The sequence below is a fragment of the Pseudoxanthomonas japonensis genome (assembly GCF_043632995.1).
Classification (GTDB): Bacteria; Pseudomonadota; Gammaproteobacteria; order Xanthomonadales; family Xanthomonadaceae; genus Pseudoxanthomonas_A; species Pseudoxanthomonas_A japonensis.
The window spans coordinates 3,590,171-3,702,421 of sequence record NZ_CP171632.1 but is presented as its reverse complement, the minus strand read 5'-3'; the positions used below and the strand labels follow the sequence as shown (position 1 = coordinate 3,702,421).

105 protein-coding genes and 1 tRNA gene (2 of these 106 only partly in view) are annotated in these 112,251 nt (G+C 67.9%); 56 read left to right on the top strand and 50 right to left on the bottom strand.

The genetic code is table 11. The annotated features are described in order from the left end of the window. From xylA to ACGHX3_RS17390, 8 genes are all read left to right on the top strand, one after another. Positions 1-277, top strand: the end of a protein-coding gene (gene xylA, locus ACGHX3_RS17425) for a xylose isomerase (protein ID WP_394695717.1). 1,058 nt of this gene lie to the left of the window's left edge; only the last 277 of its 1,335 coding nucleotides appear in the window; its start codon lies beyond the left edge, outside the window; the stop codon is at positions 275-277. Positions 278-324: 47 nt separating this feature from the next. Beyond that, a complete protein-coding gene (locus ACGHX3_RS17420) occupies positions 325-1,734 on the top strand; it encodes a sugar porter family MFS transporter (RefSeq protein WP_213605451.1) in 1,410 nt (469 codons plus the stop codon). Next, a complete protein-coding gene (locus ACGHX3_RS17415) occupies positions 1,731-4,292 on the top strand; it encodes a glycoside hydrolase family 3 protein (RefSeq protein WP_394695716.1) in 2,562 nt (853 codons plus the stop codon). The genes ACGHX3_RS17420 and ACGHX3_RS17415 overlap by 4 nt, the downstream gene beginning before the upstream one ends. Positions 4,293-4,365: 73 nt before the next feature. Further along, positions 4,366-5,928 (top strand): sodium/sugar symporter, encoded by a 1,563-nt coding sequence (locus ACGHX3_RS17410; RefSeq protein WP_213605338.1) that lies wholly within the window; start codon positions 4,366-4,368, stop codon positions 5,926-5,928. Between the two features lie 174 nt (positions 5,929-6,102). Further along, positions 6,103-8,394, top strand: coding sequence for a TonB-dependent receptor (locus ACGHX3_RS17405; protein ID WP_394695715.1), 2,292 nt, complete (start codon positions 6,103-6,105; stop codon positions 8,392-8,394). A 25-nt stretch (positions 8,395-8,419) separates the two neighbouring features. Continuing rightward, entirely contained in the window at positions 8,420-8,701 is a 282-nt protein-coding gene (locus ACGHX3_RS17400) for a hypothetical protein (protein ID WP_213605336.1), read from the top strand. Continuing rightward, the gene (locus ACGHX3_RS17395; protein ID WP_213605335.1) at positions 8,691-8,966 is read left to right on the top strand and encodes a hypothetical protein; all 276 of its coding nucleotides are present in this window, start codon (positions 8,691-8,693) and stop codon (positions 8,964-8,966) included. Before ACGHX3_RS17400 ends, ACGHX3_RS17395 begins: the two co-directional genes overlap by 11 nt. Next, positions 8,963-10,492 carry a PepSY domain-containing protein gene (locus tag ACGHX3_RS17390; RefSeq protein WP_213605334.1) on the top strand — a complete coding sequence of 510 codons (1,530 nt, stop codon included), beginning with the start codon at positions 8,963-8,965 and terminating at the stop codon, positions 10,490-10,492. The genes ACGHX3_RS17395 and ACGHX3_RS17390 overlap by 4 nt, the downstream gene beginning before the upstream one ends. 35 nt (positions 10,493-10,527) lie before the next feature. Here ACGHX3_RS17390 and ACGHX3_RS17385 read toward each other — a convergent pair whose 3' ends face one another. The 5 genes from ACGHX3_RS17385 to nirK are packed head-to-tail and all read right to left on the bottom strand — an operon-like array spanning position 10,528 to position 13,736. Continuing rightward, positions 10,528-10,767 carry a hypothetical protein gene (locus ACGHX3_RS17385; protein ID WP_213605333.1) on the bottom strand — a complete coding sequence of 80 codons (240 nt, stop codon included), beginning with the start codon at positions 10,765-10,767 and terminating at the stop codon, positions 10,528-10,530. Between the two features lie 52 nt (positions 10,768-10,819). Then, complete coding sequence (azu, locus tag ACGHX3_RS17380) at positions 10,820-11,275, bottom strand: azurin (protein ID WP_213605332.1); 456 nt, start codon at positions 11,273-11,275, stop codon at positions 10,820-10,822. A gap of 55 nt (positions 11,276-11,330) precedes the next feature. Continuing rightward, positions 11,331-11,897 carry an SCO family protein gene (locus ACGHX3_RS17375; RefSeq protein WP_213605331.1) on the bottom strand — a complete coding sequence of 189 codons (567 nt, stop codon included), beginning with the start codon at positions 11,895-11,897 and terminating at the stop codon, positions 11,331-11,333. Then, positions 11,894-12,676: a formylglycine-generating enzyme family protein gene (locus ACGHX3_RS17370; RefSeq protein WP_394695714.1), complete on the bottom strand. Its 783-nt coding sequence runs from the start codon at positions 12,674-12,676 to the stop codon at positions 11,894-11,896. Before ACGHX3_RS17370 ends, ACGHX3_RS17375 begins: the two co-directional genes overlap by 4 nt. Positions 12,677-12,683: 7 nt before the next feature. After that, positions 12,684-13,736 carry a copper-containing nitrite reductase gene (nirK, locus tag ACGHX3_RS17365; protein ID WP_162339245.1) on the bottom strand — a complete coding sequence of 351 codons (1,053 nt, stop codon included), beginning with the start codon at positions 13,734-13,736 and terminating at the stop codon, positions 12,684-12,686. Positions 13,737-13,949: 213 nt separating this feature from the next. On the opposite strand from nirK, the gene ACGHX3_RS17360 reads away from it, so the two are divergent. After that, on the top strand, positions 13,950-16,013 hold the full coding sequence (locus ACGHX3_RS17360) for a TonB-dependent copper receptor (RefSeq protein ID WP_213605329.1): 2,064 nt from the start codon (positions 13,950-13,952) through the stop codon (positions 16,011-16,013). A gap of 239 nt (positions 16,014-16,252) precedes the next feature. Here ACGHX3_RS17360 and ACGHX3_RS17355 read toward each other — a convergent pair whose 3' ends face one another. From ACGHX3_RS17355 to ACGHX3_RS17335, 5 genes are read right to left on the bottom strand one after another with little or no spacing between them, the layout of a single operon-like run. After that, positions 16,253-17,488: a hypothetical protein gene (locus tag ACGHX3_RS17355; protein ID WP_394695713.1), complete on the bottom strand. Its 1,236-nt coding sequence runs from the start codon at positions 17,486-17,488 to the stop codon at positions 16,253-16,255. Beyond that, positions 17,485-17,751 carry a DUF2249 domain-containing protein gene (locus ACGHX3_RS17350; RefSeq protein WP_162339248.1) on the bottom strand — a complete coding sequence of 89 codons (267 nt, stop codon included), beginning with the start codon at positions 17,749-17,751 and terminating at the stop codon, positions 17,485-17,487. The genes ACGHX3_RS17355 and ACGHX3_RS17350 overlap by 4 nt, the downstream gene beginning before the upstream one ends. Then, a complete protein-coding gene (locus tag ACGHX3_RS17345; RefSeq protein WP_213605327.1) occupies positions 17,736-17,885 on the bottom strand; it encodes a hypothetical protein in 150 nt (49 codons plus the stop codon). Before ACGHX3_RS17345 ends, ACGHX3_RS17350 begins: the two co-directional genes overlap by 16 nt. Before the next feature lie 5 nt (positions 17,886-17,890). Then, positions 17,891-18,292 carry a SirB2 family protein gene (locus ACGHX3_RS17340; protein ID WP_213605326.1) on the bottom strand — a complete coding sequence of 134 codons (402 nt, stop codon included), beginning with the start codon at positions 18,290-18,292 and terminating at the stop codon, positions 17,891-17,893. Positions 18,293-18,297: 5 nt separating this feature from the next. Then, positions 18,298-19,554, bottom strand: a complete 1,257-nt coding sequence (locus ACGHX3_RS17335) for an NnrS family protein (protein ID WP_394695712.1) — start codon at positions 19,552-19,554, stop codon at positions 18,298-18,300. Positions 19,555-19,724: 170 nt separating this feature from the next. Here ACGHX3_RS17335 and ACGHX3_RS17330 point away from each other — a divergent pair, with 170 nt between their 5' ends. Further along, entirely contained in the window at positions 19,725-19,973 is a 249-nt protein-coding gene (locus ACGHX3_RS17330) for a hypothetical protein (RefSeq protein ID WP_213605324.1), read from the top strand. A 336-nt stretch (positions 19,974-20,309) separates the two neighbouring features. Here the strand turns inward: ACGHX3_RS17330 and ACGHX3_RS17325 are convergent, their stop codons facing one another. From ACGHX3_RS17325 to hemN, 4 genes are all read right to left on the bottom strand, one after another. After that, complete coding sequence (locus tag ACGHX3_RS17325) at positions 20,310-21,122, bottom strand: restriction endonuclease (protein ID WP_213605323.1); 813 nt, start codon at positions 21,120-21,122, stop codon at positions 20,310-20,312. A 330-nt stretch (positions 21,123-21,452) separates the two neighbouring features. After that, the gene (locus ACGHX3_RS17320; RefSeq protein ID WP_213605322.1) at positions 21,453-23,726 is read right to left on the bottom strand and encodes a nitric-oxide reductase large subunit; all 2,274 of its coding nucleotides are present in this window, start codon (positions 23,724-23,726) and stop codon (positions 21,453-21,455) included. A 182-nt stretch (positions 23,727-23,908) separates the two neighbouring features. Beyond that, positions 23,909-24,664 (bottom strand): helix-turn-helix domain-containing protein, encoded by a 756-nt coding sequence (locus tag ACGHX3_RS17315; RefSeq protein WP_162339255.1) that lies wholly within the window; start codon positions 24,662-24,664, stop codon positions 23,909-23,911. A gap of 19 nt (positions 24,665-24,683) precedes the next feature. Beyond that, positions 24,684-26,081 (bottom strand): oxygen-independent coproporphyrinogen III oxidase, encoded by a 1,398-nt coding sequence (gene hemN, locus ACGHX3_RS17310; RefSeq protein ID WP_394695711.1) that lies wholly within the window; start codon positions 26,079-26,081, stop codon positions 24,684-24,686. Between the two features lie 171 nt (positions 26,082-26,252). Here hemN and ACGHX3_RS17305 point away from each other — a divergent pair, with 171 nt between their 5' ends. The 8 genes from ACGHX3_RS17305 to ACGHX3_RS17270 all read left to right on the top strand — a co-directional run bounded on the left by ACGHX3_RS17305 (position 26,253) and on the right by ACGHX3_RS17270 (position 32,807). Further along, positions 26,253-27,497, top strand: coding sequence for a molybdopterin molybdotransferase MoeA (locus ACGHX3_RS17305; protein WP_213605320.1), 1,245 nt, complete (start codon positions 26,253-26,255; stop codon positions 27,495-27,497). Next, positions 27,494-28,054, top strand: a complete 561-nt coding sequence (locus ACGHX3_RS17300) for a molybdenum cofactor guanylyltransferase (protein ID WP_213605319.1) — start codon at positions 27,494-27,496, stop codon at positions 28,052-28,054. Before ACGHX3_RS17305 ends, ACGHX3_RS17300 begins: the two co-directional genes overlap by 4 nt. Before the next feature lie 99 nt (positions 28,055-28,153). Beyond that, positions 28,154-28,324: a periplasmic nitrate reductase, NapE protein gene (locus tag ACGHX3_RS17295; protein WP_213605318.1), complete on the top strand. Its 171-nt coding sequence runs from the start codon at positions 28,154-28,156 to the stop codon at positions 28,322-28,324. A gap of 3 nt (positions 28,325-28,327) precedes the next feature. Beyond that, on the top strand, positions 28,328-28,840 hold the full coding sequence (gene napF / locus ACGHX3_RS17290) for a ferredoxin-type protein NapF (protein WP_213605317.1): 513 nt from the start codon (positions 28,328-28,330) through the stop codon (positions 28,838-28,840). Beyond that, complete coding sequence (locus ACGHX3_RS17285) at positions 28,837-29,160, top strand: chaperone NapD (RefSeq protein ID WP_213605316.1); 324 nt, start codon at positions 28,837-28,839, stop codon at positions 29,158-29,160. Before napF ends, ACGHX3_RS17285 begins: the two co-directional genes overlap by 4 nt. Beyond that, positions 29,144-31,636, top strand: a complete 2,493-nt coding sequence (napA, locus tag ACGHX3_RS17280; protein ID WP_394695710.1) for a periplasmic nitrate reductase subunit alpha — start codon at positions 29,144-29,146, stop codon at positions 31,634-31,636. Before ACGHX3_RS17285 ends, napA begins: the two co-directional genes overlap by 17 nt. A 10-nt stretch (positions 31,637-31,646) precedes the next feature. Next, complete coding sequence (locus tag ACGHX3_RS17275) at positions 31,647-32,204, top strand: nitrate reductase cytochrome c-type subunit (RefSeq protein WP_213605314.1); 558 nt, start codon at positions 31,647-31,649, stop codon at positions 32,202-32,204. 3 nt (positions 32,205-32,207) lie between these two features. After that, on the top strand, positions 32,208-32,807 hold the full coding sequence (locus ACGHX3_RS17270) for a NapC/NirT family cytochrome c (RefSeq protein ID WP_213605313.1): 600 nt from the start codon (positions 32,208-32,210) through the stop codon (positions 32,805-32,807). Positions 32,808-32,825: 18 nt separating this feature from the next. Here the strand turns inward: ACGHX3_RS17270 and wrbA are convergent, their stop codons facing one another. Next, complete coding sequence (wrbA, locus tag ACGHX3_RS17265; protein ID WP_213605312.1) at positions 32,826-33,425, bottom strand: NAD(P)H:quinone oxidoreductase; 600 nt, start codon at positions 33,423-33,425, stop codon at positions 32,826-32,828. Between the two features lie 12 nt (positions 33,426-33,437). Then, a complete protein-coding gene (locus ACGHX3_RS17260; protein WP_394695709.1) occupies positions 33,438-33,881 on the bottom strand; it encodes a helix-turn-helix transcriptional regulator in 444 nt (147 codons plus the stop codon). 311 nt (positions 33,882-34,192) lie between these two features. Here ACGHX3_RS17260 and ACGHX3_RS17255 point away from each other — a divergent pair, with 311 nt between their 5' ends. Both ACGHX3_RS17255 and ACGHX3_RS17250 read left to right on the top strand, forming a co-directional pair. Continuing rightward, positions 34,193-34,807 (top strand): response regulator, encoded by a 615-nt coding sequence (locus tag ACGHX3_RS17255; RefSeq protein WP_394697324.1) that lies wholly within the window; start codon positions 34,193-34,195, stop codon positions 34,805-34,807. A 94-nt stretch (positions 34,808-34,901) separates the two neighbouring features. Next, complete coding sequence (locus tag ACGHX3_RS17250) at positions 34,902-35,879, top strand: alpha/beta fold hydrolase (protein ID WP_394695708.1); 978 nt, start codon at positions 34,902-34,904, stop codon at positions 35,877-35,879. 604 nt (positions 35,880-36,483) lie between these two features. On the opposite strand, the gene ACGHX3_RS17245 is transcribed toward ACGHX3_RS17250, so the two are convergent. Further along, positions 36,484-36,560: transfer RNA gene (locus ACGHX3_RS17245), tRNA-Met, on the bottom strand. Positions 36,561-36,676: 116 nt separating this feature from the next. Between ACGHX3_RS17245 and ACGHX3_RS17240 the strand changes: the two genes are divergently transcribed. The 3 genes from ACGHX3_RS17240 to bfr all read left to right on the top strand — a co-directional run bounded on the left by ACGHX3_RS17240 (position 36,677) and on the right by bfr (position 38,143). Next, positions 36,677-37,273: an RNA pyrophosphohydrolase gene (locus ACGHX3_RS17240; RefSeq protein ID WP_162338167.1), complete on the top strand. Its 597-nt coding sequence runs from the start codon at positions 36,677-36,679 to the stop codon at positions 37,271-37,273. Between the two features lie 67 nt (positions 37,274-37,340). After that, positions 37,341-37,553, top strand: coding sequence for a bacterioferritin-associated ferredoxin (locus tag ACGHX3_RS17235; RefSeq protein WP_162338168.1), 213 nt, complete (start codon positions 37,341-37,343; stop codon positions 37,551-37,553). Positions 37,554-37,672: 119 nt separating this feature from the next. Further along, positions 37,673-38,143, top strand: coding sequence for a bacterioferritin (bfr, locus tag ACGHX3_RS17230; protein ID WP_213604611.1), 471 nt, complete (start codon positions 37,673-37,675; stop codon positions 38,141-38,143). Here bfr and ACGHX3_RS17225 read toward each other — a convergent pair. From ACGHX3_RS17225 to ACGHX3_RS17215, 3 genes are all read right to left on the bottom strand, one after another. Then, entirely contained in the window at positions 38,116-40,566 is a 2,451-nt protein-coding gene (locus ACGHX3_RS17225) for a hybrid sensor histidine kinase/response regulator (RefSeq protein WP_213604672.1), read from the bottom strand. The genes bfr and ACGHX3_RS17225 overlap by 28 nt on opposite strands. A gap of 44 nt (positions 40,567-40,610) precedes the next feature. After that, a complete protein-coding gene (locus tag ACGHX3_RS17220) occupies positions 40,611-42,503 on the bottom strand; it encodes an EAL domain-containing protein (protein WP_213604612.1) in 1,893 nt (630 codons plus the stop codon). Between the two features lie 83 nt (positions 42,504-42,586). Next, the gene (locus tag ACGHX3_RS17215) at positions 42,587-43,207 is read right to left on the bottom strand and encodes a DUF4126 domain-containing protein (RefSeq protein WP_213604613.1); all 621 of its coding nucleotides are present in this window, start codon (positions 43,205-43,207) and stop codon (positions 42,587-42,589) included. 98 nt (positions 43,208-43,305) lie between these two features. Here ACGHX3_RS17215 and ACGHX3_RS17210 point away from each other — a divergent pair, with 98 nt between their 5' ends. From ACGHX3_RS17210 to ACGHX3_RS17185, 6 genes are read left to right on the top strand one after another with little or no spacing between them, the layout of a single operon-like run. Beyond that, entirely contained in the window at positions 43,306-44,040 is a 735-nt protein-coding gene (locus ACGHX3_RS17210) for a DUF6776 family protein (protein WP_213604614.1), read from the top strand. A gap of 1 nt (position 44,041) precedes the next feature. Continuing rightward, positions 44,042-44,473: a polymer-forming cytoskeletal protein gene (locus tag ACGHX3_RS17205; protein WP_162337541.1), complete on the top strand. Its 432-nt coding sequence runs from the start codon at positions 44,042-44,044 to the stop codon at positions 44,471-44,473. A gap of 47 nt (positions 44,474-44,520) precedes the next feature. Further along, entirely contained in the window at positions 44,521-45,249 is a 729-nt protein-coding gene (locus ACGHX3_RS17200) for a DUF6776 family protein (RefSeq protein ID WP_213604615.1), read from the top strand. Positions 45,250-45,286: 37 nt separating this feature from the next. Further along, positions 45,287-45,673 (top strand): iron-sulfur cluster insertion protein ErpA, encoded by a 387-nt coding sequence (gene erpA, locus ACGHX3_RS17195; protein ID WP_213604616.1) that lies wholly within the window; start codon positions 45,287-45,289, stop codon positions 45,671-45,673. A 20-nt stretch (positions 45,674-45,693) separates the two neighbouring features. Beyond that, the gene (gene nudC, locus ACGHX3_RS17190; protein ID WP_213604617.1) at positions 45,694-46,641 is read left to right on the top strand and encodes an NAD(+) diphosphatase; all 948 of its coding nucleotides are present in this window, start codon (positions 45,694-45,696) and stop codon (positions 46,639-46,641) included. A 39-nt stretch (positions 46,642-46,680) separates the two neighbouring features. Further along, a complete protein-coding gene (locus ACGHX3_RS17185) occupies positions 46,681-47,565 on the top strand; it encodes a hypothetical protein (RefSeq protein ID WP_213604618.1) in 885 nt (294 codons plus the stop codon). Positions 47,566-47,613: 48 nt separating this feature from the next. Here the strand turns inward: ACGHX3_RS17185 and ACGHX3_RS17180 are convergent, their stop codons facing one another. The 3 genes from ACGHX3_RS17180 to ACGHX3_RS17170 all read right to left on the bottom strand — a co-directional run bounded on the left by ACGHX3_RS17180 (position 47,614) and on the right by ACGHX3_RS17170 (position 50,423). Next, on the bottom strand, positions 47,614-48,024 hold the full coding sequence (locus ACGHX3_RS17180) for a DUF2752 domain-containing protein (protein WP_213604673.1): 411 nt from the start codon (positions 48,022-48,024) through the stop codon (positions 47,614-47,616). After that, positions 48,024-48,362 (bottom strand): CD225/dispanin family protein, encoded by a 339-nt coding sequence (locus ACGHX3_RS17175; RefSeq protein WP_162337537.1) that lies wholly within the window; start codon positions 48,360-48,362, stop codon positions 48,024-48,026. The genes ACGHX3_RS17180 and ACGHX3_RS17175 overlap by 1 nt, the downstream gene beginning before the upstream one ends. Before the next feature lie 165 nt (positions 48,363-48,527). Further along, on the bottom strand, positions 48,528-50,423 hold the full coding sequence (locus ACGHX3_RS17170; protein WP_213604619.1) for an MFS transporter: 1,896 nt from the start codon (positions 50,421-50,423) through the stop codon (positions 48,528-48,530). A 142-nt stretch (positions 50,424-50,565) separates the two neighbouring features. Between ACGHX3_RS17170 and ACGHX3_RS17165 the strand changes: the two genes are divergently transcribed. After that, complete coding sequence (locus tag ACGHX3_RS17165; RefSeq protein ID WP_213604620.1) at positions 50,566-51,672, top strand: NADH:flavin oxidoreductase/NADH oxidase; 1,107 nt, start codon at positions 50,566-50,568, stop codon at positions 51,670-51,672. Between the two features lie 4 nt (positions 51,673-51,676). Here the strand turns inward: ACGHX3_RS17165 and purD are convergent, their stop codons facing one another. The 6 genes from purD to prmA form a co-directional block, all read right to left on the bottom strand. After that, on the bottom strand, positions 51,677-52,969 hold the full coding sequence (gene purD, locus ACGHX3_RS17160; protein ID WP_394695707.1) for a phosphoribosylamine--glycine ligase: 1,293 nt from the start codon (positions 52,967-52,969) through the stop codon (positions 51,677-51,679). Between the two features lie 10 nt (positions 52,970-52,979). Beyond that, on the bottom strand, positions 52,980-53,414 hold the full coding sequence (locus tag ACGHX3_RS17155) for a hypothetical protein (RefSeq protein WP_213604622.1): 435 nt from the start codon (positions 53,412-53,414) through the stop codon (positions 52,980-52,982). Positions 53,415-53,451: 37 nt separating this feature from the next. Beyond that, positions 53,452-55,038 carry a bifunctional phosphoribosylaminoimidazolecarboxamide formyltransferase/IMP cyclohydrolase gene (gene purH, locus ACGHX3_RS17150; RefSeq protein ID WP_394695706.1) on the bottom strand — a complete coding sequence of 529 codons (1,587 nt, stop codon included), beginning with the start codon at positions 55,036-55,038 and terminating at the stop codon, positions 53,452-53,454. A gap of 62 nt (positions 55,039-55,100) precedes the next feature. After that, a complete protein-coding gene (gene fis / locus ACGHX3_RS17145) occupies positions 55,101-55,373 on the bottom strand; it encodes a DNA-binding transcriptional regulator Fis (RefSeq protein ID WP_162337531.1) in 273 nt (90 codons plus the stop codon). 121 nt (positions 55,374-55,494) lie between these two features. Beyond that, positions 55,495-56,412, bottom strand: a complete 918-nt coding sequence (locus ACGHX3_RS17140) for a DUF3426 domain-containing protein (protein WP_394695705.1) — start codon at positions 56,410-56,412, stop codon at positions 55,495-55,497. 61 nt (positions 56,413-56,473) lie between these two features. Beyond that, positions 56,474-57,388, bottom strand: coding sequence for a 50S ribosomal protein L11 methyltransferase (gene prmA, locus ACGHX3_RS17135; RefSeq protein WP_394695704.1), 915 nt, complete (start codon positions 57,386-57,388; stop codon positions 56,474-56,476). Between the two features lie 137 nt (positions 57,389-57,525). Between prmA and ACGHX3_RS17130 the strand changes: the two genes are divergently transcribed. After that, positions 57,526-58,461: a hypothetical protein gene (locus tag ACGHX3_RS17130; RefSeq protein ID WP_249720487.1), complete on the top strand. Its 936-nt coding sequence runs from the start codon at positions 57,526-57,528 to the stop codon at positions 58,459-58,461. Beyond that, positions 58,458-58,814 carry a hypothetical protein gene (locus tag ACGHX3_RS17125; RefSeq protein WP_213604626.1) on the top strand — a complete coding sequence of 119 codons (357 nt, stop codon included), beginning with the start codon at positions 58,458-58,460 and terminating at the stop codon, positions 58,812-58,814. Before ACGHX3_RS17130 ends, ACGHX3_RS17125 begins: the two co-directional genes overlap by 4 nt. Before the next feature lie 83 nt (positions 58,815-58,897). On the opposite strand, the gene accC is transcribed toward ACGHX3_RS17125, so the two are convergent. The 6 genes from accC to cutA form a co-directional block, all read right to left on the bottom strand. After that, complete coding sequence (gene accC, locus ACGHX3_RS17120; protein ID WP_162337527.1) at positions 58,898-60,265, bottom strand: acetyl-CoA carboxylase biotin carboxylase subunit; 1,368 nt, start codon at positions 60,263-60,265, stop codon at positions 58,898-58,900. Positions 60,266-60,275: 10 nt separating this feature from the next. Continuing rightward, on the bottom strand, positions 60,276-60,755 hold the full coding sequence (accB, locus tag ACGHX3_RS17115; protein ID WP_394695703.1) for an acetyl-CoA carboxylase biotin carboxyl carrier protein: 480 nt from the start codon (positions 60,753-60,755) through the stop codon (positions 60,276-60,278). 52 nt (positions 60,756-60,807) lie between these two features. After that, positions 60,808-61,248: a type II 3-dehydroquinate dehydratase gene (gene aroQ, locus ACGHX3_RS17110; protein ID WP_213604675.1), complete on the bottom strand. Its 441-nt coding sequence runs from the start codon at positions 61,246-61,248 to the stop codon at positions 60,808-60,810. Positions 61,249-61,453: 205 nt separating this feature from the next. Continuing rightward, the gene (locus ACGHX3_RS17105) at positions 61,454-62,047 is read right to left on the bottom strand and encodes a TlpA family protein disulfide reductase (protein WP_394695702.1); all 594 of its coding nucleotides are present in this window, start codon (positions 62,045-62,047) and stop codon (positions 61,454-61,456) included. Continuing rightward, positions 62,044-64,344 (bottom strand): protein-disulfide reductase DsbD family protein, encoded by a 2,301-nt coding sequence (locus tag ACGHX3_RS17100; RefSeq protein WP_394695701.1) that lies wholly within the window; start codon positions 64,342-64,344, stop codon positions 62,044-62,046. The genes ACGHX3_RS17105 and ACGHX3_RS17100 overlap by 4 nt, the downstream gene beginning before the upstream one ends. 4 nt (positions 64,345-64,348) lie before the next feature. Next, positions 64,349-64,684: a divalent-cation tolerance protein CutA gene (cutA, locus tag ACGHX3_RS17095; protein WP_394695700.1), complete on the bottom strand. Its 336-nt coding sequence runs from the start codon at positions 64,682-64,684 to the stop codon at positions 64,349-64,351. Between the two features lie 207 nt (positions 64,685-64,891). On the opposite strand from cutA, the gene ACGHX3_RS17090 reads away from it, so the two are divergent. From ACGHX3_RS17090 to rarD, 12 genes are all read left to right on the top strand, one after another. Next, complete coding sequence (locus ACGHX3_RS17090) at positions 64,892-65,185, top strand: co-chaperone GroES (RefSeq protein WP_162337521.1); 294 nt, start codon at positions 64,892-64,894, stop codon at positions 65,183-65,185. 134 nt (positions 65,186-65,319) lie between these two features. Then, a complete protein-coding gene (groL, locus tag ACGHX3_RS17085; RefSeq protein ID WP_162337520.1) occupies positions 65,320-66,960 on the top strand; it encodes a chaperonin GroEL in 1,641 nt (546 codons plus the stop codon). A 100-nt stretch (positions 66,961-67,060) separates the two neighbouring features. Next, a complete protein-coding gene (locus ACGHX3_RS17080) occupies positions 67,061-67,669 on the top strand; it encodes a DUF6445 family protein (protein WP_394695699.1) in 609 nt (202 codons plus the stop codon). Between the two features lie 214 nt (positions 67,670-67,883). After that, the gene (locus ACGHX3_RS17075; RefSeq protein ID WP_394695698.1) at positions 67,884-68,963 is read left to right on the top strand and encodes a 3-deoxy-7-phosphoheptulonate synthase; all 1,080 of its coding nucleotides are present in this window, start codon (positions 67,884-67,886) and stop codon (positions 68,961-68,963) included. Between the two features lie 101 nt (positions 68,964-69,064). Then, on the top strand, positions 69,065-69,496 hold the full coding sequence (locus ACGHX3_RS17070) for a DUF2141 domain-containing protein (protein WP_394695697.1): 432 nt from the start codon (positions 69,065-69,067) through the stop codon (positions 69,494-69,496). Positions 69,497-69,506: 10 nt separating this feature from the next. Beyond that, the gene (locus tag ACGHX3_RS17065; protein WP_394695696.1) at positions 69,507-71,036 is read left to right on the top strand and encodes a carotenoid oxygenase family protein; all 1,530 of its coding nucleotides are present in this window, start codon (positions 69,507-69,509) and stop codon (positions 71,034-71,036) included. Between the two features lie 24 nt (positions 71,037-71,060). Beyond that, positions 71,061-73,238: a hypothetical protein gene (locus ACGHX3_RS17060; protein WP_394695695.1), complete on the top strand. Its 2,178-nt coding sequence runs from the start codon at positions 71,061-71,063 to the stop codon at positions 73,236-73,238. A 490-nt stretch (positions 73,239-73,728) separates the two neighbouring features. Then, positions 73,729-74,745: a lipoyl synthase gene (gene lipA / locus ACGHX3_RS17055; RefSeq protein ID WP_162337514.1), complete on the top strand. Its 1,017-nt coding sequence runs from the start codon at positions 73,729-73,731 to the stop codon at positions 74,743-74,745. Positions 74,746-74,926: 181 nt separating this feature from the next. Then, complete coding sequence (locus tag ACGHX3_RS17050) at positions 74,927-77,107, top strand: carboxy terminal-processing peptidase (protein WP_394695694.1); 2,181 nt, start codon at positions 74,927-74,929, stop codon at positions 77,105-77,107. A gap of 146 nt (positions 77,108-77,253) precedes the next feature. After that, positions 77,254-78,099 (top strand): methylated-DNA--[protein]-cysteine S-methyltransferase, encoded by an 846-nt coding sequence (locus ACGHX3_RS17045; protein ID WP_394695693.1) that lies wholly within the window; start codon positions 77,254-77,256, stop codon positions 78,097-78,099. A gap of 227 nt (positions 78,100-78,326) precedes the next feature. After that, a complete protein-coding gene (gene yedA, locus ACGHX3_RS17040; RefSeq protein ID WP_394695692.1) occupies positions 78,327-79,232 on the top strand; it encodes a drug/metabolite exporter YedA in 906 nt (301 codons plus the stop codon). Continuing rightward, positions 79,229-80,134 (top strand): EamA family transporter RarD, encoded by a 906-nt coding sequence (rarD, locus tag ACGHX3_RS17035; protein ID WP_394695691.1) that lies wholly within the window; start codon positions 79,229-79,231, stop codon positions 80,132-80,134. Before yedA ends, rarD begins: the two co-directional genes overlap by 4 nt. An 87-nt stretch (positions 80,135-80,221) precedes the next feature. Here rarD and ACGHX3_RS17030 read toward each other — a convergent pair whose 3' ends face one another. From ACGHX3_RS17030 to ACGHX3_RS17020, 3 genes are all read right to left on the bottom strand, one after another. Then, a complete protein-coding gene (locus ACGHX3_RS17030) occupies positions 80,222-80,803 on the bottom strand; it encodes a hypothetical protein (protein ID WP_394695690.1) in 582 nt (193 codons plus the stop codon). 8 nt (positions 80,804-80,811) lie between these two features. Continuing rightward, a complete protein-coding gene (locus tag ACGHX3_RS17025) occupies positions 80,812-83,004 on the bottom strand; it encodes a molybdopterin cofactor-binding domain-containing protein (RefSeq protein ID WP_394695689.1) in 2,193 nt (730 codons plus the stop codon). 64 nt (positions 83,005-83,068) lie between these two features. Then, the gene (locus ACGHX3_RS17020) at positions 83,069-83,524 is read right to left on the bottom strand and encodes a (2Fe-2S)-binding protein (protein WP_394695688.1); all 456 of its coding nucleotides are present in this window, start codon (positions 83,522-83,524) and stop codon (positions 83,069-83,071) included. A gap of 171 nt (positions 83,525-83,695) precedes the next feature. Between ACGHX3_RS17020 and ACGHX3_RS17015 the strand changes: the two genes are divergently transcribed. Both ACGHX3_RS17015 and ACGHX3_RS17010 read left to right on the top strand, forming a co-directional pair. Next, complete coding sequence (locus ACGHX3_RS17015; RefSeq protein WP_394695687.1) at positions 83,696-84,655, top strand: XdhC family protein; 960 nt, start codon at positions 83,696-83,698, stop codon at positions 84,653-84,655. Continuing rightward, positions 84,652-85,257: an NTP transferase domain-containing protein gene (locus tag ACGHX3_RS17010; RefSeq protein WP_394695686.1), complete on the top strand. Its 606-nt coding sequence runs from the start codon at positions 84,652-84,654 to the stop codon at positions 85,255-85,257. The genes ACGHX3_RS17015 and ACGHX3_RS17010 overlap by 4 nt, the downstream gene beginning before the upstream one ends. Before the next feature lie 39 nt (positions 85,258-85,296). Here ACGHX3_RS17010 and ACGHX3_RS17005 read toward each other — a convergent pair whose 3' ends face one another. The 4 genes from ACGHX3_RS17005 to ACGHX3_RS16990 all read right to left on the bottom strand — a co-directional run bounded on the left by ACGHX3_RS17005 (position 85,297) and on the right by ACGHX3_RS16990 (position 89,922). Beyond that, a complete protein-coding gene (locus ACGHX3_RS17005) occupies positions 85,297-86,607 on the bottom strand; it encodes an ABC transporter permease (protein ID WP_394695685.1) in 1,311 nt (436 codons plus the stop codon). 13 nt (positions 86,608-86,620) lie between these two features. Further along, positions 86,621-87,781 carry an ABC transporter permease gene (locus tag ACGHX3_RS17000; RefSeq protein WP_162337503.1) on the bottom strand — a complete coding sequence of 387 codons (1,161 nt, stop codon included), beginning with the start codon at positions 87,779-87,781 and terminating at the stop codon, positions 86,621-86,623. 12 nt (positions 87,782-87,793) lie between these two features. Further along, positions 87,794-88,483 (bottom strand): ABC transporter ATP-binding protein, encoded by a 690-nt coding sequence (locus ACGHX3_RS16995; RefSeq protein ID WP_192273399.1) that lies wholly within the window; start codon positions 88,481-88,483, stop codon positions 87,794-87,796. A 194-nt stretch (positions 88,484-88,677) separates the two neighbouring features. Further along, the gene (locus tag ACGHX3_RS16990) at positions 88,678-89,922 is read right to left on the bottom strand and encodes an efflux RND transporter periplasmic adaptor subunit (RefSeq protein ID WP_394695684.1); all 1,245 of its coding nucleotides are present in this window, start codon (positions 89,920-89,922) and stop codon (positions 88,678-88,680) included. A 233-nt stretch (positions 89,923-90,155) separates the two neighbouring features. On the opposite strand from ACGHX3_RS16990, the gene ACGHX3_RS16985 reads away from it, so the two are divergent. From ACGHX3_RS16985 to ACGHX3_RS16965, 5 genes are all read left to right on the top strand, one after another. Beyond that, positions 90,156-91,076 (top strand): ABC transporter ATP-binding protein, encoded by a 921-nt coding sequence (locus tag ACGHX3_RS16985; protein WP_394695683.1) that lies wholly within the window; start codon positions 90,156-90,158, stop codon positions 91,074-91,076. Then, positions 91,076-91,834: an ABC transporter permease gene (locus tag ACGHX3_RS16980; RefSeq protein WP_213604652.1), complete on the top strand. Its 759-nt coding sequence runs from the start codon at positions 91,076-91,078 to the stop codon at positions 91,832-91,834. The genes ACGHX3_RS16985 and ACGHX3_RS16980 overlap by 1 nt, the downstream gene beginning before the upstream one ends. A gap of 28 nt (positions 91,835-91,862) precedes the next feature. Beyond that, entirely contained in the window at positions 91,863-93,053 is a 1,191-nt protein-coding gene (locus ACGHX3_RS16975) for a sensor histidine kinase (RefSeq protein WP_394695682.1), read from the top strand. 173 nt (positions 93,054-93,226) lie between these two features. Continuing rightward, a complete protein-coding gene (locus ACGHX3_RS16970) occupies positions 93,227-93,829 on the top strand; it encodes a response regulator transcription factor (protein WP_213604653.1) in 603 nt (200 codons plus the stop codon). 104 nt (positions 93,830-93,933) lie between these two features. Then, a complete protein-coding gene (locus tag ACGHX3_RS16965) occupies positions 93,934-95,646 on the top strand; it encodes a diguanylate cyclase (RefSeq protein ID WP_213604654.1) in 1,713 nt (570 codons plus the stop codon). On the opposite strand, the gene ACGHX3_RS16960 is transcribed toward ACGHX3_RS16965, so the two are convergent. The 7 genes from ACGHX3_RS16960 to ACGHX3_RS16930 all read right to left on the bottom strand — a co-directional run bounded on the left by ACGHX3_RS16960 (position 95,631) and on the right by ACGHX3_RS16930 (position 102,844). Next, positions 95,631-97,004, bottom strand: a complete 1,374-nt coding sequence (locus tag ACGHX3_RS16960; RefSeq protein ID WP_213604655.1) for a M17 family metallopeptidase — start codon at positions 97,002-97,004, stop codon at positions 95,631-95,633. The genes ACGHX3_RS16965 and ACGHX3_RS16960 overlap by 16 nt on opposite strands. Further along, positions 97,001-97,741, bottom strand: a complete 741-nt coding sequence (locus tag ACGHX3_RS16955; RefSeq protein WP_394695681.1) for an HAD family hydrolase — start codon at positions 97,739-97,741, stop codon at positions 97,001-97,003. Before ACGHX3_RS16955 ends, ACGHX3_RS16960 begins: the two co-directional genes overlap by 4 nt. Positions 97,742-98,597: 856 nt before the next feature. Beyond that, on the bottom strand, positions 98,598-99,713 hold the full coding sequence (locus tag ACGHX3_RS16950; RefSeq protein WP_394695680.1) for an AI-2E family transporter: 1,116 nt from the start codon (positions 99,711-99,713) through the stop codon (positions 98,598-98,600). A gap of 171 nt (positions 99,714-99,884) precedes the next feature. Continuing rightward, positions 99,885-100,316 (bottom strand): hypothetical protein, encoded by a 432-nt coding sequence (locus tag ACGHX3_RS16945; protein WP_162337493.1) that lies wholly within the window; start codon positions 100,314-100,316, stop codon positions 99,885-99,887. Continuing rightward, the gene (locus tag ACGHX3_RS16940) at positions 100,316-100,789 is read right to left on the bottom strand and encodes a phage holin family protein (RefSeq protein ID WP_394695679.1); all 474 of its coding nucleotides are present in this window, start codon (positions 100,787-100,789) and stop codon (positions 100,316-100,318) included. Before ACGHX3_RS16940 ends, ACGHX3_RS16945 begins: the two co-directional genes overlap by 1 nt. A gap of 9 nt (positions 100,790-100,798) precedes the next feature. After that, complete coding sequence (locus ACGHX3_RS16935) at positions 100,799-101,161, bottom strand: hypothetical protein (RefSeq protein WP_202924151.1); 363 nt, start codon at positions 101,159-101,161, stop codon at positions 100,799-100,801. 213 nt (positions 101,162-101,374) lie between these two features. Next, entirely contained in the window at positions 101,375-102,844 is a 1,470-nt protein-coding gene (locus ACGHX3_RS16930; RefSeq protein WP_394697323.1) for a Do family serine endopeptidase, read from the bottom strand. A 536-nt stretch (positions 102,845-103,380) separates the two neighbouring features. Here ACGHX3_RS16930 and ACGHX3_RS16925 point away from each other — a divergent pair. From ACGHX3_RS16925 to ACGHX3_RS16915, 3 genes are all read left to right on the top strand, one after another. Beyond that, complete coding sequence (locus ACGHX3_RS16925; protein WP_394695678.1) at positions 103,381-105,531, top strand: adenosylcobalamin-dependent ribonucleoside-diphosphate reductase; 2,151 nt, start codon at positions 103,381-103,383, stop codon at positions 105,529-105,531. A 460-nt stretch (positions 105,532-105,991) separates the two neighbouring features. Then, the gene (locus ACGHX3_RS16920) at positions 105,992-106,582 is read left to right on the top strand and encodes a hypothetical protein (protein WP_394695677.1); all 591 of its coding nucleotides are present in this window, start codon (positions 105,992-105,994) and stop codon (positions 106,580-106,582) included. 120 nt (positions 106,583-106,702) lie between these two features. Then, positions 106,703-107,536: an NrdJb gene (locus ACGHX3_RS16915; RefSeq protein ID WP_394695676.1), complete on the top strand. Its 834-nt coding sequence runs from the start codon at positions 106,703-106,705 to the stop codon at positions 107,534-107,536. Positions 107,537-107,720: 184 nt separating this feature from the next. On the opposite strand, the gene ACGHX3_RS16910 is transcribed toward ACGHX3_RS16915, so the two are convergent. Further along, positions 107,721-109,352, bottom strand: coding sequence for a hypothetical protein (locus tag ACGHX3_RS16910; RefSeq protein WP_394695675.1), 1,632 nt, complete (start codon positions 109,350-109,352; stop codon positions 107,721-107,723). Between the two features lie 189 nt (positions 109,353-109,541). Here ACGHX3_RS16910 and ACGHX3_RS16905 point away from each other — a divergent pair, with 189 nt between their 5' ends. Both ACGHX3_RS16905 and ACGHX3_RS16900 read left to right on the top strand, forming a co-directional pair. Then, positions 109,542-111,794 carry a DEAD/DEAH box helicase family protein gene (locus ACGHX3_RS16905; RefSeq protein WP_394695674.1) on the top strand — a complete coding sequence of 751 codons (2,253 nt, stop codon included), beginning with the start codon at positions 109,542-109,544 and terminating at the stop codon, positions 111,792-111,794. Positions 111,795-111,825: 31 nt separating this feature from the next. Beyond that, positions 111,826-112,251: the start of an N-6 DNA methylase gene (locus ACGHX3_RS16900; protein ID WP_394695673.1), read on the top strand. It continues 1,230 nt past the right edge of the window; 426 of the gene's 1,656 nt are visible here — the first part of the coding sequence; its start codon is at positions 111,826-111,828; the stop codon falls past the right edge of the window.

Below are 112,251 nucleotides of genomic sequence, written 5' to 3'. Positions count from 1 at the left end.
CGACCTGGAGGACCTGTTCATCGCCCACATCGGCGGCATGGACGCGTTCGCGCGCGGTCTGGAAGTGGCGCATGCGCTGCTGACCGAATCGCCGTGGGAACAGTGGCGCAAGGAGCGCTATGCCAGCTTCGACAGCGGCAAGGGCAAGGACTTCGAGAACGGCGCACTGGGACTCGCCGATCTGGCGGCGCTGGCGGCCGGGCAGGGCGAGCCGACGCAGGTCAGCGGCAAGCAGGAGCGCTACGAGAACCTGCTCAACCAGTACCTGCTGCGCTGAGCGCTGCACATGGCATCGACACCATCGCATCGAGGAAGGGGACGGCAATGAACCAGGCAATGACGGGGGGCGAGAACACCCGGCTGATCGTGCTGATCAGCGTGGTGGCGACAATCGGCGGATTCCTGTTCGGCTTCGACAGCGGCGTCATCAACGGCACCGTCGACGGCCTGCAGCAGGCGTTCGGGTCCACCAAGGCGGGGCTCGGCTTCGAAGTCGCCTCGATGCTGCTCGGTTGCGCGGTGGGTGCGTTCAGCGCCGGCCGGCTCGCCGACAGCCTCGGTCGCCGCAACGTGCTGATCATCTCGGCGGTGCTGTTCCTGCTGTCCGCGATCGGGGCGGGTGCGGCGACGTCGTCGGTGGTGTTCGTCATTGCGCGCGTGATCGGCGGTTTCGCCGTCGGTGCGGCCAGCGTGATCTCGCCGGCCTACATCGCCGAGGTCGCGCCTGCCCGCTACCGCGGCCGCCTGGCCACGGTGCAGCAGATCGCCATCATCAGCGGCCTCACTGCGGCGTTCCTGTCCAACTACCTGCTGGCCGCCAAGGCCGGCGCGTCCACCGAGGCGCTGTGGGGCGGGCATGCAGCATGGCGCTGGATGTTCTGGATGCAGGCGGTGCCGTCGCTGGTCTTCCTCGTGTTGCTGCTGGTCATTCCCGAAAGTCCGCGCTACCTGGTGGTGAAGCGCCGCAAGGACGAAGCCCTGCGCGTGCTGACGCGGTTGTTCGGCGGGGCCGAAGCGCAGAACAAGCTGGCCGAGATCGACGCGTCGCTGTCGCAGGACCACCACCGTCCGCAGCTGTCCGACCTGAAGAACAAGGTGACCGGCAAGATCCGTCCCATCGTCTGGGTCGGCATCGGCCTGGCGACGTTCCAGCAGCTGGTCGGCATCAACGTGGTGTTCTACTACGGCGCGGTGCTGTGGCAGGCGGTCGGCTTCTCCGAGAACGACGCGCTGGCGATCAACGTGCTGTCCGGCGCGCTCAGCATCGGCGCCTGCATCGTCACCGTGCTGCTGATCGACCGCATCGGCCGCAAGCCGCTGCTGTGGATCGGCTCGGCCGGCATGGCGGTCTCGCTGGCGCTGGTGGTGGTGGCGTTCGCCAGCGGTTCGCTGGTCGACGGCCACCTGCAGCTGCCCGACGGCATGGGCACGCTGGCACTGGTGGCGGCCAACGTCTACGTGGTGTTCTTCAACATCTCGTGGGGTCCGGTGATGTGGGTCATGCTGGGTGAGATGTTCCCCAACCAGATCCGCGGCTCGGCGCTGGCGGTGGCCGGCGCGGCGCAATGGACGTCCAATTTCGCCATCACGGTGAGCTTCCCGATCCTGCTGGCGGCCATCGGGCTGGCGGCGACCTACAGCATCTATCTGGTTTCGGCGATCATCTCGGTCTTCTTCGTGTTGAAGTACGTGCACGAGACCAAAGGCAAGGAACTGGAGCAGATGGAAGGATGAAGACGATGACGAACCGGAGTTCCCTGCGCGCGCGCAGCGGTGTGCTGATCGCAGCGCTCGTGATCGCGCTCGGCGCCTGCAAGGGCGAGGACAAGGCAGCGGCCCCGGCGGCTGCGGACGCCAACCCATGGCCGCAGGTCGCCTGGCCGCTGGCCGAGGATGCCGCGCTCGAGCAGCGCATCACCGATCTGATGGCCACCATGACGGTGGAGGAGAAGGTCGGCCAGTTGGTGCAGGGCGACATCGCCAGCATCACGCCGGATGACATCCGCAAGTACCGCCTCGGCTCGATCCTGGCCGGCGGCAACTCCGACCCCGGCGGCCGCTACGACGCCTCGCCGGCCGAATGGCTGGCGCTGGCCGATGCGTTCTACGAGGCCTCGATGGACACCTCGCAGGGCGGCAAGGCCATCCCGATCATCTTCGGCATCGATGCCGTGCACGGGCAGAGCAACATCGTCGGCGCCACGCTGTTCCCGCACAACATCGGCCTGGGCGCGGCGCGCAATCCCGAGCTGCTGCGCCGGATTGGCGAGATCACCGCGCTGGAGACGCGCGCCACCGGCATGGAGTGGACCTTCGCCCCCACCGTGGCGGTGCCGCAGGACGACCGCTGGGGCCGCACCTACGAGGGCTATTCCGAGTCGCCCGAGGTGGTGGCCAGCTACTCGGCCGCCGTGGTCGAAGGCCTGCAGGGCAAGGTCGGCTCGCCGGACTTCCTCGATGGCCGCCACGTGATCGCCTCGGTCAAGCATTTCCTCGGCGACGGCGGCACCACGAACGGCAAGGACCAGGGCGACACCAAGATCAGCGAGGCCGACTTGGTGCGCATCCACGCCGCCGGCTATCCGCCGGCGATCGCGGCCGGCGCGCAGACGGCGATGGCCTCGTTCAACAGCGTCAACGGCGAGAAGATGCACGGCCACAGGCCATACCTCACCGACGCGCTGAAGGGCCGCATGGCCTTCGGCGGCTTCGTGGTCGGCGACTGGAACGGCCACGGCCAAGTGAAGGGCTGCACGAACACCGACTGCCCGGCCACGATCAATGCCGGCCTAGACATGGCGATGGCCTCGGACAGCTGGAAGGGCTTCTACGAGACCACGCTGGCGGCGGTGAAGGCCGGCACGATCAGCCAGGCACGGCTGGACGATGCCGTGCGCCGCATCCTGCGGGTGAAGTTCCGCCTGGGGCTGTTCGAGGCCGGCAAGCCGTCCTCGCGTGCGGTGGGCGGGCAGTTCGCCCTGCTCGGTGCGCCGGAGCATCGCGCCATCGCGCGCCAGGCCGTGCGCGAATCGCTGGTGCTGCTGAAGAACCAGGGCGGCGTGCTGCCGATCTCGCCCAAGCAACGCATCCTGGTGGCCGGTGATGGCGCGAACGATGTCGGCAAGCAGGCCGGCGGCTGGACGCTCAACTGGCAGGGCACCGGCACCACGCGCAAGGACTTCCCCAACGCCGACACGATCTACGAGGGCATCGCGCAGCAGGCCAAGGCGGCCGGCGGCGAAGCCATCCTGTCCATCGATGGCACGTACACGCAGAAGCCGGACGTGGCGGTGGTCGTGTTCGGCGAGAACCCGTATGCCGAGTTCCAGGGCGACCTGCAGACGCTGGCATACAAGCCGGGCGACGAGGCCGACCTGGAGCTGCTCAAGCGCCTGAAGGCCGAGCGCATCCCGGTGGTGGCGGTGTTCCTGAGCGGCCGCCCGCTGTGGATGAACCGCGAGATCAATGCGTCCGACGCGTTCGTGGCGGCCTGGCTGCCTGGCTCGGAAGGTGCGGGCATCGCCGACGTGCTGCTGCGCAAGCCCGATGGCAGCGTGCAGCACGACTTCAAGGGCAAGCTCAGCTTCAGCTGGCCGCGCACGGCGGTGCAGTACGCCAACAACGTGGGGCAGGCGGGCTACGACCCGCTGTTCGCCTTCGGCTTCGGCCTGACCTATGCCGACAAGGGCGACCTGGCGGCGCTGCCGGAGGAGTCCGGCGTGACCGGCGACGAGGGCGCGAGCGGCGTGTTCTTCGCACGCGGCGATGCCGGGTCGGGCATGGCGCTGCGGCTGGAAACCGCCGATGGCCAGGGCGTGACGGTCACCAAGGTGCCGGACGCGCTGGACGGCGATCTGCTGAAGGTTACCGGCGTGGACCACCAGGCGCAGGAAGACGGACGTCGTCTGGCGTGGTCGGGCAAGGGCGAGGCGGTCGCGGCGCTGCAGTCGCATACGGCGCTGGACCTGCAGCGCGAGAGCAATGGCGACGTGATGCTGCTGACCACGCTGCGTGTCGATGCCGCTCCCACCGCCGAGGCCTGGCTGTCGGTCGGCTGCGGCACCGGTTGCACCGCACGTGTGGCGCTGGCGCCGACGCTGGCCAAGCTGCCGGTGGGCCAGTGGACGCGCGTGGGCGTGCCGCTGAAGTGCCTGGCCAAGGCCGGCGCCGATGTCGCCAAGCTGGACCGCCCGTGGTCCGTCGGCACGGCGGGCGCGATGACGGTCTCGGTCTCGCGCGTGGCGCTGGGTGCGCTGGACCAGGCGGAACAGACGGTCGACTGCGCACGCTGAGCACGATGGATGATCCGGGCGCGCAGGCGCCCGGGTCGTCCGCGATGGCGAACGAACGGGGAAGGGGGGCGGAATGACACTGTCGGGACTGGATATCGGCATCGTGGTGGCCTACCTGGCCGCCATCTTCGTGCTGGCGCAATGGGTGTCGCGCGAGAAGGCGGGGCATACCAAGGACGCGAAGGACTATTTCCTCGCCAGCAAGTCGCTGCCGTGGTGGGCCATCGGTGCATCGCTGATCGCCGCCAACATTTCCGCCGAACAGATCATCGGCATGTCGGGCTCGGGTTACGCCATCGGCCTGGCCATCGCCTCGTACGAATGGATGGCGGCGGCCACCCTGCTGATCGTCGGCAAGTGGTTCCTGCCGGTGTTCCTGCGAAACGGCATCTACACGATGCCGCAGTTCCTCGAGCAGCGGTACGGCACCCGCATCCGCACGCTGATGGCCGTGTTCTGGCTGGGCCTGTACGTGTTCGTCAACGTCACCTCCATCCTGTGGCTGGGGGCCATCGCGGTGTCGCAGGTCACCGGCATGGACCAGATGCTGGCGGTGGTGCTGATCGGCGTGTTCGCGCTGCTGTACCAGCTCTATGGCGGGTTGAAGGCGGTCGCGTTGACCGACATCGTGCAGGTCTCGCTGCTGGTGCTGGGCGGACTGCTGGTGGCGGGCCTGACGCTCAACGAACTCGGCGAGGGCGCCGGTGTGGTTGCCGGCTTCCACCGGTTGTGGGACGCACAGCCGGGCCACTTCGAGATGATCCTCGACAAGGACAATCCGTTCTACAAGGACCTGCCGGGCCTCAGCGTGCTGATCGGCGGCATGTGGATCATGAACATCAGCTACTGGGGCTTCAACCAGTACATCATCCAGCGCGCACTCGCCGCGAAGGATATCGGCGAAGCGCAGAAGGGCGTGCTGTTCGCCGCGTTCCTCAAGCTGCTGATGCCGGTGATCGTGGTGCTGCCGGGCATCGCCGCGGTGATGCTGGCGCCGGGCCTCGACAAGCCCGACCAGGCGTACCCGACGATGATGCGGCTGCTGCCGACCGGCATCCTCGGCCTGGTGTTCGCCGCGCTGGTCGCGGCGATCGTCGCGTCGCTGGCCTCGAAGATCAATTCGGTGGCGACCATCTTCACCCTCGACTTCTACGCCAAGGGCAAACGCAAGCACGGCGAAGTGCAGCTCGTGCGCGTCGGCCGCATCGCCGCCGTCGTCACCGTGCTGCTCGGCATCCTCGCCGCGAAGCCGCTGCTCGGCAGCTTCGACCAGGCGTTCCAGTACATCCAGGAATACACCGGCTTCTTCACCCCGGGCATCGTGGTGATCTTCGTGCTGGGGCTGTTCTGGAAGCGCGCCAACGAGGCCGGCGCACTGGCCGCCGCGATCGGTTCGTTCGCGCTGTCCATCGCATTGAAGCTGGCGTGGCCGGCACTACCCTTCATCGACCGCGTCGGCCTGGTGTTCCTGCTGGCCCTGGTGCTGGCGGTCGTCGTGTCGCTGGCCACGCCGCATGCGCCGGAGAAGGACGTGATCCGCACCGACGACGTGGACTACCGCACCGGCACGTCGTTCAACATCGGCGGCATCGCCGTGCTGGGCATCCTGGCGGCGCTCTACACGCTGTTCTGGTAGCGGCTGCATCGCGCAGGCGCGCGACCGGATGACGCAGGGATGCGTCCTTCGTCCTCGCCATGCGATCGTCGATTGCCAACGCCTTCGGTCCGCACTTATCATTTCCACGTCGGACGTCAGCCTGCCGCCGCGTCCCTGGTGACCTGCCCAAGGTCTCGCTCTGGGGAATCTCCCGTGTTGCACCCCCTGTCCCACGTTGCCGGCCAGCGCGTGTCCGTGCTGGCTGCGTGCCTGTTTGTCGCCGTCCAGGCCCACGCCCAAACCCAACCTGTTGCCACCCCCGGTCCCGAACCGACCACGCTCGACGAGATCGTCGTGCGCGGCGAGAAGACCGAACGCTCGCTGCAGGACACCACTGCCAGCGTCGCGGTGTCGACCTCGGTGAGGATGGAGCAGGAAACCCTGCTCAGCCTGTTCGACATCCTCAACCGCACCGCCAATGTGTCGCAGATGTACGGCGACCGCGGCTTCACCATCCGCGGCATCGCCAACGAGGCCGGCGCGCCCAACCCGCTGGCGACGATCTACGTCGACGGCGCGCCGCTGCCGAGCCAGGTGAGCGATGCCGGCCCGACCGACCTGTGGGACATCGCGCAGGTGGAAGTGCTGCGCGGCCCGCAATCGACCATCCAGGGCGAGAACGCCTTGGCCGGCGCCATCGTGCTGCGCACCGAAGACCCGACGATGGACTGGTCCGGGCGCGCCCGGGTGCTGCTGTCCGACCCGTCCGACCGCCGCATCGGCTTCGCCGGCGGCGGTCCGCTGGTCGCCGACGAGCTGGCGTTCCGGGTGGCGGTGGAAGACCGCTCGTTCGACGGTTTCGTCTACAACCCGACGCGCGGCGTGGGCGAAGACGAGCGCGAGTCGACGATGGCGCGCGCCAAGCTGCTGTGGACGCCGAAGGGCATCGACGGGCTGACCGCGCGCCTGACCTACACGCGCGACGACCGCCAGGGGCCGTACATGTACGCCTACTCGCGCAACGACGTGCCCAACCACTACGACGACCGCATCAACCTGTCGGACTACCCGGGCGCTACCGACACGCTGGCGCAGATCGCCACGCTGGAAGTCGACTACCTGCTGTCCGACCGCTGGTCGCTGTCGGCGGTGACGGCCTGGTCGGATACCGACATGCAGCGCCAGTTCGACACGGACCTGACCGAGCGCGCCGAGGCCTATGGCGACACGGACGAACAGTACGGCACGTTCTCGCAGGAGTTCCGCGCGCACTACCGCGGCGAGCGCCTGCGCGGCCTGGTCGGCCTGTACGCCTCGCAGCGCGAGACGGACAACATCAGCATCAACCGCACCAACGTGGACACGCCGGCCTCCACCATCGCTGCCGTGCTGCAGGGCGCCGGGCTGGATGCATTTACCGCGAACTACGTGGCCGGCCTGTACGCACAGGCGGTGCCGGTGATTCCCGTCGACTACGCCAGCGACGGCCAGTCCCGTTCGCGCAACGTCGCGCTGTTCACCGATTTCGAAGTCGACCTGACGGCACGCCTGGCCCTGCTGGGCGGCTTCCGCTACGACCGCGAGGAGTACCGCTTCGGTGCCGTCGCGACGGCGGACTTCGCCGGCACGCTGCCCGATCCCGCCGCGTTCGGCCCGCAACTGGCACCGGCCATCGCCGGCATCAACCAGGCCGTGCTCGGCATGGTGCAGCAGGCCAACAGCCATACGCCCGAGTCCACCCGCGACTTCGACGCGTTCCTGCCCAAGCTGGGCGTGCGTTATGCATGGACGGACGATGTGTCCACGGCGTTCGTCGTGCAGCGTGGTTACCGCTCCGGCGGTTCGGCGTTCAACATCGCGCGCGGGCAGAACTACGCGTACGACCCGGAGTTCACCTGGAACGCCGAGCTGTCGCTGCGCTCGCAGTGGCTGGACGACCGGCTGACGCTCAACGCCAACCTGTACTACATCGACTGGGAAGACAAGCAGGTCACCGCGCTGTTCGGCATCAACGACTACGACTACCACACGGTCAACGCCGGCAAGGCGCACCTGTACGGATTCGAGGTCGAGGCCAGCCACCGCGTCGGCGCCGGCTTCGACTGGTACGCGTCGCTGGGCTATTCGCGCACGCGCTACGACGAGTTCAAGACCATCCTCGATGCGCAGATCAACGACTACACCGGCTCCGAGTTCGCCTATGCGCCGCGCTGGACGTTCGCGGTCGGCGCCAACCTGCGCTTCGGCGACCACTGGCTGGCCAACATCAACTCCAACTACCGCAGCGACGTGACGCCGGACATCGGCAGCGATGCGCGCCGGCTGTCGTCGCGCACGCTGGTCAACGGCCGTTTCGGCTACGAGAACCCGGACTGGAGCGCCTACGTGTTCGCCAGCAACCTGTTCGACTGCGGCTATACGCAGTACGCGTGGTCGGACGACAGCCCGAACATCATCGCCGGTGCGCCGCGCGTGATCGGCATCGGGTTCGACTACCGCTGGTAAGCCCCGGCACCCGCACGGAGTTTCGATGAAGAGCGTCCTCTACCTGCTGCCTGCGCTGGCTGCCTCGCTGGCGTTCTACCTGGCCTGCGCACATCAGCGCTTCGCGCCGGGCGCGATCGCGCGCAAGCGGCCGCTGCGCGTCGGCGCCTGGTTGCTCACGCTGGCGGCGGTCGTGCTGGCGGTGGTGCAGCTGGGGCTATGGGCCGGCGTGTTCGCCGCGCTCACTGCCGTGATGACCGCGCTGGTGGCGCTCCCGTACGCCGATGCGTGGTGGCATGCGCGGCAGGAGCAACGCCATGTGGGGTAAGTCGCTGGCTGCGGCCCTGCTGGGCCTGCCGTTGACGGTGGGCATCGTCGGCCTGGTGGCGCTGCACTGGCCGGGCGAGCTGACGCGGGTGACGTTGCCCTGGCTGCTGATGTCGTTCCCGATCTGGGTGGCGGTGATGTCGGGCGCGTTCCTGTTCAAGTCCGGCCTGCGCGCCTGGTTGTGGATGGGCGGCGCGACGCTGCTGTGCTTCGGCCTGATCCACCTGTCGAAGATGATGGGCTGGGCCACGGAGCTGCCCGCATGAAGGCCGCCACGCTGCGTACCTATCTGTCGGTGCACACCTGGGTCGGGCTGGTGGCGGGCATGGGCCTGTTCATCGCGTTCTATGCCGGTTCCATCATCGTGTTCGTGCACGAGTTGCAGGGCTGGGAACGTCCCGCCGAAACGGCGCCCGCACGGGATGTCGGGTTCGCGCAGGCGCAGGCGCTGGTGGACCGCGTGCTGGCGAAGCACCCCGAGGCGGACCATGCTTTCTACCTCACGCTGCCCGGCGAACACGGTCCGCGCCCGCAGCTGTACTGGTACGACGAGAAGACCGCCGAGCAGCACAAGTTCACCCTCGAAGGCGAGGGCCTGCAGCAGGCGCCGGCGCGCGCCGGTTTCGTCGAGTTCATCTACGACCTGCACTTCACCGCGGGACTGCCACGCACGTTCGGCATGTACCTGTTCGGCGTGTTCTGCATTCTCTACGGCCTGGCGCTGGTCAGTGGCGTGGTGATCTACGCGCCCGGCTTCCTGAAGGACCTGTTCGCGCTGCGGCTGGGGCGGAACATCAAGCGCATGTGGCAGGACGCGCACAACGTCATCGGCATGCTGTCGTTGCCGTTCCACGTGATCTTCGCGTGGAGCGGTGCGGTGCTGACCATCGGCTTCATCATGCTGGCGCCGTTCCAGTTCCTGGTCTACGAGAACAAGCTGCTCGGCATCCTGGAGAGCGACTTCGACGTGGCGCCGCACGTGGAGCCGGCCGGCGTCGCGCAGCCGATGCTGCCGGTGGCCGAGCTGGTGCGGCGCGCGGAGCTCGCGTTGCCGGGCATCGCCATCGAAAGCCTCAACTATCACGAGGCCGGCGACGCCACGGCGCAGGTCACGCTGTACGGCGAATTGCCCCAGCGCCAGTTGAACTCGATGGGCGGTGTGGCGCTGAACGCGGCGAGTGGGAACGTGATCAAGGCGCTGCCGCCGAAGGACTATCCGCCGGGCATGGCGTTCCTGCGCGGCCTGCAGCACCTGCACTACGGCAACTTCGGCGACATGGTGGTGAAGTGGCTGTACTTCGTGCTGGGCATGGCCGGTGCGTTCCTGTTCTACAGCGGCAACCTGCTGTGGATCGAAGCGCGCCGCAAGCGGCGCGAGGTGGCGCAGCCGCGCCGCACGCGGGTGATGGCGGGGCTGACGCTCGGCGTCTGCCTGGGCTGCGTGGCCGGCGTGTCGGCGGTGTTCGTGGCGGCGGCGTTGCAGCCCTCGTGGGCAGCCCCGTCCGTGTACTACGTGGTGTTCTTCGCCTGCCTGGCATGGGCGCTGCTGCGGCGTCCGGCGCATGCGGCCTATGAACTGCTGTGGGCCTGCGTGGCGCTCACCGCCGCCATTCCCGTGGCTGGCGCGGTGGCCTCGGGCGAGCACCTGGTCGCCGCGTTCGCTAACGGCCACTGGCACCGCTTCTTCATCGATGCGACCGCATGGCTGATGGCGGTGGCGTTCTGGCGTATGGCGGCCGCGGTGCGCCGGCGCGCCCACGGCGGCGATCCCCACAGCGTGTGGGCGGTGTGATGCACGGTTCCCGCCGGTAGTCCCGGCGGCGCCGGCTAACCGCCGCATCCTCCGCAGCACACCGACGGCAGGCGCTGGATGGCCTCCGGTGCCACCGGATGGCCGGCGTCGGCCAGCGCAAGCATCAGATCCACCGCCAGCGCGCTGGTGGAGCAGCGCAGGCATCCCGACGTCGCATCGAGATCCACGACCACGGCGGGATCCAGGTCGATCAGGTGCCGCTCGATGTCGGCGAGGTCGGCTGTCACATCGTCCAGGCGGATGACGTATTCCATGACCGGGCTCCGGAAAGCGCTGCGCCGCCCGGAGGCGGCGCAGCGTGGGGGCTTACTTGGTGACGACCAGCTTGCCCTTCATCAGGGTGGAGTGGCCGGGGAAGCTGCAGAAGAAGCTGTAGTCGCCGCCGGCGGTGAGCTTCTTGCCGGGGAAGGTGATCTTGGTCTTCTGGCCGCCGCCGATCAGCGAGGTATGCGCGACCACGCGTGCGTCCCCGGCCTGCACGTAGGCACCGGCCGCACCGGCCTTCATGCCGTCGCGGGCGACGGCGGCCAGGTCGGCGGTCTTCGAGACGACGACGTTGTGGCCCATTGCGGTGACCGGCAGCTTGCCGCTGTGGGTCAGTTCGATGGTGATGGTCGGGCAGCTGGCGGAGACGGTGGCCTCCTTCAGGTCGAACTTCATGGCGTCGTCGCCCTTGAGGCTGACGGTGCAGTTGCCGGCCGCCTGCGCCATGCCGGCGGCGCTGAGCAGGGCGATGGTGGCGAAGGTGCGGGAGAGCTTCATGGTGGAACTCCTTGGGGAAATCGTCGGATGAGGGAGGGGTGTGGGTGCCATGTCATCACGGCCCGGCGAGCAGCGCCTTGATCTGGATCAGGAAGGCCGGATCGGCGGCGGCGCCATTCACCTCGCTGCGGGCGCGGACGCGACCCTCGGCATCCAGCAGCACCAGCACGCTGGTGTGGTTGATGCTGCCGTCCTCGCGGAAGCGGTAACGCACGTCCAGCACGCTGGCGATGGCGCGCACGTCGTTGTCGGCGGGGGTCAGGAACTGCCAGCCGTCCGGCACGCGATGGCGCTGCGCCACCTCGCGCATCGCGGCGGGGGTGTCGCGGGCCGGGTCCAGGCTGACCATGACCATGCCCAGGCGCCGGCGTTCGTCCGGCGTCAGCTGCTTCTGCACGCTCTTGGCGTTCTCCAGGATCAGCGGGCACATCAGGTGGCAGTGCGTGTAGAACATCGACACCACGCGCGCCTGGCCGCGCAGCGACGACCAGGCGACGGGGTGGCCGTCGGCATCCTGCGTGGCCGCCGGCAGGTGGTAGACCGAATCGCCCGGCAGCGACTGCGCGTGCAGCGGTGCCGCCGTGGCCAGCAGGGCGGAGAGGAACAGGGAAGGCATCTTCATGGTGTGCTCCTTGCACAGCGGAAACCGAGGTTGCCGAGCGTGGCCGCGGGTTGCAGCGCCGACAGCAGGACGAAGCGCTTGACCACGCCGTAGTCGCCGGGATCGTTGAAGCTCATCGCGGTGGCGCCGCAGTAGCGCAACGCTTCGCCGTCCTGCTGGCCACGACGGTCGCCGTCGCCGAGCAGCGAGGCGACGTCCTCGCTCCATTCCCAGTGCGCGCCATGCAGGCCGCGGATGCCGTAGGCGTTCGCCGGCGCATCGGGCGCGGCATCGAGCGCATGCGGCGTGCCGTCGTTGACCTGGCGCATCCGCCACGCCGCATCGCGGCGCGCATCGCGTCGTGTCGCGTCCGCCGCGGCGGCGTACTCCCATTCGACGAAGCGTGGCAGGCGTGCCTGCTGGGCGCGGCAATAGGCGTCGGCGGCGTACCAGTTCACGTGCACGACCGGGGCGTCGAGGTCGACGTTGTCGCCGGGCGTGTCGGCACTGGCCCACTGGCCCAGGTAGCCCGGGCTGGCGAACACCGCGGGAATGCGGTCGCGGCGCCACTGCGGCTGTTGTTCGAGGAACGCGGAAAAATCACGGTTGCTGACGGGGTTCTCCATCAGCGAGAACGAGGCCACCCGCACCACGCGGGTGGCCTCTTCGAAACGCACGGAAGAACGGAAGTCGCCGCCCTCGACCAGCCGGTATGCGTTGCCGGCATCGCCGGCGACCGCGAAGGCGGGTGCCAGCGCGAGCGCAAGGAGCAGGGCGGTCGGGGGCAGCGTCCGTGTCATCCGTTCCTCACTTCCCGGCCGCCGGCTTGGCTTCCGGATACTCGATGTCGTGCTGCTGGCCCGTGTAGATGTCCGGGTTCTTCGCGCCCTCCACCTTGAGGATGCCCAGCGAGCCCTTGTGGAACGTGCGGAAGATGCTGTGGTCGACCAGCACGAAGTTGCCGGGCACGTCCGCCTTGAACTCGACCATGGCCGAGCCGCCGGCCGGGATCAGCGTGGTCTGCACGTTCTCCTGGTACTTGCTGCCGCCCTCGGTATAGACCTTGTCGAAGATCTCGCCGATCACGTGGAAGCTGGACACCAGGTTCGGGCCGCCGTTGCCGACGAACATGCGGATCGTCTCGCCCGCCTTGGCCGTCAGTGCGTTGTCGCCCTGCAGCGCATCGACCGAGCCGTTGAACACCACGTAGGTCGGATGCTCGTCGATGGCCTTTTCCAGGCTGAAGGGCTGCAGGCCCGGCTCGCCGTACGCGCCTTCGGTGTAGAAGTCGCCCTGCACCACGTAGAACTCCTTGTCGACCGGCGGCAGGCCTTCTTCCGGTTCCACCAGGATCAGGCCGTACATGCCGTTGGCGATGTGCATGCCGACCGGCGCCATCGCGCAGTGGTAGATGTACAGGCCGGGATTCAGCGCCTTGAACGAGAACTGCGTTTCCTTGCCCGGCAGGGTGAACGTGGCCTCGGCACCGCCGCCCTGGCCGGTGACGGCATGCAGGTCGATGTTGTGCGACATGTGCGAGTCATGGCGGTTCTTCAGCTTGAACTCCACCGTGTCGCCCTTGCGCACGCGGATGAAGCTGCCCGGCACGGTGCCGCCGAACGTCCAGAAGTTGTAGGTCACGCCGTCGGCCATGCGCATGTCCTTCTCGATCATCTCCAGATCGACGACGACGTGGGCGGGCGTCTTGCGCGTGATCGGCGGCGGCACCATCGGCGGCGCCGTCAGCACGGCGTGGATCGTCTCGCCGGCGGGGGTGATCTTGCCGCCCTCGGCGAAGGCGGGGCCCGCGAACAGCGCGGCGAGGGCGCAGGCGAGCAGGGACGGGTAGAGGCGTTTCATGGCGTTTCCTTCGATGGCTCTCGGTGGGTGTGTGGCCATGGTGGAAACGCGACGGAAGCACGACGTTGATCTCGATCAATCCGACGGGGTCGGACGCAGGGATTCGTGCGCGGGCTTGACCAAAGTCAAGCGTCGCCATGCCTGCGACAACGCGTCGCATCTGCACTCCAGGGTGCGTCACGAGAATGGCGGCATCACACGAGGAGAGGCGTCATGAACCGTCATCTGTTGACCGTCGCCCTGCTGGGCGCACTCGCGAACATGCCACTGGCGCACGCGGACGATGCGCACGTCGCGATGCATGCCGACACGATGGCGACGACCACGCTGGACGGCATCGTCGTGGTCGGTGTCGCACCCGCGATGGCGACCACCTTCATCACCGACCCCAAGCTGCCGCGCCAGCCGGTACCGGCCAGCGACGGTGCGGACTACTTGAAGACCATCCCCGGCTTCGCCACGCTGCGCAGCGGCGGCACCAACGGCGATCCGGTGCTGCGCGGCATGTTCGGCTCGCGCATCAACCTGATGACCAACGACGGCGCGATGAGCGGCGCCTGCCCGTCGCGCATGGACAATGCGCTGTCCTACATCGCGCCGGAAACCTACGACCGCCTGATCGTCATCAAGGGGCCGCAGACGGTGCTGTGGGGCGGCGGTGCATCCGCCGGCACGGTGCGCTTCGAGCGCGAAATCCCGTACTTCGCCGAGCCCGGCGTGCAGGCCTCCGGCAGCGCGCTGGTCGGCAGCGGCAACCGCAACGACCAGGTGCTCGACATCAGCGCCGGTACGCCGCGCGGCTATGCGCGCGTATCCGCCAACCGCTCCGAAGCCGACGACTACGAGGACGGCAACGGCGACGTGGTGCCGTCAGCATGGAAGAAGTGGAACGCCGACGCCGCGCTGGGCTGGACGCCGGACGAGGACACGGTACTGGAACTTAGCGCTGGCACCGGCGACGCGCAGGCGCGCTATGCCGGTCGTGGCATGGATGGCGCGCAGTTCAGGCGCGACAGCCTGGGCGTGCGCTTCGAGAAGAAGCGCATCGGCGGCGTGCTCGATGCCGTGGTGGCCAACGTCTACCAGAACGACGTGGATCACGTGATGGACAACTACACGCTGCGCGATCCGGACCCGACCGGCAGCATGCCCAGGCCGATGGCCAGCAACGTGGCCCACCGCACGCGCGGCGGTCGTGTGGCGACCACGTGGCAGGCGGATCGGTGGGAAGTGACCGCTGGTGCCGATCTGCGTGCGAGCCGGCACAGCCAGCGCAGTGCGTCGGGTCGTGGTGCCTACCGCGCGCTGCCGTGGACGGTCGATGCGAAGTTCCAGACCTGGGGCGTGTTCGCCGAGTCGCATTGGCACATCACCGACACCCATCACCTGATGAGCGGCGTGCGCCTCGATCGCGCCAAGGTGGAGGACCTGCGCCTGCGTACCGGAGGCATGATGCCGATGCCGAATCCCACCGCCGGCATGGCGCGCGAAGACACGCTGCCCAGTGCCTTCGTGCGCTACGAGTACGACATGGGCGGCCGCTGGGGCGCCTACGCCGGTATCGGCCACACCCAGCGGATGCCCGACTACTGGGAACTGTTCTCGCCGACGCGCGGCCCGGCCGGCGCAGCGAACGCCTTCGCCGGCGTGCAGCCCGAACGCACCACGCAGCTCGACATCGGCGTGCAGTACAAGGGCAGCAAGGTCGATGCCTGGGCCTCGCTGTACGCCGGGCGCGTGCAGGACTTCATCCTGTTCGACTACGCCCGCGGGATGATGGGCAGCACCACGCAGGCGCACAACGTCGACGCCGCCATCCGCGGCGGCGAGGCCGGTGTCGACTGGCGGCCCGCCGACGGCTGGAAGCTGTCCGGTGCACTGTCGTACGCCTGGGGCGAGGTGCGCGACACGGGCACCGCGCTGCCGCAGATGCCCCCGCTGGAGGCGCGCCTGTCCGCCAGTCGCGAGCAGGGCGCGTGGACGTGGGGCGCGCTGTGGCGCGTGGCGGCATCGCAGGATCGCGTCAGCACGAGCCAGGGCAACATCGTCGGCCGCGACCTCGGGCCGAGTGCCGGCTTCGCGGTGTTCTCGCTCAATGGCGGCTACCGGTTCAGCGATGCGGTGCAGCTCACGGCCGGCATCGACAACCTGTTCGACCGCGCCTACAGCGAGCACCTCAACCTGGGTGGCAACAGCGCGTTCGGCTATCCGGCCGATCCGGTGCGCATCGGCGAGCCGGGCCGCACCGCCTGGGTGAAGCTCAACCTGCGCTACTGACGCGAGGGAGTCGGCGGGGGAACCGTCGCAGGAAGCAGCCCCATGCAGTTCGCCGTGGCCCCTACGCCGTTCGCCGTGATCCCTCTGCCGTTCGTGGTGAGCCTGTCGAACCACGCTTTTCAAGCGGAAGCAGGGCGGCCATGGCTGCTCTGATCTATCGCAAAGAGCGTGGTTCGACAGGCTCACCACGAACGGGGTCTGTTGTTCAGAATCTCCCGTGTGCGAGCAGCGCTGGCGAATCAGCCATCGTCGCGCTGCCACGTCGTCGCCTGGCGCCAGCAGCGCCGTTGCCCGTGCAGGCTCACCGCATAGGCGAGCGCGACCGCGAAGCCCGCGGTGCGGGTGAGGACAGGGGCGAGCGTGACCATCATCAGCAGTGCGCCAGCGATGACATGCACGGCGAACGCGCGCCGCTTGTCCGCTTCTTCGAACAGGCTGCCCACGCCCGGCACGCGGATGCCGCGCGGCACGCGCTGGCGCAGCGCGATCCAGGTGAGGAAGGCGGTGATCTCCAGCGCCATGCCAACCATCAGCAGCGGCAGGCCGACGCCGAGGACCAGCGTGCTGACCAGCAACAACGACGTGCCGGACCACATGGCGGTGACGCTTGCGGCAAGCAGGGCTGTGCAGCCCGCTTGCCAGAACCGGCGCAACGTGGGATTGCGGCGATGCGGTGCGCGTGCCTGCAATACGAACGCGGCAATGCCGAAGACGGCGAAGGGCCATGCCGCCACGCGCCACGCAGCATCGGGCAGTAGCCTCACCTGTGCGGCAGCCACGATGCCGAGGGTTGCCAGCAGGCTCGCCTGCCAAATGCGTGACGCCACGGGCGACACTGCATGCGTGCCCTGCAGCATCGGCAGCGTGATGCTGCTCACGGCGGCCAGCAGGCCCAGGATCCAGCCCAGCGTGCCGAACACCGCATGCAGATCCACCAGACCAGGTGGCGCGGGCACACGCCATCCAGTGCGCGCTGCGAGCAGCACCAGCCCGAGGAACGTCGTGGCCACCAGCGCGATCAGCGCCAGGCCGATGCCGTCACGGACCACGCGCTCGCCGTTCCCGCGCGCCACTGCGACCAGCGCGAGCGTCGCGAACATCACCAGCGACACGCCGAGCAGTCCACCCGCAGGCCATGCCAACGCGCGCAGCTGCCATGCCAGCGTGGCCAGCAACGCCATCAGCCCCACGTTGAACGCACCGTGCAGCCACGGCACGCATCGTGCGCACGGCAATGGGCTTCCCGCGGCCACCGGCAGGAACTGCACCAGGCTGCCCAGCATCCCGTTGCCGAGCAGGCCCAGCGTCAGCATGTGCACGAGCACCAGCGTGGCCGGCGTCCAGCGCGACAGCACGACGGCGTCGCCGTGCCACGCCAGCCACAGGCCCGCCACGATGCCCCAGGCCAATGCCGTGGACAGGAAGCGTATCGGCAGCGCCGGTGACGGCGCCCGCGCGAAGGCGAGGCCGCTCATGCCGCGCGCGGCGGATGCAGGGCGTCCCGGTCCTCGGCGTGGCAGATGGCGATGCAGGCGGTTCCGGTGGCCGCGGCATACACGTGGTAGGCGAAGCCGCCCTCATCGAGGATCGGCAGCAGCGGCACCGGCGGGCGAGGTGTCAGCGCCACCAGCCGTTCGCCGCGCCGCAGGGTGCAGAGGCTGTCGAGGATGCGCTCCATCGGTTCCGGTGCAGGCAGGTCGCGCAGGTCCAGTCGCAGCAGGGTCAGCTCATGCGCCACGCATCGACCTCCGCATCGTCGGCGACCTGCGCGCACGCGAGCGACACCCCGGCTGCATCCAGCGACTCGCGCACACAGCAGGCGCAGGTGCCGAAGGTCTCGGGCAGCATCGCGGTGTCGAACGTGCTGTCCATGTCCGTCAGCCGGTCAGCCACAGCAGCCATCCCCGGGGATCGTGCGCCCGCGCGATGCCGTACACCTGCAGGAAACACAGCAGGGCGGCCGTCACCAGGCCCGCACGTGCACCGACGCTCCACGAGGGACGGAACGCCGCGATGCCGAGGCCGACGTAGGCGACCACGAACACGATCTTCGCCACCAGCCAGCCGTTGGCGAACAGCCCCGCCGGCAGGATCGTCAGCAGCATCATCGCGCCGGTCAGCAGCACGGTGTCGATGGTGTAGCTGGTGTAACGCACCAGCGCCGCGCGTGGCCAGCGCATGCCGGCGAGCAGGCCGAGCGCGCGCAGAGCGAACAGCGTGCCGCTGGTCATCGCCGCCGCCACGTGGACCAGCTTGATGTCGGGATAGAAGGTCATCATGGCGCTCATCCCGGCCGCCCATCCGCGCGCGGACTCAGGTAGATGCCGCCGATGCGCCCCACCCAGGGCGCCAGTGCCAGCAGCCAGCCGACGGCGGCGGCGGCCTGCCACGCCATCGCATCCGGCGCGAGGTCGGCGACGATGCGCATCACGGCGACCACCTGGATGGCGACGAACGCGAACCACGCCACCTTCGTCATCGCCAGCGGTCGCCCGGAGTGGCCCTGCGTCACGCGCGTGACCATGGCCACCAGCAGGCTGCCGAAGAAGCCGACGAACATCGCATGCATCGGCGCACGTCCGAGGATGAACTCGTCCGTCGCCAGGAACGTCACGCTCTGCACCACGTACAGCAGGAAGGTGATCGGCAGCCAGGCCGTGCCGATGAACAGCACCGCCAGCAGCCCCGGCATGCGCCCGCGCGGCCACCAGCGATGCACCGCCCACGCGGTCAGCACCAGCAGCGGCACGTCGGCCAGCCACAGCCACGCGTAGGCATGCACCAGTTCCAGGCCGAGGTGCGCCATCAGCAACGCCCACACCGCGCCCAGCCACCGCAGCGATCGCCACGGCACATAGCCCGGCACCACGTTGCCGGCGAAGAACGGGAACATGCGGTGCGCCACCGTCACGTAGACCGGCAGCAGCAACCCGAAGCCGCCCAGCTTGATGCTGGCGAACGCCCATGTCGGCGATGCGAACAGCGCAAAGGCGATGAACATCGCCAGCCCCAGCCAGCCCAGCAACAGGCCGGCGAAGCACGAGCGCGCATGCCAGGTCGTCGCGGTGTCGTCGGCAAGCAGGCGGCCCAGCGTCAGCAGTGCCGCGGTCCAGCCGGCGAGTGCCATCCACAGGCCGACGGTCAGTCCCGCCTGCCAGCCGGCCACGCCCAGCAGGATCGCCAGCTGTCCGCCCATCAGGCCCAGACCGACCGGCACGTAATGCCAGCGCTTCAGGTCGGGCATGCCCATCCAGCGCGGGAACACGGTCAGCAGGAAGCCGAAGATGAAGCTCGGCAGCACCAGGTACTGCATCAGGAACGCATGCAGCCAACCCGCATAGATCGGCGTCTCGGGCATCGTCCACAGGCCCCAGCGCGTGGCGACCAGCCACAGCGTCCACCACAGCATCGCCAGCAGCACGTTGCCGGCGCCGATGAAGAACATCAGCCGGTGCGGCGCATGCGCGAGCCATGCGGGCGAGGGGCCGGGCAACGGGACGGCGGTGCGGGAGCGGGGCGGGGCGACGATGTCGATCTTCATGCGGCCAGCGTGCGCGCGGGCGCGCGGCATCGCCTTGACGTGGATCAGGCGGGCGACGATTCGTCGCCCGCGATGGCCTTGATCCGGGTCAAGGCCGGCCGGGCGGTCAGCGCCTACAGTCGCGCCATCCGCGCAACCGCGCGCCGACCACGACGAACACAGGAAGCCCGATGTCCGACCACCCCGCCCACTCCACCTCCGAACAACGCCAGCAGGCCATGACCGAGGCGCTGCGCGCCTGGGACCCGGAAGCCGAAGTCACCCTGGAATCCGGCACCGGCCGTCTGATGGTGATGACCACGCTGCCGACCGAGCGCGTGGTCGCGATCCTCAAGGACGTCGGTGAACACGCCGAAGCCGGCGACGCCGAACCGCGCGGCCACAAGGCCGGGCAGTGCTGCGGTGGGTGTTCGCACTGATCAGCGCAGGATCGTGAAGCCTTCCGGCGCCACGTCCGGCGTCCGGCACCAATCGCTGTCAGAACGTCGCGCGAGGCCGTAGCAAGTGGCCGGGGAAAAGCCAAAGGCCGCACCCGGGGGAAGCGCTTGCTTGGGCTGTGCTGGCCCATAAACCTTCGCTCATTTCAAAAGAAACGCCTCTCGAACCGGGCCAAGTTCGGGCTTCATATTGACAACGGTAAACATGGAGATGGCCGGCTGTGCGACCTGGCAATCATTGAATCCACCGTCTTTCAAAAGAAGGATGCCTTTCTCCTTTTGCCGCTGGTTGAAGCGCTCAACGACACGTGGATGGCCTCACCGCGTTCCCCTGCATACCGGAAACGCCGGGCACCCCCAGAACCCTTCGCCCGTGCGCCGATTGTTCCTGCGCACCATGGGCGTATCGCAGTGCGGACAGGACGGCGCGGAAGAGTCCCGCAATCCCTCTGCGCCGAGCACTGGCTCGACCTTTGCCTGCATGCCTTCTGCAGCACCACCTGTACGCTGCGCACCCCGGATCATCGCCAGCAAGGCGGGCCCATCGATCAGTTCAATCGGTTTGCCATCCGCAAACCGCGCCGCATCCGGCGTGAATCCCCCCAGTGCCGCGATGCGCACTTCATCCGCACGGTGATGCGCCAGCAACCCGTACATTTCGCGCACCACGCTGACCGGTACACGCTCGCGCCGCCACTGCTTGCACTGCACCAGGATGCGCCGGCCCTCGCGGCGCAGCACCAGATCGATACCGCCATCGGCGCCCCCCAGGCCCGTTTCTTCCACGGCGTAGCCGCGGCGGCGGAACGCCTCGCCCACCAACCGCTCGAAATCGCGCCAACCCAGGGTGGTCACGCTGTCCAGGCCGGTGCGCGTATCCAGCAACCGGCGCTTGCGCCGCGCATCGAAGAACGACATGCCGGCCGCGATCACGCACAGGCCGAGGAAGGCCCACGCCAGCGGCAGGAATGGATTGGAATCCCGGTAGGCGACGCCCATCGCACTGTCGCGTGCGAACAGCAGCGGGATGCCGTGTGCGATGGCTATATAGCCGATGCCCCCTACACATAGCCCGACAGGCCAAGGCAGCGCAGCAAGATTGTCGATGAAACCGCGATGACCACGTCCCATGTGGCTTCCCTTCTCACCCCGTGAGGGACCATAACGCGATCAGCGGGGCCGCGCACCATCGGCTCTGCGCCGTTCGTCGGGAATCGGCATGTTCGTGCATGCGCGCGTCGAGTGAGGGATGTGGACGTTGCGCCGGGAGAGCTTCCGGACGCACGTGGGTCTGCAGCTTCGGTGCCCCTCATCCGGCCTTCGGCCACCTTCTCCCCGTGAACGGGGAGAAGGATTCCCCCTCCTATGCCTGCGAAAAAAAGAGAGCCGCTGTCGCGGCTCTCTTGCTGCAACCCGCAGCAGGTGGCCCGGCCTCCCCACCCGGAGGGGCCGGTTCCAGGGTCAGGCTTCGTTCGCTTGTGCGACCGGCAGGGGCTCGCGGCGCGGGGACAGCCACAGGCTGACCACGAACCACACCAGCGACAGGGCGCCCACGCTGAAGAGCGTGTCGGCCGGAACGCGCATCCACACCAGCATGTCCACGATCGGCTGCTGCATGAACTCCGCCGAGCGCGCGAACCAGTAACCGTGCTCCAGCGCCGCGTTGAGCTGCAGGATGCCCAGCGGCAACAGCGTCAGCAGCGACATGCCGCCCAGGCCGATGTTGAGCGACCAGAACGCGGTCTTCAGCAGCTTCTCGTTCCACACCACGTCCGGCTTCAGACCGCGCAGGCAGAACAGCATCAGGCCGATGCCGAGCATGCCGTACACGCCGAACAGCGCCGTGTGGCCGTGGTTCGGGGTCAGGTTCAGGCCCTGCATGTAGTACAGCGGCAGCGGCGGATTGATCAGGAAGCCGAACAGGCCCGCGCCCACCAGGTTCCAGAACGCCACCGCGATGAAGAACATGATCGGCCAGCGGTAACGCTGCATCCACGGCGTGGCCTTGCCCATCTTCCAGCTGTGGTAGGCCTCGAAGCCCACGTAGGCCAGCGGTACCACTTCCAATGCGGAGAAGCTCGCGCCGATGGCGATTACCGCCGTCGGCGTGCCGGTGAAGTACAGGTGGTGCAGCGTGCCCAGCACGCCGCCGGCCATGAACACGATGGTCGCGAACAGCACCGCGACCGTGGCGCTCTTCGTCTGCAGCAGGCCCAGGCGGGTGAACAGGAAGGCGATCACCGCCACCGCGAAGACCTCGAAGAAGCCCTCCACCCACAGGTGCACGACCCACCAGCGCCAGTACTCGACCATCGACAGGTGCGTGTGCTCGCCCCACATCAGGCCGGCCGCATAGAACAGGCCGATGGCGACGGTGGACAGGAACAGCAGGCTGACGATGCTGCGCGATTCGCCGCCATGGCGGATTGCCGGCCACAGCGCACGGCCCACCAGCACCAGCCACAGGGTCAGGCCGACGAACAGGAACCATTGCCAGAAGCGGCCGAGGTCGACGTATTCCCAGCCCTGGTGGCCGAACCAGAAGTTGTGCTCCAGCCCCAGCTTCTGCATCACCGCGAACCACTGACCGGTGAACGCACCGACCACGATGATCAGCAGGCATGTCCACAGGAAATTGACGCCCACCCTCTGGAATCTCGGCTCATGTCCGGAGATCGCCGGACCGATGTACAGGCCCATGCCCAGCCATGCGGTCGCGATCCACAGCACCGCGAGTTGCGTATGCCAGGTACGGGTCAGCGAGTACGGCAGGATGTCGGCCAGCGCGAAGCCGTAGGCCTCCTGGCCTTCCACCTGGTAGTGCGCGGTGATCGCGCCCAGCAGGATCTGCACCACGAACAGCGCGATGACCACCCAGAAGTACTTCGCGGTGGCGCGCATCGACGGGGTGATCCTGATCTTCGCGAGCGGATCGGTCTTTGGCAGCACCGGTGCCATCTCGTCGCCGTGGTTGACCGCGTAGTGCCACCCCAGCAGTGCAACGCCGAGGATCAGGAACAGCACGCTGAAGACCGTCCACATGAAGGCGCTCGGTGGCGGCGTGTTGCCGACCAGCTCGTCCGCCGGCCAGTTGGCCGTGTAGCTGATCTCTGCGCCCGGACGCTCGGTCACCGACGACCACGCCGCCCACCAGTAGAACGCGGTCAGCTGGCGGCGATGCTCGGCATCGGGCACGGTGTTGTTGCGCATGGCATACGCCTCGCGCAGCTCGGCGGTCCCCGGGTCGTCGCTGAACAGGTCGGTGTAGTGCGACGCCACCTGCGCGATCGCGAGCGCGCGGTCGTTGCTGACGTGCACGGTGCCCGTGGCTTCGTCATAGGTGTTCGGCCGCAGCAGCTGCTGCACGCGCTTGGCGTAGGCGGCCTGGGTGGCTTCGTCGAGGTGCTTGTAGCTGTCGACGCCGGCGTCGCGCTTGGCCCACAAATCCAGCACGGCCTCGGCTTCGCGGTGCAGCCAGTCGGCGCCCCAGTCGGGCGCGACGTAGCCGCCGTGACCCCAGATGGAGCCCAGCTGCTGGCCACCGATGGACTGCCAGACCTGGCGACCGGTTTCGATGTCCTTGCGCGTATAGACCACCGTGCCGTCGTCGGCGACGACCTGCTCCGGCATGGGTGGCGCCTGGCGGTGTACTTCGCTGCCGACCCAGAGCAGGACGGCGAACGACGCAATGAGCAGGGCCGCCAACCCCACCCACAACTTGCGTGTCGAATTCATGATGCGGCTCTCCTGGAGGAACGGCCGCATCATCGGCGCGCCGGCCGGGGGCCTCCATGACGCAGGTCAAGCCGGCAGGGAATAGTCGGCGTTGCCTCGTGGGAGCGACGTCAGTCGCGATCGTGTGCAGCTCCCGAAGGACAGGCTTGCGACTGACGTCGCTCCCACGCCGGCAGCCACGCTCACTCCCGCAGCACGGTCAGCGCGAGGGCTTCCAGGCGGGGCAGGTCGAGGATCTCGACGTCGCGCTGCTTGATGTGCAGCAGGCCGTCCTTTTCGAACCGGCGCAGCACGCGGCTGACCGTTTCCGGCGCCTGGCGCAGGTAGTTGGCGATGTCGGTGCGTGCCATCGTCAGCTGGAACCGGCGCGGCGAGAAGCCGCGCGCGGCCAGCCGTCGCGACAGGCCGATCAGGAACGCGGCCATGCGCTCGTCGGCGGTGTTGTCACGCGCGAACAGCGAGGCCACGCCGATGTCGTGGCTCATCAGCTTGAACAGGTGCTGCTGCAGGTTGGGCAGGCGGGTGGCCAGCATCGCGATCTTGGGGAACGAGAAGCGGCACAGCATCACCGTATCCAGCGCGATGGCGTTGCATGGGTACCGGTCGCCGTGGATCGCGTTGAGGCCGATCACTTCGCCGGGCAGGTGGAAGCCGAGGACCTGTTCGTGCCCGTTGCGGTCGATCTGGTAGGTCTTCACCGTACCGGCGCGCACCGCGGCGATGGCGCCGAACGGATCGCCCTCGCGGAACACGTGTTCGCCCGCTCGCAGTGGACCGACGTGTTCGACCAGCACGTGCAGGTCCATCAACGCGCGCTTGTCCATGCCCTCGGAGAGGCAGGCCTGCGAGAACGCACAGGTGGAACAGAAGGTCAGCGAATCGCCGTCGTCGGCGACGATGCTCGCGTCGGTGCGCGGAAAGACCAGCGGCGAGGTCATGCGGACACTCCCGGGAGGATCAGACCGTGCGCGAGAAGCGAGGCGTCGAGGCTGCGGTGGTGGGCAGGTAGCGGTCGAAGCACATCGCGATGATACGCAACAGCAGGCGTCCCCGCGAGGTCGCACGCAGGCCGTCGGTGGCCAGCTGCACCAGGCCATCGTCCTGCAGCGGGCGCAAGCGTTGCAGCGCATCGGCGAAGTACGTCGTGAAATCGATCACGTGGCGACGGCCGAGGTCGCAGTAGTCCAGCGTGCCGTGGCACATCAGCTGCTGGATGACGTCGGCGCGGATCACGTCGTCCTCCTCCAGCCGCATGCCGCGCCAGACAGGCAGATGGCCCTGGTCGATCGCCTGTTCCCAGCTGCCGAGGTCGCGCGGGTTCTGGCTGAAGCTGGGGCCGATGTGGCTGATCGCGCTGACGCCCAGGCCGACCAGATCGCTCTCGGCATGCGTCGTGTAGCCCATGAAGTTGCGGTGCAGGCCACCGCGCTGCTGCGCGATGGCCAGGCTGTCGCTGGGCAGGGCGAAGTGGTCCATGCCGATGTAGACGTAGCCCGCCTCGCCCAGCTTGTCGATCGCGCACTGCAGCAGACCCAGTTTGTCTTCCGGCGCCGGCAGTTCGTCGGCATTGATGCGCTGCTGCGGGCGGAACAGCGACGGCATGTGCGCGTAGCTGTAGATCGCCAGCCGGTCGGGCCGCGCGTCGAGGGTGATGTCGAGCGTGCGCGAGAAGCCGGCCAGGGTCTGCTTCGGCAGGCCGTAGATCAGGTCGACGTTGACCGACTGCAGGCCGTGCGTACGGCAGGCGTCGATGATCGCCATCGTCTGCTCGACGCTCTGGATGCGGTTCACCGCGCGCTGCACCTCGGGATCGAAGTCCTGCACGCCCAGGCTGGCGCGATTGAAGCCGGCGGCGGCGAGTTCGCCGATGTCGTCCGGGGTGACGAAGCGCGGATCCAGCTCGATCGAGCAGTCCAGCCGCGATGCCGGTGCGAACGAGTAGTGCCGGCGCAGCACGTCCATCGCTTCGGTGATCTGCGCCGGCGACAGGAAGTTCGGCGTGCCGCCGCCGAAGTGCACCTGCTCCACGTCGCGGTCGCGGTCGAACAGCGCCGAGCTCATCGCCACCTCGCGGTAGAGGCGGGTGAGGTAGGACGCACCGCGTGCGGTGTCGCGGGTGATGATGCGGTTGCAGCCGCAGTAGAAGCACGGGCTGGTGCAGAACGGGATGTGCAGGTACAGCGACAGCGGTCGCGGGATCGGGTCGCCGTTGCTGATCGCGGCCATCGCGCGCAGGTCGGGCTCGTCGAAGTCCGGCGAGAACTGCGGCGCGGTGGGGTACGAGGTGTAGCGCGGCCCCGGCGTGTCGTAGCGCCGCAGCAGGTCGGGGTCGAAAAGGGAGGACAGGCTGGCCATGGGAGCAGCCTAGGCAGGTCGCGCCGCGCTGTCCTTGACATGGGTCAATCGGGTGCGGCACGCCGCCGCAGGCTTCAGCGGCGTGAAGGCGCGTCCGTCCGCCACGATTGGCAAGCGCATGGGGCCGCACTAGGCTGGTGCCCGCCGTGAGGCCAGGGACGAGGAGGCAGGGTGATCGGGTACCACGACGCGGTGGCACGACTGACGGACGGCGCGGTCCTGCGCGGCACGCAGGCGCTCGCGCCCGGCGACGCGCTCGGCCGCGTGCTGGCCGCGGCGATCGTCAGCGACCTGGCGCTGCCGCCTTTCGACAATGCGGCACTGGATGGCGTGGCGCTCGCGACCGGCGGCATGCCGGTGCCGGATGGGCGGGCGTGGGAGATCGGCGCGCGCATCGGCGCCGGCGAGCCTGCGCCGCAGGATGACGCGTTGGCGTGGGAGATCATGACCGGTGCCCCGTTGCCGGCGCGCGCCGATACGGTCGTTCCGGTGGAGCGGATCGAGGCGTTGCCTGCGTCGGCCTCGGGCGCGTCGCGGATACGCGTGCTGGGCGAGGTGGCGGCCGGCGTGAACATCCGTCGCCGCGGCGAAGACGTGATGCCGGGGCAGTCCGTGTTGCCGGCCGGACACGTGCTCGATGCTGCCTCACTGATGCTGATCGCCGGCCTGGGCATCGACCGGATCCCGGTGGCGCGGCGTCCACGCGTGGCCGTGCTGGCGACGGGCCGCGAGATCGTCGCGGCGGGCGAACGGCTGCCACCGGGTGGCATCCACGATGCGACGTCGCCTTATCTCGCGCTCGCCATCGCCGCCGCCGGTGCCGAGGTGCAGCGCATCGTCCGCGTGGGCGACGACGTGGCCGCGTTCCAGGCCGCGCTGGATGCCGCACTCGCCGAGGACGTCGACCTGGTGCTCAGCACGGGCGCAGTGTCGAAGGGCTGTTACGACTTCGTGCCGTCCGCGCTGGGCGCGCGGGGCGCCGAGATCCTCTTCCACGGCGTGGCGATCCGCCCGGGCAAGCCGGTGCTCGCCGCGCGGCTGCGCGACGGGCCGCTGTTCGTCGGCCTGCCGGGCAATCCGCTGTCGACGGCGGTGGGATTCCGCTTCCTTGTCGAACCACTGGTGCGCGCTTGGCTGGGTTTGCCGCCGGAAACGCCGCACTGGTTGCCGCTCGCCGACGACTGCCGCTCGCGTACCGGGCTGCATGCGGCCTTGCACGGCACGCTGCAGTGCGACCGAGATGGTCGACTGCGCGCGCACGTGGCGCCGGCGCAGGCCTCGTTCCGCCTGCTGCCGTTCTCGCAGGCAAGCGCATGGATCACGCTGCCGGCCGATGTCGGTGAGGTGGTCGCAGGCACGCCGGTGCAGGTGCACGGGTTGAGCCATCTGCGGCCCCCCGCGTGGATGCCGGCGTGAGCCAGCCAATGCCCGCGTGGCGTGCGGTGCTGCTCGCGGGCGGGCGCTCCTCGCGCATGGGCACGGACAAGGCCGTGCTGCCCTGGGGCGACGGCACGTTGCTGACGCATATGCGTGCGTTGCTGCTCACCGCAGGCGCAAGCGAGGTGATCGTCAGCGGTGATCGCCCGGACATCGGCGGCGTGCCCGACGCGACGCCCGATACCGGACCGATGGGCGCACTGGCGCAACTCGCCCCGCGCCTGCGCGACGGCGCATGGATCGTGGTGCCGGTGGACATGCCACTGCTGTCCGCAGACCTGCTGCATGCCTTGCTCGCCGCCGGCGCCACGTGCGCCTGCGTGGAAGGCCACGCCTTGCCGATGCGGCTGCGGATGGACGATCGCCTGCGCGCCGTGATGGAAGACATCGGCCAGCGTTCCGGCCGCGAGCGGTCGTTGCGCGCGCTGCAGCACGGCGTGGAGACGCAGGTCCTGCCCGCAGCACGTTGGTCGCAGGCGTTGCGCAACTGCAACACGCCCGACGACTGGATCGCGCTCGCGCATCCGGCGCCCTGAGTTGCCCTCCCGATGGCAGGCGCCGGGGCAGTCACGTAAATGTGATAGCCTGCGGCCGCAGCATCGTCGCACCCAGTACCCAACCGCAAGGTAGGCATCATGGAGCAGAGCGAAGGAACAGCCGTTGCGAGCAAGAAGCAGGAGCGCGCCGCGTTCCTGTTGCTGACGGCGGTCATCTTTCCGCTGGCGGCCGTGCTGATCGTCTCCGGCTACGGCTTCCTGGTGTGGATGTGGCAGCTGCTGTTCTCCGGGCCGCCGACCGGGCCGTGAGCGATGGGCGATATCCGCTCCCCTTCCCGTCGTGCCCTGCTGTTCGGCCGCCTGCCCGCCGAACCGTTGTCCATCGCGTTGCGACCGCCCTGGGCGAAGCCCGAGCCTGAGTTCCTGGCCGCCTGCACGCACTGCGATGCCTGCGTGCGGGCGTGTCCCGAGCAGGTACTGGTCCGCGGTGCCGATGGCCTGCCGCGCTTCGAGGCGCGCGCGGGCGAATGCACGTTCTGCGGCGACTGCGTGGCGGCATGCGACAGCGGCGCCTTCGAAGCTGCGCGTGACCCGCCGTGGACCCTCGTCGCCCAGGTCGCCACCACCTGCCTGTCGGCGCAGGGCGTGGTCTGCGCCAGCTGCCGTGACGTCTGCCCAACGTCCGCGATCCGCGTGGCGCCCGGCGCGCGCGGCGCGGCCACCGTCGATCTCGATACATGCACGGGCTGCGGCGCCTGCGTCGCGCCGTGCCCGGTAGACGCCATCACGGTGCAGCACGCACCCGCCATGGAGGCCGTCGCTTGAACGCACCCGCACCCGACATCCATATCGCCAGCTTTGTCATCCAGCACCGCGACACCGCCGGCGGCGCGCTGGCCGCGATGATCCGCGAACACGCCGACCTCGACCTGGCGCTCGCCGGCGGCACGCGCAGCGTGGTGATCTGCGAATCCGCCGACCGCCATGCGGTGATGGAGCGCGTCGACCAGCTGCAGGCCGTGCCCGGCGTACTCAACGTGCTGCTGGTCTACCACCACGCCGAGCCGGCGCACGCCCTCGACGAATCCTTGCCTTCACTGTCCATCCTGTCCATGACCGGAGAGGCCCATGAGCACACGTCGTGACTTCATCCGCCACAGCGCGCTGGCCACGGCCGCCGCCGCGGCCGGCCTGCCGCTGGCCGGCAGCGGCAGCAACGTCGTCACCGAAGGCGACCTGACCACGCTGAAGTGGGACAAGGCGCCGTGCCGCTACTGCGGCACCGGCTGCGGCGTGAACGTCGCGGTCAAGGACGGGCGCGTGGTGGCGACGCACGGCGATGTGCACGCCGAGGTCAACCGCGGCATCAACTGCGTGAAGGGCTACTTCCTCTCGAAGATCCTGTACGGCGCCGATCGCCTGACCCAGCCATTGCTGCGGAAGAAGAACGGCGTCTACGCGAAGGACGGCGAGTTCACCGCGGTGGGCTGGGATGAAGCCTTCGACGTGATGGCGGCGCAGTTCAAGCGCGTCCTCAAGGAGAAGGGCAGCGACGCGATCGGCATGTTCGGCTCGGGGCAGTGGACGATCTTCGAGGGCTATGCGGCCAACAAGCTGATGAAGGCCGGCTTCCGCAGCAACCACATCGACCCGAACGCCCGCCATTGCATGGCCTCGGCGGTGGCGGGCTTCATGCGCACCTTCGGCATGGACGAGCCGATGGGCTGCTACGACGACATCGAGGCGGCGGACGCGTTCGTGCTGTGGGGTTCGAACATGGCCGAGATGCACCCGATCCTATGGACGCGGGTGACCGACCGGCGGTTGTCGCATCCGCACGTGAAGGTGGTGGTGATGTCCACCTTCGAGCATCGTAGCTTCGAACTGGCCGACATCCCGGTCATCTTCAAGCCGCAGACCGACCTGGTCATCCTCAACTACATCGCCAACCACATCATCCGCACCGGCAAGGTCAACCAGGACTTCGTCGGCAAGCACACCACCTTCAAGCGCGGCAACGACGACATCGGCTACGGCCTGCGGCCGGACCATCCGCTGGAAGTGAAGGCGAAGAACGCGAAGGATGCCAACGGCGGGCAGCCGATCGGCTACGAGGATTTCGCGCGCTTCGTGGCGCCGTACACGCTGGAGAAGGCCGTCGAGATGACGGGCGCGGAACGCGGCTGGCTGGAGCAGCTGGCCGAGCTGTACGCCGATCCGAAGACCAAGGTGATGTCGTTCTGGACCATGGGCTTCAACCAGCACACGCGCGGCGTCTGGGCCAACAACATGGTCTACAACATCCACCTGCTGACCGGGAAGATCGCCACGCCGGGCAACAGTCCGTTCTCGCTGACCGGGCAACCGTCGGCGTGCGGCACGGCGCGCGAGGTGGGCACGTTCAGCCATCGCCTGCCGGCAGACATGGTGGTGACCAATCCCGAGCACCGGAAGCACGCCGAGGAGATCTGGAAACTCCCGCCCGGCACCATCAATCCGAAAGTGGGCTACCACGCCGTCGAACAGAACCGCGCGTTGAAGGACGGCAAGCTCAACGCGTACTGGGTAATGGTCAACAACAACATGCAGGCCGCGGCGAACCTGCGCGAGGAAACCTGGCCGGGCTACCGCAACCCGGACAACTTCATCGTCGTTTCCGATGCCTATCCCACGGTGACGGCGCAGGCGGCGGACCTGATCCTGCCCGCCGCGATGTGGGTGGAGAAGGAGGGCGCCTACGGCAACGCCGAGCGGCGCACCCAGTTCTGGCACCAGCTGGTGAAGGCGCCAGGCGAGGCGCGCTCGGACCTGTGGCAGCTGATGGAATTCTCGAAGCGCTTCACCACCGACGAGTGCTGGCCGGCCGACCTGTTGGCGGCGAACCCGCAGTACAAGGGCAAGACGCTGTTCGACGTGCTGTACCGCAACGGCAACGTGGACCGCTTCCCGAGCGAGCAGATCGAGCGCGGCTACGCCAACGACGAATCGGCGCTGTTCGGGTTCTACGTGCAGAAGGGCCTGTTCGAGGAATACGCCGCCTTCGGTCGCGGCCACGGCCACGACCTGGCGCCGTTCGACGACTACCACAAGGCGCGCGGCCTGCGTTGGCCGGTGGTCAAGGGCAAGGAGACGCGCTGGCGCTACCGCGAAGGTGCGGATCCTTACGTCAAGGCGGGGAGCGGCTTCGAGTTCTACGGCAACAAGGATGGCAAGGCGGTGATCTGGGCGCTGCCGTACGAGCCGGCCGCCGAATCGCCCGATGGCGAGTTCGACCTGTGGCTGGTCACCGGCCGGGTGCTGGAGCACTGGCACTCGGGTTCGATGACGATGCGCGTGCCGGAGTTGTACAAGGCGTTCCCGGCGGCGGTGGTGTTCATGAATCCGGATGACGCGAAAGAGCGCGGCCTCAAGCGCGGCGACGAGATCATCGTGGCCTCGCGCCGGGGCGAGATGCGCTCGCGGGTGGAGACGCGCGGGCGCAACCGGATGCCGCGCGGCGTCGTGTTCGTGCCGTGGTTCGACGCGGGCCAGCTGATCAACAAGGTCACGCTGGATGCGACCGATCCGATTTCCAAGCAGACCGATTACAAGAAGTGCGCGGTCAAGGTCGTCGCCGCCTAGGAGGCTCGCCATGCAGAACAAGCAGCTATGGATCGCGGTGGCGCTGACAGGGGTGCTGATGGCGCTGGTGTTCACGGCCGGGTGGATGGTGGGCCGGCCCGACCGGCACGAAGCGCCGGTGCCCGCCACATCCACGCCGGTCGACGCGCGGGCGGTGTTCGTGCCCGGCGCGGGACAGCTCGACGCGCTTCGGCGAGGCGTGCCAGTGGATCAGGAGGGGCATCCGCCACCGCTCGCGCACGTGGAGAACGCCGACCTCAAGCGCGCCCGCGCCTATCCGATGCAGCCGCCGACCATCCCGCATGCCATCGACGGCTACCAGGTCGACAGGAACAGCAACCGTTGCATGCTGTGTCATGCGCGCGCCAACGCAGCGACGTTCCAGGCGCCGCCGGTCAGCGTGACCCACTACATGGACCGCGACGACCAGTTCCTGGCGACCGTCTCGCCGCGCCGCTATTTCTGCAACCAGTGCCACGTGGTGCAGACGGACGCGCCGGTGCTGGTGGCGAACCAGTTCCGCGACATCGACAGCGTGCTGTCGGTGCCGCCGACGGCGAAGGAGTAGCCCATGTGGTCACGGATGAAGCGGGAGGGGCTGGCGTTCTGGCGCACGCTGCGGCTGCCCAGCCGGCACTACAGCCTCGGCTTCCTGACGGTGGCCGGGTTCCTGGCGGGCGTGATCTTCTGGGGTGGCTTCAACACTGCGCTCGAGGCGACCAATACGGAAGCGTTCTGCACCAGCTGTCATGAGATGCAGGACAACGTGTTCGAGGAACTGAAGTCCACCATCCATTACAGCAACCGCTCCGGTGTGCGCGCCACCTGTCCGGACTGCCACGTGCCGCACAACTGGACCGACAAGATCGCCCGCAAGATGCAGGCCTCCAAGGAAGTCTGGGGCAAGATCTTCGGCACCATCAACACGCGCGAGAAGTTCCTCGACGAACGCCTGATCCTGGCGACCCATGAATGGAACCGGTTGAAGGCCAACGATTCGCTGGAGTGTCGCAATTGCCACGACTACGACTCGATGGATCTCACCCGGCAGGGATCGCGCGCGGCGCAGGTGCACAAGCTGTGGTTGGGCACCGGCAAGAAGACGTGCATCGACTGCCACAAGGGCGTGGCCCATCGCCTGCCGGACATGACCGGCGTACCGCAGGGGTGAGCGGCCGCGGGAGTGTGGTCAGCCGTGCAGCTTGATCGCGGTCTCCGCAACCACGCGGCCCTGGTAGCGCGCGCCCTTCAACTCGTTCTCCGACGGCTGCCGTGAGCCATCGCCGCCGGCGATGGTGCTGGCGCCGTACGGCGAGCCGCCGGTGATCTCGTCCAGCGTCATCTGGCCGGCGTGACCGTAGTCCAAGCCGACGATGACCATGCCGAAATGCAGCAGGTTGGTGATGATGGAGAACAGGGTGGTCTCCTGGCCTCCGTGCTGGGTAGCGGTCGAGGTGAATGCTGCGCCGACCTTGCCGTGCAGGGCGCCGCGCGCCCACAGGCCGCCGGCCTGGTCCAGGAAACTGGCCATCTGCGAACTGATGCGGCCGAAGCGGGTGCCGGTGCCGACGATGATCGCGTCGTAGTCGGCGAGTTCCGCGATGGTGGCGACCGGCGCGGGCTGGTCGAGCTTGTAGTGCGAGGCGCGTGCCACCTCGTCCGGCACCAGTTCGGGCACGCGCTTGATGTCGACCTGCGCGCCCGCACCGGTCGCGCCTTCGGCGATGGCATGCGCCATCGTTTCGATATGCCCGTAGGCGGAGTAGTAGAGCACCAGGATCCTGGCCATCGTCGTCGCTCCTCAGGGATGCGCGTTTGCCTGCGCGGTGTCGGACAGGCGGAGTATGCGGGTCGCACCCGTAGTGCCGGCGTGACGGCACTCGTGCGAGAACGCGCGCGGCGACACGCAGGTAGCGCGACGGAACGTGCGGGTGAAGTGGCTCTGGTCGTAGAAGCCCAGCGCCGCGGCGGTGTCGGCGATACGCTGGTCGCCGCGCGCCAGCATTTCCTTGGCGCGTTCCAGCCGCAGCCGCATCACGTAGGCCATCGGGCTGCAGCCCACGCGCTGGCAGAATTGCCGGGCGAAGTGGAAGCGGCTGATGCACGCGGCTGCCGCGACGTCCGCCAGCGTGAAGTTCCTGCCCAGGTTGCGCAGGATGAACGCGTCCGCGCGCAGGAAGGCGCGCTCGTTGAGGCCCGGCGCACTGCGTTGGATGGCAGGATGGGTGTCCTGGCCGGCGTGCATGGTCGTGCCTTGTCGGATATGGGGCGCAACGTGGGTCGTGCGCCGGTGCCCCCCTGTGCCTCAAGGTGCCTCGGTGTCGATGCACCTTGATACCCCTGTCGGGGTAGGAGTGTCCTCACTCGATCGGGGTAGGTCGACGCACCGTCCGTCCGCTTCGCCCGCCAACGAAACGACGACATCCTTCCGACGGACGGTGCGGGCTCGGTAACGCCTCGAGCCAACCGAGGGCACGCGCTTCTTTGCCCGCACCCCGTTCCTCCTCCCGCGCCGTGTCGCTGCCACCGCCTGCCAGCCCGCTTCCTTCCGACGGCATGATCCGCGTGCTGGTCGTGGACAATCACCCCTTGCTGCGCGAAGGGATCGCGGCGGTGCTCGGCACGCAGCCGGACATGCGCGTGCAGGCCGAAGCCACCGAAGGCAGGGAAGCGGTCGACCTTTACGACAGCCTGCGTCCCGACGTGGTGCTGATGGACCTGCAGATGCCGGGCATGGACGGCATCAGCGCGATCCGCGCGATCCGCGAGCAGGACCCCGCGGCGCGGATCGTCGTGCTGACGACCTACCAGGGCGATGTGCAGTGCCTGTGTGCGCTGCGGGCGGGTGCCCGCGGCTACCTGCTCAAGAGCATGCTGCGCCGGGAACTGGCGGACACGATCCGCGTGGTGCACGCAGGCGGGCGCCGCGTGCCGCCCGAAATCGCCGACAGCCTGGCCGAACAACTGGGCGACGACGGACTGAGCGCGCGCGAAGTCGACGTGTTGCGCCAGGTCGCCGAGGGCTACGCGAACAAATGCGTTGCGCGCACGCTCGGCATCTCGGAAGAAACGGTCAAGGCGCATATGAAGAGCATCCTGTCCAAGCTCGCCGCCAACGATCGAACGCACGCCGTCACCATCGCGATCAAGCGCGGCATCATCCAGCTCTGAGCGTCACGCCACGTCGCGCACGATTGTGCAATCGCGACGCATGGGCGCGGGCGCACGCTGACATGGTCTCCACGACCACAGGCGCAACATCGCGATGCGCACACCAGACGACGACCAACCTGCCGACCCGCGGCGACGCCGCGTGGTCATCGCCGGCGCAGCCGCCACCGCGTTCGCTGCGCTTCCCGCGTTGCCGCTCGCGGCCGCGGGCAACCTTTCTCCCACCATCCCCCACGAGGAGCGACGCATGGCCACGTTCACCACCAAAGACGGCACGACCATCTGGTACAAGGACTGGGGCAAGGGCCCCGTGGTCTCCTTCAGCCACGGCTGGCCATTGAGCGCCGATGCCTGGGATCCGCAGATCTTCCACCTAGCCAGCAACGGCTTCCGCTGCATCGCCCACGACCGGCGCGGCCATGGCCGTTCCAGCCAGCCGTGGAACGGCAACGAGATGGACGCCTATGCCGACGATCTCGAGCAGCTGTTCGAGCACCTGGGCGTCAAGGATGTCGTGATGATCGGCCACTCCACCGGCGGTGGCGAAGTCGCGCGCTACATCGGCCGCCACGGCACGAAGCGGGTGAAGAAGGCCGTGCTGATGGGCGCGGTGCCGCCGATCATGCTGAAGACCGACGCGAATCCGGGCGGCCTGCCGATGTCGGTGTTCGATGGTTTCCGCGAGGCCTATCTCGCGGACCGCGCGCAGTTCTTCCTCGATGTCGCCAGCGGCCCGTTCTTCGGCTACAACCGGCCGGGCGCGAAGGTGTCGGAAGGCAACATCCGCGCATGGTGGACGCAGGGCATGCAGTCGGGCTTCAAGAATGCGTACGACTGCATCAAGGCATTCTCGGAAACCGACTTCACCGAAGACCTGAAGAAATTCGACGTGCCCACGCTGATCATCCATGGCGATGACGACCAGATCGTGCCGATCGACGCATCCGCGAAGCTGTCGGCCAAGCTGGTGTCCGGCGCCGAGCTGAAGATCTACAAGGGTGGCTCGCACTCGCTGGGCGATACCAGCCGCGAGCAGCTCAACGCCGATCTGCTGGCGTTCGCGCGCAGCTGATCGCAGCAGCCACCGGGAGGCAGCGCAGGCGTCGGCAAACGACGCCTGCGGCGCGCCATCGACGCTGACGATATGGTCGAGCCGGATGGCACTGCCGTCGTCCAGTCGCACGTGGTCCACGTGGTCGTGCGCAAGCTTTCTCCCATAACCCTCGCGCAACTCATTGCGGAGCGGAGACATCGACACATGGGGGAGCGGACGCATACCCAATGCGGTCCTGGATGGCATGAACGTCGGCACGAGCGGTTTGGCTCATGCGGGATAGGCAATTCGCGGCATCTACACGCACGCAGAGTCTGTGGGGGCCGACAAGCAATGCCATGGCAATTGCGGCCTCGCCAGACAACTCATTGTTGGTTTCGTGCATGGCACTGCGCAGCTCAATTGCGCTCAGTGGACCTGGAAAAGCGACAGGCGCGGTGGAGATGCGGCTTGGGGAGATGCGAGCGCTGCTGTCGACAATGCGACCCCCGGCGGACGCGGTGCTTGGCCCCGGAAGTGCCGAGCAAGCCGAGCCACCCCGGTCCGCAGCACCAGGCCCCGCCCAACAAAAAACCCGCCTCGCGGCGGGTCGTTCTCAACGCGTTGATTCCGCTCGGGAATCTGGTGGCTATGGGTGGACTCGAACCACCGACCCCAGCATTATGAGTGCTGTGCTCTAACCGGCTGAGCTACATAGCCGCGCGAACCGCGTATTCTTCATTTCGACCCCATGCCTGTCAAGCGTGGGGCGCGCGCTTGTCGCCCGCGGCGACGCGTGGCAGAGTCGGGGGCAGTAGATTTCAGGAGTCCGCATCGTGATCGATCCGGACGGCTACCGACCCAATGTCGGCATCGTGTTGATGCGGCCGGACGGCCGGGTGTTCTGGGCGCGACGTGTGCGCCGGGATGGCTGGCAGTTCCCGCAAGGCGGCATGAACACGGACGAGACGCCGGTCGAGGCCATGTACCGCGAGTTGCGCGAAGAAACCGGCCTGTTGCCCGAACATGTCGAGGTGTTGGGCGTTACGCCCGGCTGGCTGCGCTATCGCCTGCCTCCCCGGGCGATCCGGCGGACCGAACGGCAGGTCTGCATCGGCCAGAAGCAGGTGTGGTTCCTGTTGCGGCTGGTGGGCGACGAGACAAACCTGCGGCTCGACCTGACCGAGAGCCCGGAGTTCGACCACTGGCGTTGGGTGGATTTCTGGTACCCGGTCGAGCATGTGGTGATCTTCAAGCGGCGTGTCTATGCCAGTGCGTTGGGGCACTTGGCTTCGTTCGCCCGCAGCGTGGCGGGGCCGCAGGCGGTTCCCCCGCAGCTTCCCGATCCCAGGGCGGCGGATGGTGCGCGCCGTCGCAATCGGGATCGACCCGGACGTAAACGGGGCGGCCTGGGCGAACCCGCCAAGAATTGACAATCATTCTCATTCCGGGTGAAATGGCGGTGGGCCGTTCCGAGCCCGTCGCGCCGCCGCTACCGCCGTGTACGTCTGCATCTGCAATGGCATCACCGACCACCAGATCCGTGAGGCTGCCGCCGCCGGATGTTCCACCGTGGCCGAACTGACCATGCGGACCGGCGCCGGTGCCAATTGCGGCAGCTGCCTCGACATGGCGATGGGCATACTCCAATCCGCCCAGCCCGCGGCCCGCGAGTCGCTCTTTCCGATCATCGCGCTGTCGCACGCTGCCTGACGCGCGCATGCCGCCCGTCGGCGGCGTTGCAGGCTTTTCCCCAATGATCACGATTCGCGTTCCGTCACCGTGCGCGCGTACGGGCTAACCTCTGCCGTCCCCGCCCACGGAGCATGGCCATGAAAGGCGACGCCAAGGTCATCGAGTACCTCAACAAGGCGCTCTACAACGAACTGACCGCCATCAACCAGTACTTCCTGCACGCCAAGATGCTGAAGAACTGGGGCTTCAAGGAGCTCGCCGAGCACGAGTACAAGGAATCCATCGACGAGATGAAGCACGCCGACAAACTGTCGGAGCGCATCCTCTTCCTCGATGGCCTGCCGAACTTCCAGGCGCTGGGCAAGCTGCGCATCGGTGAGACGCCGCGCGAGATCCTCGAATGCGACCTGCTCCTGGAGCAGGAGGCGCTGCCGCTGCTGCGCGAGGCGATCGCGTACTGCGAATCGGTGGCGGACTACGTCAGTCGCCAGTTGTTCGCCACCATTCTCGACTCCGAGGAAGAGCACATCGACTGGCTGGAAACGCAGCTATCGGTGATCGACCGGATCGGCGAACCGAACTATCTGTTGACCAAGCTCGAGGACTGAGCCGTCGCGGCCTGCTGCGGCGGGAGCAGTGGCCGGCCCAACTGCTGTGCGGCGTAGCCCTGCAGGGCCATGCGCGCGCGCGCGTACTCCGCGATGACCAGCGCCACGGCCACGGCCGGGCGTTCCAGCTTGCGGGCGCGGGCGCCCAGTTCCACGCGCTTGGCGGCGGCCGACAGCGCCATGGCGCCGACATTCGCACTGGACGACTTGAGCGTGTGAGCCGCGTCGCGCATCGCGTCCAGGTCCGGAACGGCGGCGGCCTTCTCCAGCGTGCCGATCAGGCGCGGCGCATCTTCCAGGAAAATGCTGATGATGCGCGAGGTCTCGTCGCCGGCGATCTCGCGCAATTCCTCCAGCATCGTCTGGTCCAGCACCGGAAAGCTGGGCGCGGGCGCACGCGCCGTGGCTACGGCGGGCGAGGGCGGTGCGGGTTCCGCCGGTGTGACGAGGGCGGCATTGCGCAGCACGAAGTTCATGCGGTCGGGTAGCCAGCGGTGCAGGCAGCTTTCCAGCTGTTCGCGCGACACCGGCTTGGCCAGGTAGTCGTCCATGCCCGCATCCAGGCAGCGCTGGCGGTCTCCTGCCATGGCGTTGGCGGTCATCGCCACGATCGGCAGGCGGCCTCCTTCGGCGCGCTGCGTTTCCAGTTCGCGCCAGCGACGCGTGGCGGCATAGCCGTCCAGCACCGGCATCTGGCAATCCATCAGGATCAGGTCGAAATGCTCCAGCTGCATGCGCTTCAGCGCGATGTCGCCGTTGGCGGCCGTCTCGCAGCGGAAGCCGAGCACGGACAGCAGCTTCTGGGCTACCAGCAGGTTGACCGGGTTGTCTTCCACCAGCAGCAGGCGCGGCTCCGTCCGCATCGCGCTGACCACCGCGGGCTCCGGCTCCGTCGTCGCGGTGTCCTCCGCCTGGACGACGGGCGGCAGGGGTGCGTCGGCGAGCGCCTCGCCCGGTGCGGGCATGGCGTCGTCGGCGGGAGGCAGGACGACAGCGGACTCGGGAAAGATCTCGTCCAGCGCATCGACGGCGTCCGCTTCCTGCTCCGGCGTGGCGCCGGTCAGGGCGGCGCGCAGGTCCGCGTCGGGCGATTGCCGCGACAACAGCGTGCTGCGCGGATGCAGCTCCGCCGGCACCGTGTCGTCGCCATACAGCCACAGCAGGCGCAGCGGGTCGGGCGTTGGCCGTCGCGTGATCGCGCGATGCAACGCCAGCGCTGTACTGCGGATGCCGCCGATGTCGGCCAGCACGGCGAGGTAGTCCTGCTGCCCCTGCTCGCCCACCAGGCGCAGGCGGTCCAGGGCTTCCTGCGTGGTTTCGACGGCGACCGGATGCATGCCCCAGTTGGTGGCGAGCAGCGTGAGGCGCTGGCGCAGGCGGGCATCGGGCGAGACGATCAGCACGCGGCCGTGGTCGAGCGCGCCGTTGTCGCGCTGGCGCAGGTCGCCGATGACCTTCATCAGCGGTACTTCGAACCAGAAGGTGGACCCGCGCCCCACCTCCGACACCACGTCGATACGCCCGCCCATCAGGTCGACGATGCGTCGGCAGATGGCCAGTCCCAGCCCGGTGCCGCCGTACAGGCGCGTGGTCGATGCATCCGCCTGGCTGAAGGAATGGAACAGCCGGTGGCGGGCGTCCTCTTCGATGCCGATGCCGGTATCGCGCACTTCGAACCGCAGCAGGTGCTGCGCGGCGGTCTCGCCCAGCCTGCGCACCACGAGGGTCACCGAGCCGCGTTCGGTGAACTTGATCGCGTTGCCGACGAGGTTGGTGAGCACCTGCCGCAGGCGCACCGGGTCGCCGCGAACGGGCAGGCGCACGGCCGGGTCGAGCTGCAGGCTCAGGCGCAACCCCTTGTTCTCCGCCGGGCGATACATCAGCTGCAGTACGCCATCGAGCAGTTCGCGCAGGTTGAAGCCGGTGATCTCAAGGTCGAGCTTGTTGGCCTCGAGCTTGGAGTAGTCGAGGATGTCGTCGACGATCCGCAGCAACTGGTGGGATGACGCGGTTGCCGTCGTCAGCATCTCGCGCTGGTCGGCCGCCAGCGGTGCGCGCGACAGCATTTCCAGCATGGGCACGATGCCGTTGAGCGGCGTGCGGATCTCGTGGCTCATCGTGGCGAGGAACTCGCCCTTGGCCATCGCCGCGGATTCGGCGGCCTGTTTCGCGCGCACCAGTTCCTGTTCCAGGCGATCGTGCCGCTGCAGGTCGCGTTGCAGCCCATCGCGTTCGGACTCGGCCATCGCCGCGCGTGCCTGTATGCCGGCATGGCGGTGCGCGTCGGCGCGTGCGTGCCAGGCTGCAACGAAGGCCGCCAGCAGGGCCGCGCCTCCCGCGGCGGTCGCCACCGGCAACCAGGGTCCGGCCAGGCCCGACCAATGCAGGCCCAGCGACACGACCGACGCGGTGGCGCAGGCCATCGTCACCCAGGGCATCACCGGCGTCCGTCCGGCGCTGGGCATCCTTACAGCACCGCGTTATGGAAGTCGAAGCCGAGTTCGCTGCCGACCGCCTGCACCAGGTTGCCCTGGATGAAGTCGACGCCGCCCATCCACATGGCGGCCGCCGCCTGCGGATCCTCGATCTGCTGGCCGATCACCTGCAGTCCCTGGCGATGGGCGCTGTCGATGATGCCGCGCAGCTGGTCGCGCAGTACGGGATCCGCGTGTGCGCTGGCGTACTTGCTGGAGACCCGCACGAAGCTGAGCGGCAGCTGCGTCAGCAGGGCGTCGGCCTCCGTGCCTGGCTCGAACTGGCTCAGGCAGAACTGCACCCCGGCCGGCATCAGCTGCTGGCAGAACTGCCGCAGCGTGACCGTGTGGATCAGCGCATCGGCCAGGCGCAGGTCGATCACCAGCGAGGTCCCTTCGATGCCGCGCGCACGCAGCGCGTCCAGCAACCACTGCGCGTGCGATTCGCGCGCCAGCGAGCGCGGCGACTGCGACACGAACAGGCGAAGCGACGGCCCCGCCGCTTGCCGTTCGGCGAGCACGTACAGGGCGTGTTCCAGCACCCAGTGATCGATCTGCGCGATGCCGCCGGCAAGTTCCGCGGCCGGAATGACCTGCGAGGCCGGCAGCAGCGAGCCATCGGGCTGGCGCATCCGCAACAGCACTTGGTACTGCGCCTGGTCGCTGCCGGCGACGGCGACGATCGGCTGGTAGGCCAGCTCGAACTGGCCATCCTCCAGCGAGATGCGCGGCGCATCGTCGTCGACTTCCGCCGGGACGTATTCGGCCAGACTGTCGGCTTTCAGGCGGGCCTGCAGCACGGCGCGTTCGATGGCTTCCAGCGCACTGCCGGCATCGGCAAAGCCGAGCGACATGGCGGTATAGCCGACCGAGCCGCGGAGCTTGAGGACCTCGTTGGGGCGGGTCTGGAAGTCGTGACTGGCCAGTCCGTCGCGCAACTGCTGCGCGAGCGCGGCGAGCGTGGTCTCGTCGACGCTGTCGGCCAGCATCAGGAAACTGTTGTCGTTCAGGCGTGCGACCGGGTGCGGCGACGCGGCCGCCGCCAGCTGTCGGCCAGCCTGGCTCATGAGGTGCTCGAAAACGGCGTAGCCGTAGCGCTCGCGCAGGCTCAGCGCGCTGTTGACCTCGACGAAGAACACCCCGCCGCGCGACTGGCGTTGCAGCGAGTCGGCGAGTTGCTGGAGCACGAAGGTGCGGGTCGGCAGCCCGGTATCGGTATTGACCGATGGGCGCGGCGCCTGCAGGGCCTGGTTGCGCTGGCGCGCGCGCTGGATACGGTTGGAGACCGCGGCGATCAGGTGGCGTGGCCGGATCGGCTTGTTGAGGAAGTCGTCGGCGCCGCTTTCCAGCACCTCGAACTGCCGTTCCGGGTCCGGATCGCCGGTCAGGAACACGATCGGCAGGTGCAGATACTCGGGTTGCTGCCGCAACAGCATGGTCAGCGACATGCCGTCCTTGCCCGGCATGTGCAGGTCCATCAACACAAGATCGGGGCGGAAACGGCGCATCGTGTCGAGCAGCCCGTCGGACTGCATCTGCACTTCGGCCTGCATGCCGGCGCCGTGCAGCACGCTCTGGGCGAAGAGGGCCTGGCCGCGGTCGTCCTCGACGATCAGGACACGGTACGGAGAGTCGGGATCGACCGGTTCCGGCGGCGCAGCCGTGGTGGCGGCAGGCGCCTCGGTCATCGGGGGGGGCGGGGGCAAGGGAGTGGGGGGCTGCGGGGTCATGTCGACGGGCTCTCCGGCGTCGGGGGCATCCGCCGCATCCTCGGGAGCAGCATCCTCCACCCAGCGGCGCCAATGGTGGGCCGGTGGTGTTTCGGCGCGCAGGCGCGAGCGTGAGGGCTCATCCTGCGGGCGGGATGTGGAATCGATGGCGGACATCAGGCTTCCCCAAGCTGAGCCCCATTATGCGATGAAGTTCACGGCCGAGGCAGGTTTCATGATCCCCGATGCACCGGTCCCTGTCACGGGCCGGAGGCCGGGGGTGGCGCATCCGCGAGTGGCGCCGACTGCAGCAGGCGCTTCAGGCCGCGCGACACCTTGCGCCACACCCACCACACGGCGACCGCGATCAGCACCGAGGCCCCGATCACCAGGAACAACGCAATCCAGGGGTGTGCGAAGGCCAAGGCCAGACCGCCGACCACCACGGCATCCTCGGTGATCGAGGCGGCCCAGTTGCTCACCGGCTCGGGCGACGTGTTCATCAGGGCACGAGAGCCGCTCTTCAGCACATGACTGGTCAGGGCGACGCCCGCCCCGGCGGCCAGCACGCCGCCGCTCAACTGGCCGTCGGGCGACAGGGTGGCGGCTGCCAGGAAAGCGCCCGCCGGCACGCGTGCCAACGTCTGCAGCAGGTCCCAGCCGGAATCCACGCCGGGAATCTTGTCGGCGAAGAACTCGGTCAGCGCCAGCGCGCCGGAGGTACCCAGCACCCACCAGGATTCGGTGGCCTGCAGCGCGGGCGGCAGATCGAGCCAGCCCAGGGCGCCGGCCAGTCCCACCCCGAAGACGGTGAGGTAGACCCGGATCCCGGCCATCCATGCCAACAGGATCCCAATTACGAAAAGATGCGCTTCGGACATCCTGGCCACTCCCGTTAGACTCAAGGGCTCGCGCCACTGCGGCGAGTATAGGGGTCCCGTCTGGCTGCCGGCTGAGCGCCGCCTGCCGCCTGTCCGTCATGTCTGCGCCTGTTCCCTCCCGCTTCCGGATCGTGCCGCGCGACGTGGCCGTCCGCCGCCGAGGTGCCTCGTTGCTGCTCGCCCTGGCATGGGTGGTCGCGGTGGGGGCCACATGGTGGGCGGCCACCTATACGGCGGCGCCCAGGCTGGCGAAGGCCGACGCGGCGCTGGCGAAAGCCGAGCGCGACATCAAGGCGGTGCAGTCCGAATTGAGTTCCCTGCGCCAGCGCGAATCCACGCTCGCGCGGTCCGACCAGATCAGCCGTGCCGCCAACGCCGAGGTGCAGGAAGCCCTGGCGGAACGGGATGAGGAGATCGCGGCACTGCGGGCCGATGTCGCCTTCTACGAGCGGCTGGTCGGATCGACCAGCCAGCGCAAGGGCTTGACCGTTCACGTGGCCGAATTCGCCCCCGAAGATGGCGGCACCTGGCGCTACCAGATCATGCTAACGCAGACGATGAACCGCGGCGCGGTCAGTGAAGGCCAGATGCGCTTCACGGTCGAGGGCGTGCGCGCCGGCAAGCTGGCGGCCGTGCAGTGGGACGAACTGCACCAGCAGCGCAGCGCACCGGGACAGGCCTATTCCTTCCGTTATTTCCAGCAGTTGGACGGCAACGTGATGCTGCCGCCGGGGTTCACGCCGCAACGCGTCAAGGTGACGCTGCACGGCGACGACGCGGCGGTGGAGCAGGCCTTCGACTGGAAGACCGCAACTGCCGCAGGAGGCAAGTGAGATGTTCAAGACCAAGCCCATCCGCCCCGACGTGGGTGCCATCGACACCCTGATCGGCCCGCAGGTGACCATCCGCGGCGACGTCGTGTTCAGTGGCGGCCTTTACGTGGAAGGTCATATCCAGGGGAAGGTGATCGCCGAAGCCGGCGGGCGCGCCGTGCTGACGCTGGCCGAACAGGGCAGCATCGAGGGCGAGATCCAGGCGCCGGTGGTGGTGATCAACGGGCGCATGGTCGGCGACGTGCACGCGCTGGAGCGCATCGAACTGGCCACCAAGGCGCGCGTGCAGGGCAACCTGCACTACAAGGTCGTGGAGATGAGCGCGGGCGCGCAACTGACCGGTCGCCTGGTGCACGCCGATGCCCTGGCCGCCGAGCACGCCACGCATGACGCCGGCCCGGTGCCGGAAGCCTGGGCGGCCGCCGACGCCTGATCGGCTCATTCAGAGCCGGCTGGGAACCGCCGCGCTATCCTGCGGCCATGAACGCCAGGCCGCTCCCGCCGACCGTGCCGCCGCCCCGCTTCAGGAGAGGGCCGGTCATCGCCGTCGTGGCACTGGCCGTGGTCGTCGTGGCAGGTGGATGGGCCGTATGGCGCTCGATGGCCGGCAGCACGGGCGAAGGACCTACGCCCGCCCAACTGCGCGGCCAGCAGGAGCGCATCGAATCGCTGGAACAGCAGGTCGCCACGCTGTCGCGCTCCGACCAGATCAGTCGCGACGCCAACCGCGACCTGCAGGCCACGCTGTCCGAGCGCGACGAGGAAATCGCGGGCCTGCGCGCCGACGTCGCCTTCTACGAGCGGTTTGTCGGTGCCACCGCGCAGCGTCGCGGCCTGTCCGTACACGAACTGACCCTGCAACCGCAGGACGAGCAGGCGTGGCACTTCACCGCCACCCTCACCCAGAACCTCAACCGCGGCGCGGTGAATGCCGGTCGCCTGCTGGTGTCGGTTGAAGGCACGGAAGCGGGCAAGCTGCGTCGCCTGGCCTGGGCCGACCTGCGGCAACAGTCGAATGCGCCCGGGGTGCCCTATTCGTTCAAGTATTTCCAGCAGGTCGAGGGCGACCTGCTGCTGCCGCCGGGGTTCAAGCCGGTCCGGGTGATCGCTCGCCTGGTGCCGCAGAGCGGCCGCGCCGTGGAACAGTCGTTCCCGTGGACGCAGGCGGCCGCGAAGGAAGGCGCGGGTGCCGGCGCCGGTACGCCCTGACCTTGAACTGCCTTCCCCCAGCCCTCATCCTTTCCGCATGACCACCGTCGTTTCCCTGCCCACCGCGGCGGCCGCGCCCGACTACCAGTCCATCGACCGACCGCTGAACTTCACGCCGGCCGCAGCTGCGAAGGTGCGCGAGCTGATCCAGGAAGAAGGCAGCGACAGCCTGGCGCTGCGCGTCTACATCCAGGGCGGCGGCTGCTCGGGCTTCCAGTACGGCTTCGAGTTCGACGAGAACCGCGCCGAGGATGACGTCGCCGTCGACACCGATGGTGTGTCGCTGCTGGTCGATCCGCTGAGCCTGCAGTACCTGATGGGGGCGGAAGTGGACTACAGCGAAAGCCTGCAGGGCGCGCAATTCGTCATCCGCAATCCGAACGCGAAGACGACCTGCGGCTGCGGCAGCAGTTTCAGCATGTGAATCCCGGCCTGCCGCGTTCCGTGACAGGTCACGCCTCTCTTCCTGGGCCTCTTTCCGGCTTCGCCTTCGCGGGCGATACGCTGGATCGTGCCGATGCGCTGCGCGACGACGCGGAGGCACTGGCGCGCCTGTGGCCGTCCGCGCGCGTGATGATCCTCGACGAGGAAGGACGTGCGCTCGCGCAGGCGGACGGCACCTTGCTCGCGTTCGAGGGCGCTTCGCTCGGTGGCGGTCCCGGGGCGAGTCTTTTCCTGGGGCGTCGTGACGACGTGGCCTGGTTCGCCGCGCATGCCCGTCACCACGCCGTCCAGGCGCCGGCGTGGCTCGATCTTCGCCGTGCCGCCGCGACGTGGCCCTCGTTCGAGTCCGGTGTGTTCGCGATGGCCCGGGCGCTGCTGCACTGGCAGTCGTCCACCCGCTTCTGCAGCGTCTGCGGCGGCGACATCACCTTCCGCCGTGCGGGCTACACCGCGCATTGCACGCAGTGCGGCAAGGACCACTATCCGCGGGTCGATCCTGCCGTGATCGTCGCCGTCAGCGATGGCGAGCGCCTGTTGCTGGGACGCCAGGCATCGTGGCCGCCGCGGCGCTACTCGGTGGTCGCCGGGTTCGTCGAGCCCGGCGAAACGCTCGAGCAGACCGTCGTGCGCGAAGTGCTGGAAGAGACGCAGGTGCGCGTGCGCGGTTGCCGCTATCTCGGCGCGCAGCCGTGGCCGTTCCCGGGTGCGCTGATGCTGGGGTTCTGTGCCGATGCCGAGCCCGATGTTCCCCAGGTCGACGGCGAACTGGAGGATGCCCGCTGGTTCACCTTTAAGGAGATCGATGCGGCGCTCGCACGCGAGGGCAGCGACGACGGCGAAGGTCTGCTGCTGTCGCCCTCGATCTCGATCGCGCGCGCATTGATCGAACACTGGCACGCCGGCATGCGCGCGCGCAGCGCGTGTCCGCCGGCGGAGACCGGGCGTTAACGCGCGCCCGCGCTAGAATCCGGTATCCGGAGGAGCCGCATGTCGATCACGCTCGTTGCCGTCGTGCTTGCGCTGGTGCTCGGCCATGTCGCCCCTTCGCTGGTCGCGTCGTTCCGCCAATACGGCTGGTACGACGCCTGGATGCACTGGCTGGGCGAATCGGCGCGCGATGGCGGCTTCTGGAAGGAGCGCTATGGCATCGCATTGGCGCTGGTGCCGGTCCTGCTGGTCGTCGCGCTGCTGCAGTGGTCGCTCGATGGCCCGGTGTACGGTCTCGCGGGCCTGCTGTTCGACATCGCGGTACTGGTCTATGCGTGGGGGCCGCGCGATCTCGATGTGGATGTCGAAGCCGTCATCGATGCGCACGACACGACGACGCGTCGCGCCGCCATCGCGCGGCTCGGGTTTACCGGCGAAACCGCGGCGCTGGACGGTCCTGCCCTGGTCGAGGCCGTGTTCACCCATGCCCTGCGGCGATGGTTCGGCGTGCTGTTCTGGTTCCTGCTGCTGGGACCGGTCGGCGCGATCCTCTACCGGCTGGCGGTGCACAGCGCCGCGGCGACGGCGCTGCCCGAGCGCAACCGTGCGGGGGCCCGCGCGCTGAGGACGGCCCTGGAATGGCCGGTCGCGCAATTGATGACGCTGGCGATGGCGCTGGTCGGCAACTTCGACACGGTGTTCTCCACCTGGCGCGACGCCGGGGGCGCGCGCTTCCGGCTGGACACGGGATTCCTGGCCCAGGCAGCACGCGCCAGCGTGCGCGCCGAACTGGCGGAGGAAGCCGAGGAATATGCGGAAGAAGGCATGGTGCAGGCCATGCGGGAGCTGCCCGAGCTGCGCGATGCGATGAGCCTGGTCTGGCGCATCCTGCTGTTGTGGCTCGCCGTGCTGGCGCTGTTCGTGATCGGGGGCTGGGTCAGCTGATCCGTCGCCGGGCGCGAGGTCGCCGCTGCCGCGGCGCGGAAGCGGGGATCAGGGTGGCGCCAGCAGCGTGAACGGAAACCACGGCAGGTTCCGCGCGATCCAGTAGGCCGGCAACAGGAACAGCCAGAACGTCGGCGCCAGCAGGACGCGCATCAGGGGTTCCAGCACGCGCGGCTGCCAGCCTTGGCTGTGGGCCACCATCAGTGGGATCACCGGCAACAGCAGCACACCCAGCGGGTTCATCGCGAACGCCCGCGGCAGGTCGCCGTGGACCAGCGCGTGCAGGGCGCGCGTGAGCCCGCAGCCCACGCAGAGGTAACCGGTCAGCGCCCGGAACATGCAGCCGGGGAACGGGCTGTCCGCCGCGTTGGGATCGAACTTCAGCAGCAGCCAGACGCCGACGGCGGCCACCAGGGCCGCCGCCGTCAACGCAAGGTAATGCAGGGGACGCAGTGCGATCACTGCATCTGCTGCATCTGCTGCATCATCTCCATGTACTGCTCCATGCCGCCGGTGGCCAGCATGACGATATTGAGCAGCAGGCCGATGATCGCGAACGCGGTGGCCACCCAGCACCAGGTCTTGGCGTTGGCGGACGAGCGACGCGCACCTTCCAGGTCGCCCTGGTTGAGCTTGGTGTTCACCTGCGCCGAGAACACGATCGCCACGATGCCGATCAGGCCGAGCGGACAGCACAGGCAGGTCGCGAGCACCGTGGACACGATGGCCCAGGCAAGATGGTTGGGAACACTGCCGGGTGCGGCGGATGACGGCGGCATGGGAGGTACGGCGCTCATGCAGGCTTTCCTTGTACAGGGATGGAGGGGCGTGCGAGTCGGCGTGCATGCCGCTCAGGCCGCCCAATAGTGCCAGACCTGTGCGAAAAATGAACCACGGCACCGCCATTCGTCGCATGCCTGCACGTCAACCTCCATCGGAAGCGAGGACGACGCACGGTCATCTCACGCAGCATCGCCTCGCAGCGTCCGGACCCTGGCTTCCAGCTGATCCGCATCCACGGTCGCGCCGTCCATCGGCTCGCCCGCCATGACCTCGATGTGGGCGCGGAACCGTCGCGGCACCCGCATGCGGCCGAGCCGCGTATCGCGCCGACTCCACATGCTGGCCCACATGCCCTTCAATGCCATCGGCACCACCGGGACCGGACGCCGTTCCAGGATCTTCTCCACGCCGGACTTGAAGGCGGCGATCTCACCGTCCTTCGTCAACGCACCTTCCGGGAAGATGCCGACGATCTCGCCCGCCGCCAGCGCCGCGTCGATCTCTTCGAATGCGCGGCGCATCAGCTCCGGATCCTCTTTGGCGCCGGCGATCGGGATCGCCTTGGCGGTGCGGAAGATCCAGCTCATCACCGGGATCTGGAAGATCCTGTAGTACATGACGAAGCGCACCGGCCGCGGGATCGTCGCCGACAGGATCAGCGCGTCCATGTAGCTGACGTGGTTGCAGACGATCAGTGCCGGGCCTTCGTCGGGCACGTGCTTCTCGATGCCGTGCAGGCGCAGCCGGTACAGGGCGCGCACCAGCAGCCAGCTGAGGAAGCGCATCAGGAATTCGGGCACGATCGTGAAGATCCAGATCGCGACCACGGCATTGGCGATGGCCAGCGCGAGGAAGATCTGCGGTCCGCTCCACCCCAGCGCATGCAGCGCCAGGCCGACCAGTGCGGCCAGCACGATGAAGCCGGAGTTCTGGATGTTGAGCGCGGCGAACACGCGCGCCATCTGCGAATTGGGCGTGCGGCTCTGGATCAGCGCGAACAGCGGCACCACGAAGATGCCGGCGAACATGCCGATGCCGACGAGGTCGATCATGATGCGCACGCTGCCGGCCTGGCGGACGAAGTCGCCCACGCCGAGCCCGGTGACCGGCGCGATACCCGGCCGCGCGAAGTACAGATCCAGCAGGAACGCCGTCATGCCGAACGCGCCCACCGGCACCAGGCCGATCTCGACCGTGCGGCCCGACAGCCGTTCGCACAGCAGCGAACCCACGCCGGTGCCGATGGAGAACAGCGCCAGCGCGAACACGTACAGCGTCGACGAGCCGTCCACCGCTCCGAGGTGCAGCTTGGCGTACGCCGGCAGTTGCGAAGTCAGCAGCGTGCCGAAGAACCAGAACCACGACACGCCGAGGATCGCGTTGCGTACGGCCAGTTGCTGCTTGGCCATGCGCAGCACGGCAAGCGATTCCGGGATCGGGTTCCAGCGGATCACCAGGTCCGGCGCTCCGGCATCCATGCGCGGGATGAGGCGCGACATCACGTTGCCCAGCACCGCCAGCAGCACGATGGCGACCGCGGCGGCCTGCGGCCCGTGCGCGCCCGCCACCTGGAAGATCATGCCGCCGGCGATCATGCCGCACAGGATCGAGATCGACGTGCCCATCTCGACCAGCCCGTTGCCGCCGGTCAGTTCCTCCGGCTTGAGGATCGAGGGCAGCACCGAATACTTCACCGGTCCGAACAGCGTGGACTGCACGCCGGTGCAGAACAGCGCGACCAGCAGCAGCGGCATGTTCTGCAGCAGGAAGCCGACCGCGGCCAGCGACATGATCACGATTTCCATCGTCGTGGTGATCACGATCAGCCGGTGCTTCTCCAGCTTCTCGGCGAACTGCCCGGCGATGGCGGAGAACAGGAAGTACGGCAGGATGAAGATCGCCGGTGCCAGCGTGGCGTACAGCGAGAGCTGGTCGTCGCTGGCGCCCAGGAAGAACAGCAGCGCGATGATCGCCTGCCGGTAGACGTTGTCGTTGAAGGCGCCCAGCGCCTGGACGGTGAAATACGGCAGGAACCGCCGTTGTGTCAGCAGCGAAAACTGGCTGTGGCTGGACATGCGCCCTCCGTGGGTTGCGCGCAGCCTAGCAAATCGCGATGGCGGTGCCAGCCGTCGCGCCCGACAGTGTTCCGTCGATGGCGTTGATGGACCTGTGGCGCAGGCGGATAGTGGCCGCCCCACGTCGTCCGGTCCTTGCCTCATGAGTCGCCTGTTCTCGCCCCTCGCGCTGGGGCCGTTGCCGTTGTCCAACCGCATCGTCATCGCGCCCATGTGCCAGTACTCCGCCGACGAAGGTCGTGCGACCGACTGGCACGCCTTCCACTGGCCGAACCTGGCCCAGTCCGGTGCTGCGCTGGCGATCATCGAAGCCACCGCGGTCGAGCCGCGCGGGCGCATCAGCTGGGCGGACCTTGGCCTGTGGGACGACACGACGGAAGCCGCCTTCGCCCGCGCGCTGGCGGCGGCACGCAGGTACTCGACGATGCCGATCGGCGTGCAGCTGGCGCATGCGGGACGCAAGGCATCCACGCACCGCCCGTGGGAGCATCACGGCGCACAGATAGCACCCGACGCGCCGCAGGGATGGCGGACGGTATCGGCGTCGTCGTTGCCCTATGCCGAGGGGCAGCATCCGCCGGACTCGTTGGACCAGGCGGGCATCGACGCGATCATCGCCGCCTTCGCCGACAGCGCGCATCGCGCTGTGCGACTCGGGCTGGACCTGATCGAGATCCATGCCGCCCACGGCTACCTGCTGCACCAGTTCCTGTCGCCGCTGAGCAACCGGCGCGACGACGCCTACGGCGGCGCGCTGGAAAATCGCATGCGCCTGGTGTTGCAGGTGTTCGATGCGATCAAGGCCGTGGTGCCGGCGTCGATGGCGGTCGGGGTACGCATTTCCGCGACCGACTGGGTCGACGGCGGCTGGGATCTGGCGCAGAGCATCGCGCTGGCGAAGGCGCTGGATGCGCGTGGCAGCCACTTCATCCATGTGTCGAGCGGCGGCCTGCATCCGGCGCAGAAGATCGCGCTGGGGCCCGGCTACCAGGTGCCCTTCGCAGCGGCGATCAAGCGTGAAGTCGCGATGCCGGTGATCGCGGTCGGCCTGATCACGGCGCCGCAACAGGCGGAGGACATCCTGCTGCAGGCGCAGGCCGATGCCATCGCCATCGCGCGCGCCGTTCTCTACGATCCTCGTTGGCCGTGGCACGCGGCGGCATCGCTTGGCGAGACGATCGCCATCGCGCCGCAGTACCTGCGCAGCGCACCGCGGGAGGTCGCGGCGAGCTTCGTGGAGGCGACGTAACGGATCAGCCGTTCGTGCGTTCGCGCGCGATCGCGCGCCAGCCGATGTCGGTGCGGTGGAACTCGTGGGTCCAGCGCACCTTGTCCACGCCGGCGTAGGCGTGTCGTTGTGCGTCGGAGACCGATTCGCCCAGTGCGGCCACGCACAGCACGCGTCCGCCCGCGCTGACCACGCGACCCTCCGCGTCCAGCGCGGTGCCGGCATGGAATACCTTCGCCGTCGCCGGCACCTCGTCCAGGCCGGCGATGGCATCGCCGGTCACCGGCGTTTCGGGATACGGCGCGGCTGCCATCACCACGCCCAGCGATGGACGCGGATCCCACCGCGCTTCGGTCGTGGCAAGACGTCCATCGATGGCGGCCTCGACCAGATCGACCAGGTCGGACTGCAGGCGCAGCATCACCGGCTGCGTTTCCGGATCGCCGAAGCGCACATTGAATTCGATGACCTTCGGGGCGCCGTGGGCGTCGATCATCAGGCCCGCATACAGGAAGCCGGTGAACGGCACGCCGTCGGCGATCATGCCCTGCACGGTCGGATTGACGACCTCGCGCATCACGCGCGCATGCACCTCGGGCGTGACGACAGGCGCGGGCGAGTACGCGCCCATGCCGCCGGTGTTCGGACCGGTATCGCCATCGCCGACGCGCTTGTGGTCCTGGCTGGTCGCCATCGGCAGCGCGGTCGTGCCGTCGACCATCGAGATGAAGCTGGCTTCCTCGCCGTCGAGGAATTCCTCGATCACCACGCGCGCGCCCGCATCGCCGAACGCGTTGCCCGACAGCATGTCGCGCACGGCGTCCTCGGCTTCCTGCAAGGCCATCGCCACGATCACGCCCTTGCCGGCGGCCAGGCCATCGGCCTTGACGACGATCGGCGCGCCCTTCTCGCGGATATAGGCGAGCGCGGCGTCCACCTCGGTGTGCACCGCGTAGAACGCGGTCGGGATGCCGTGGCGTGCAAGGAAATCCTTGGCGAATGCCTTGCTGCCTTCCAGCTGGGCAGCGGCCGCGGTGGGGCCGAAGATGCGCTGGCCGTCCGCGCGGAAGCGATCCACCACGCCCGCCACCAGCGGCACCTCGGGACCGACCACGGTCAGGCCGATGCCTTCGGATCGCACCAGCGCCAGCAGGCCGTCGATGTCGGTGACCTTGATGGCGGCGTTGCGGCACTTCGCTTCCGTCGCGGTGCCGGCGTTGCCGGGCGCCACGATCACCTCGTCCACGCGCGGCGACTGCGCCAGCTTCCACGCCAGCGCGTGCTCACGACCGCCGGAACCGATGACCAGGACTTTCAAGGGGCGTTCCTCATGGCTGCGCCGACGGCTCGGCAGGCGGATTCGCGCAGTCGCGCGCAGGGAGTTCGACGTCGAAGAACAGCGCGTCGTCGCGGTCCACGAAGCGGCGCGCGAGCACCGCGTCGGTATCGAGCAGTGGTGCGATCTCGGGGAGGCCGCACAGGTCGCGCATTGCCATCTGCTCGCTTTCCTTCAATGCATCGAAGCCGGGCGCCTCGCGCGTCTTCGCCGCGTCGCCCGCCGGGCTACGGACGGTCAGCACCAGGCGCTGACCATCGACGGCGACCGATTCGGTCACCAGGTCCTCGAAGTAGGGCGCCGGCAACGTGGCTGCGATCTTCGTGCGCGCCTCATCGAGCCGGCCACGCGTGTCCGTGCAGCCGCCCAGCACGAGCAGCGCGACCGACGGGATGGCGATGGAGAACGCGTTGCGCAGGCGGTTCATGGCGGACTCGTACTCCCGGGCAATGGGTTGCGATGCGTCAGTGGCGGAAATGGCGGACGCCGGTGAAGACCATGGCGATGCCGTGCTCGTCCGCAGCCGCGATGACCTCGCTGTCGCGCATCGAGCCGCCCGGCTGGATCACCGCCTTGATGCCGGCGGCGGCCGCGGCGTCGATGCCGTCGCGGAACGGGAAGAAGGCATCGCTCGCCATCACCGAGCCCTCGACCACCAGGTTGGCATCGGCGGCCTTGATGCCGGCGATGCGCGCCGAATACACGCGGCTCATCTGGCCGGCGCCGACGCCGATGGTGCGGTGATCCTTTGCATAGACGATGGCGTTCGACTTGACGAACTTCGCCACCTTCCACGCGAACAGCAGGTCGGTGAACTGCGCGTCGGTCGGCGCGAGCTTCGTCACCACCTTCAACTCATCGCGCGTGACCACGCGATCGTCGGCGGTCTGCAGCAGCAGGCCGGAGCCGATGCGCTTGGTGTCGATGAAGCCCGGCGACACGGGCGCCATCGGGATCTGCAGCACGCGCACGTTGGCTTTCTTCTTCGCGTAGTCGAGCGCGCCTTCCTCATAGTCGGGCGCGATCAGCACTTCGACGAACTGGCGGTCGAGGATGACCTTCGCCGTTGCAGCATCCAGCGTGCGGTTGAACGCGATGATGCCGCCGAACGCGCTGGTCGGATCGGTCGCGTACGCGAGTTCATAGGCATCGCCGCAGGCCACGCCGACGGCCACGCCGCACGGGTTGGCGTGCTTGACGATCACGCAGGCCGGCGCGTCGAACTGGCGCACGCATTCCCATGCCGCGTCGCTGTCGGCGATGTTGTTGTAGCTCAGTTCCTTGCCCTGCAGCTGCTGGAACGTGGCCAGCGAGCCGGGCGCTGGGTACAGGTCGCGGTAGAACGCGGCCTGCTGGTGCGGGTTCTCGCCGTAGCGCAGGTCCATGACCTTGACGAAGCTGCCGTTCGCCTGCGCGGAGAACGCGCTGCGCACCGGCACGTCGGACGAGGTGTCGGTGACGGCGGACAGGTAGTTGCTGATCGCGGCGTCGTACTGCGCCACGCGGTTGAACGCGGCGACCGACAGCGCGAAGCGCGTCTTCGCCGACAGGGCGCCGTCGTTGGCGTCCAGCTCGGCCACCAGTCCCGCGTACTGCGAGGGGTCGGTGGCGACCGCGACGCGGGCGAAGTTCTTCGCCGCCGAGCGCAGCATCGCGGGCCCGCCGATGTCGATGTTCTCGACCGCATCCGCCAGCGTGCAGTCGGCCTTCGCGGTGACGGACTCGAACGGATACAGGTTCAGCACCAGCAGGTCGATGGCGCCGATGCCGTGCTCGGCCATCACCGCGTCGTCGGTGCCGGCGCGACCCAGCAGACCGCCATGCACTTTGGGATGCAGCGTCTTGACGCGTCCGTCCATCATTTCGGGGAAACCGGTGACGTCGGCGACATCACGCACGGCGAGGCCGGCGTCACGCAATGTCTTCGCCGTGCCGCCGGTGGACAGCAGTTCGGCGCCGCGGGCGGCGAGGGCGCGGGCCAGCTCGAGCAGGCCGGTCTTGTCGGAAACGGACAACAGCGCCCGGCGCACGGGCTGGAAATCGACGGTCATGGGAGAGGCGTGGCGAAGCGGGGCGCGAATTATAGCGCGGCGCAGCAACGCGACCGCGGGCCTCAGGCCAGCCCGTAATCCTTGAGCTTCTTGCGCAGCGTGGCGCGGTGGATGCCGAGCAGGGCCGCCGCGCGGCTCTGGTTGCCCTCGCAGTGGTTCAGCACTTCCACGAACAGCGGGATTTCCATCTCGCGCAGCACGATCTCGTAGACATCGTCCGCATCGCAACCGTCCAGGTCGCGCAGGTAACGCCGCACCGACTGGGCAACGTGCTCGCGCAGCGGCGGGCGCGACGCGGTGCGTGGCGTGTCCTGGCGGGTCGTGGCAGCGTTCAATCGGATCCCCTGGGTGCTACGGATTCAGAAGCCCGCCTTGTGCTTGTGGGTATTCGGCGGGGGGACGAGTCTAGCGCCTGATCGTGGCGTGCGCATCCGCTTTTTGATGAATCCGCGGGGCTTAACGAAAGTCGAAGGAAAACGCGACGACGCTGGCGCTGGGTTCGCGGATGCGCACGGCCATCTGTGCGCTCTGCCCGGGTTCGATGGTGGCGAGCAGCTGGTCCTCGGGCAGGTAGTCGACCGGTTGCAGCGCCCGCGCGCCGAGGGTTCGGCCGTCGGCATCCTTCAACGTCAGCAGGATCACCGGCCACGCCTGCGGCCAGCGGGCTTCATTGCGGAACGTGGCCTGCGCCTGCAGCGTGCCGGGCGCATCGGGCAGCGGACGCACGTCGCGGCTGAGCATGGTGAACGCGGCGGGCTCGCGCCACGTCGGTACGTCGCAGCGGAAGACGGCGCACAAGCCCAGCACGACGGGACGCCAGCCGGCCTGTGTCGCGAGCCGGGCACGATCCGCGACCACCACCTGGATGCACAGCAGCAACGACAACGCCGCCGCGACCACCCATTGAAGCCGCACGCGGCGCGTATGCACCGGCGTGGTGCGCGCACGCTGCAGGAAGCGAGGCCCCGTTGTCTTGCGGGCGAGGAGCGGTGGGGACGCGGCCGCCTCAACGGAGGCAGGCGTCATGACATCGGGCGACGGCGTGTCGCTTGTCGCCACGGCGTCGTCGGGCGCGATCTCCTCCGACGGTGCGGCATCCTCCTCCGCGGCATCGGCAGGTGCGGAGAGAGCGGGTACTTCCGATGGTGAGGCGTGCGATGCATCGACCTGCCCGTCGATGGCCAGCGTTGCGGCAGGAACCGACGCCGCCGGTGGTGGTGCGGCGTGCAGTAGCGTGGCCAGGCTGGGCGCCGGCGCCGGCGCGTCGTCAGCCGTCGACAGGGGCTTGCCGCAGCGCGGGCAGTCGGCAGGCGCTGCATCCGACCGCGGGTCGCGGCTGACAAGGAACTGGCAGTGCGGGCAGGCGGTGAACATGGCGGCTATTCAACCACGCTCGCCGACAGGCGTGTTGTGACGGGGCGGGGCGATCATCGCGTCAGCGACGCACGCCGTCGATGCGCATCCAGTCGCCGTCCTGCGTGGCCGAGAGGTGGTCGAACCACGTCGCGTAGCGGACGAGCAGATCGCCTTCCTGTCCCTTGAGGATGCCGGACAGGGCGATGCGGCCGCCCGGCGCGACGCGTGCGGCGAGGGTGTCGGCGAGCGCGTCGAGCGCGGACGCGAGGATGTTCGCCACCACCACCGGATACGTCGCCACCGGTTCGTCGTCGGGCAGGTAGACGCTGAAGTCCGCGCCCACCTCGTTGCGGTGCGCATTGTCCGCACTGGCCAGAAGGGCCTGCGGATCGTTGTCGACGCCGATGGCCTGGGCCGCACCCAGTTTCAGCGCAGCCAGCGCGAGGATGCCCGACCCGCAGCCGAAGTCGAGCACGCGCTGTCCCTGCAGCCGCCCCTCGTCCGCGAGCGCGTCGAGCCAGCGCAGGCACAGCGCGGTGGTGGGGTGCGTGCCGGAGCCGAAGGCCAAGCCGGGGTCGAGTCGCACGATCGCCGCGTCCTCGACCGCTTCATCGGGGACCTCGTGGTTCCACGGCACGATGAAGGTGCGCGCGCCGAAGCGCATCGGCGTGAACTGGTCCAGCCATGCGCGTTCCCAGTCCTCGTCCTCGACCTTGCGGAAGCCGACCTGCGTCCAGTCCAGCCCGGGATCGAACGCTTCCAGTGCAGCCAGCAGCGTCAGCGCATCGGCGTCGGCATCGAACAGCGCGGTCAGCACCAGCGCCTTCCACAGCGGCGTCTCGCCGACGCCCGGCTCGAGGATCGCGCGTTCGTTGCCGGTGTCGGCATCGGCGTCCAGCAGGGTGACCGACAGCGCGCCCACGTCGTCCAGCGCGTTCTCGTAGCGCGGCTGCTCGGCTTCGGTGCAGCGCAAGGAGAGTTCGAGGTAAGGCATGAGGGGCCGGATGAAGATGAACGGGCGAGGATTGTCTCACGCACGCCACCGCGGGTCGGCGACGAAAGGACGTGGCCGGGGCGTCAACGCGCACGCATTGCATTGAAAGGCCGGCGGGGCGCCGGGATAATGACCGCATGCCCCGCAAGCTGCTGCTGCCGATGATGCTGGTGGGCCTGCTGGGGGCGCTGGCGTGGATACCGCTGCGCCAGGCGGGCTGGCTGCCGCATGCGCCGGTGCCGGCCATCGAAGCCGGCGTCGAGTCGGGCCTCGCGTTTTCTCCTTCTTCATCCGTGCGGCCGCAGCTGCGCCCGATGGCGGTGCGGACGGTGCCCGCGCTGTCGCCGCTGCGGCGTGCATTCGAAGACAGCGCCGACCTGTTCGCCTATTCGCGCGAACTGATGGCGCTTGCCGCCGCCGGCGATGCCGATGCGATGTGGCTGTTGAGCCTGGTGCAGGATCACTGCGCCGGGTTCGCGGCCGATCCCATTGGCTATGCCCAGGACACGCGTGTCATCGCAGGGCTGGGTCTGTCCAACGGCCGGGCCATGCTGTCCGCGCGCCAGCGCATCCAGCAGCGCTGTGCGCGTTTCGTGCCGCAGGATGGCTTCTCGCTGCCCACGCTCATCACCCAGCGCATGCAGGCCGCACGCGCCGGCAGTCTCGCGGCAGAGGCTTCGCTGCTCGCGATGGACCAGCCGCTGCAGGATGGCGACGACTACCGGCGCGACCTGGTGCAGCGCGTGCTCGATTCGGGCGATCCCTTCGCGTATCTCGCCATCGCGCCCGCGATGGGCACGATCGGGAGTGGGCGGCGGGACACGCTGGGCGAGGTGTCGGGCAGCGACCTGAGCGAGATCGCATGGCGCATCGCGTCATGCCAACTGGGCATGGATTGCAGCCCCAACGGTTCGATGATGACGAGCTACTGCGTGAACGGCGGTATCTGCTCGCAGGACGAATCGCAGGATTTCACCACCTTCGCACGGGACGCCGGTGTCCCGCGCCAGGGGGTGGACAACGTGGACGAGATGGTGGGCACCTTGCTGGCCCGCCCGGGAGTGGACGGATGAAATACAAGCGCACGCGGCCGGGAGTGAATCTCCTGGTCTGGGGACTAGTGGTGGTGGCCTATGCCGCCGCGGCCGCCACGATCGTCATCGAAACGCGCGATCCCGGCTTCCGGGACCTCTCGCGGATCGGGCACATGACCATCCACGCGCCGGACGATGCACGCCGCCTTGGTGCCTCGCAGGTCGCCGCGCTCTACCGCGCGCGCAGCGGTACGCCGTTCTCGACGTTGTCGCCCGGCAGCACGATCAAGGTCGTGTGGCCTGACGGCTCGTCGGAAGTGGTGAGGATCACCGATCCTTCCTCACCGCTCGGCGCGACACCGGTACCGGGTACGCAGCAGTTGCCGGAGTGACGACGGCGTAAGCGTTACCGCTCAAACAGCGAGGGCCGGGATGTCGCCATCCCGGCCCTTCTTTTTTGCATGATGCGAAGGCTTCAGACCAGCGAGATCGCCTTGTTCTTGCGTTCGGCGAGGCGCTTTTCCAGGTAGTGGATGTTCTGGCCGCCGGCCTGGAAGCCCTGGTCGCGCATGATGCGCTGCTGCAAGGGGATATTCGTCTTGATGCCGTCGATGACCATCTCGCTCAGCGCCACGCGCATGCGGGCGATGGCGGTCTCGCGGTCCGGACCGTGCACGATGAGCTTGGCGATCATCGAGTCGTAGTTCGGCGGCACGCGATAGCCTTCGTAGATGTGCGTATCGACGCGCACGCCGGGACCACCCGGCGGATGGAAATGCTGGATCAGGCCCGGGTGCGGCATGAAGGTGTCCGGGTCTTCCGCGTTGATGCGGCACTCGATGGCGTGGCCACGCAGCACGATGTCGGACTGCTTGATGGTCAGCTTCTGGCCGGCGGCGATGCGCAGCTGTTCGCAGACCAGGTCGATGCCGGTGATGCGCTCGGTCACCGGATGTTCCACCTGGATGCGGGTGTTCATCTCGATGAAGTAGAAGCGGCCATCCTCGAACAGGAATTCGAACGTGCCCGCGCCTCGATAGCCGATGCGGATGCAGGCTTCCACGCAGACCTTGCCGATCTCGTTGCGCAGTTCCTCGGTGATACCGGGGGCTGGCGCTTCTTCCACCACCTTCTGGTGGCGGCGCTGCATCGAGCAGTCGCGCTCGCCCAGATGGATGGCGTTGCCCTGGCCGTCGGCGAGCACCTGGATCTCAACGTGGCGCGGATTCTCCAGGAACTTCTCCATGTAGACCTCGCCGTTGCCGAACGCCGCCTTGGCTTCCGACTTGGTGGTCTCGATGGCGGCTTTTAGCGCGCCTTCGACATGCACCACGCGCATGCCGCGGCCGCCGCCACCGCCCGCGGCCTTGATGATGACCGGGTAGCCGATCTCACGCGCGATCTTGGTGTTGGCGACGATGTCGTCGCCCAGCGGACCGCCGCTGCCCGGGACGCACGGCACGCCCGCCGCCTGCATCGCGCGGATCGCTTCCACCTTGTCGCCCATCATGCGGATGGTGTCCGCCTTCGGGCCGATGAAGATGAAGCCGGACTGCTCCACGCGCTCGGCGAAGTCAGCGTTCTCCGACAGGAAGCCGTAGCCGGGGTGGATGGCCTGCGCGTCGGTCACCTCGGCCGCGGCGATGATCGCCGGGATGTTGAGGTAGCTGTCCTTGGAGGCGGCCGGGCCGATGCAGACCGACTCGTCGGCCATGGCCACGTGCTTGAGGTTGCGGTCGACGGTGGAATGCACCGCGACCGTGCGGATGCCGAGGGTGTGGCAGGCGCGCAGGATGCGCAGCGCGATCTCACCCCGGTTGGCGATGACGACTTTGTCCAGCATGGCGCGGACCTCAGCCGATCACGAACAGCGGCTGGTCGAATTCGATCGGCTGGCCGCTCTCGGCCAGGATCGACAGCACGGTGCCGGACACGTCGGCTTCGATGGGGTTGAACATCTTCATCGCTTCGATGATCGCCAGGGTCTCACCGGCCTTCACCGACTGGCCGACGCTGACGAACGACGGCTTGTCCGGCGACGGCGAGGCGTAGAACGTGCCGACCATCGGCGCGCGCACCACATGGCCGTCGGGCAACGCATTGCCTGCCTTGGCGGTGCCGCCGGTGGAGGCTTCGGTCGGCGAGCTCATCGGCATCGGCGCGGCCGGGCGCGGTTCGGCATAGGCGACCGGGGCGGGGGCTGCCGGCGCCGCGTAACCGCCCTTGGGCGTGCGCGCCAGACGCACGGATTCTTCGCCTTCCTTGATCTCGATTTCGGCCAGGTTCGACTCTTCCAGCAGGTCGATCAGTTTCTTGATTTTGCGGAGATCCATGGGAGCCTCGTGGTTGAACGCGGTTCCCCGCAGGGAACCAAAAGAAGGAATGTCAGGCCGGCAGCCGCTGCAGGGCGGCGTCCAGCGCGTAGCGGTAGCTGTCGGCGCCGAAGCCGCACACCACGCCCACCGCCTTGTCGCTCAGGTAGCTGGTGTGGCGGAAGGGTTCGCGGCTGTGCGGGTTGGACAGGTGGATTTCGATGAAGGGCAGGGCCACCCCCGTCAGCGCGTCGCGGATCGCGACCGAGGTGTGGGTGAACGCGGCCGGGTTGATCAGGATGAAGGCGGTGCCGTCGGTGCGGGCGGCCTGGATGCGGTCGACCAGCGCATGCTCGGCATTGGACTGGAACGCCTCCAGCTGGTGGCCGGCGGCCTGCGCCTGTGCAACCAGCGCCAGGTCGATGTCCGCCAGCGTCGCGTGGCCATAGACCTCCGGCTCGCGGGTGCCGAGCAGATTGAGGTTGGGGCCATGCAGGACCAGCAGCTTCGCCATTCGGCTCTCCAGCGGAAGGGCGGCAGTCTGCGCGAAGCCGGCAATGCTGTCCAGTTCGCCGAAGTTCGCCATGATTTAAACGAATGTTTGATTTCTGGCGGGTTCGTCTCTGGATCGCGCAACCGTGGGCGCTGCGCGCGGGTTACGGGTCGGGCAAGGGTAGCGTCCTACCGCGCGTTGACGGCGGGTTCGCCGACGTTGCGGCTTACTGGGCCCAGGCGCTGATCTCGCCGTGGACGAACGGACCGATCTTCTGCCGCTCGATGCGCCCGTCTGCCCCGACCAGCACGGTGTAGGGCAACACGCCCTTGGCATTGCCCAGCCACACGCTGGCATCGGCGGGGCCCGGTGTGTCCAGCACGATCGGATAGCGCACCGGGACCTTGGCAATGAAGTCACGCACGCCGTCCGGCGTGTCCAGCGCCAGCCCGAGCACCTGCACACCGTCCGCACCTTGCGACGCGGCGAAACGATCGAGCTCCGGCATCTCCTCGATGCAGGGCCCGCACCAGCTTGCCCACACGTTGATCAGCAGCCGCTTGCCGGCGTAACGCGTGCGCAGGTCGATGATGGCGCCGTCCAGTCCGGGCAGCGCGACCGCCGGCATCGGATCGCCGACGCCGGCAGGCGTGACGCCGGCGGGCGGTGCGGGTGCGGTCGCGTTCGTGGCCGCATGCAGCGCGCGCTCGCCTACCTGCGTGCGCCAGAACGGATTGCCGTTGAACCAGACACTGGCGGCCAGGCCCAGGCCGCCGGCCAGGATCGCGACGGCGACGATGCGGGGCGTAGTGATCGTCACCGCGCCGCCCGTTCGAACGCCTGGCGCATCGTGTCGTGGGTCAGTACGGTCGGCAGCACCTCGCCTTCACCACCGCTGCGCGGATACATCACGTACAGCGGTACGCCGACCGCCTTGTGCTGTTCGAGGAACGCGGTGATGGCCGGATCCACATTCGTCCAGTCGCCGGTCATCATCACCGCCTCGTGCGCGGCGAGCAGGTCGCGGAACGCGGCGGTGTTCAGCACGGCCTTTTCGTTGGCCTTGCAGGTGACGCACCAGTCGGCGGTCATATCGACGAAGACGATGCGGCCCTCGGCGCGCAACGCAGCGAGGCGTTCGGCGGAATACGCCACGTGGCCTTGCGCCGTCGGTGCGGCAGCGGAGGCCACCGGCAAGCGGTGCACCATCAGCAAGGGCACCAGTGCGGCGGCGGCGAGCGCCAGCGCCAGCACGCGAGGCAACGGCGACGTGGCGAAGCGCACGCGCTGGAACCACCACAGGCCCAGCGCCAGCAGCACCAGCCCGACCAGCGCCAGGCCGACCGCATCGATGCCGCGTTGCTTGCCCAGCACCCACAGCAGCCACACGGCGGTCACGTACATCGGGAAGGCGAGCACCTGCTTCAGCGTCTCCATCCATGCGCCTGGCCTTGGCAGACGGTTTGCCAGCGCGGGAACGAAGCCGATCAGCAGGAACGGCAACGCCAGGCCCAGGCCGAGCACCGCGAACACCAGCAGCGCGAGGGGCGTGGGTGCGGTGAAGGCGTACGCGAGCGCTACGCCCATGAAGGGTGCCGTGCACGGACTGGCCACGACCACCGCCAGCACGCCGGTGAAGAAATCGCCCATCGGTCCGCGTCGTGACGCCAGGCCATGCCCGGCACCGGCCAAGCGATGGCCGATGGCGAACACACCCGACAGGCTCAGGCCCACCGCGAACATCACATAGGCCAACAGGCCGACCAACCATGGCTGCTGCAACTGGAAGCCCCAGCCCAGCGCCTGACCGGCGGCGCGCAGCGCGATGGCGAGCGCGCCGACGGCGACGAAGCTGACCAGCACGCCGGCGGTGTACCAGAGCGCACGCCGGCGCGCATCGCCTTCGTGCTGCCCGCTCTCGGCCAGGGACAGCGCCTTCAGCGACAGGATGGGCAGCACGCAGGGCATCAGGTTGAGGATCAGGCCGCCGGCCAGCGCCAGCGCGAGGGCGACGAGCAGCGACGTGGCGCCGCCCTGATTGCGTGCCAGTACGTCTTCGGGCGGACGCGTGCGTTCGACGTCGGCCGCAGCGGGCGTGGTCGTCGCGGCTGCGTCAGGCGCAGCGACCGGCGTGCCGGCGGGTGTCCTCGCGTCCGTCGGCAGCGGCGCGACGGACGCGGGCGCAGGCACGTCGGGCGTGCTGGCCGCCGTCACCGTGCCGGCGGGGATCGACAGCCTCACCCGCCGCGTCATCGGCGGATAGCAGATGCCGTCGGTCTGGCAGCCCTGGAAGGTCACGCGCAAGGTGGCCCGTGTGGCATCCGCATGGTCGCGCCGCAGCGGCACCGGCACTTCGGCCTGGTCGAAGTAGACCGTGACCTCACCGAAATGCTCGTCGCGGTGCGCCTTGCCCTTCGGCCAACGCGGTGCCTGCAGCGCGATGCCCTTCGCGCCTTCCAGCGCCATCGAGGTGCGGTCGCGGTAGACGTAATAGCCGCGTGCCGGCGTGAAGCGCAGCAGCAGTTCGTTGCCGTTGAACGCGATCGCCTCGAAGGCGAACGCCTGTTCCGCCGGCAGCGGCAGCGCGTCCATGCCGGCCTGCGGCTTCTGGCCCAACAGATTGCCGGTGAGCGCGCCGGACCCCAGCGGTACGAAGGCGCCGCCGTCCGTGGCGGGCGGCAACGCCACCTTCAGCGTGCGCGTCTGCGGCGGGTAGCAGATGCCGGCGTCGGCGCAGCCCTGGTATTTGATCTTCAGCGTGACGCTGTCGGTCGACGCCGTCGGTTGGCCGGGCAGGGTGGCGAGCAGTTCGTCGCGGTAGGTCTCGACGTCGCCGAAGAACTCGTCGCGGTACGCCTTGCCCTTGGGCAGTTGCAGCGGCTGTGCGGCGAAACCGGCATCGGCCTCCACGCCGGTGCGGTGGCGGTAGAGGTAATAGCCGTCGGTGATCTTCCAGCGGATCTCGATACGGTCGCGTGCCGGCGCGGTCGCCGTCAGCACGAAGGCCTCGTCCACCGGCAGCAGGTCGTCCTGGGTGATCGCGGCGGACGCGGCCGGCGCGATCAGCGAGGCGAGGGGCAGCAGCAGACAGGCGAACAGGGTGCGGATCGGCGTCATCGGGTCACTCGGAGGCACGGGCGTCGGCCCGGGTTTCGGCGGTCACCCAGTCCAGGTAGGCGGGCAGGCCAGCGGCGGTTTCGACCGCCAGGATCTCCGGCAGTTCATACGGGTGGAGTTCGGCCAGCCGGGCGATCAGTGCATCGCGCCGGTCCCCGGCTGTCTTGGCCAGTAGCTGGACTTCGGTCGCCTGCTCCACGGCGCCCTGCCAGCGGTAGGTCGAGACCACGCCCGGCAGCAGGTTCACGCAGGCCGCCAGCCGTTCGTCCACCAGCGTCCGCGCCAGCCGCTGGGCGGTGTCGGCGTCCGGGCAGGTGGACAGGATCAGGAAGACGGGCATGGGCCGGCGATTATCGCAGACCGTCCGGTCCGGCCCTCCCGCAAAAAAATCTGCGGCCCGACCCTTGAAAGCGCCGCGGGCCCTCCCAACATCGGTCGGCATCCGGCGTTGCCGGGTTTTTGTGTCCGCGACGTTGGCAGTCCCCCGAGGCGAGTGCTAACATCGCCGCCCCTTTCCTAGTCCAATCAATCACTTAAGAGGATTGACATGAGCAACATCAAGCCGCTGTACGACCGTCTGGTGGTCAAGCCGATCGAAGCCGAAGAAACCTCCCTCGGCGGCATCATCATTCCCGACGCCGCCAAGGAAAAGCCCACCAAGGGTGAAGTCGTCGCCGTCGGCGAAGGCAAGTTCGTCGAGGCCACCGGCAATGTCCGCGCCCCGAAGGTCAAGGTTGGCGACAAGGTGATCTACGGCCAGTACTCGGGTTCCGCCTACAAGCAGGACGGCGTCGAGTACAAGATCATCAAGGAAGACGACGTCCTCGCGATCCTCGGCTGAGTGCGTGGGAATCGGGAGGCGGGAATGGGGAATCGTTGAAGCGGTTCCCTCGGTCCTCGCCTCCGATCCCCAGACGACGCTCCCGCTTTCGACGATTCCCGATTCTCAATTCCCCATTCCCGGAGTTCCACACAATGGCAGCCAAAGATATCCGTTTCGGTGAAGACGCCCGTACGCGCATGGTGCGCGGCGTGAATGTCCTCGCCAATGCCGTCAAGGCCACCCTCGGCCCGAAGGGCCGCAACGTCGTGCTCGAGAAGAGCTTCGGCGCCCCGACGATCACCAAGGACGGCGTCTCCGTCGCCAAGGAAATCGAACTGGCCGACAAGTTCGAGAACATGGGCGCGCAGATGGTGAAGGAAGTCGCGTCCAAGACCTCCGACAACGCCGGTGACGGCACCACCACCGCCACCGTGCTGGCGCAGGCGTTCATCCGCGAAGGCTCCAAGGCCGTCGCCGCCGGCATGAACCCGATGGACCTGAAGCGCGGCATCGACCAGGCCGTGAAGGCCGCCGTCGAAGAGCTGAAGAAGCTCTCCAAGCCGACCGCCGACGACAAGGCGATCGCCCAGGTCGGCACCATCTCCGCCAACTCGGACAGCAACATCGGCGACATCATCGCCGAGGCCATGAAGAAGGTCGGCAAGGAAGGCGTCATCACCGTCGAAGAAGGCTCGGGTCTGGAGAACGAACTCGACGTCGTCGAGGGCATGCAGTTCGACCGCGGCTACCTGTCGCCGTACTTCATCAACAACCAGCAGTCGCAGCAGGTCGAGTTCGACGACCCCTTCATCCTGATCCACGACAAGAAGGTCTCCAACGTTCGCGAACTGCTGCCGGTGCTGGAAGGCGTCGCCAAGGCCGGCAAGCCGCTGCTGATTGTGGCCGAGGAAGTGGAAGGCGAAGCCCTCGCCACGCTGGTGGTCAACACCATCCGCGGCATCGTCAAGGTCGCCGCCGTCAAGGCGCCGGGCTTCGGTGACCGCCGCAAGGCCATCCTGGAAGACATCGCCACGCTGACCAACGGCACGGTGATCTCCGAGGAAGTCGGCCTGCAGCTCGAGAAGGCCACCATCAACGACCTGGGTCGTGCGAAGAAGGTCGTGGTCTCGAAGGAGAACACCACCATCATCGACGGCGCCGGCGATGCCGAGCGTATCCAGTCGCGCATCAAGCAGATCAAGGCGCAGATCGAAGAGACCTCGTCGGACTACGACCGCGAGAAGCTGCAGGAACGCGTGGCCAAGCTGGCCGGCGGCGTGGCCGTGATCAAGGTCGGTGCCTCGACCGAAATCGAAATGAAGGAAAAGAAGGCCCGCGTCGAAGACGCCCTGCACGCCACGCGTGCGGCGGTGGAAGAAGGCGTGGTCCCGGGCGGTGGCGTGGCGCTGATCCGTGCGCTGCAGACCATCGGCAACCTGAAGGGCGCCAACGAAGACCAGAACCACGGCATCCAGATCGCCCTGCGCGCGATGGAAGCCCCGCTGCGCGAGATCGTCACCAACGCCGGCGAAGAGCCGTCGGTGATCGTCAACCGCGTCAAGGAAGGTTCGGGCAATTTCGGCTACAACGCCGCCAACGGCGAGTTCGGCGACATGATCGAGTTCGGCATCCTGGACCCGACCAAGGTCACGCGCTCCGCGCTGCAGAACGCTGCCTCGATCGCGGGCCTGATGATCACCACCGAAGCGATGGTGGCCGAGGCTCCGAAGAAGGACGAGCCGGCGATGCCGGCCGGCGGTGGCATGGGTGGCATGGGTGGCATGGACTTCTAAGAAGTCCGCGTCCACTGCACCGCAGTACCGGGAACCCCGCCGCGAGGCGGGGTTTCTTTTTGCCTTGTCGTGATGCGGGTCGACCGTTAGCCTGCACGTCATGCATACCTCGCTTATCATCGTCGACGACTTCCTCGGCCAGCAGGACGCGCTGTCGTTGCGCGAGGCGGCGCTCAAGCTGACCTATCCCGACCTGCGTGGTCCCTTCCCGGGCCGCAACTCGCTGGAGCGCATCGAGATCGAAGGCCTGTCCGAGATCGCCTCGCATCTCACCGGCGAGCGCCTCAAGCCGATCAACCCGCTGCAGTCGCACGGCAAGTTCCGCATCACGCTGGCCAGCGATGTCGGCAGCGCGAAGGTGCACATCGACCAGGCGTACTGGTCGGGGATCCTCTATCTGAGCAAGCCGGAGAACTGTCGCGGCGGCACGGAGTTCTTCCGTCACCGTCCGTCGAACCGCGATCGCGCGCCGCTCAACGATGCGGAGCTCGCGGAGATGGGGTTCTCTTCGCATGCGCAGATGCACCAGGAGATCATCGAGAAGCACAGTAACGACGACAGCGTGTGGGAGCCCACCATGCAGGTGCCGATGCGATTCAACCGGCTGGTGCTGCTGCGCCCCTGGTTGTGGCATACCGCCGGTCCCGCGTTCGGCAGCACGATGGAGGACGGGCGGTTGGTCTACCTGATGTTCTTCACCGCCGCGTGATCCTGCGGCTTCCGTTGCCGATGAAACATTCGACAAGCCTCTCCATGCGTGGCTCAATGGCCGCGTGAACACCGCCCGCGCCCGCTTTTGGTTCTGGTATTACCGCGATCCTTCCGCGGCGGCGAGGCTGTGTTCCTTCTAGCGAAACACCAGAAGAATCCCCTTGAAGCCGCCAGCGAACCTGGCGGCTTTTTTGTTGACCCGGAGAACCCCGATGGCCCCCCATACCGACGACCTGCGCATCCGAAAACTCGATGAGCTGGTCACGCCCGCCGCCGTAATCGGCAAACTGCCCTGCGACGACGCGGTGTCGCAGACCGTGTCCGGATCGCGCGCCGCACTGCACGACATCCTGCACGGCCGCGACGATCGCCTTGTGGTGGTGATCGGGCCCTGCTCGATCCACGATCCCGCGTCGGCCATCGAGTACGCCAAGCGCCTGAAGCCGCTGCGCGATGCGCTGGCCGATGATCTGGAAGTCGTGATGCGCGTGTATTTCGAGAAGCCGCGTACGACGGTCGGCTGGAAGGGGCTGATCAACGATCCGGCGCTGGACGGCAGTTTCGATATCAATCGCGGACTGCGGCTGGCGCGCGGCCTGCTGCGCGACATCAACGCGCTCGGCCTGCCAGCCGGCTGCGAGTACCTCGACACCATCTCGCCGCAGTACATCAGCGACCTGGTGGCGTGGGGCGCGATCGGGGCACGCACTACCGAAAGCCAGGTGCACCGCGAAATGGCCAGCGGCCTGTCGTGCCCGGTAGGTTTCAAGAACGGCACCGACGGCAACGTCAAGATCGCAGTGGACGCGGTGGGCGCGGCCTCGCATCCGCACCATTTCCTGGCGGTGACGAAGGAAGGCCGCTCCGCCATCGCGGCGACAGCGGGCAATCCGGATTGCCACGTGATCCTGCGCGGCGGCAAGGCGCCCAACTACGACGCCGCCAGCATCGAGGCTGCCAGCCAGGTGCTGGCGAAGTCGGGATTGCCGGCGCGCCTGATGGTCGATGCCAGCCACGCCAACAGCGGCAAGAACCCGGACAACCAGCCGGCCGTGATCGACGATATCGCCGCCCAACTGGAAGTCGGCGAACAGCGCATCGTCGGCGTGATGGTGGAGAGCCACCTCGTTGGTGGCCGCCAGGACCTGATCGATGGTCAGCCGCTGACGTACGGGCAGAGCATCACCGATGGCTGCCTTGGATGGGACGCCTCGGTGCAGGTGCTGGAACGACTCGCCGCGGCGGTGCGCCAGCGCCGGCAGCGTGCCGATGCAGTGGAACAGGCGGCGTAAGCAGGAAGTGACTTCCGGCAGGTCGAAGAGATGACGGCTGGCAACTGACCGGAGCGGGGTGGCGGACGAGACTGGCCGCACACCCGCCACCGGAGTCCACCATGTCCCGTCCCAGGCACTACACGCTGCCGCTCTCCCTTGTCCTCGCCTGTTGTGCCGCCCTGCCCGCGTGGGCGGCCGATCTCACCGTGACGCTGCACGATGTGCGCGCGCAGACCGGCCTGCTGAAGCTGGCGGTCGTCGACTCGCAGGCTGGCTGGGATGGGCAGGCGAAGCCCATACAGGCCGATGGCGCTCCGCCGCAGGGCAACGTGGCGACGTTCGTGTTCAAGGATCTGCAGCCGGGTGCCTATGCCGTGCTGGTGACCCATGACGAAAACGGCAACGGCACGCTCGACAGCAACATGATCGGCATGCCGGTCGAGGCCTACGGCTTCAGCAACAATCCCAACGTGATGCGCAAGCCGACCTGGGACGAAGCCCGGTTCGAGGTCGGCGCGCAGGATGCCGCCATCGACATCACCCTGCGTTGAGGAACTGGCCATGGATCGCCGCCGCTTCCTGCGCAATCTCCTGTCCGGTGCCACCGCACTGGCCGTCGCGCCCGCGCTGCTGCGAAGCGAGCACGCTTTCGCCGGCGACCCCGCCCGCTTCGCCGCGGGTCTGCGGGAACAGCCATGGCTCGCGGGCTGGAAATCCGTGCAATCCGAAACGCTGGGCCCGGCGACCGTGCCGCTGGAAGGACGGCTGCCGGCAGGTTTCGCGGGCACGCTGTACCGCAACGGACCCGCATGGACCGAGCGCGCCGGGTTCCGCTACGAACACTGGTTCGATGGCGACGGCATGGTGCACGGGTGGCGCTTCAACGGTGACGGCACGCTGAGCCACCACGCGCGCATGGTGGCCACGCCCAAGTTCACGCGAGAGCAGAAGGCCGGTCGCTTCCTGTATCCCGTCGCCGGCACGTCGATCCCCGACATGCAGCCGATCCGCAACAACGACGATGCGAATGCGGCCAACACGTCGGTCACCGTCATCAACGGACGCCTGTTCGCGCTGTGCGAAGCGGGCTCGGCGTTCGAACTGGATCCGGACGAACTGACCACGCTCGGTCCGGTGACCTGGCGTCCCGACCTGGCCGCCATTCCGTTCTCCGCGCACCCGCTGGTGGACCGCGACGGGTCGATGTGGAATTTCGGTTCCATCTCGATGATGGGCGGCAACGGGCTGGTGGTGTGGCATATCGGCCGCGACGGCGCGCTCGCGTCGGCGGACGTGCTGGAGACGCCGGTGCCGGGCTACCTGCACAGTTTCGCGATGACCGACCGGCACCTGGTGTTCGCGTTGATCCCGTTCCGCTACCTCGAAGGCAAGGGCGCGTTCTTCGAACGCCTGCGCTTCCTGCAGGACCAGCCGCTGCGCGTGGCCGTGGTCGAGAAAGCCTCGCCATCGAAGGCGCAGTGGTTCGAGGCGGACTTCGCGGCGATCTACCACTTCGGCGATGCGTCCGAGCGCGATGGCCGCATCACCGTACGTGCCGTGCAGCACCTGGACCTGGACGAGGCGCGCTCGCCGATGAAGGCCGCCATGAACGGCGACGGCCACGGCCACGGCGACGCGCACGGCGGCAAGGGTCCAGTGCGCGACCTGGTGCTGGACCTGCGCAGCGGCAAGGCGCAATGGGAGGACACGGGTGTCGCCGGCATCGAGTTCCCCGTGTTCGACGCACGCACCCCGTCGCGCGACGCCGCGCGCCTGTATGCGCCGATCCATGCCGACGGTTCGACGGCGCCGTACTTCAGCCGCATCGGCGCTTTCGATCTGGCGCGCGGCCGTCGTCAGGTGCACGACTACGGGCGCGACGTGCTGGTGGAAGAACACCTGTTCGTGCCGCGGCCCGGCAGCACGCGCCCCGACGACGGCTGGCTGGTCGGCACGCTGCTCGATGCGGCGAAGGGCTGCAGCGGCATCGCGGTGCTGGATGCGCGGCGGGTGGACGCGGGTCCGCTGGCGCAGGCTTGGCTGCCGTACACGGTGCCGCTCGGCTTCCACGGACACTTCGCCGCGCGCTGATGCCCGATGCGGCATCCTGTGCGGATGGACCGGACCTTCTTTCGCAACAGATCCCTGCGCTGGCTCGCGGGAACGCTGGTCGCCCTGCTCGCGACGTATGTGCTCTATCTGGTCGCAGGCAACGTGTTTCTCAACACGTCGCTGGGCGAGCAGGCGGTGAACCGCAAGCCTGATCGCTTCCGGATGCAGTGGGCGTCCGGACGGACGTGGTGGCCGGGGCGGGTCAGCCTGCGCGGCGTGGCGCTGCAGGGCCAGTCACGGCACATCGGCTGGGAGGCGCAGGCGGACCGTGTCGAAGGACGCATTGCACTGTTGCCCTTGCTGTCGCGGCGCCTGCATGTTCCCGAGGTGCGTGCGTACGAGGTGCGCGGTGGGGTCCATCGCGTTGCCAGGGAACTGGCGCCACCGCCGCCCCGCGACGGCGGCTGGGAACTGCAGTTCGACCGTATCGCCAGCGACTCGATCCGGCGGGGCTACTTCGACGGGTTCGAACTGCTTGGCACGGGACGCGGCGAGGTGGGTTTCTACAAGCAACTGCGCGGCGGGCCGATGGAACTGATGCCCTCGGTCGTGGAGTTCACCGGCGCGCGGTTGGCCCGGGATGGTGAGGAAGTGCTGCGCGAAGCGACGCTGGAGGCACGGTTCGCCATCGACCGGCATCGACGCGAAGAGGCGGCCGGCATCGACAAGCTGCTCAAGACCCGCGTCGACGTGAAGCTGGGTGGACGGACCGCTGGCTTGAACGTCGCCGTCGGTCCGCGTGGTGGCGTGGTGGTGACGCTGGTGCCCGGGGAAGGGCGCGCCGATATCGACCTGGGTTTCGAACGCGGGCTGCTCAAGCCGGGCGGTCGCGCGCAATGGACGATGGCCGTCGGCGGCAACGACATCGCCGGTGCGGTGCGCCACGACATCCTCGGCATCGACGTGGCGGTGGACGAGGACATCGTGCTGAAGGCGACCGTACCGCCACAGGCCGACGGCCGGCTGGCGGTCGACGCCGACCTGCGCCTGCGCGGCCGGCAGGTGCCGCTGCGCGACGTCGCCAGCCTGCTGCCGCGCGCGTCCGGCCATGTGGTCGGCGTCTGGCACTTCGATTCGCTGCGCTGGCTGTCGGATCTGTTCCCGCAGGCGCCGTGGCTGAAACTCGACGGCGCTGGCTCGGTCAGCGCCGACGTGCAGGTGGCGGAGGGCCAACTGGCGGCCGGCAGCCGCATCGCGGTGCCCGAGGTCGACGCGGTGGCCGAGGTGATGGGTAACCGCATCCGCGGTCTTGCCCGGGCCGACATCCGGCTGGATGCGGGCAAGGACGGGGCGCTGGTGCCACGGCTGCAGGCGACGATGGACCGGTTCGACGTGGCGTCACTGAAAACGCCCGGCACCCCCTACGTGCAGGGACGGCACCTGGCGCTGTCGATCAACGCCGAGGGTCCGCTGGCGCAGCTGCGCGATGCGTTGCAGGCGAGGGTGGTGTTCAAGGATGCGCGCGTGCCGGACCTGCGCGTGTACAACGCATTCCTGCCGCGTCGGCAGATGCGCTTCGACGCCGGCGCGGGCGTGCTCAGCGGCGACCTGTCGCTGGACGCCGCAGGCGAAGTGGGGCGCGGGACCGTCCGCATCGCCGGGCGTGGCACCCGCATGCAGCTGGCGGGGGTGCAGTTGCGGGGCGACATCGACCTCGACCTGAAGCTGCGCCGCGCCGACCTGAAGCGGCGGTTGTTCGTCGCCGACGGCAGCACGGTGCAGGTGCGCAACGTCGGCTTCACCGAGCCCGGAGGCGAATCGCGCCGGGGTTGGTGGGCGCGGGTGACGCTGGACCGCGCGCGGCTGGACGCGGACCGACCGATCAGCGCCGGCGGTGGTGCGGACGTGACCATGAAGGATGTGGGCTTCCTGCTGGCGCTGTTCTCCCAGCAGAAGGAGTATCCGGCCTGGGTGTACCGGCTGGTCGACGATGGCCAGGCACAGGTGCAGGGCCGCGTGGAATGGCACGACGACGTCCTGATCCTCGACCGGATGCAGGCGCGCAACGACCGCTACGACATGCTGGCGCGGCTGCGCCTGCAGGGCGGTCAGCGGCAGGGCGATCTTTACGCCCGCTGGCGCGCGCTGAGCGTCGGTATGGAAGTGCAGGGGGACCAGCGCAAGCTTCATCTTGTCCGCGCCAAGGCCTGGTACGACGGGCGTCCCCACTACCTCAAGTAGACGGCTAGCGAACGCATTTGCGCCGGAACGGTGCGCCACCCCTGTTCAGGTAAACAGGGTGAAGAACGTAATGGAAATTCTGACGAGTGGCACGGAAATTGGTCTGATATCGGTAACACGCAGCATTGGCGCGGGTTTTGCTCGCATTCATATTCGTGACATCACAACAGTGGCGAGTGAACCGTCCGGTTCTGTTTTGCAGTGCAGCGTGCAACACCTGTAACCCACCCTTCACGATGGCCCCGCATCCCGACGTGGGGGAGGGAGCAAGCCCGCAATAGCCTAGCTGTTGCGGGCTTTTTTATTCCTGCGCCGCAGCAACAAAAACCCAAGGTCCGCTGCGCAAACCTCGGGCCCCGAGCTGCGTCGCCACACCCCGCGGCGTTGCCGTGCCCCCTGACTCAGGGGGCTTCGCCCCAGTCCCATCTCTCGCGCCTGAGGGGTTCGTGCCGAGCGGAGGCCTGCCGGTGAAAGCGGCTAGAATTACCTCATGGCCGATACCCCCGCACGCGTGATTCCCCTCCAGGTCGTCAGTTCCGTTCCCGCACCGCTGGAAACGGGCGCCAAGCAGCTCGGTGGCGACAAGATCGCGCGCTCGCCCGTCCAGTTCGCCGACGCGCCGGTGCTGCGCAAGCCCTCGTGGATCCGCGTGCGCATTCCGTCCGACGGCTCGGTCGCCAAACTGAAGGCCAAGCTGCGCGAGAACCGCCTGGTGACCGTGTGCGAAGAGGCCAGCTGCCCGAACATCCATGAGTGCTTCGGTCATGGCACGGCCACTTTCATGATCCTGGGCGAAGTCTGCACACGTCGCTGCTCGTTCTGCGACGTCGCCCACGGCCGGCCGAAGCCGCCGGATCCGTCCGAGCCGCTGAGCCTGGCGAACACCGTGGCCGACATGGGCCTGAAGTACGTCGTGGTGACCAGCGTGGACCGCGACGACCTGCGCGATGGCGGTGCCCAGCATTTCGTCGACTGCATCAGCGCCATCCGCGAGCATTCGCCGGCCACGCGCATCGAGATCCTCACCCCGGACTTCCGCGGCAAGGGCCGCATGGACCGCGCGCTGGAGATACTGGCGGTGAATCCGCCGGACGTGTTCAACCACAACATCGAGACCGTGCCGGAGCTGTACACGAACGTCCGCCCCGGTGCCGACTACCAGTGGTCGCTGACGCTGCTGCAGCGCTTCAAGCAGCAGCATCCGCACCTGCCGACCAAGTCCGGGATCATGCTGGGCCTGGGCGAGACCATGGAGCAGGTGCAGGGCACGCTGCGCGACCTGCGCGCGCACGACGTCGACATGGTCACCATCGGCCAGTACCTGCAGCCCACGCCGCACCACCACCCGGTGCTGCGCTACTGGACGCCGGACGAGTTCAAGGCGCTGGAGGACTACGGTATGGCGCTGGGCTTCAGCCATGTCGCCTCCGGTCCGCTGGTGCGCTCGTCGTACCACGCTGACCAGCAGGCCGCGCAGGCCGCCTTCACCGCCCGCCAGGCGGGCTGAACCGGATTCTCCGGCGCGTGCCCGGTGTCTGGCCGTGGCACGGCCGCGGTTCACCTTTCCCTACATCGTGGCGCTTAGGCTGCCGACAGGCAGATGACAACGCACGCAACTTTGTGCACTGTCCCTCTGTCGAATCCGCAATCCGTTCCAGCCTGACGGGCCTCCGCGCCACGAGTACGCAATGACACTGAAGAAAGCCCCCCTGCTGCTGCTTGTCCTGGCCCTGTCGACCCCGCTGGCGCTGCTCGCGCGCGGCGACGGGGATGCCATCACGGTGGCCCCCACCGCCGACCAGGCCAACACGTCCAAGCTCGTGTACGGCCTGCTGTCGGACAGCCGCTACGCGTACCGGCCGCGCCCGCTGGACGACACGCTGTCGCAGGACGTGTTCAAGCGGTACTTCGAAGCGCTCGACGGCGGCAAGCAGTTCTTCACCGCGGCGGATGTGGCGCGCTTCGCGCCGTACAAGACCAGGATGGACGACGCCATCCGCTCGGGTGACCTCGCCCCGGCGTACGAGATTTTCGCTGTCTACAAGCAGCGCGTCGGCCAGCGCGTGGCGTTCGCGCGCGCGCTGTTGAAGCAGGACTTCGACTTCGCCGGTGACGAGCGTTGGGAGTACGACCGCAAGGACGCGCCGTGGGCAGAGGACGGCAAGGCGCTGGACGCGATCTGGCGGAAGTCCGTGATGAACGACTGGCTACGGCTGAAGCTGGCGGGCAAGAAGCCTGACGACATCCGCAAGACGCTGGACAAGCGGTACGCCAACCTGCAGCGGAGCATCAACGAGCTGAAGACCGAGGATGTCTTCCAGACCTTCCTCAACGCCTACACCAGCGCGATCGATCCGCACACGGACTACTTCACGCCGCGTACCGCCGAGAACTTCAACCAGTCGATGTCGCTGTCGCTGGAAGGCATCGGCGCCGTGCTGCAGCGGCAGGACGATCTGGTGGCGATCCGCGAGATCGTGCCGGGCGGCCCGGCCGACCTCAGCGGCAAGCTGAAGATCGGCGACCGCATCGTCGCCGTCGGTCAAGGCAAGTCCGGCCCGATGACCGACGTGATCGGCTGGCGCATCGACGACGTGGTGGCGCAGATCCGCGGCAAGAAGGACACGCAGGTCCGCATCGAATACATCCCGGTCGAAGCCGGTATCGACGGCAAGCACGCGCAGGTCACCATCACCCGCCAGAAGGTCAAGCTGGAAGAGCAGGCGGCGAAGGCCGAGACCATCACGCTGCCGGCCACCGGCGACGAGCCGGCGCGGCGCATCGGCGTGATCAAGCTGCCCGCGTTCTACCAGGACTTCGAGGGCCGTCGCCGCAATCCGAACGACTTCAATTCCGCGACCCGCGACATCGCCAAGCTGCTCGCCCAGTTCAAGTCGCAGGGCGTGGACGGCGTGGTGATGGACCTTCGCAACAACGGCGGCGGTTCGCTGGACGAGGCGGTGGAACTCACCGGCCTGTTCATCGACAAGGGGCCGGTGGTGCAGGTGCGCGAATCCGGTGGCCGGGTGACCGTCAACAGCGACCGCAAGCCTGGCGTGGCGTGGGACGGTCCGCTGGCGGTACTGATCAACCGCGCGTCGGCATCGGCGTCGGAGATCTTCGCCGGCGCCATCCAGGACTACGGTCGTGGCCTGGTGATCGGCGAGACCAGCTTCGGCAAGGGCACCGTGCAGAACATGGTCGACCTGGACCGCTGGCCGGCGAACGAAGCGCCGCGCTTCGGCTCGGTCAAGCTGACCATCGCGCAGTTCTTCCGCGTGGCCGGTGGCAGCACGCAGCACAAGGGCGTGGTACCGGACATCGCGTTCCCGGTCAGCGTCGACGCGACCGAGTATGGCGAGAGCACCTACGACAACGCCTTGCCGTGGACGCGGATCGCCGCCGTCCCGCACACGCAGTACGGCAACTTCGCGCCGCTGCTGCCGAAGCTGGAGGCGCTGCATGCGGCGCGCTCGGCGAAGGACAAGGAGTTCCAGTGGTGGTCCGAGGACGTGGCGCATTTCCGTGCCGAAGCGGCCAAGAAGTACGTTTCGCTCAACGAGGCCGAGCGTCGCGCCGAGCGCGATCGCCAGGACACGCAGCGCAAGCAGCGGCAGGCCGAGCGCAAGACGCTGGGGTTGGCGCTGGACCCGCTGGCCGAAGACCTGGCCGATGACGGCCTGGGTGCGTCCGAGCGCGACATCGTGAAGGATGCGCAGCGCGAGAAGCTGGCGGACAAGCGTCCCGATCCGCTGCTGCGAGAGTCCGCCGCCATCCTGTCCGACGCCATCGACATCCTGGGCCAGGACCGCAAGCTGTCGGCGCAGGTCCTGCCCGATTCGCCGGGTCCGGGTCGCTGGGCCCAGTAAGCAGGAGTGAGGGCAGAGAAGTGAGCTCGACGGTCGGCCAATCCGGCATCCGCTCACTTCTCACTCCTCCGGCCTCACTTCTCGCGCAGCGCAAGATCCGGATAGCCTCCCCGATGCGCGTTCCCTAGTCTGGGCGCATGGACACCATGCCGCGCCGATCGTTACCCACGTCTTCCGCCATCTCCACCGATCCGCTGGAGCTGGCGCGTCGCCTGCTCGACGAGGGCGAACCCTCGCTGTCGGACCTGGCCTCGCGTACCGGCCTCAGCGCGTCGCACCTGCAGCGGCGCTTCCGTGCGCGTTTCGGCCTGAGTCCTGCCGAGTACCTGGCCCGCAAGAAGCTGGGGACGCTGAAGAGTGCGCTGCGCGAAGGGCGCGACGTCACCACCGCGCTGTACGACGCCGGCTACGGCTCGCCGTCGCGCCTGTACGAGCAGGGCGCGTCGAAGCTCGGCATGACGCCCGCGACGTATCGCGCCGGCGGGCGCGGCGTGGCGATCCGCTGGACGCTGGTGGACACCGTGCTCGGCCGCACGCTGGTGGCCGCGACCGAGCGCGGAATCTGCGCGGTGGAACTGGGCGATGACGATGCGGCGCTGGAGCAGAAGCTGCGTGAGGAATTCCCACTGGCCCAGCTCGAACGTGTCGAGGCTGGTCGCGACGACTTCCTCGCGCCGCGCCTGCGTGCGGTGGCCGAGCGTCTGGCGGGCGGCGATGCCGAGGTGCCGGTGGACCTGCTCGGCACCGGCTTCCAGCAGCGCGTCTGGGATGCGCTGATGAAGATCCCGGCCGGCGAGACGGTCAGCTATGCGGGCCTGGCGCAGTCGCTGGGTGCGCCGCGCGCGGCACGGGCGGTGGCCAGCGCCTGCGCGCACAACCGCATCGCCGTGGTCGTGCCCTGCCATCGCGTGATCCGTGGCGACGGTTCGCTCGGTGGCTACCGCTGGGGATTGCCGCGGAAGCAGCAGTTGCTGGCGCGCGAGCGCGGCTGACCGACCACATCCGGTAGGAGCGCCCCCTAGGCGCGATGCTTTTTTATGAGCTTGTCGACGCACAAGCATCGCGCCCAGGGGGCGCTCCTGCAGTTTCCAGGGATGTGGCTTGAGCGGTGTTCAAGCCTGCCCGGAAAGGTTTCAAGCAACCGAGTGCATTGCGGCCACGCCGCGGGTACGCGACTGGCCTAGAATTGCACCACACCGCATTCCCTCCGGTTCCCCCCATGACGTCCTCCGTTTCCGCCGCGCCCGCGCGTGGCGGCCTTGCCGTCGCTGCCGCCCTGGCCATCGTCTACGTGGTCTGGGGTTCGACGTACCTTGGCATCCGCTTCGCCCTGGAAGGCGGCTTTCCGCCGCTGCTGATGGTGTCGGGCAGCCGCTTCGTGGTCGCCGGAGGCGTGATGTTCCTGTTCCTGCTGTGGCGGGGCGTCGCGCCGCCCACACGCGCGCAGTGGAAGAACGTGCTGGTGATGGGCGCGCTGCTGTTGCTGATGGGCAATGGCATGGTGGTGCTGGCCGAACAGACGGTGTCGTCCGGCCTGGCCGCGGTCGCGGTGGCGTCGATGCCGTTGTGGATGGGCCTGTTCGGCGCGATGCGCGGCCAGCATCCGACGAAGGGCGAGTGGCTGGGCATCATCATCGGCTTCGCCGGTGTGGTCTGGCTCAACGCCGGCAGTTCGCTGACCGGTTCGCCGGTCGGCCTGGTGTTGCTGCTGATCGCGCCGATCGCGTGGGCCTACGGCTCGGTGTGGTCGCGCGGTCGCGACCTGCCATCGCCGTTCATGACGGCGGCGGCGCAGATGCTGGCGGCCGGCGTGATGCTGGTCGTTGCCGGCCTGCTGCATGGCGAGCGTTTCGATGCCGCCGGCTGGACGCTTACCGGTGGGCTGGCGGTCGCGTACCTGGCGGTATTCGGGTCGATCATCGCGTTCACCGCCTACGTGTGGCTGCTGCACCATGCGCGCCCGGTGCTGGTCGGCAGCTACGCCTACGTCAATCCGGTCATCGCGGTGGCGCTGGGCGCCTTCATCGCGGGCGAAACCTTCACGCCGCATGATCTCGGCGCGATGGCGGTGATCCTCGCTGGCGTGGTGGTCATCACGCTGGCACGCGCACGGCAGTCGAAATGAGCGCATTGCCCATCGACCGCAAAGGGCTGGCGATCACCGCCGGCACGTTCCTGATCTGGGGCGTGGTGCCGCTTTACTGGCACCTGCTGAAGGCCGTGCCGTCGTTCCAGATCATCGCGCACCGCATCGTCTGGAGTGCGGTCCTCGTTATCGGCTGGCTGCTGTTGAAGAACGGACGCACGTGGTGGCGGCGGGTGCGCGCCCAGCCACGCGCGGTGCCGCTGCTCGGCGTCAGCAGCCTGCTGATCGCGTTCAACTGGGGCCTGTACATCTGGGCGGTAAACGCGGGGCATGTGGTGGAAACCAGCCTCGGCTACTTCATCAATCCGCTGATCAATGTGGTGCTCGGCGTGCTGGTGCTGCGCGAACGGTTGTCGACCGCGCAATGGATCGCCGTGGGCTTTGCGCTGGTGGGCGTGGCGTGGCTGACACTGCAGGCGGGTTCGCCGCCGTGGATCGCGCTGGGGCTGGCGTTCTCCTTCGGCCTGTACGGACTGGTGCGCAAGCTGGTCGCGGTGGATCCGGTGGCCGGTCTGGGTGTCGAGAGCCTGTATCTGGTCCTGCCCGCGCTGGCCTACGTGATCTGGGGCGAGTTCGGTCATGGCGGTGGCTTCGTCAGCGGCTACGGCTGGAAGAACGACCTGCTGCTGATCTTCGGTGGCGTGGTGACGGCGGTGCCGCTGATCGGTTTCGCCTACGGCGTGCGCCGCATCCCGCTGTCGGTGGTCGGGTTGCTGCAGTACATTGCGCCCAGCATCCAGCTGCTGATCGGCGTGCTGGTGTTCCGCGAGGCGTTCGGCATCGAGCGTGCGATCGGCTTCGCCGCCATCTGGACCGGCCTGCTGATCTTCGCCAGCGATGGCCTGTGGCGCGCGCGCCGCCGCGACATGGCGGCGGCGTAGAGCGGAGCTTGCTCCGCTGCTTTTCCGACACGAGATGCGCACGCCGGACAAGCCCGGCTGTACGCGGTTGTGGACGCGTGTGCCCGTCTAGCCTTGTCCAGCGGGCGCGGGGCAGGGACCGCCGGCCTCCTTCCAGGTCTTGAAGGCGGCAACGAACTGGTCGTGCGGCACCGGCACCGGCGCACGTTCGCCGCCGGGGTTCCACCCCCACAGCACCAGCTTGTCCTCGGCGACGTGCTTGAGCAGCGCGTCGAAGTCGCGACCACCGTTGCGCTTCTTGTCCTGGATCATCTCGCACAGCTGTTCGGCCGGCAGGCCGATCCACGCCATCTTGTGGTCCGGCGGCGGCAGCTGCCAGTGCGGCGCGCCGGGCGGCGCGTGCGGGCCGTAGCTCGCCGGCGCGTTCTGTTCGGCGTGGCAGGTGGAACAGGGCAGGCCCGGCGCGCCCTTGCCGTCCGGTCCGCGTGCGACGTTCATCGCGTGCGGTGTCTGCGTGTCGAACTGCAGCGGCGCGTCGCCGGGGATATGGCAGTTGCTGCAGCGTGGGTGCTGGAACACCTGCTCCACGGTGGCGAAGGCGGTCAGCGCCTGCGCCCGCTGCTCCTCGCTGATGCGGGGCTTGCAGGCCACCAGCAGGAGGACGGTCAACGACATCATCAGGATGCGCATGGCGGGCCTCAGGCAGCAGGGGTGGAGGAAGCGGGCGTCGGCAGGCGCAGCGGCAGTTCGCGCAACCGCTGTCCGGTCAGCTTGAACACCGCATTCGCCACCGCTGGTGCGATCGGCGGCGTGCCGGGTTCGCCGACACCGCCCATCTTCTCGGTGCTCGGCACGATGTGGACCTCGACCTTCGGCATCTCGTGCAGGCGCAGCACGCGGTAGTCGTGGTAGTTCGACTCCTGCACCTGGCCTTCCTTCAGCGTCAGCGCGCCGTGCAGGGCCGCGCCGAGGCCGAACACGATGCCGGACTCCATCTGCGCCTCGACGGCGCCCGGATTCACCGCCACGCCGCAGTCGATCGCGCAGACCACGCGATGCACGCGGATCTGGCCGTCCTCCACTGAGACCTCGGCCACCTGCGCGACATAGCTGCCGAACGATTCGTGCACGGCGACGCCGCGTGCGCGACCCTGCGGCGCGGGCGTGGTCCAGCCGGATTTCTCAGCGGCGAGGTTCAATGCCGCCAGATGCCGCGCGTGATCCTTCAGCAGCGTGCGTCGGTACTCCACCGGATCCTTGCCGGCGGCATGCGCCAGTTCGTCCACCAGGCTTTCCATCACGAAGCCGTTGACGCTGTGGCCAACCGACCGCCACCACAGAACCGGGATGCCGGTCCTGGGCGAATGCAGGTCGACGCGGTGCGCCGGCGTGCCGAGCACGTAGGGCGAATCGGCGACGCCTTCCGTCGAGGTGGCATCGATGCCGTTCTTCACCATCATCGCTTCCATGAAGGTGCCGGCCATGATCGACTGGCCCACCATCACCTGGTGCCAGGCGACCGGCAGGCCGTCCTCGCCCAGACCGACCTTGGCTCTCTCGACGAAGGCCGACCGGTAGTAGCCGCCGCGCGTATCGTCCTCGCGCGTCCACACGGTCTTGACCGGCGCCTTCGCCGCCTTCGCTACTTCCACGGCCTCCGACACCACGTCCGAGGTGGGCGTGGCGCGGCGACCGAAGCCGCCACCGAGGAACGGCGTATGGATGCGGACCTTCTCCGGCGCAATGCCGAGGATCTTCGCGGTGCTGTTCTGGTCCAGCGTGGGGAACTGCGTGCCGCACCAGATATCGCACTCGCCGTCCGCGATCTTGACGGTGCAGTTCAGCGGTTCCATCGCGGCGTGCGCGAGATAGGGCACGGCGTATTCGGCATCGACGGTTTTCGCGGCCTTGCTCAGGGCGGCGATGACGTCGCCGGCGCGTGCGGCGGTCGGGCCGTCCTCGGTCGCCAGTTGCGAGAACTGCTGTCGCAGCGCAACGCTGTCCAGCGTGGCGCCGTCGCCGGCTTCCCACACCACCTGCAACGCATCGCGGCCGAGCTTGGCGGCCCAGAAGTGATCCGCCACCACGGCCACGCCGCTGGGGACCTGCACCACGTCGCGTACGCCGGCGACGGCGCGCGCCGCCGTGGCGTCGAACGATTTCACCTTGCCGCCGAACACCGGCGAGCGCAGCACCACGGCGGTCAACAGGCCATCGAACTGGATGTCCATGCCGAACTTGGCCTTGCCGGTGATCTTCTCCGGCGTGTCCAGGCGCCTGGTCGCCTTGCCGATCAGCTTCCAGTCCTTGGGGTCGCGCAGTGTCAGCGACTCCAGCGCGGGCGGCGCCTGCTTGCCGGCGTCGTCGGCCAGTTCGCCATAGCGCAGCCGTGTGGTGCCCGACACGACGGCGCCGTTCTCGGTGTGCAACTGGTGTATCGGAACATTGAGTCGCGCAGCGGCGGCCTGCAGCAGCATCGCGCGTGCAGTCGCGCCGGCCTGCCGGTAGCGGTCGAACTCGGACCACGTGGTCGTCGAGCCGCCGGTCCCCTGCATGCCGAATACCGGGCTTGTGTACGCCTTGTCTGCGGGGCCGTGTTCGACGCGGATCTTCGACCAGTCGGCGTCGAGTTCTTCGGCGATCAGCATCGGCAGCGTGGTCCAGATGCCCTGGCCCATCTCGGCGTGCGCGAGCAGCACGGTGATCGAGTCGTCGGCCGCGATGCGCAGGAAGGCGTTGGGTACGAACGCGGGCGCCGCGGCGACCTGTGCTTCCTGCGCCCAGGCGAAGCGGCGGGCACCGGGCACGGCGATGGCGACGACGAGGCCGCCACCGACCAGCGCGGTGGAGCGCAGGAAGCCACGACGCGAGGATTTCAATTCAAGGTTCACGGACACGACCTCCGTCGAACATCGGATCGGAGCCGCGGCAATGCATGCCGCGGCGGCGTGGGATTCAGGCTTTGCCCAGCTCGGCCGCGCGATGCACGGCGGCGCGGATGCGCTGGTAGGTGCCGCAGCGGCAGAGGTTGCCGGACAGGGCGTGGTCGATGTCGCTGTCGGTCGGCGCGGGTACCACCGCCAGTAACGCCGCAGCCGACATGATCTGGCCGGACTGGCAGTAACCGCACTGCACGACGTCGAGTTCCGCCCATGCCTTCTGCACGGGATGCGAACCGTCGGTCGACAGGCCTTCGATGGTGGTGATCTTCCTGCCGGCGACGGCGGACGCGGGCGTCACGCAGGCACGCAATGGCGAGCCATCGACGTGCACGGTGCAGGCGCCGCATTGCGCGATGCCGCAACCGAACTTGGTTCCGGTCAGGCCCATCAGGTCGCGCAGGACCCAGAGCAGCGGCATGTCGTCGGTCGCGTCGACTTCGCGCTCCGACCCATTGACGTTCAACTTCATGGTGTCTCCCTGGCGGCGGCGTGGGGCCAGTCGACGATACTCCGTGCCCGCGTGGGCTGCCAGTGAAAACACGCGCCGTCGCTTGCACGATCCTGCGGAAACCTTGCCCGATGCCCCGGACGGCATCCGGGGCGTTGCCTTCGGCCCTGCGCTTGCGCCATCGTGGTGCGCATGTCGGTCCATCGCCACCCGCTGGAAGTGTCCGCGCGCGCCAGCGAGGCCGGCGATGGCAGCGCGTTGGTCGTGGTCGTCGCCACCGAAGGCTCGACCTACGTGCGGCAAGGGGCGATGGCCGTGTTCGCGGCGGACGATACGCAGACGGGTTGGATGAGCGGCGGTTGCCTGGAACCCGAGATCGCGCGGCGCGCAAGACATGCAGTGGCCGGCGGGTATCTCGACGCGATGGAGATCGACACGCGCGACGACGAGGATCTGCTTGCCGGATCGGCGGTCGGTTGTCGCGGGCGCCTGCATCTGGCGCTGCTGCCGCTGGATTGCCTGCGTGGCTGGTCGAAGGTGGTGCAGACGTGGTGGCAGGGCGCAGGCCCGCTGTCGCTGCGGCTGACCGCCGACGGTGCGGTGTCCGCGCGCGCTGGCGATATCGAGCGGGCATGGTCGCTGCCCGTGTCGGCATCCGCGACGGCAGACATCGCCGGCGAAGCGACGGTGTCGCCGCCGCCGCGCGTGGCGATCTTCGGCGCGGGCCCCGAAACCCGGATGCTGGTGGCGTGGCTGCGCCAGCTCGGCTGGCACGTCACCGTGGTGGAGCGGCGCGCGCGCTGGATTCCGGACGATGAAATGGCGGACGACTGGCTGATCCAGTCGCCGGAGGAAGCGCTGCAGATGCTGCATCCTTCGCCCGATGCCGCGCTGGTGATGCACCACCATTTCGAACACGACCGCGAAGCGCTGGAAGCGCTGGCGGCAACGACGATTCCCTTCATCGGCCTGCTGGGTCCGGTGCGGCGGCGCGAGGATCTGCTGCGGGTGATCCCGTCCGTGCTGCATGCCTCGCTGCTGTCGCGACTGCACTCGCCCATCGGGTTGAAGCTGGGCGGGCAGGGGCCGGAAGCGATCGCGCTGAGCATCGCTGCGCAATTGCAGGCGTGGCATCACGGCGAGCCGGCATGATCGCAACGCACGCGGCGGTGGTGCTGGCAGCCGGAGGCAGCACGCGGCTGGGACGACCGAAGCAATTGCTGACGCGCGACGGCGAGACGCTGGTGCATCGCGCCGCGCGGCTGGCGTTGGAGTCCGGCGCGTCGCGTGTGCTGGTGGTTGTCGGCGCGTATGCGGATGACGTCGCTGCGGCGGTGCGCGACTTGCCTGTGGAGTGCGTGGTCAATGCGCGATGGAGCGAGGGGTTGGCGGGCAGCGTACGCATTACCGCGGAGTCGCTCGCGACGCATGCCCACGCGACGCTGCTGCTGACCTGCGACCAGCCCGCGCTGGAGGCGGCACATCTTCAGGCGCTGCTGAACGCGTCCCGTCGCGCGCCGTCGGGGTCCGCCGCGACGCGGCTTGGTGACCGCGTGGGTGTTCCTGCGGTCGTTGCGCCGACGATGCTGCGTGCCGCACTCGCCGTGCGGGGAGATCGCGGCTTGCGTGATGTGCTGAATGCCGCCGATGCCGGGGTCATTGCCTGCGACGCACCGGACCTCCGTGTCGATATCGACACCCCCGGGGACGTTGCGCTGGCCGTATCGAGAGGATGGCTCGATCCGCCCCAATGACAAGGATGCCGGCATGCGCCGGCATCCCCTGAACATGCCTCAGATCGCGCGCAGCGCCTGCGTGATCGGCAGGCGTGCCGCCCGCAACGCGGGGAACAGCCCGCCGACGAGGCCGATGCCGAGCGCCCACTTCAGCCCGCTCCACAGCAGTTCCGGCGTGACCTTGAACTGGAACACCACCTGGCTGAAGTTGCTGCCCAGCGTCGCCACGCTGTAGCCGTTGAACACCGCCCAGGCGATCAGCCCGCCCAGCACGCCACCCAGCAACGCCAGCAGCATCGTCTCCAGCATCACCGCCATCACCACCGGCAGGCCGCGGAAACCGATCGCCCGCATCGTGGCGATCTCGCGCGCACGGCCGGCGACGGCGGCGTACATGGTGTTGAGTGCACCGAACACCGCGCCGATCGCCATGATGGTGCCGATCACCGTGCCGAGCACCTTGATCAGCGTGTTCAGGCCGGTCGACTGCTTGGTGTAGTAGTCGCGCGTGGTCAGCACGTCCAGCTTCAGGCGCGGGTCGTTCTCCATCGCCTGCTTGAACTGGTCGAAGCCCGCCTTGCCTTCGGTGCGCACGGTGACCGACTGGTAGGCGCGGCGGTCGTAGGCCGACGACAGTGTGTCGATGTCGGTCCACAGCTCCGAGTCGTGCGCATCGCCGGAGGCGAACACGCCGACCACCGTCCATTCCTGGTTGCCCAGCTTCAGCGTCTTGCCGACGTCGAGGCCGCGGTACTGGCCCTTCGCGCCCTGGCCGACCACGATCTCGCGCACGCCGACGTTGAACTTGCGGCCCTCGGTCAGCTTCACCTGCGGACGGATCGCCCAGGCGGCTTCGCTGACACCGCGAAACTGCGCGTTGGCGTCTTCGCCGGTGCTGGCGGTCGGCAGGTTGACGATCTGCGACAGCTCCGGCGACAGCAGCGCACGGCCGTCCTTGCCCTTGGCGACGCCGGCCAGCGTGGAGATCAGCGGCACCTGGTCGCGGCTGATGACCGAGTTGGTCTCCGCCTGCGAACCGCCGCGCAGCACGATGGCGGTGTCCTCGCCGCCGGTCTGCTTGAGCGTCGCAGAAAAGCCTTCGCCCATCGCCAGCATCGCCACCAGCACGCCGACCACGCCGGCGATGCCGACCACGATCACCGACGAAGCGCCCCAGCGCTGCGGCAGGCTGGCGATGCCGATCTTCGCCGCTTCCAGCGACAACCGTCCGCTGCGGGTGAGGAACAGCCACAGCATCAGCGCCACCGCGATGCCGAGTACCGCGAACCACGGCAACACGATCCACACGCCCAGGCCGACGACCAGCGCCACGATGGAGATGAGATTGCCCAACCATTGCTTCTTCATGTCATGTCTCCTGTCAGCGGCCGGCCAATGCATCGACGATCTTCAACCGCATCGCACGGGTCGCCGGCAATGCGCCGACGATCAGTCCGATCGCCACCATCAAGCCCAGTCCCATGCCCCAGGTCTGTGCGGGGATGGAGGGCAGCGCGATCATGCCGTTGCTGGCGCCGCTGACCACCGGAATGATGGCCGAGGCGATCGCCATGCCCAGCACGCCGCCCAGCACGATCAGCAGCACCGATTCCACCAGTACCAGCACCAGCACCGTGCCGTTCGTGAAGCCCAGCGTCTTCAGCACCGCGAGCTCGGGGACGCGCTCGCGCACGGCCTGCGCCATGGTGTTGCCGGTCAGCAGCAGCAGGGTGAAGAACACCGCCGCCATGATCGCGGTGACGATCAGGCCGATGTCGGCGAACTGCTTGGCGAAGGACTGGTTGAAGGCCTGTTCGGTCTGGGTCTTGGTCTCGTGCGCGGAATTGGCCGAGATCGCGTCGATGGCGTTGGCCACGCGGGTGGCGTGGTTCACGTTGTCCAGCTTCACCATGTACCAGCCGATCTGGCCGTTGACGTACTGGTTGGCCTCGTCGAAGTACTTCCAGTGGAACAGCAGCTGGTTCTCCTCGCCCTTGCGTTTGCTGTCGGCGAGCTTGAACGTGCCCCGCAGCGTGAGCGGCCAGGCGTTGCTGCCGTCCTTCTGCGGAAAGATCGTCGCCTGCAGCGGGATGGTGTCGCCGATCTTCCAGCCGAAGCGCCTGGCCAGGTTCTCGCCGACGATGGCGCCAGTGCGGTCGGCTTCCCAGGCCTTCAGCTGGGCCGGATCGATGATGTATTCCGGGTACATCTCCATGTAGCCGGGACCGACCGAGAAGTTCGGGAAGAAGTTCTTCGGGTCCTTGTAGATGCCGCCGAACCACGCGGCGTAGGCGCTCTTCTTCACGCCCGGCGTTGCGTCGATGCGGGCCGCCAGGCTGTAGGGCAGCATCTGCGTGATGGACAGCCGCGAGGCCACGACCAGGCGGTCCGCGCCGGCCACGCTGCCGCCGGAGTTGAACGCCACGCGCACCGAGTCGAGCAGGCCGAACAGCAGGAAGGCCGCCACCACCGAGAGCAGGGTCAGCAGTGTCCGCGTCTTGCTGCGGAACAGCGCCGACCAGATCAGCGAGAAATATTTCATGTCCGCCTCCGATCAGTGCGCAGCCGGCGTGTCGGCCAGTTCGCCCTTGTCCAGGTGGATGGTGTGGGTGGCGTACTCCGCCGCCTTCGGATCGTGCGTGACCATGATGATGGTCTTGCCGTGCTCGCGGTTGAGCATCTGCAGCAGGTTGAGGATGTCCTCGGCCGACTGACGGTCGAGGTCGCCGGTCGGTTCGTCGCAGATCAGGAAGGTCGGGTCGGACACGATGGCGCGGGCGATGGCCACGCGCTGCTGCTGGCCGCCGGAAAGTTCGTTGGGCCGGTGCGACTTGCGGTCGGCCAGGCCGACCAGCTGCAGCGCGATCTCCGCATTGCGCTTGCGCTGCGCGCCACCGAGCTTGGTCAGCAGCAGCGGCAGTTCGACGTTGCGCTGCGCGGTGAGCGTGGGCATCAGGTTGTAGAACTGGAAGACGAAGCCGACGTGCGAGCTGCGCCAGTGCGCAAGCTGGCCGTCGTTCATGCGGTCGATGCGCTGGCCCTCGATCTCGATCTCGCCGCCGCTGGGAGTGTCCAGGCCGCCGATCAGGTTGAGCAGCGTCGTCTTGCCCGAGCCGGACGGCCCCATCAGCGCGACGAAGTCGCCGTGCGGGATGTCCAGGTCGATGCCGTGCAGCACCTGCACCTTCTCGGGGCCGCGCTGGTAGGTCTTGGTGAGGTTGCGGATGGAAACCAGGGAAGACATCGGCAAGGTCCTTGTTGGAGGCGGAAAGGCGAACGGCGATGATGAGGTTCGAACAGGACGGATCGTGTCCCCGATGGACACGGTCCGTCCGTGGGACGACGGATGGCGTCGTCCGGGATCGACACGCGCCGGCGGGGCGGCGCGGATAGTCCGGTGATTCGCCGCGCGGGGAAGATCCTCACGCGGTGGAATCCTTACTCGGCGTCTTCGGCCAGCACGACCTTGGCACCGTCCTTCAGTTCGGCAGGCGGGTCCAGCACGACGGTTTCGCCGGCCTGCAGTCCGTCGGTGACGTGGACGTCGTCGCCGAGCTTGCCGGCGACCTTCAGGCTGCGCTGCTGCACGGTGTCGTCGTCGCCGACCACAAAGGCCACCTGCGCGCCGTCGCGCTCGGCCACGCCGGCGCCGGGCACGCGCACACCCTTGGGCTGTTCGGCCTGCTGCGGCTTGGCGGCTTCCAGGAAGCTCACGCGCACGCCCATGTCCGGCACGATGCGCGGATCCTTCACGCCCAGCGCCACGCGCACCTTGACGGTCGCCTTGCTGCGGTCGGCGGTCGGAATGATGGCGATGACCTCGCCCGGGATCTGCCAGTCCGGATAGGCGTTGAGCGTGGCCTGGATCGGCATCTTCGGCTGCACGCGGCCGATGAAGGATTCATTGACCTCCACTTCCACTTCCAGCGACTCCATGTCGACGATGGTGCCGATGCCGGTGCGGGTAAAGCCGCCGCCGGCGGACAGCGGCGACACGATCTCGCCCGGCTGCGCCGCCTTGGCGATCACCACGCCAGCGAACGGGGCACGCACGATGGTGTTGTCCAGGCCGATGTCGGCGATCTTCAGGCGGTCGGCGGCCGTGCGCTCGTTGCGCTGCGCGGTCTGCACCTGCGCACGCAGCAGGTCGCGCTGGGCGACGGCCTGGTCGTACTGCGCTTTCGACACGAGTTGCTGGGCGACGAGCGACGAGAGGCGGCGCGCGTTCGCTTCCGCTTCCACCAGCTGCGCCTGCACGCCCGTGGTCTGGCTGCGGGCGGCCTGCAGCTGGCTCTGCGACAGGGCGCGGTCGGCGTCGGCGTCGATCGGCTCCAGCCGCGCCAGCACCTGGCCGGCCTCCACGCGCATGCCTTCCTCGATCAGCACTTCCTGCACCTTGCCGGTGACCTTGGCCGACACCGTCGCCATGCGGCGCGCGACCACATAACCGGACGCGTCCAGCACCGAGGCGGACGCGGCGTTGTTGCCCAGCGCGACGGTCGGCGCGGTGCGCACTTCCAGCGGTTTCTCGCGGCCGAACACGGCCCAGCCCGCGGCGGCCAGCGCCAGCAGCACCACGACCACGCCCAGCGTGATCCACAGGCCACGGCGCGACGGCGGGGCCGGCGGCGGCGCCTTGCGGTCGATACGGAGTTCCTTCAGCAGGTCGGCAGACGTGTTCATGCGTATCCAGACGGTGAATGCGGGGAAGTGTGACCAGCAAGGGTAACGGAAGCCTAGTTGCCGGAAGTCACTTCCTGCGGCGATGGCGGGCCACGGCCTGCCACGGGGCGCATCGTGGGCCAGTCGTGGCCCGCATCCCAGTGACAACTGTCAGGTGATTCGCCTGAGGGGCCGCACTCATCACCGGGCCGGCGGGCCGGCAGCATGGCCACACCCTCCGGCGAGACCGTCGCATGAACGTCGCAAGCCTTACCACCGCACCGCTGGCCCGCCTGCGCGGCGTGCGCCACCACTATGGCAAGACCCTGGCCCTGGACGGCCTGGACCTGGCGTTGCCCGCCGGGCAGGTGCTGGCGCTGCTCGGCCCCAACGGCGCAGGCAAGAGCACCGCGATCAGCCTGCTGCTGGGCCTGCAGCGCGCCGACGCCGGCACGGCCGAGCTGTTCGGCTTGCCGCCGCAGTCGCTGGAGGCGCGGCGCCGCACCGGCGTGATGCTGCAGTCCGCCGCGGTGCCGGACACGCTGAAGGTGCACGAGCTGATCGACCTGACGCGCGCCTACTACCCGCAGCCGCGCAGCGTCGCGGACCTGGTGGCCTTGGCCGGTCTCGACGGCCTGATGGCGCGCCGCTACGGGCAGCTCTCCGGTGGCCAGCAGCGGCGCGTGCAGTTCGCGATGGCCGTCTGCGGCCGGCCCGAACTGCTCTTCCTCGACGAACCCACCACCGGCCTCGACATCGATGCGCGGCAGACGCTGTGGAAGGCGATCCGCGAACTGCGCACACAGGGCTGCGCGGTGCTGTTGACCACGCACTATCTGGAAGAAGCCGAGGCGCTCGCCGACCGCGTGGTGGTGGTGAACCACGGGCGCCTCGTCGCCGAAGGCACCGTCGCGCAGATCCGCGCGCATGTGGCGCAACGCCGCATCCGCTGCATCAGTGCGCTGCCGGCGGAGCGGTTGCACGGCTGGCCGGGCGTGCAGTTCGTCCAGCGCGACGGCGCCAGGCTGGAGATCGTCGCCGAATCCGCCGAAACCGTCGTCCGCCGCCTATTGGCCGAGGATGCCGCGCTGACCGACCTGGAAGTGCAGCGCGCCGGCCTGGCCGACGCCTTCCTCGCCCTCACCCGTGATGCCGCCGAACAGGAAGCCGCCTGATGGACACGATCGCTGCCGTTCCTTTTTCTTCCCGTCGCGCCTACCTGCTGGAGGCGCGCTACGAATTCCTGCGCCTGCTGCGCACGCCCTCGTTCTCGCTGCCCTGCCTGCTGTTCCCGCCGGTGTTCTACCTGCTGTTCGGCGTACTGCTGGGTGGCAAGGGCGGGCCCGCCGCCGCGACCTACCTGCTGGCGGGCTACAGCGTGTTCGGCGTGATGGGCGTGGCGCTGTTCGGTTTCGGCGTGACCGTGGCGATGGACCGCGAGCAGGGCCTGCTGACCTTGAAGCGCGCGCAGCCGATGCCGCCGGGTGCGTATCTCGTCGCGAAGATGGCGATGGCGGTGCTGTTCGCCGCGATCATCCTGCTGCTGCTCGGCGTGCTGGCGGTCGGCGTGGCCGGCGTGCGCCTGTCGGCGCTGCAATGGCTGGCGCTGGTGGCGACCTGCCTGGTGGGCGTGCTGCCGTTCAGCGCGCTCGGCCTGTGGCTGGGCACGCGGGTGAGCGGGCGCGGCGCGCCGGCGCTGATCAACTTCATCTATTTGCCCATGGCGTTCCTGTCGGGCCTGTGGGTGCCCTTGAACATACTGCCTGCGTTCCTTCAGTCCGTCGCACCTGCATGGCCCGCGTATCATCTGGCGCAGATCGCACAGCAGGTGATCGGCGTGGATGCGGGGCGTCCGCTACTGCTGCACGTCGCCGTGCTGGTTGCCATCACGGTCGTGTTCTTCCTGCTGGCGCGCCGCCGGCTGGTGCGTTGAACGCGGCATCCCCCGTAAGGAGTCGTCGATGAACCTTTCTTCCCCGCGATGGCTGCGCACGCTCACCCGGTTGCGCGATGCGCTGGTGCCCGAAGCGCTGGGCCTGGGCTGGATGCCGGTGCTGCTGCTGGGCTATCTGCTGTTCCTGTTCATGCCGGTCCTGGTGCCGTCGGACAGCAACTGGGGCGACCACCTGCCATGGCGCCTGTGGCCGACGCTGCTGTCCATCGCGGTGTTCCTGCCGATGTACTTCCTCGCCTACCGCGGCAGCGCGATGACGCGGGTGCTGTGCACGTTGGGCATCGCCGCGCTCGGCTGCGGACTGATGGCGTACAACGCCTTCTCCAACACCTACATCATCTATGCGGCGGCCTTCGTCGCGCTGCTGCCCGGCACGCTGTGGACGCGGCTGGTCGCGCTGGCGGCATTGCTGGGGACGTACTACGTCCTGTCCGTGTGGCTGGGGTTCCCGGTGTTCGTCCCGGTGTTGACCGCGATCATCTCGGTGGCGGTGTTCACCGGCAACTACTTCCAGTCGGAGACCGTGCGCAAGCGCGCGGAGCTGAAGCTGTCGCATGAGGAAGTCCGGCGGCTGGCCGCGCTCGCCGAACGCGAACGCATCGGCCGCGACCTGCACGACCTGCTCGGCCACACGCTCTCGCTGGTGGCGCTGAAGTCGGATCTCGCCGGTCGCCTGATCGAGCGCGATCCCCAGGCCGCGCGCAACGAGATCGTCGAAGTCAGCCGCGTCGCCCGCGATGCGCTGGCGCAGGTCCGTCGCGCGGTCACCGGCATCCGTGCCGCCGGCCTGGCGGCCGAACTCGCATCGGCGAAGCTGCTGCTGGAGTCGGACGGCGTCACCCTGCGCTACGACGCACAGGAGGCCGTCGTGCCGCCGGATCTCGAAACCGTCCTTGCCCTGGCCCTGCGCGAGGCGGTCACCAACATCCAGCGCCATGCCCGCGCCACGCTCGCCGAGGTGTCGCTCGCATCGACGGACGAGCATGTGCGGCTGCGCATCCGCGACAACGGCGTCGGCAGCGCCGCCGTGCCGGGCAACGGGTTGAGTGGCATGCGCGAGCGGGTCGAGTCGCGCGGCGGTCGCCTGCGCATCGATTCGACGCTGCGGCAGGGCACATGCGTGGAGATCGTGCTGCCGCTGCCGGCGCGGGAGGACGTACCAGCAGTGTCCAGCGAAGACACCGTGGGAGCGACGTAAGTCGCGAACCGACTATGCCGGATGGATGCATCGACGACACATGGCGACATCGGCGATTCATTCGTGCGATCGCGACTGACGTCGCTCCCACATCGGACCATAGAGTCTTCGCGCTCCCCTACCTGCACACGATTTGCTAGCGTGTCATCCGATCCTTCCCTTCCGGCCTCCCGATGATCCGCGTACTCCTCGCCGAAGACCAGGCCATGGTGCGTGGCGCATTGACCGCACTGCTGGGCATGGAGACCGACATCGAGGTGGTCGGCAGCGCGCCGGATGGCGAGACCGCGTGGCGCGAGCTGCAGCGCCTGAAGCCCGACCTGCTGGTCACCGACATCGAGATGCCGGGGCTGAGTGGCCTGGAACTGGCGCAGCGCATCCAGCGCCACGAGATCGCGTGCAAGGTCGTCATCGTCACCACCTTCGCGCGCGGCGGTTTCCTGCGACGCGCACTGGACGCCGGCGTGTCCGGCTACCTGCTGAAGGATGCGCCCGCCGAAGACTTGGCCGAGGCGCTGCGCAAGGTGCACCGCGGTGGCCGCGCCATCGATCCGCAACTCGCGCTGGAAGCATGGTCCGATGCCGACCCGCTCAACGACCGCGAACGCCAGGTGCTGCGGCTGGCGGGCGAAGGCCAGTCGGCCGGCGACATCGCCAGGCAGTTGAACCTGTCGCAGGGCACCGTGCGCAACTACCTGTCCGAGGCGATCGGCAAGCTGGGCGTGGCCAACCGCATCGAGGCCTACCGGATGGCGCGCCAGCGCGGGTGGCTGTAGCCCCTGCAAGATGTGCCGTGGTTGGCACTTCGGATGTGAGCCGGGTTGTCTCGCCGGACAGTGCGACCTAGTCTGCACCAGACCGTTGCTGCCCCCACCCTGCAATGCCCCTGCGTCATCGCCACGCCAACCGCATCGGCCTGCTCGTCGCGGCCGCGATCTTCGTCCTGATCGGGGTGGGGGTCCTGCTGGGTGCGCAGCGTTTCATCGGCGATGCCAACCGGGTGTCGCACACGAATGAAGTCATCGCGCTGGTCGGTGCCATCGAAGCGCACCTGCGCGACGGCGAGTCGGCCCAGCGCGGTTACCTGCTGACCGCGGACGTCGACTATCTGGCCGATTACCAGCGCAGCCGCGGTGACCTGCCGGAGATGATCGCGGCGCTGCAGTCGCTGGTGCGCGACAATCCGGAGCAGACGCGGCGCGCACTGGCGTGGAAGATCGAGATCGAGCGCCGGTTGGGCCAGATGGACGCCACGCTGGGCAATTACGCGATGGGCGGCCTGCCTTCCGCGCAACGCTCGATCGGGCAGGAGGTGCGGCGCACGTCGGCGGCGCTGCGCGCGCAGGCCCGGCAACTGGTGGCCACCGAGCGGCAGTTGCTCGTGCAGCGCGCCGCGTCCAGCCGGAACAGCGCCACCCTGCTGCGCGCCCTCGCCATCCTCGGCATCCCGCTGGGCCTGATCATCATCGCCGTGGTCTACAGCCTGCTGGTCGGCGAGATCCGCCGCCGTGCGCGTGCCGAAGACGCTGGCGACCTGGCGCGGGCCGAGTTGCTGGACAACATCGATGCACTGGAGCGCCAGGGCACCGACCTCAACGAACTGAGTCGCTACGGCGGCATGTTGCAGAGCTGCGTGAGCGTGGAAGAAGCGGTCGGCCTGGCCACGCAGTACTTCTCGCGCCTGCTGCCGGATGCTGGCGGTACGCTGTACCGCGTACGCGCCTCGCAGGACTACGCCGAAGAGGTCGCCCACTGGGGCGAGCACGCGCTCAACGGGCCGGCGATGTTGCCGCTGTCGGATTGCTGGGCCCTGCGCCGCGGCCAGCCGCATGTGCACCGCGCCCATCACGAATTGCTGCCGTGCGCGCATGTGGCCACGCCGACGCTCGGCGCCACGCCCACCTACGTCTGCGTACCGCTGATCGCGCAGGGCAGCCAGCTCGGCCTGCTGTACCTGTCGGGGCACGATGACGCCTTCCTCGCCCGCATGGACCTGATGAAGACCGCTGCCGAGCAGTTGTCGATGGCGCTGTCGAGCCTGGAGCTGCAGTCGCGCCTGCGCGTGCAGTCGATCCGTGAGCCGCTGACCGGCCTGTTCAACCGCCGCTACCTGGAAGAGTCGCTGGCGCGCGAACTGGCGCGCTGCGAGCGCCGGCACATGCCGCTGGGCCTGATGATGCTGGACCTGGACCACTTCAAGCGCTTCAACGACCTGCACGGGCATGCCGGCGGGGATGCGCTGCTGTCCGAGTTCGGTCGCCTGCTGCAGGCGCTGTCGCGCGACGAGGACATCGCCTGCCGCTACGGCGGCGAGGAGTTCACGCTGATCCTGCCGGAAGCCGACCCGATCACCGTGCAGGCGCGCGCCGAGGCGATCCGTGCCGGCGTGGAAGGCATGCGGGTGACGCACCTGGGGCAGGAACTGCCGCCGGTGACCGTGTCGATCGGCGTGGCGATGTTCCCGCAGCATGGCGGGCTCGGCGAAAGCCTGATGCGGCAGGCCGATGCGGCGCTATACCGCGCCAAGCGCGCCGGCCGCAACCGCGTCGAAACCGCGAAGCTGGAGCCCGCCGGCGATCAGTCGGCCGCGTAGCGCGCCTTCAGCATCGCGTAGGCACTGCGCAGCGCCAGCGCTTCGCCACCAGCCGGGCGTCCGGCGCGATCGCTGTCGTTCCACGCGTAGACGTCCAGATGCGCCCACGCCATGCCGTCCGGCACGAAGCGTTCGAGGTACAGCGCCGCGGTGACCGCGCCGGCCATGCGCGATCCGGCATTGGCCAGGTCGGCGATGCCGCTGGTGAGATAGCGCAGGTACGGACGCCACAGCGGCATGCGCCACACCGGGTCGCGCATGCGCTCGCCGGCGGCGATCCAGTCGTTGGCCACCGCGTCATCGTTGGCGAACAGCGCCGGCAGGTCGGGGCCCAGTGCGATGCGCGCCGCGCCGGTGAGCGTGGCGAAGTCCAGCAGCAAGTCCGGCGCCTGTTCACCGGCATAGGTCAGGGCGTCGCACAGGATCACGCGGCCTTCGGCATCGGTGTTGTCGATCTCGACGCTGACGCCCTTGCGCGTGGCGATCACTTCGCCGGGACGGAATGCGTTGGGGCCGATGCTGTTCTCGACCGCCGGCACCAGCAGCGTCAGCCGCACCGGCAGCGAGCGCGCCATCACCAGTCGCGCCAGCGCGATCGCATGCGCCGCGCCGCCCATGTCCTTCTTCATGTGGCGCATGCCGTCGGCCGGCTTGATGTCCAGGCCGCCGGTGTCGAAGCACACGCCCTTGCCGACCAGCGCCACGTGCGGATGCGAGGCGTTGCCCCAGCGCAATGCGATCAGCCGCGGCGCGCGGTGCGAGGCGCGGCCCACCGCGTGGATGGCGGGGAAGTTCTGCGCCAGCAGCGCGTCTCCGGCAACGACCTCCACCTCGGCGCCATGGGTGGCGGCGAGGTCGCGCACCGCGGCTTCCAGATCGTCCGGACCCATGTGCTCGGTCGGCGTGTTGACCAGGTCGCGCACCTGCAGGCTGGCATCGAGCAGGTCCAGCGCTTCGGCATCGGCCCGCGGCAACACCAGCCGCGCCGGCTTGCGCGGCGGCTGCTTGTAGCGATCGAACCGGTAGCTGCCCAGGCCCCAGCCGAGTTGCAGCGCGGTGCGTGCCTCGGCGGACAGGTCGCTGGCGACCTGCCAGTCGCCCGCCGGCAAACCGAAAGGGGCATGCGCATAGGCATACGGATCGAGCGCGTCGCCGATGCCGATCACCGCGCCGGCCAGGCCGTTCTCGCCCGGCAGCGGCAGCAGCGAGCCGGGCGACGCGGTGAAATTCTGCGCGTCGAGCCAGGCGTTCACCGCCGGCGACTGCGTCGCGCGCCAGGTCGCCAGTTGCGTGCGTTCGAGCACATGCAGCGGACGCGCGTTGGGGGAGGAATCGGTATAGGCGAGGGCAGCGCTCATGCGGCGGCGTGTTCCGTGGCGAAGTCGGGGTGGGCGTCCAGCCAGTCGGCCAGCGCGGTGAGGGTGGCGAATTCCAGATCAGGACGCAGCGCGTCGTGCGGCCATGCGCGTGGAGGCCCGCCGTGGTCTTCCGGACGGTTGATCCAGCAGCTGCGCAGGCCGGCCTTCAACGCGCCGACGGCATCCATTTCGATATGGTCGCCGACGTGCAGCACTTCGCCCGGCGGTACGCCAAGCAGGTCGCAGGCGGCGTGGAAGATGCTGGCGTCGGGCTTCGCCGCGCCGTGCTCGCGCGAATGCACCTGGTGCACGAACAAGTGCCCCAGCCCGATCCGCTGCAGGTCGGCATTGCCGTTGGTCACCGCGGCGATGGGCAAGCGTGCGGCGATGCGTTGCAGCGCGTCCAGTGCGTCCGGGTAGTACTCGACCTGGTTGCGCGCGGCGTAGAAGGTCTCGTACGCCGGTTCCAGCAGGGCCATGTCGGCACCGCTTTCGCGCAGGGCGTGTTCCAGCGTCAACCGGCGCAGGCGGCTGAGGTCGTGCAGGTACTGCGGATGGGCGGCGAAGATGTCTTCGCGCACGGCGCGCATGCGTTCGACGGGGAACATGGCGGCGGTGGCGGGGCTGTGTTCGCGCAGCCAGTCGTCAAGGACGCGCTCGATGCGTGCGCCGATGGGGGCGAACGGCCAGAGGGTGTCGTCGAGGTCGAGGGTGATGGCGCGGACGGGGAAGCTCATCGGGTCGATTTTACACGCGGGCGGCTGGGGCCCTTTCACCGGCGCCAGGATGAACCCCCTCTCCCTGCGGGAGAGGGGTTGGGGAGAGGGCCAACGAAGTCCACTGCCCGTGCGGACACTGGATCTGTCCAAAGGCGCGCTGCGACTCTTGTTTTCCAGGCCTGACGGGGCGGTTCTTTGACGCGCAAGCATGGTGCCGCTCGCCGCGGGGGCCCTACTTTTCTTTGCTTGTGCAAAGAAAAGTAGGCAAAAGAAACACACCCCGGCGGTCCGCCCGCCGCTGCGCGGCGGGTGCGCAGTCCCGGCGCGAATTTTCGTGCAGGGCATCCCCGTATCGCGTACGGGGCAGGCTCTGCCCTGTGCGAAAACGGCGCACATCCTCGTGCGCCGCCCTGCGGGTTTTACACGCCGGGCCTGCCGGACCTCAGGGGCCCCAAAAGCCACGCCTGAGACCTCCAGACCGCTGCTTTGCTTTTGTTTGCCTTCTGGTCCCCATGAGGCACGGCGAGTGGGCCGGGTACAACCCGAAGGGCGCCGTCATGGATGACGGCGTTTTCGTATGGCACATGGATGTGCCTTACGAAAATTCCCGGCCTGCTCGCGGACCCGGAGCGCGCAGCGCGGAGGGCGTGCCGCCTGGGGTGTGTTTCTTTGATTCTTTCTTTGCACAAGCAAAGAAAGAATGCCTCCGCGGCGAGCGGCGCCATGTACGGAAAAGAAGATGCGACCCGCAAGGCGCCATTGAATCAAAGCGCCATCGTGGACGTTGTGCCAGTCAGGCAGATCAAAGAGGCGGGCTTCGTTGCCCCTCACCCCAACCCCTCTCCCGGCGGGAGAGGGGCTCGGAACGCCGCGACTACTCCAGCAGCCGTGCCCATCCTTCCATCCCTTCCACCCGCGCCAGCACCAGCTTCACGCACACCAGCAACGGCACCGCCAGCAACAACCCGATGATTCCCCACAACCACCCGAACAGCATCAGCGCCAGGATCAGGATCAGCGGCGACAGCGCCATCCGCCTGCCCAGGATGATCGGCGTGACGATCTGACCCTCGATCGTGTGCAACACCAGGTAGGCGATCGCCGGCAGCATCGATTGCAATGGCTGCTCGAACGAGATGAAGCCCACCAGCAGCATCGCCACCATGCCGATCAACGGTCCCACGTAGGGCGCGAAGTTCAGCAGCGCCGCCATCGTGCCCCACAGCAGCGCCTCGGCCAGTGGTAGACCCAGCAGGTACAGCACGCCTGCGAACACGAAGCCGACCACCGTGTTGATGATGCTGATGGTCAGCACGTAGCGGGACACTTCGCGCTCGATCGAATGCAGGATCTCCACGGTGAACTTCTTCTGCTGCCGTCCGGGCAGCAGCGCGATCGCGTTGCGCTGCAGGTTCTCGCCGTAGACCATGAAGAAGAACGTCAGCAGCACCACCGCCAGCAGCGAGGCGACCACGCGCGGCGTCGCCAGCAGCTTGCCGTACGGGTCGTCCGGCCTGGCCTGCACGATCTGCGGCTGCCGTCCGGTCTGGCTGCCGGCGGCGGCACGGGCGAAGTTCTCGGCGGCCTTGTTGGCGTCCTGCACGGGCTTGGTCAGTTCGCGCAGCTTTGGCGCCAACTGGCGCATCTCGCGCGGCGCCTGCTGCGCCCATTCCATCGCCGAGGGCAGCATCTTCTGCGCCAGCAGCCCGGCCACGGCCATGCCACCCACCAGCACGATCAGCGCGCCGACGAAGCGGGGGATGTAGAGCTTCCGCAGCACGCGGATGATCGGGTTACCGACCAGGGCGAAGAACATCGCCAGCAGCACCGGCAGCAGCACTTCCTGCGCCGCCCACAGCGTGTAGCCCACGGCCAGCGTGGCCAGCACCAGCAGCGGCGTCGACGCGCGCGGGCGTGAAGGTGGCGGCGTGACCTGGGCGGGCGGCGTAACCGGGGCGGGCGGTGTGTCGGGTGGAGCAGGTGTGCTCATGGGCAGGTGGCCGCCTGGAGGGATGCGCGATTGTGGCGGCAATCCTGTGGGAGCGACGTGAGTCGCGATGGGCGCGGAGGTCGGGCGCGTGTGGTGCGTTCACCCGCGCGCTAGGCGGGACACGGCCACATGAAGAGCTCGCGACTTACGTCGCTCCCACAACCCTTAACCCTAGCGCTCGGACAGCTCCGTCGCCGCTTCGGCCGGGCGCGGGGCGGTGACCACGATGTCGTCCTGGTCGAAAGCCTCGTCCACCAGCGGCTCCTCGTCGGCCTGCACGCCCTCGGCCTGTTCCTGCATGTCCTGCGCGGTATCGGCTGCCTGCTCGGCGGTGTCGGCCGCGGCCGCCGCCTGCGCGCTCGCCACGAAGCTGGAGACCGCGGTGAACATCTGCATCCAGCGTGCGCCGTTCATCGCGCGCAGCGGTTCGGCGCGCCCGGCCAGGAAGCCGCTGACCACGCCGGCGATGACGATGCGGCCCGGCGTCCAGCCGTCCTTCCATGTCTGCTTGAGGATGGTCCAGTACAGCGACGTCTGCGCGCCACGCAGTTCCACCCGCTTCTCCGCACGCTCCACGTGCTGCTGCAGTTGCTCGAAACGCATCAGACGCCTCCGTTGCCGGCGGGAGGCGGCGCCGGCGGCTCTTCCTCGTCCGCGCGGTCCTCGTCGAACAGGCCCAGCTTCGACAGCTGCCGGCGCGTGGCGTGCATGCCGGTGTAGTCGAAGTAGCGCCCCACCTTCCACGCCGCCAGCGCGGCGACCGCCAGGCTGAGCAGCGCCGCGAACGACAGCGACTGCAGCCAGGAGAATCCGAAGCGCTGCATCAGCGCGATCAGCGCGCCGGTGACCAGCAGCCAGGCCGAGGCGCCGAACACGATGGCCACGCCGGCCCAGGCCAGCGCGCGGCCGAAGGCGCTGCGCGCCAGCGCGAAGTCGGCCGACACCAGCGCGCGCATCGCGCGCCCGGTGTCCTTGGCCGAGCCGTACGCGGCACGGCCGGCCTCACCGACCTCCTTCAGGCTGTCGATGAGGTCGGGCGGTGGCGGCGTCTCGGTGTCGCGGGGCGCGTCGCTCACGCGGCGGGCTTACTTGTCGCCGCCGCTGCGCGCCAGCTTGGCGATGATCCAGCCGGCAGCGAAGGCGACGCCGAACGAGGCGATCGGGCGCTCGCGGATCAGGTCGGCGGCGCTGTCGATCAGGTCGCGACCCTTGTCCATCAGCGCATCGACCTGCTCGCGGGCGGCGCCGCCGCCGGCTTCGGCCGCAGCCAGGCCCGACAGCGCGCCGTCGGCGAGTTCGGACTTGATGTTCGCCTTGCCCAGGCGGAGTTCGTCACCGGCGGCGCTGGCCGCGCCCTTGATGGCTTCGCCGGCAGCGGCAGCGGCCGAGGCGAGGTGCGATCCGGCTTCGCCGAGGTTGGACTTCAGGGCATCGGTGTTGGTGGGCATGCTCATGGGTGTCTCCTGCGGGCGGGGGATGCGGTCACTCTAATGCACGGGAGTGAACGGGCTGTTAGGTGGAGCAGGGAATGGGGAACGGGGAATGGGGAATGAGGCGATATCGTCGCCGGAAGTCCGGCGACTTTCGGCGGACGCAAGAATCCATTCCCCATTCCCATTCCCATTCCCCATTCCCCATTCCCCATTCCCACGTCATCTCCCTCACTGCATCAGCAGGCGACCGGTGCCGCGTCCGCGCAGGATGTTCAGCACCAGCTGCGCCGGCTTGCGTTCGAAGCTGGCGCGGAAGCCCGGCAGGTCGCCGAACTCGCCGCTGCTGCTGGCGACGATGATGTCGCCCGGCCGCAGGCCGCTGTTCCAGGCACGGCTGTCGCGCACCACGTTGCCGACCTGCACGCCGCCCTGCGCACCGCGGATCATGCCGCGCAGCTGCTGCCGCGCCGATTCGTCCAGCTCCTTCAACGTGGCGCCGGTCAGGCGCGCATCGATCGTCGCGCCCTCGGCGTTGCGCACGCCTTCCTTCAACGCGACGCTGAGCTGCAGCGGCTTGCCGTCGCGGCGCACGTCCAGCGCCACCTGCGTGCCCACCGGCTGCAGGCCCTCGAAGTTGTGCAGGGCGGCGCGGTTGTCGACGCGCTGGCCGTTGGCCGACAGCACCACGTCGCCCGGCTGCAGGCCGGCGGTGGCCGCGGCCGAACCCGGATACACGCGGGTGATCAGCGCGCCGCGCGCCACGTCCAGCCCGAGGCCGCGCGCGGTGCGTTCGTCCACGTCCTGCGATTCCACGCCGAACGTGCCGCGCCGGACCACGCCGTTGTTGGCGATCAGCTGGTCCATGATGCCGCGCGCCATGTTGATCGGGATCGCGAAGCCCAGGCCGATGTTGCCGGCCATGCTGCCGCGCGGGTTGAAGCTGGCGGTGTTGATGCCGACCAGCCGGCCCTGCAGGTCGACCAGCGCGCCGCCGGAATTGCCCGGGTTGATCGAGGCGTCGGTCTGGATGAAGTTCTGGTAGCCCGCCACCGGAATGCCGCTGCGGCCCACCGCCGACACGATGCCCGAGGTCACGGTCTGGCCCAGGCCGTAGGGGTTGCCCATCGCCACGACGAAATCGCCGACCTGCAGCTGGTCGCTGTTGGCCATCGGCACCGCGGTCAGCCCCTGGGTCGGGATGCGGATCAGCGCCACGTCGGTGTCAGGGTCCGAACCGATGAACTCGGCTTCCACCTGGCGGCCGTCGTTCAACGTGACCGACACGCCGTCGGCGTTCTCCACCACGTGGTGGTTGGTCAGCACGTAGCCGCGCGCCGCATCGACGATCACGCCCGAGCCCAGCGCGCGCTCCACGCGTTCGCGCGGCATGTCGGGAATGCCCAGGATGCGGCGGAACACCGGATCGTCGCCGAACGGCCCCAGCGGGCTGGCCACGCGCACGGTCTGGCGGCTGTACACGCTGACCACCGCCGGGGTCACGCGCTTGAGCATCGGCGCCAGCGACGGCAGCACCTGGCCGTCCACGGCGGTGGGCAGGGCGGCGACGGTCGGGACCGCGGCGGCGGCGTTGGGGGCGGCCTGGGCGGGTTTCTGGAAGAGGTCGTTGAGGCCGGTGGCGGCGAAGCCGCCGAACGCGGCGGCGGCGGACAGGGCAAGCAGGGTGGGGAACGGTCGCAGCGTTTTCTTCATGGTCGGTCGGCAGCTCGTTGCGAAGGAGGGAGCGGGCCGGCGGCGCCGCCCGCGAACCTGAATGAGTCTGCTGACCGACCCCTAAACCTGCAATGAAGTTCACCGGTTGCGACCGTCCGTCGCGGTTCGCCGCGTGATGACGGACGGTGGGGTCGCTGCCATGCAAATGTCATGTCAATCCGGTTGACAGGGGGCACCCCCGGGCGTAGTTTTGCCACTTCGTGCTGACACAAGATGTTGCGGTCCAGCACGAAGCGGACCCAAGTGCTGGTGTTTTTTCGGGCAACACGCCTTGGGAAATCGGGCGCCTTTGGGGATTGGCGCATGAGGGCGAGGGAAGCAGTGGGCACCACGGCATCGGCAGGGTCCACGTCCACAAATCGGCAACCGGTGTGGCGCACGTCGTGCGGCCGCGCGCGGGGTCGTCTCCGTCGTCCGGCACCGCAATGAGTACCGGGGTGGGCCACGGCCCGCCCGCCACCACAGTCAATGACGTTCCAGTCGTTCAGGAGAACAAGACAACCATGAGTACGGTGCGCCTCGAGGCGATCAAGACGGAACAGCCCACCCTGGTCCCCATGCAGCCGGCGTCCCAGGACATCTGGGACAAGAAGTACCGCCTGAAGACCAAGCAGGGCGAGGCTCTCGACGCCGACATCGACGGCACCTACCAGCGCGTGGCCCGCGCCCTGGCCGACGCGGAAGCCACCCCCGAGAAGCGCGCCTACTGGTACGAGCGCTTCGTGTGGGCGCTGCGCCGTGGCGCCATCCCGGCCGGCCGCATCACCTCCAACGCTGGCGCCCAGCAGCACAAGCCCGCCACCAGCACCATCAACTGCACCGTGTCCGGCACCATCGAGGACTCGATGGACGGCATCCTGGACAAGGTCCACGAAGCCGGCCTGACCCTCAAGGCCGGCTGCGGCATCGGCTACGAATTCAGCACGCTGCGCCCGAAGGGCGCCTTCGTCGCCGGCGCCGGTGCGTACACCTCCGGCCCGATGTCCTTCATGGATATCTACGACAAGATGTGCTTCACCGTGTCCTCCGCCGGCGGCCGCCGCGGCGCGCAGATGGGCACGTTCGAAATCTCCCACCCCGACGTCAAGGACTTCATCCGCGCCAAGCGCGAAGACGGCCGCCTGCGCCAGTTCAACCTGTCGCTGCTGATCACCGACGGCTTCATGGAGGCCGTGGACACCGACGCCGACTGGCCGCTGGTGTTCCCGGTGAACGTCAAGGAGAAGGGCGACATCGACGTCGAGGACGCCGCCCAGGTCGTCTGGCGCGAGTGGCCCACCCACAAGAACTACATCGTCCGCGACGACGGCCTGGTGGCCTGCAAGATCTACGGCCACATCCGCGCCCGCCACCTGTGGGACATGATCATGGTCTCGACGTACGACTACGCCGAGCCGGGCTTCATCCTGATCGACCGCGTCAACGAGATGAACAACAACTGGTGGTGCGAGACCATCCGCGCGACCAACCCGTGCGGCGAGCAGCCGCTGCCGCCGTACGGCGCCTGCCTGCTGGGCTCGGTCAACCTGACCACCTTTGTGCGCGACCCCTTCACCGACCAGGCGCGCTTCGACTGGGAGGAATACAAGGAAGTCGTGCGCGTGTTCACCCGCATGCTCGACAACGTGGTCGAAGTGAACGGCCTGCCGCTGGAACAGCAGCGCCAGGAGATCCTGCGCAAGCGCCGCCACGGCATGGGCTTCCTGGGCCTGGGCAGCACGCTGACCATGCTCAAGCACAAGTACGGCAGCCCCGAGTCCTGCGAGTTCACCGAAGCCATCGCCCGTGAGATGGCCGTGGCCGGCTGGGAAATGGGCCTGGCCCTGGCGAAGGAGAAGGGCCCGGCCCCGATCATGGAGGAGCGCTTCGCCGTCACCGCCGCCATGCTGCGCCAGCGCCCCGAGATGGCGACCGACGGCTGGAAGGTCGGCCAGGAAATCCCGGGCAAGGTGCTGCACGCCAAGTACAGCCGCTACATGCAGCGTGTGGCCACGGTGGCGCCGGAACTGGTCGATGAGCTGGCCGAAGTCGGCAGCCGCTTCACCCACCACAGCTCCATCGCGCCCACCGGCACCATCAGCCTGTCGCTGGCCAACAACGCCTCCAACGGCATCGAGCCCTCGTTCGCGCACCACTACAGCCGCAACGTGATCCGCGAAGGCAAGAAGACCAAGGAAAAGGTCGACGTCTATTCCTACGAGCTGCTGGCCTACCGCGAGCTGGTCAACGGCAAGGCCATGCCGTTCTCCGACGACCCCGAGGCGAAGCTGCCGGAGTACTTCATCGCCGCCGACGACATCTCCCCCAAGGAGCACGTCGACGTGCAGGCCGCCGCGCAGAAGTGGGTGGACAGCTCCATCTCCAAGACCGCCAACGTGCCCACGGACTACCCGTACGAGCAGTTCAAGGACATCTACCGCTACGCCCACCAGCAGGGCCTGAAGGGCTGCACCACGTTCCGCTTCAACCCGGCCGCCTTCCAGGGCGTGCTGGTGAAGGAAGCCGACCTGGAGAACACCACCTACCGCTTCGAGCTGGAAGACGGCAACGTCATCGAAGTGAAGGGCAACGAGCAGATTGAGTACGACGGCGAGATGCACACCGCCGCCAACCTGTTCGATGCGTTGAAGGAAGGGTATTACGGCAAGTTCTGAGGAACGCGCTGTGCTCCTCTCCCCCATTGCAGGGGAGCGGAAAAGAAAGAGGACATCGCTTTACGCCTCTCCCCGCCTGCGGGGAGAGGATGCCCGGAGGGCAGGTGAGGGGGAGCGAGCGCAGCGAGTTGCTTTTGACTCTCAGCGAACAGCGGCCCCTCATCCGGCCTCCGGCCACCTTCTCCCCGCTCGCGGGGAGAAGGAAAGGAAAGAGCACTGGCTGTATCCCTCTCCCCTCGCGGGAGAGGGTGCCCCGAAGGGGCGGGAGAGGGGAGGCGAGCGCAGCGAGTTGCTTTTGCTCTCAGCCAACAGCGCCCCCATCCCAACCTTCCCCCGCACGCGGGGGAAGGGGCAGCTCCAGGAAGTTGAACCACCGATTCACCCGCTTCACCGTTCCACCCCGCGCCATCGGGTATAGCATCGGCAGCGTCAAACCAACCTCGCCCACAAGGAGGGCAACATGAGCAACGGTAATGGTGTCACGGCGACGCTTTCCGGCGCAGCCGAAAGCGTGAAGGAAACAGTGGCGGGGATCGGGGAAGCGGTCGCTTCCACCGCCAGCGAGACGGTCGCCAAGGCCAAGAAGGCGGCCAAGAAGGCGCGCAAGACGGTGACCGCCGACATCGCCAAGGCGAAGAAGGCCGTGGCCAAGCGCACCGACAAGGCCACCAAGGCGGTGAAGAAGACCGTCGCCAAGGCCAAGAAGAAGCTGGCCGCCGCCAGCAGCGCCGCCAAGGCCGAAGCCGCCAGCCTGCAGAAGAAGGTGACCGGCAAGAAGGCCGCCAAGAAGACGGCGAAGAAGGCTGCGAAGAAGACCACCAAGAAGGCAGCGACCAAGAAGACCGCCGCCAAGAAGGCGGTCAAGAAGGTCGCTCGCAAGGCCGCCGCCAAGAAGGCGCCGGCGAAGAAGGCGGTCAAGAAGGCAGTGAAGAAGGTCGCCCGCAAGGCGCCCGTGAAGAAGGCGGCGAAGAAGGCCGCTCCGAAGAAGGCGGCCAAGAAAGCCGTCCGCAAGGCCCCGAAGAAAGCCGCGAAAAAAGCGGCCCGTAAGTAAGACCTGATGCTTTACCCCTCCTCCCCCGGGTCCGGGGGAGGGTTGGGGTGGGGCCGGCCCGGAAGGCCAGGCGTCCACCCATCGACGACAACTTTCAGATACGAACAGGATTCCACCGTCATGGCCGTCAAGATCGACAAGAAAATCAAGGGCTACAGCGTGCTCACCCCGGAAGACAAGGCGCGCGAAGCCGCGGCGCTGATTCCGACGGCGTCGGTGCCGCGCGAGACGGTGGAAAAGGAAACCCCGCAGGACAACATCATCCAGATGCACGAGCGCATCGAGCGCCCGGAAGTCCTGATCGGCAGCACCTACAAGATCAAGTCGCCGCTGGTGGAGCACGCCATGTATGTGACCATCAACGACATCGTGTTGAACGCGGGCACCGAGCACGAGCTGCGCCGTCCGTTCGAGATCTTCGTCAACAGCAAGTCCATGGAGCATTTCCAGTGGATCGTGGCGCTGACGCGCATCATGTCGGCGGTGTTCCGCAAGGGCGGCGACGTGACGTTCCTGGTGGACGAGATGAAGGCCGTGTTCGATCCGCGCGGTGGTTACTTCAAGGCCGGTGGCGTGTACATGCCGTCGCTGGTGGCGGAGCTGGGCGCCATCGTGGAAGAGCACATGAAGTCGATCGGGCTGATCCACGATCCGGAAATGAGCGCGCACCAGCGCGCCATCCTGGCCGAGAAGCGCAAGCAGTACGAAGACCGCGCAAAAAAAAACTCTGACGTAAGCGCAGTTCCCTCTTCCCCCGCCGTCGCGGGGGAAGATGCCCGAAGGGCAGATGGGGGCAGCGCGGTCCCCGGCTCCTCCGAAGACATCGCCGTGACCGGCGATGGCGCCAGCTTCCCGCCCTCTGCGACCCTCTGCCACAAGTGCAGCACCAAGGCCCTCGTCATCATGGACGGGTGCGCGACGTGCTTGAACTGTGGGTATTCGAAGTGCGGGTGAGCACAGCTAGGAAGAATGCTCATCATCTCCTGTCCGCGCACCGAAAAGGTCAGATTCTTAGCCTATAAGGCTAGAATCTGGCTATTGGTTCTGCTTCCAGCGATCGCCGTAAAGGGTGCGGTCGCAGTGACTTAACATGCCGGGCAATGAGAATTGAATCGCTGGCTGTGCGAACCAGAGTGACTTAACGGTCAACTGCAAGCTCAGGGACTCCATCAACCTGGCGAACTAGTAGTCGCGCGCCAATCGAGTCCAGAAACCCTCGAATCTCGCGCTGCATTCGCTTGACGGTTTCGATGCTGTCCAAGGCGGGTTGAGGGTCGCCTTGATCCAGCGAATAAACCGCATTGCCCAGGATTTCAGGCAAGGATATCGAGGCTTCCTTGGCTACGGCCACTCCAAGGAGCGACTGTATTCGACGACGCGAAAGATTCAGGCGGTATGACTTCCCGCGGCGTTCGTCCTGAATCTCCATCGACAGTGATGAGGGTGAGAAGTACGGGGTCACCGCATTCAAGCGAGCGGCTCGGTCGTGGAAATCCAGCAGCGGCAGCCCTGCTGCGTCCAACTTGGCGGCAAGCGCCCTCAGTCCAGTGAGAACATGATCGTCTTCGACGAGAACCCAGCCAGTGCCGCTGGCTATGGACACGCCGAGGGCCAACTCTTCAATGTCATCCCCACGGCGCACGGCTGCAAGCCAGTTCAGCAGTTCTATCTCGTCAGCATCTAGGCCGACATGGACTTGCCGCTCTCGGCCTGCGATGCCGACGGCAAAAGGTTCCGAAGGCCTGCCTGGAATATCGATAGGATCCTTCAAGGGGGAGGCGTTGCCGATGGGAATCCTGAAGGCGTCCGGGTCGAGTGTCGGGCCGCCCTGTCGAATGGCATCGACGAAGGCCTTGGCTCCTGCCGCATTGACGCCAGCGGCTAATTCTTCGGCCGTAAACCAAGCAAAACGATCTGGATGCGTTGCCAAGCAGCGCAGCAGGGCGGTCTTGCCGGCATCCTTCAGGGCAACCTTGAAAGGCTGTATGTGATATTCGGTAGTGGAGTAGGCACTCTTCGCACCTTCCAGTGCGATGTAGTGGATGGGTTCACCCACAGAGGTCTCGGCCTCGAAAGCGTTGCCGGGAATCTCGAGTTCTTCTCGCAGTTCCCGCCTCACGGCTTGGGAGAAGGCATAGCGGGTGTGGCTGGGGTCGATCTCCGTGCTCGGATCGAAAAAGTCCAAGCACTGGGAAGCGGTCAGGTACACCAACTCCGGCAGGTCCTCGTTGGACACACGGCCGCCGGGGAACACGAACTGGCCCCGACTGCCATCTCGGTGTGGGACGGGATCCTCTCGACGCACCATCAGGAACTTCCCGTCCAGCGCGATCCAAGCCCAGGAGACCCAGACCCGGCGGATAGGCACCAGGCCGGCCGGTAGGGCTGCGCGGAGTTCCTCTGACCGCTTGATGAGCGCCCGCTGCCGCTCGACCAGGTACTCACTGGCATTCCAGAAGCCTGGTTCAAGCAGTCGGAATTCCGCCACGCCAAGGCCGCCCAGTACGCTCCGAGCCATCAAGGATGCCGGGAAGGAGGCGAAGGCCCAGACATCGCTACACAAACGGCCCTCATCAAGCACAGAGAGCGCCTGGAGCATGCGCCGAACGACGCCCAGAGCCGTCCCTGCCTCCTCGGATCCGACGCCCGTAGCGTCGATCAGGCGCTGAAGAAGCTCGGTCTCGGGAATCTCCTCCCGATCGCCACTCTCTTCGGCAATCCTGGGGAGCAGGCGGGATATGGCGGTCAGCAGGTCGGGGGTCGAGCGCATTCCCCCATTGTGGACGGGGGCAGCCACAGGCACCAAGTCAGGGAATCCGCCTCGATTCCTCCCGAAAACCCTCTAAGTCTCAGATCATGGGCGAATCGAGGGGGCAGGCCCGTTAAAGTATGGGGGTAGGCAACACAGCCGGACCCCCTTCCCGGCCCAAGCCCTTTCTCCCATATCGAACCGACTCCAGTGACCCCACCGTCCTCCGAAGCCGACGCCCGCATCCTGATCGACGACCTGCTCCGGGCGGCCGGCTGGGCGCCGGCGGACAAGTCGCAGGTGCGGACCGAGGTGCCTGTCTCGGAGACATTCCAGGTTCGCGAGGCGGGGTCTGCTGTTGGAGCCGTCCGTACTGTCGACCCAGGGGCTTTGGGATTCGCCGACTACGTCCTGCTGGACCAGCGCGGCCGACCGTTGGCAGTCATTGAAGCCAAAAAGCAGGCCATCAATCCGTATACCGCCAAGCAGCAGGCGTTGCCGTACGCGAAGAAGGTCGGTGCCCCGTTCATCTTCCTCACCAATGGCGAGCTGATCTACTTCTGGGACTACCAGAACGACGATGCCCGTCCGGTGTCCTCGCTGTACACGCGCCGCGATCTGGAGCGACTCGTTCATTTGCGCAGCGAGCGTAAGCCGCTGGCCGAAGTCGAGATCCCAGAAACCTATGTCCGTACCGGCGAGACGCGTCTGCTGCGCCCGTACCAGCAGGAGGCAATGAAGGCGCTCGACCATGCCGCCGAACTCGGCAAGCGTCGTTTCCTGATCGAACTGCCAACCGGCTGCGGCAAGACCGACCTGATTGCGCTCTATCTCAAGCGCTTGATCCAGGCCGGTCATGCCGAACGCATCCTGTTCCTGGTGGATCGTGAGCAGTTGGCCAAGCAGGCCATCGAGGCCATCCAGGACCTGCTGCCGCAGTACTCCAGCTACTGGCTCAAGCCTGGAGTGGCCCGTCAGGAAAAGCAGATCACAGTCTGCCTGCTGCAAACCATGATGGGCCGCGTGGAAGAGCTCTCGAGCGGATACTTCGACGTGGTGGTGATGGATGAGTGCCATCGCTCCATCTATGGGGCATGGCAGACCGCGCTGGCACATTTCGATGCCCTGCACATCGGCCTGACTGCTACCCCGGCCATGTACATCGAGCGCAATACCTTCCAGTTCTACCAGTGCAAGGACAGCACGCCGGACTACTCCTATCCCATCCAGGAGGCCTTCAAGCAAGGCCATCTGGTCCCGTACAAGTTCGCAACGGGCATCACCACGTTGATGAGCGAAGGTGCGGAATTCGAGGGCGCTCAGTACGACCCTGCGGAGTTCGAGCGCAAGTGGACGAACGAAGCCAGCAACAAGCTGATGATGCAGGAGTTCGACAAGCTGGCGTGGGCGAACTACAAGGAGCTCGCGCCTGGCCAGAAGGACGGTCCCGGCAAGTCGGTGGTGTTCGCCATCACCAAGCACCACGCCGCGCGGCTAGCCCAATACCTGAACGAGCTTCACCCCGAGTACAAGGGCAAGTATGCCGAGGTAATCACTTCGGATATTGCCGATGCTGATGACGCCATCCGGCGTTTCAAGCAAGACAAGCTGCCGATGGTCGCGGTCAGTGTGGGGATGCTGGACACCGGCTTTGACTGCCGTGAAGTGTTGCATCTGGTCATGTGTCGCCGGGTGCGCAGCCCAATCCTGTACCAGCAGATGCGGGGCCGTGGCACTCGCACTGCGCCGCACATTGGCAAAGAGAAGTTCGTGATCTACGACTTCTTCGGTAACCATGAGTATTTCAACGATTCGGATACGGACATCTTCACCGGTTCTGGTGGGGGCGGTTATCGCAAGCCGCAACCTCACACGGGCCCGACAGGTCGCGAACTGATCGAGCTCGGTCTGGACGACGAATGGCTGCAAGCGGTCAGTTACATCGAAGTGGGGCCGGATGGCGAACGCGTGGATAAGCGCGAGTACGTCACCGAATGGGAAAAGACCGTGCAGCAGGGCGCTGACAACGATCCAGCGCTGGTCAAGATCAAGGCCGGCGATGCGCTGACCAGTGAGGAAGAAGATGCGCTGGCGCATCGCCTCAATCAGCCGCAGCGATACTTCAACGAAGACAACCTGCGTCGTGCCTATCGCAAGCCCGGCGGAAATCTGGTGGACTTCATTCGCGAGGCGTTGGGTCTGATCAAGACCAAGTCGCGCCCGGAAATCATCGAGGAAAACTTCCGCGCCTGGCTGGTGAGCAAGAACTTCAGCCCGGAACAGGCGCAATACCTGTCCCTGCTTAAGAACCGTGGCATCTCCAGGGGCAAGGTCAGCATCGATGATCTGTTCAGCCCGCCGCTGTCCCTGCTCAATGCAGCTGGGCTGGGCATTGAGATGTTCGGCGAAACCGGGTTGGGCAACCTTATCGACGAAATCAACTCTACCGTGCTGGTCGCCTGACCGTGCGGATTAAACAACATAAGTAGAAAGTATGAATCTGGAACTGCGCCGCAAGCTCGACCGTATCACCAACACCCTTTTTGCCGGGGGCGTGAGCTATCCGGTGACCTATATCGAGCAGATTTCCTACCTGATTTTCCTAAAGTTGCTGGACGAGGAAGAGAATCGTCGCGAACAACGTTCGCGAATGGGCGCCACCGGCGGCGGTAAATCCTTATACCCGGCGCAGTCCGAACGCTATCGCTGGAGCAAGTGGCGCTTCAAGAGCGGCACCGATCTGCACGACTTCATCCGTGATGAAGTGTTTCCGTACATGGCTTCACTGGCGAAGGATGCACCGGAAGTGGCCGAATACTTCCGCGACGCCAAGCTAGAAATCAGCGACGCCAATGTGCTGAAGGAAGTCGTTGACGAGCTGGATTCGGTCAATTTTACTGAGCTTGGCCCGGACGTGAAG

What these genes read in the sequence shown, in the direction of transcription:
- ACGHX3_RS17420 (WP_213605451.1), top strand. Translation starts at nt 325, where the DNA reads ATGAACCAGGCAATGACGGGGGGCGAGAACACCCGGCTGATCGTGCTG.
- ACGHX3_RS17415 (WP_394695716.1), top strand. Translation starts at nt 1,731, where the DNA reads ATGAAGACGATGACGAACCGGAGTTCCCTGCGCGCGCGCAGCGGTGTG.
- ACGHX3_RS17410 (WP_213605338.1), top strand. Translation starts at nt 4,366, where the DNA reads ATGACACTGTCGGGACTGGATATCGGCATCGTGGTGGCCTACCTGGCC.
- ACGHX3_RS17400 (WP_213605336.1), top strand. Translation starts at nt 8,420, where the DNA reads ATGAAGAGCGTCCTCTACCTGCTGCCTGCGCTGGCTGCCTCGCTGGCG.
- ACGHX3_RS17395 (WP_213605335.1), top strand. Translation starts at nt 8,691, where the DNA reads ATGTGGGGTAAGTCGCTGGCTGCGGCCCTGCTGGGCCTGCCGTTGACG.
- ACGHX3_RS17390 (WP_213605334.1), top strand. Translation starts at nt 8,963, where the DNA reads ATGAAGGCCGCCACGCTGCGTACCTATCTGTCGGTGCACACCTGGGTC.
- ACGHX3_RS17385 (WP_213605333.1), bottom strand. Translation starts at nt 10,767, where the DNA reads ATGGAATACGTCATCCGCCTGGACGATGTGACAGCCGACCTCGCCGAC.
- azu (WP_213605332.1), bottom strand. Translation starts at nt 11,275, where the DNA reads ATGAAGCTCTCCCGCACCTTCGCCACCATCGCCCTGCTCAGCGCCGCC.
- ACGHX3_RS17375 (WP_213605331.1), bottom strand. Translation starts at nt 11,897, where the DNA reads ATGAAGATGCCTTCCCTGTTCCTCTCCGCCCTGCTGGCCACGGCGGCA.
- ACGHX3_RS17370 (WP_394695714.1), bottom strand. Translation starts at nt 12,676, where the DNA reads ATGACACGGACGCTGCCCCCGACCGCCCTGCTCCTTGCGCTCGCGCTG.
- nirK (WP_162339245.1), bottom strand. Translation starts at nt 13,736, where the DNA reads ATGAAACGCCTCTACCCGTCCCTGCTCGCCTGCGCCCTCGCCGCGCTG.
- ACGHX3_RS17360 (WP_213605329.1), top strand. Translation starts at nt 13,950, where the DNA reads ATGAACCGTCATCTGTTGACCGTCGCCCTGCTGGGCGCACTCGCGAAC.
- ACGHX3_RS17355 (WP_394695713.1), bottom strand. Translation starts at nt 17,488, where the DNA reads ATGAGCGGCCTCGCCTTCGCGCGGGCGCCGTCACCGGCGCTGCCGATA.
- ACGHX3_RS17345 (WP_213605327.1), bottom strand. Translation starts at nt 17,885, where the DNA reads ATGGACAGCACGTTCGACACCGCGATGCTGCCCGAGACCTTCGGCACC.
- ACGHX3_RS17340 (WP_213605326.1), bottom strand. Translation starts at nt 18,292, where the DNA reads ATGATGACCTTCTATCCCGACATCAAGCTGGTCCACGTGGCGGCGGCG.
- ACGHX3_RS17335 (WP_394695712.1), bottom strand. Translation starts at nt 19,554, where the DNA reads ATGAAGATCGACATCGTCGCCCCGCCCCGCTCCCGCACCGCCGTCCCG.
- ACGHX3_RS17330 (WP_213605324.1), top strand. Translation starts at nt 19,725, where the DNA reads ATGTCCGACCACCCCGCCCACTCCACCTCCGAACAACGCCAGCAGGCC.
- ACGHX3_RS17325 (WP_213605323.1), bottom strand. Translation starts at nt 21,122, where the DNA reads ATGGGACGTGGTCATCGCGGTTTCATCGACAATCTTGCTGCGCTGCCT.
- ACGHX3_RS17320 (WP_213605322.1), bottom strand. Translation starts at nt 23,726, where the DNA reads ATGAATTCGACACGCAAGTTGTGGGTGGGGTTGGCGGCCCTGCTCATT.
- ACGHX3_RS17315 (WP_162339255.1), bottom strand. Translation starts at nt 24,664, where the DNA reads ATGACCTCGCCGCTGGTCTTTCCGCGCACCGACGCGAGCATCGTCGCC.
- hemN (WP_394695711.1), bottom strand. Translation starts at nt 26,081, where the DNA reads ATGGCCAGCCTGTCCTCCCTTTTCGACCCCGACCTGCTGCGGCGCTAC.
- ACGHX3_RS17295 (WP_213605318.1), top strand. Translation starts at nt 28,154, where the DNA reads ATGGAGCAGAGCGAAGGAACAGCCGTTGCGAGCAAGAAGCAGGAGCGC.
- napF (WP_213605317.1), top strand. Translation starts at nt 28,328, where the DNA reads ATGGGCGATATCCGCTCCCCTTCCCGTCGTGCCCTGCTGTTCGGCCGC.
- napA (WP_394695710.1), top strand. Translation starts at nt 29,144, where the DNA reads ATGAGCACACGTCGTGACTTCATCCGCCACAGCGCGCTGGCCACGGCC.
- ACGHX3_RS17275 (WP_213605314.1), top strand. Translation starts at nt 31,647, where the DNA reads ATGCAGAACAAGCAGCTATGGATCGCGGTGGCGCTGACAGGGGTGCTG.
- ACGHX3_RS17270 (WP_213605313.1), top strand. Translation starts at nt 32,208, where the DNA reads ATGTGGTCACGGATGAAGCGGGAGGGGCTGGCGTTCTGGCGCACGCTG.
- wrbA (WP_213605312.1), bottom strand. Translation starts at nt 33,425, where the DNA reads ATGGCCAGGATCCTGGTGCTCTACTACTCCGCCTACGGGCATATCGAA.
- ACGHX3_RS17260 (WP_394695709.1), bottom strand. Translation starts at nt 33,881, where the DNA reads ATGCACGCCGGCCAGGACACCCATCCTGCCATCCAACGCAGTGCGCCG.
- ACGHX3_RS17255 (WP_394697324.1), top strand. Translation starts at nt 34,193, where the DNA reads ATGATCCGCGTGCTGGTCGTGGACAATCACCCCTTGCTGCGCGAAGGG.
- ACGHX3_RS17250 (WP_394695708.1), top strand. Translation starts at nt 34,902, where the DNA reads ATGCGCACACCAGACGACGACCAACCTGCCGACCCGCGGCGACGCCGC.
- bfr (WP_213604611.1), top strand. Translation starts at nt 37,673, where the DNA reads ATGAAAGGCGACGCCAAGGTCATCGAGTACCTCAACAAGGCGCTCTAC.
- ACGHX3_RS17225 (WP_213604672.1), bottom strand. Translation starts at nt 40,566, where the DNA reads ATGGCCTGCGCCACCGCGTCGGTCGTGTCGCTGGGCCTGCATTGGTCG.
- ACGHX3_RS17220 (WP_213604612.1), bottom strand. Translation starts at nt 42,503, where the DNA reads ATGTCCGCCATCGATTCCACATCCCGCCCGCAGGATGAGCCCTCACGC.
- ACGHX3_RS17215 (WP_213604613.1), bottom strand. Translation starts at nt 43,207, where the DNA reads ATGTCCGAAGCGCATCTTTTCGTAATTGGGATCCTGTTGGCATGGATG.
- ACGHX3_RS17210 (WP_213604614.1), top strand. Translation starts at nt 43,306, where the DNA reads ATGTCTGCGCCTGTTCCCTCCCGCTTCCGGATCGTGCCGCGCGACGTG.
- ACGHX3_RS17205 (WP_162337541.1), top strand. Translation starts at nt 44,042, where the DNA reads ATGTTCAAGACCAAGCCCATCCGCCCCGACGTGGGTGCCATCGACACC.
- ACGHX3_RS17200 (WP_213604615.1), top strand. Translation starts at nt 44,521, where the DNA reads ATGAACGCCAGGCCGCTCCCGCCGACCGTGCCGCCGCCCCGCTTCAGG.
- erpA (WP_213604616.1), top strand. Translation starts at nt 45,287, where the DNA reads ATGACCACCGTCGTTTCCCTGCCCACCGCGGCGGCCGCGCCCGACTAC.
- ACGHX3_RS17185 (WP_213604618.1), top strand. Translation starts at nt 46,681, where the DNA reads ATGTCGATCACGCTCGTTGCCGTCGTGCTTGCGCTGGTGCTCGGCCAT.
- ACGHX3_RS17175 (WP_162337537.1), bottom strand. Translation starts at nt 48,362, where the DNA reads ATGAGCGCCGTACCTCCCATGCCGCCGTCATCCGCCGCACCCGGCAGT.
- ACGHX3_RS17170 (WP_213604619.1), bottom strand. Translation starts at nt 50,423, where the DNA reads ATGTCCAGCCACAGCCAGTTTTCGCTGCTGACACAACGGCGGTTCCTG.
- ACGHX3_RS17165 (WP_213604620.1), top strand. Translation starts at nt 50,566, where the DNA reads ATGAGTCGCCTGTTCTCGCCCCTCGCGCTGGGGCCGTTGCCGTTGTCC.
- ACGHX3_RS17155 (WP_213604622.1), bottom strand. Translation starts at nt 53,414, where the DNA reads ATGAACCGCCTGCGCAACGCGTTCTCCATCGCCATCCCGTCGGTCGCG.
- purH (WP_394695706.1), bottom strand. Translation starts at nt 55,038, where the DNA reads ATGACCGTCGATTTCCAGCCCGTGCGCCGGGCGCTGTTGTCCGTTTCC.
- ACGHX3_RS17140 (WP_394695705.1), bottom strand. Translation starts at nt 56,412, where the DNA reads ATGTTCACCGCCTGCCCGCACTGCCAGTTCCTTGTCAGCCGCGACCCG.
- prmA (WP_394695704.1), bottom strand. Translation starts at nt 57,388, where the DNA reads ATGCCTTACCTCGAACTCTCCTTGCGCTGCACCGAAGCCGAGCAGCCG.
- ACGHX3_RS17130 (WP_249720487.1), top strand. Translation starts at nt 57,526, where the DNA reads ATGCCCCGCAAGCTGCTGCTGCCGATGATGCTGGTGGGCCTGCTGGGG.
- ACGHX3_RS17125 (WP_213604626.1), top strand. Translation starts at nt 58,458, where the DNA reads ATGAAATACAAGCGCACGCGGCCGGGAGTGAATCTCCTGGTCTGGGGA.
- accC (WP_162337527.1), bottom strand. Translation starts at nt 60,265, where the DNA reads ATGCTGGACAAAGTCGTCATCGCCAACCGGGGTGAGATCGCGCTGCGC.
- accB (WP_394695703.1), bottom strand. Translation starts at nt 60,755, where the DNA reads ATGGATCTCCGCAAAATCAAGAAACTGATCGACCTGCTGGAAGAGTCG.
- aroQ (WP_213604675.1), bottom strand. Translation starts at nt 61,248, where the DNA reads ATGGCGAAGCTGCTGGTCCTGCATGGCCCCAACCTCAATCTGCTCGGC.
- ACGHX3_RS17100 (WP_394695701.1), bottom strand. Translation starts at nt 64,344, where the DNA reads ATGACGCCGATCCGCACCCTGTTCGCCTGTCTGCTGCTGCCCCTCGCC.
- cutA (WP_394695700.1), bottom strand. Translation starts at nt 64,684, where the DNA reads ATGCCCGTCTTCCTGATCCTGTCCACCTGCCCGGACGCCGACACCGCC.
- ACGHX3_RS17090 (WP_162337521.1), top strand. Translation starts at nt 64,892, where the DNA reads ATGAGCAACATCAAGCCGCTGTACGACCGTCTGGTGGTCAAGCCGATC.
- groL (WP_162337520.1), top strand. Translation starts at nt 65,320, where the DNA reads ATGGCAGCCAAAGATATCCGTTTCGGTGAAGACGCCCGTACGCGCATG.
- ACGHX3_RS17080 (WP_394695699.1), top strand. Translation starts at nt 67,061, where the DNA reads ATGCATACCTCGCTTATCATCGTCGACGACTTCCTCGGCCAGCAGGAC.
- ACGHX3_RS17075 (WP_394695698.1), top strand. Translation starts at nt 67,884, where the DNA reads ATGGCCCCCCATACCGACGACCTGCGCATCCGAAAACTCGATGAGCTG.
- ACGHX3_RS17070 (WP_394695697.1), top strand. Translation starts at nt 69,065, where the DNA reads ATGTCCCGTCCCAGGCACTACACGCTGCCGCTCTCCCTTGTCCTCGCC.
- ACGHX3_RS17065 (WP_394695696.1), top strand. Translation starts at nt 69,507, where the DNA reads ATGGATCGCCGCCGCTTCCTGCGCAATCTCCTGTCCGGTGCCACCGCA.
- ACGHX3_RS17060 (WP_394695695.1), top strand. Translation starts at nt 71,061, where the DNA reads ATGGACCGGACCTTCTTTCGCAACAGATCCCTGCGCTGGCTCGCGGGA.
- lipA (WP_162337514.1), top strand. Translation starts at nt 73,729, where the DNA reads ATGGCCGATACCCCCGCACGCGTGATTCCCCTCCAGGTCGTCAGTTCC.
- ACGHX3_RS17050 (WP_394695694.1), top strand. Translation starts at nt 74,927, where the DNA reads ATGACACTGAAGAAAGCCCCCCTGCTGCTGCTTGTCCTGGCCCTGTCG.
- ACGHX3_RS17045 (WP_394695693.1), top strand. Translation starts at nt 77,254, where the DNA reads ATGCCGCGCCGATCGTTACCCACGTCTTCCGCCATCTCCACCGATCCG.
- yedA (WP_394695692.1), top strand. Translation starts at nt 78,327, where the DNA reads ATGACGTCCTCCGTTTCCGCCGCGCCCGCGCGTGGCGGCCTTGCCGTC.
- rarD (WP_394695691.1), top strand. Translation starts at nt 79,229, where the DNA reads ATGAGCGCATTGCCCATCGACCGCAAAGGGCTGGCGATCACCGCCGGC.
- ACGHX3_RS17030 (WP_394695690.1), bottom strand. Translation starts at nt 80,803, where the DNA reads ATGCGCATCCTGATGATGTCGTTGACCGTCCTCCTGCTGGTGGCCTGC.
- ACGHX3_RS17020 (WP_394695688.1), bottom strand. Translation starts at nt 83,524, where the DNA reads ATGAAGTTGAACGTCAATGGGTCGGAGCGCGAAGTCGACGCGACCGAC.
- ACGHX3_RS17015 (WP_394695687.1), top strand. Translation starts at nt 83,696, where the DNA reads ATGTCGGTCCATCGCCACCCGCTGGAAGTGTCCGCGCGCGCCAGCGAG.
- ACGHX3_RS17010 (WP_394695686.1), top strand. Translation starts at nt 84,652, where the DNA reads ATGATCGCAACGCACGCGGCGGTGGTGCTGGCAGCCGGAGGCAGCACG.
- ACGHX3_RS17005 (WP_394695685.1), bottom strand. Translation starts at nt 86,607, where the DNA reads ATGAAGAAGCAATGGTTGGGCAATCTCATCTCCATCGTGGCGCTGGTC.
- ACGHX3_RS17000 (WP_162337503.1), bottom strand. Translation starts at nt 87,781, where the DNA reads ATGAAATATTTCTCGCTGATCTGGTCGGCGCTGTTCCGCAGCAAGACG.
- ACGHX3_RS16995 (WP_192273399.1), bottom strand. Translation starts at nt 88,483, where the DNA reads ATGTCTTCCCTGGTTTCCATCCGCAACCTCACCAAGACCTACCAGCGC.
- ACGHX3_RS16990 (WP_394695684.1), bottom strand. Translation starts at nt 89,922, where the DNA reads ATGAACACGTCTGCCGACCTGCTGAAGGAACTCCGTATCGACCGCAAG.
- ACGHX3_RS16985 (WP_394695683.1), top strand. Translation starts at nt 90,156, where the DNA reads ATGAACGTCGCAAGCCTTACCACCGCACCGCTGGCCCGCCTGCGCGGC.
- ACGHX3_RS16980 (WP_213604652.1), top strand. Translation starts at nt 91,076, where the DNA reads ATGGACACGATCGCTGCCGTTCCTTTTTCTTCCCGTCGCGCCTACCTG.
- ACGHX3_RS16975 (WP_394695682.1), top strand. Translation starts at nt 91,863, where the DNA reads ATGAACCTTTCTTCCCCGCGATGGCTGCGCACGCTCACCCGGTTGCGC.
- ACGHX3_RS16970 (WP_213604653.1), top strand. Translation starts at nt 93,227, where the DNA reads ATGATCCGCGTACTCCTCGCCGAAGACCAGGCCATGGTGCGTGGCGCA.
- ACGHX3_RS16965 (WP_213604654.1), top strand. Translation starts at nt 93,934, where the DNA reads ATGCCCCTGCGTCATCGCCACGCCAACCGCATCGGCCTGCTCGTCGCG.
- ACGHX3_RS16960 (WP_213604655.1), bottom strand. Translation starts at nt 97,004, where the DNA reads ATGAGCGCTGCCCTCGCCTATACCGATTCCTCCCCCAACGCGCGTCCG.
- ACGHX3_RS16955 (WP_394695681.1), bottom strand. Translation starts at nt 97,741, where the DNA reads ATGAGCTTCCCCGTCCGCGCCATCACCCTCGACCTCGACGACACCCTC.
- ACGHX3_RS16950 (WP_394695680.1), bottom strand. Translation starts at nt 99,713, where the DNA reads ATGAGCACACCTGCTCCACCCGACACACCGCCCGCCCCGGTTACGCCG.
- ACGHX3_RS16945 (WP_162337493.1), bottom strand. Translation starts at nt 100,316, where the DNA reads ATGCGTTTCGAGCAACTGCAGCAGCACGTGGAGCGTGCGGAGAAGCGG.
- ACGHX3_RS16935 (WP_202924151.1), bottom strand. Translation starts at nt 101,161, where the DNA reads ATGCCCACCAACACCGATGCCCTGAAGTCCAACCTCGGCGAAGCCGGA.
- ACGHX3_RS16925 (WP_394695678.1), top strand. Translation starts at nt 103,381, where the DNA reads ATGAGTACGGTGCGCCTCGAGGCGATCAAGACGGAACAGCCCACCCTG.
- ACGHX3_RS16920 (WP_394695677.1), top strand. Translation starts at nt 105,992, where the DNA reads ATGAGCAACGGTAATGGTGTCACGGCGACGCTTTCCGGCGCAGCCGAA.
- ACGHX3_RS16915 (WP_394695676.1), top strand. Translation starts at nt 106,703, where the DNA reads ATGGCCGTCAAGATCGACAAGAAAATCAAGGGCTACAGCGTGCTCACC.
- ACGHX3_RS16910 (WP_394695675.1), bottom strand. Translation starts at nt 109,352, where the DNA reads ATGCGCTCGACCCCCGACCTGCTGACCGCCATATCCCGCCTGCTCCCC.